General features: G+C 39.6%; 105 protein-coding genes, 1 other RNA gene and 1 riboswitch (1 of these 107 running past the window's edge). Of the genes, 27 read left to right on the top strand and 79 right to left on the bottom strand.

Going from position 1 to position 115,343, the window contains the following annotated elements; all coding sequences use genetic code 11:
* The 3 genes in view from MVE01_RS07610 to rsmH are tightly spaced (each overlapping or abutting the next) and all read right to left on the bottom strand, a layout consistent with a single transcriptional unit that may run on beyond the window.
* Nucleotides 1-285, bottom strand: partial view of an efflux RND transporter permease subunit gene (locus MVE01_RS07610; RefSeq protein WP_472561583.1) — the 5' portion only. The gene continues 2,826 nt to the left of window position 1, outside the view; the window shows 285 of its 3,111 coding nt (coding positions 1-285); its start codon is at nt 283-285; its stop codon lies beyond the left edge, outside the window.
* Nucleotides 285-563 (bottom strand): hypothetical protein, encoded by a 279-nt coding sequence (locus MVE01_RS07605; RefSeq protein ID WP_472561582.1) that lies wholly within the window; start codon nt 561-563, stop codon nt 285-287. The genes MVE01_RS07610 and MVE01_RS07605 overlap by 1 nt, the downstream gene beginning before the upstream one ends.
* Entirely contained in the window at nt 560-1,492 is a 933-nt protein-coding gene (gene rsmH, locus MVE01_RS07600; protein ID WP_472561581.1) for a 16S rRNA (cytosine(1402)-N(4))-methyltransferase RsmH, read from the bottom strand. The genes MVE01_RS07605 and rsmH overlap by 4 nt, the downstream gene beginning before the upstream one ends.
* Nucleotides 1,493-1,603: 111 nt before the next feature.
* On the opposite strand from rsmH, the gene MVE01_RS07595 reads away from it, so the two are divergent.
* On the top strand, nt 1,604-2,176 hold the full coding sequence (locus MVE01_RS07595; protein ID WP_472561580.1) for a class II aldolase and adducin N-terminal domain-containing protein: 573 nt from the start codon (nt 1,604-1,606) through the stop codon (nt 2,174-2,176).
* Between the two features lie 59 nt (nt 2,177-2,235).
* The gene (locus tag MVE01_RS07590) at nt 2,236-3,465 is read left to right on the top strand and encodes a tetratricopeptide repeat protein (protein ID WP_472561579.1); all 1,230 of its coding nucleotides are present in this window, start codon (nt 2,236-2,238) and stop codon (nt 3,463-3,465) included.
* Nucleotides 3,466-3,473: 8 nt separating this feature from the next.
* On the opposite strand, the gene MVE01_RS07585 is transcribed toward MVE01_RS07590, so the two are convergent.
* Entirely contained in the window at nt 3,474-4,781 is a 1,308-nt protein-coding gene (locus tag MVE01_RS07585; RefSeq protein ID WP_472561578.1) for an adenosylmethionine--8-amino-7-oxononanoate transaminase, read from the bottom strand.
* Between the two features lie 92 nt (nt 4,782-4,873).
* On the opposite strand from MVE01_RS07585, the gene MVE01_RS07580 reads away from it, so the two are divergent.
* From MVE01_RS07580 to MVE01_RS07560, 5 genes are all read left to right on the top strand, one after another.
* Nucleotides 4,874-6,349, top strand: coding sequence for a peptidylprolyl isomerase (locus tag MVE01_RS07580; protein ID WP_472561577.1), 1,476 nt, complete (start codon nt 4,874-4,876; stop codon nt 6,347-6,349).
* Nucleotides 6,346-7,737, top strand: coding sequence for a cell division protein FtsA (gene ftsA, locus MVE01_RS07575; RefSeq protein ID WP_472561576.1), 1,392 nt, complete (start codon nt 6,346-6,348; stop codon nt 7,735-7,737). The genes MVE01_RS07580 and ftsA overlap by 4 nt, the downstream gene beginning before the upstream one ends.
* A 31-nt stretch (nt 7,738-7,768) precedes the next feature.
* Nucleotides 7,769-8,920 carry a cell division protein FtsZ gene (ftsZ, locus tag MVE01_RS07570; protein ID WP_472561575.1) on the top strand — a complete coding sequence of 384 codons (1,152 nt, stop codon included), beginning with the start codon at nt 7,769-7,771 and terminating at the stop codon, nt 8,918-8,920.
* A 138-nt stretch (nt 8,921-9,058) separates the two neighbouring features.
* Nucleotides 9,059-9,655: a UPF0323 family lipoprotein gene (locus tag MVE01_RS07565; RefSeq protein WP_472561574.1), complete on the top strand. Its 597-nt coding sequence runs from the start codon at nt 9,059-9,061 to the stop codon at nt 9,653-9,655.
* Nucleotides 9,648-10,826, top strand: coding sequence for a glutathionylspermidine synthase family protein (locus tag MVE01_RS07560; RefSeq protein WP_472561573.1), 1,179 nt, complete (start codon nt 9,648-9,650; stop codon nt 10,824-10,826). The genes MVE01_RS07565 and MVE01_RS07560 overlap by 8 nt, the downstream gene beginning before the upstream one ends.
* A 60-nt stretch (nt 10,827-10,886) precedes the next feature.
* On the opposite strand, the gene MVE01_RS07555 is transcribed toward MVE01_RS07560, so the two are convergent.
* Genes MVE01_RS07555 through MVE01_RS07540 form a run of 4 tightly spaced genes read right to left on the bottom strand, consistent with a single transcriptional unit; the run spans nt 10,887 to nt 14,958 of the window.
* Nucleotides 10,887-12,092, bottom strand: a complete 1,206-nt coding sequence (locus MVE01_RS07555) for a TolC family protein (protein WP_472561572.1) — start codon at nt 12,090-12,092, stop codon at nt 10,887-10,889.
* Nucleotides 12,093-12,105: 13 nt separating this feature from the next.
* The gene (locus MVE01_RS07550) at nt 12,106-13,299 is read right to left on the bottom strand and encodes an ABC transporter permease (protein WP_472561571.1); all 1,194 of its coding nucleotides are present in this window, start codon (nt 13,297-13,299) and stop codon (nt 12,106-12,108) included.
* 2 nt (nt 13,300-13,301) lie between these two features.
* Nucleotides 13,302-14,198, bottom strand: a complete 897-nt coding sequence (locus MVE01_RS07545; RefSeq protein ID WP_472561570.1) for an efflux RND transporter periplasmic adaptor subunit — start codon at nt 14,196-14,198, stop codon at nt 13,302-13,304.
* The gene (locus tag MVE01_RS07540; RefSeq protein ID WP_472561569.1) at nt 14,182-14,958 is read right to left on the bottom strand and encodes an ABC transporter ATP-binding protein; all 777 of its coding nucleotides are present in this window, start codon (nt 14,956-14,958) and stop codon (nt 14,182-14,184) included. Before MVE01_RS07540 ends, MVE01_RS07545 begins: the two co-directional genes overlap by 17 nt.
* A 138-nt stretch (nt 14,959-15,096) precedes the next feature.
* Between MVE01_RS07540 and MVE01_RS07535 the strand changes: the two genes are divergently transcribed.
* The 5 genes from MVE01_RS07535 to MVE01_RS07515 all read left to right on the top strand — a co-directional run bounded on the left by MVE01_RS07535 (nt 15,097) and on the right by MVE01_RS07515 (nt 19,404).
* Nucleotides 15,097-16,941 carry an LTA synthase family protein gene (locus MVE01_RS07535; RefSeq protein WP_472561590.1) on the top strand — a complete coding sequence of 615 codons (1,845 nt, stop codon included), beginning with the start codon at nt 15,097-15,099 and terminating at the stop codon, nt 16,939-16,941.
* Nucleotides 16,942-17,026: 85 nt separating this feature from the next.
* Nucleotides 17,027-17,305: a hypothetical protein gene (locus tag MVE01_RS07530; protein ID WP_472561568.1), complete on the top strand. Its 279-nt coding sequence runs from the start codon at nt 17,027-17,029 to the stop codon at nt 17,303-17,305.
* Nucleotides 17,305-17,436: a phosphatase domain-containing protein gene (locus MVE01_RS07525; protein ID WP_472561567.1), complete on the top strand. Its 132-nt coding sequence runs from the start codon at nt 17,305-17,307 to the stop codon at nt 17,434-17,436. Before MVE01_RS07530 ends, MVE01_RS07525 begins: the two co-directional genes overlap by 1 nt.
* On the top strand, nt 17,433-18,089 hold the full coding sequence (locus MVE01_RS07520; RefSeq protein ID WP_472561566.1) for a response regulator transcription factor: 657 nt from the start codon (nt 17,433-17,435) through the stop codon (nt 18,087-18,089). The genes MVE01_RS07525 and MVE01_RS07520 overlap by 4 nt, the downstream gene beginning before the upstream one ends.
* On the top strand, nt 18,079-19,404 hold the full coding sequence (locus tag MVE01_RS07515; protein WP_472561565.1) for a sensor histidine kinase: 1,326 nt from the start codon (nt 18,079-18,081) through the stop codon (nt 19,402-19,404). The genes MVE01_RS07520 and MVE01_RS07515 overlap by 11 nt, the downstream gene beginning before the upstream one ends.
* Nucleotides 19,405-19,438: 34 nt before the next feature.
* Here MVE01_RS07515 and MVE01_RS07510 read toward each other — a convergent pair whose 3' ends face one another.
* The 5 genes from MVE01_RS07510 to MVE01_RS07490 form a co-directional block, all read right to left on the bottom strand.
* Entirely contained in the window at nt 19,439-20,266 is an 828-nt protein-coding gene (locus MVE01_RS07510) for a symmetrical bis(5'-nucleosyl)-tetraphosphatase (RefSeq protein WP_472561564.1), read from the bottom strand.
* Between the two features lie 49 nt (nt 20,267-20,315).
* Entirely contained in the window at nt 20,316-20,798 is a 483-nt protein-coding gene (locus tag MVE01_RS07505) for a DNA-deoxyinosine glycosylase (RefSeq protein ID WP_472561563.1), read from the bottom strand.
* A gap of 87 nt (nt 20,799-20,885) precedes the next feature.
* The gene (locus tag MVE01_RS07500) at nt 20,886-21,365 is read right to left on the bottom strand and encodes a DUF4149 domain-containing protein (protein WP_472561562.1); all 480 of its coding nucleotides are present in this window, start codon (nt 21,363-21,365) and stop codon (nt 20,886-20,888) included.
* 100 nt (nt 21,366-21,465) lie between these two features.
* On the bottom strand, nt 21,466-22,293 hold the full coding sequence (gene prmC, locus MVE01_RS07495; protein WP_472561561.1) for a peptide chain release factor N(5)-glutamine methyltransferase: 828 nt from the start codon (nt 22,291-22,293) through the stop codon (nt 21,466-21,468).
* Nucleotides 22,294-22,298: 5 nt separating this feature from the next.
* Nucleotides 22,299-23,585 (bottom strand): M48 family metallopeptidase, encoded by a 1,287-nt coding sequence (locus tag MVE01_RS07490; protein ID WP_472561560.1) that lies wholly within the window; start codon nt 23,583-23,585, stop codon nt 22,299-22,301.
* A 103-nt stretch (nt 23,586-23,688) separates the two neighbouring features.
* Here MVE01_RS07490 and MVE01_RS07485 point away from each other — a divergent pair, with 103 nt between their 5' ends.
* Nucleotides 23,689-25,632 carry an ABC-F family ATP-binding cassette domain-containing protein gene (locus tag MVE01_RS07485; RefSeq protein ID WP_472561559.1) on the top strand — a complete coding sequence of 648 codons (1,944 nt, stop codon included), beginning with the start codon at nt 23,689-23,691 and terminating at the stop codon, nt 25,630-25,632.
* 43 nt (nt 25,633-25,675) lie between these two features.
* On the opposite strand, the gene MVE01_RS07480 is transcribed toward MVE01_RS07485, so the two are convergent.
* The 6 genes from MVE01_RS07480 to MVE01_RS07455 form a co-directional block, all read right to left on the bottom strand.
* Nucleotides 25,676-26,971, bottom strand: a complete 1,296-nt coding sequence (locus MVE01_RS07480; protein WP_472561558.1) for a 3D domain-containing protein — start codon at nt 26,969-26,971, stop codon at nt 25,676-25,678.
* A 15-nt stretch (nt 26,972-26,986) separates the two neighbouring features.
* Complete coding sequence (thrC, locus tag MVE01_RS07475; RefSeq protein ID WP_472561557.1) at nt 26,987-28,453, bottom strand: threonine synthase; 1,467 nt, start codon at nt 28,451-28,453, stop codon at nt 26,987-26,989.
* A gap of 51 nt (nt 28,454-28,504) precedes the next feature.
* Nucleotides 28,505-29,692 carry a hypothetical protein gene (locus MVE01_RS07470; RefSeq protein WP_472561556.1) on the bottom strand — a complete coding sequence of 396 codons (1,188 nt, stop codon included), beginning with the start codon at nt 29,690-29,692 and terminating at the stop codon, nt 28,505-28,507.
* Nucleotides 29,693-29,988: 296 nt separating this feature from the next.
* Nucleotides 29,989-30,063, bottom strand: a riboswitch (cyclic di-GMP riboswitch).
* An 86-nt stretch (nt 30,064-30,149) separates the two neighbouring features.
* Complete coding sequence (gene argB, locus MVE01_RS07465) at nt 30,150-31,001, bottom strand: acetylglutamate kinase (protein ID WP_472561555.1); 852 nt, start codon at nt 30,999-31,001, stop codon at nt 30,150-30,152.
* Nucleotides 30,991-31,908, bottom strand: coding sequence for a tetraacyldisaccharide 4'-kinase (locus MVE01_RS07460; protein ID WP_472561554.1), 918 nt, complete (start codon nt 31,906-31,908; stop codon nt 30,991-30,993). The genes argB and MVE01_RS07460 overlap by 11 nt, the downstream gene beginning before the upstream one ends.
* Nucleotides 31,905-32,720 carry a ferritin-like domain-containing protein gene (locus tag MVE01_RS07455; protein ID WP_472561553.1) on the bottom strand — a complete coding sequence of 272 codons (816 nt, stop codon included), beginning with the start codon at nt 32,718-32,720 and terminating at the stop codon, nt 31,905-31,907. The genes MVE01_RS07460 and MVE01_RS07455 overlap by 4 nt, the downstream gene beginning before the upstream one ends.
* A gap of 14 nt (nt 32,721-32,734) precedes the next feature.
* On the opposite strand from MVE01_RS07455, the gene MVE01_RS07450 reads away from it, so the two are divergent.
* A complete protein-coding gene (locus MVE01_RS07450) occupies nt 32,735-33,340 on the top strand; it encodes an MBL fold metallo-hydrolase (protein WP_472561552.1) in 606 nt (201 codons plus the stop codon).
* A 7-nt stretch (nt 33,341-33,347) separates the two neighbouring features.
* Here MVE01_RS07450 and MVE01_RS07445 read toward each other — a convergent pair whose 3' ends face one another.
* The 6 genes from MVE01_RS07445 to MVE01_RS07420 all read right to left on the bottom strand — a co-directional run bounded on the left by MVE01_RS07445 (nt 33,348) and on the right by MVE01_RS07420 (nt 38,145).
* Entirely contained in the window at nt 33,348-34,007 is a 660-nt protein-coding gene (locus tag MVE01_RS07445; RefSeq protein WP_472561551.1) for a winged helix-turn-helix domain-containing protein, read from the bottom strand.
* 207 nt (nt 34,008-34,214) lie between these two features.
* A complete protein-coding gene (cmoB, locus tag MVE01_RS07440) occupies nt 34,215-35,117 on the bottom strand; it encodes a tRNA 5-methoxyuridine(34)/uridine 5-oxyacetic acid(34) synthase CmoB (RefSeq protein ID WP_472561550.1) in 903 nt (300 codons plus the stop codon).
* 3 nt (nt 35,118-35,120) lie between these two features.
* Nucleotides 35,121-35,681, bottom strand: coding sequence for a peptidylprolyl isomerase (locus MVE01_RS07435; RefSeq protein WP_472561549.1), 561 nt, complete (start codon nt 35,679-35,681; stop codon nt 35,121-35,123).
* The gene (locus tag MVE01_RS07430) at nt 35,682-35,975 is read right to left on the bottom strand and encodes a hypothetical protein (RefSeq protein ID WP_472561548.1); all 294 of its coding nucleotides are present in this window, start codon (nt 35,973-35,975) and stop codon (nt 35,682-35,684) included.
* Nucleotides 35,976-36,020: 45 nt separating this feature from the next.
* Complete coding sequence (rny, locus tag MVE01_RS07425; RefSeq protein ID WP_472561547.1) at nt 36,021-37,547, bottom strand: ribonuclease Y; 1,527 nt, start codon at nt 37,545-37,547, stop codon at nt 36,021-36,023.
* A 49-nt stretch (nt 37,548-37,596) separates the two neighbouring features.
* Entirely contained in the window at nt 37,597-38,145 is a 549-nt protein-coding gene (locus tag MVE01_RS07420; RefSeq protein ID WP_472561546.1) for a 5-formyltetrahydrofolate cyclo-ligase, read from the bottom strand.
* Between the two features lie 61 nt (nt 38,146-38,206).
* On the opposite strand from MVE01_RS07420, the gene MVE01_RS07415 reads away from it, so the two are divergent.
* From MVE01_RS07415 to MVE01_RS07405, 3 genes are read left to right on the top strand one after another with little or no spacing between them, the layout of a single operon-like run.
* On the top strand, nt 38,207-38,866 hold the full coding sequence (locus tag MVE01_RS07415; protein WP_472561545.1) for a TlpA family protein disulfide reductase: 660 nt from the start codon (nt 38,207-38,209) through the stop codon (nt 38,864-38,866).
* Nucleotides 38,867-38,876: 10 nt separating this feature from the next.
* Nucleotides 38,877-39,743: a signal recognition particle-docking protein FtsY gene (ftsY, locus tag MVE01_RS07410; protein ID WP_472561544.1), complete on the top strand. Its 867-nt coding sequence runs from the start codon at nt 38,877-38,879 to the stop codon at nt 39,741-39,743.
* Between the two features lie 13 nt (nt 39,744-39,756).
* On the top strand, nt 39,757-40,296 hold the full coding sequence (locus tag MVE01_RS07405) for a hypothetical protein (protein ID WP_472561543.1): 540 nt from the start codon (nt 39,757-39,759) through the stop codon (nt 40,294-40,296).
* Here MVE01_RS07405 and MVE01_RS07400 read toward each other — a convergent pair.
* Nucleotides 40,293-40,973 carry a lysophospholipid acyltransferase family protein gene (locus MVE01_RS07400; RefSeq protein WP_472561542.1) on the bottom strand — a complete coding sequence of 227 codons (681 nt, stop codon included), beginning with the start codon at nt 40,971-40,973 and terminating at the stop codon, nt 40,293-40,295. The two genes, MVE01_RS07405 and MVE01_RS07400, sit on opposite strands and share 4 nt — an antisense overlap.
* A 159-nt stretch (nt 40,974-41,132) precedes the next feature.
* On the opposite strand from MVE01_RS07400, the gene radA reads away from it, so the two are divergent.
* Genes radA through MVE01_RS07385 form a run of 3 tightly spaced genes read left to right on the top strand, consistent with a single transcriptional unit; the run spans nt 41,133 to nt 43,382 of the window.
* Nucleotides 41,133-42,482 carry a DNA repair protein RadA gene (gene radA / locus MVE01_RS07395; RefSeq protein ID WP_472561541.1) on the top strand — a complete coding sequence of 450 codons (1,350 nt, stop codon included), beginning with the start codon at nt 41,133-41,135 and terminating at the stop codon, nt 42,480-42,482.
* Between the two features lie 24 nt (nt 42,483-42,506).
* Nucleotides 42,507-42,857, top strand: coding sequence for a holo-ACP synthase (acpS, locus tag MVE01_RS07390; RefSeq protein ID WP_472561540.1), 351 nt, complete (start codon nt 42,507-42,509; stop codon nt 42,855-42,857).
* Nucleotides 42,858-42,917: 60 nt separating this feature from the next.
* The gene (locus tag MVE01_RS07385; RefSeq protein ID WP_472561539.1) at nt 42,918-43,382 is read left to right on the top strand and encodes a hypothetical protein; all 465 of its coding nucleotides are present in this window, start codon (nt 42,918-42,920) and stop codon (nt 43,380-43,382) included.
* A 2-nt stretch (nt 43,383-43,384) separates the two neighbouring features.
* Here the strand turns inward: MVE01_RS07385 and MVE01_RS07380 are convergent, their stop codons facing one another.
* From MVE01_RS07380 to MVE01_RS07300, 17 genes are all read right to left on the bottom strand, one after another.
* Nucleotides 43,385-44,371, bottom strand: coding sequence for an SAM-dependent methyltransferase (locus tag MVE01_RS07380; protein ID WP_472561538.1), 987 nt, complete (start codon nt 44,369-44,371; stop codon nt 43,385-43,387).
* On the bottom strand, nt 44,361-45,557 hold the full coding sequence (locus tag MVE01_RS07375; protein WP_472561537.1) for a TolC family protein: 1,197 nt from the start codon (nt 45,555-45,557) through the stop codon (nt 44,361-44,363). The genes MVE01_RS07380 and MVE01_RS07375 overlap by 11 nt, the downstream gene beginning before the upstream one ends.
* The gene (locus tag MVE01_RS07370) at nt 45,532-46,716 is read right to left on the bottom strand and encodes an acetylornithine transaminase (RefSeq protein WP_472561536.1); all 1,185 of its coding nucleotides are present in this window, start codon (nt 46,714-46,716) and stop codon (nt 45,532-45,534) included. The genes MVE01_RS07375 and MVE01_RS07370 overlap by 26 nt, the downstream gene beginning before the upstream one ends.
* A 46-nt stretch (nt 46,717-46,762) precedes the next feature.
* Entirely contained in the window at nt 46,763-48,556 is a 1,794-nt protein-coding gene (locus MVE01_RS07365; RefSeq protein ID WP_472561535.1) for a molybdopterin-dependent oxidoreductase, read from the bottom strand.
* Entirely contained in the window at nt 48,553-49,347 is a 795-nt protein-coding gene (locus MVE01_RS07360) for an HlyD family secretion protein (RefSeq protein WP_472561534.1), read from the bottom strand. The genes MVE01_RS07365 and MVE01_RS07360 overlap by 4 nt, the downstream gene beginning before the upstream one ends.
* A 38-nt stretch (nt 49,348-49,385) precedes the next feature.
* Nucleotides 49,386-49,735: RNase P RNA component class A (gene rnpB, locus MVE01_RS07355), an RNA gene on the bottom strand.
* Between the two features lie 20 nt (nt 49,736-49,755).
* Entirely contained in the window at nt 49,756-50,679 is a 924-nt protein-coding gene (locus MVE01_RS07350) for a glutaminase (RefSeq protein ID WP_472561533.1), read from the bottom strand.
* A 202-nt stretch (nt 50,680-50,881) separates the two neighbouring features.
* Nucleotides 50,882-51,436, bottom strand: coding sequence for a 2-oxoacid:acceptor oxidoreductase family protein (locus MVE01_RS07345; RefSeq protein ID WP_472561532.1), 555 nt, complete (start codon nt 51,434-51,436; stop codon nt 50,882-50,884).
* Nucleotides 51,437-51,447: 11 nt separating this feature from the next.
* Nucleotides 51,448-52,305: a 2-oxoglutarate ferredoxin oxidoreductase subunit beta gene (locus tag MVE01_RS07340; protein WP_472561531.1), complete on the bottom strand. Its 858-nt coding sequence runs from the start codon at nt 52,303-52,305 to the stop codon at nt 51,448-51,450.
* Nucleotides 52,306-52,307: 2 nt separating this feature from the next.
* Entirely contained in the window at nt 52,308-53,447 is a 1,140-nt protein-coding gene (locus MVE01_RS07335) for a 2-oxoglutarate synthase subunit alpha (protein WP_472561530.1), read from the bottom strand.
* Nucleotides 53,447-53,779, bottom strand: coding sequence for a 4Fe-4S dicluster domain-containing protein (locus tag MVE01_RS07330; protein ID WP_472561529.1), 333 nt, complete (start codon nt 53,777-53,779; stop codon nt 53,447-53,449). The genes MVE01_RS07335 and MVE01_RS07330 overlap by 1 nt, the downstream gene beginning before the upstream one ends.
* Before the next feature lie 287 nt (nt 53,780-54,066).
* Nucleotides 54,067-54,936 (bottom strand): succinate--CoA ligase subunit alpha, encoded by an 870-nt coding sequence (gene sucD / locus MVE01_RS07325; RefSeq protein WP_472561528.1) that lies wholly within the window; start codon nt 54,934-54,936, stop codon nt 54,067-54,069.
* On the bottom strand, nt 54,936-56,111 hold the full coding sequence (sucC, locus tag MVE01_RS07320; protein WP_472561527.1) for an ADP-forming succinate--CoA ligase subunit beta: 1,176 nt from the start codon (nt 56,109-56,111) through the stop codon (nt 54,936-54,938). The genes sucD and sucC overlap by 1 nt, the downstream gene beginning before the upstream one ends.
* A 162-nt stretch (nt 56,112-56,273) precedes the next feature.
* Complete coding sequence (locus MVE01_RS07315) at nt 56,274-57,218, bottom strand: malate dehydrogenase (protein ID WP_472561526.1); 945 nt, start codon at nt 57,216-57,218, stop codon at nt 56,274-56,276.
* Between the two features lie 120 nt (nt 57,219-57,338).
* A complete protein-coding gene (gene fumC, locus MVE01_RS07310) occupies nt 57,339-58,736 on the bottom strand; it encodes a class II fumarate hydratase (protein ID WP_472561525.1) in 1,398 nt (465 codons plus the stop codon).
* A gap of 9 nt (nt 58,737-58,745) precedes the next feature.
* On the bottom strand, nt 58,746-59,696 hold the full coding sequence (mdh, locus tag MVE01_RS07305; protein ID WP_472561524.1) for a malate dehydrogenase: 951 nt from the start codon (nt 59,694-59,696) through the stop codon (nt 58,746-58,748).
* 181 nt (nt 59,697-59,877) lie between these two features.
* A complete protein-coding gene (locus MVE01_RS07300) occupies nt 59,878-62,061 on the bottom strand; it encodes an NADP-dependent isocitrate dehydrogenase (protein WP_472561523.1) in 2,184 nt (727 codons plus the stop codon).
* A gap of 242 nt (nt 62,062-62,303) precedes the next feature.
* Here MVE01_RS07300 and MVE01_RS07295 point away from each other — a divergent pair, with 242 nt between their 5' ends.
* Nucleotides 62,304-62,516: a hypothetical protein gene (locus tag MVE01_RS07295; protein ID WP_472561522.1), complete on the top strand. Its 213-nt coding sequence runs from the start codon at nt 62,304-62,306 to the stop codon at nt 62,514-62,516.
* 219 nt (nt 62,517-62,735) lie between these two features.
* Here the strand turns inward: MVE01_RS07295 and MVE01_RS07290 are convergent, their stop codons facing one another.
* From MVE01_RS07290 to MVE01_RS07265, 6 genes are all read right to left on the bottom strand, one after another.
* Nucleotides 62,736-63,731, bottom strand: coding sequence for a hypothetical protein (locus MVE01_RS07290; protein WP_472561521.1), 996 nt, complete (start codon nt 63,729-63,731; stop codon nt 62,736-62,738).
* Between the two features lie 105 nt (nt 63,732-63,836).
* Nucleotides 63,837-64,421, bottom strand: a complete 585-nt coding sequence (locus MVE01_RS07285; RefSeq protein ID WP_472561520.1) for a DUF302 domain-containing protein — start codon at nt 64,419-64,421, stop codon at nt 63,837-63,839.
* Nucleotides 64,422-64,562: 141 nt separating this feature from the next.
* On the bottom strand, nt 64,563-65,006 hold the full coding sequence (locus MVE01_RS07280; RefSeq protein WP_472561519.1) for a hypothetical protein: 444 nt from the start codon (nt 65,004-65,006) through the stop codon (nt 64,563-64,565).
* Between the two features lie 337 nt (nt 65,007-65,343).
* The gene (gene dnaE / locus MVE01_RS07275) at nt 65,344-68,913 is read right to left on the bottom strand and encodes a DNA polymerase III subunit alpha (protein WP_472561518.1); all 3,570 of its coding nucleotides are present in this window, start codon (nt 68,911-68,913) and stop codon (nt 65,344-65,346) included.
* 64 nt (nt 68,914-68,977) lie between these two features.
* Nucleotides 68,978-71,095: an alpha/beta fold hydrolase gene (locus MVE01_RS07270; RefSeq protein ID WP_472561517.1), complete on the bottom strand. Its 2,118-nt coding sequence runs from the start codon at nt 71,093-71,095 to the stop codon at nt 68,978-68,980.
* Complete coding sequence (locus MVE01_RS07265; protein WP_472561516.1) at nt 71,095-73,434, bottom strand: acyl-CoA dehydrogenase; 2,340 nt, start codon at nt 73,432-73,434, stop codon at nt 71,095-71,097. Before MVE01_RS07265 ends, MVE01_RS07270 begins: the two co-directional genes overlap by 1 nt.
* Nucleotides 73,435-73,582: 148 nt before the next feature.
* On the opposite strand from MVE01_RS07265, the gene MVE01_RS07260 reads away from it, so the two are divergent.
* Both MVE01_RS07260 and MVE01_RS07255 read left to right on the top strand, forming a co-directional pair.
* On the top strand, nt 73,583-74,080 hold the full coding sequence (locus MVE01_RS07260) for a hypothetical protein (protein WP_472561515.1): 498 nt from the start codon (nt 73,583-73,585) through the stop codon (nt 74,078-74,080).
* Between the two features lie 11 nt (nt 74,081-74,091).
* Nucleotides 74,092-74,226 carry a hypothetical protein gene (locus MVE01_RS07255; RefSeq protein ID WP_472561514.1) on the top strand — a complete coding sequence of 45 codons (135 nt, stop codon included), beginning with the start codon at nt 74,092-74,094 and terminating at the stop codon, nt 74,224-74,226.
* A gap of 672 nt (nt 74,227-74,898) precedes the next feature.
* Here the strand turns inward: MVE01_RS07255 and MVE01_RS07250 are convergent.
* The 8 genes from MVE01_RS07250 to MVE01_RS07215 form a co-directional block, all read right to left on the bottom strand.
* Nucleotides 74,899-77,007: a 3-hydroxyacyl-CoA dehydrogenase NAD-binding domain-containing protein gene (locus tag MVE01_RS07250; RefSeq protein ID WP_472561513.1), complete on the bottom strand. Its 2,109-nt coding sequence runs from the start codon at nt 77,005-77,007 to the stop codon at nt 74,899-74,901.
* Between the two features lie 118 nt (nt 77,008-77,125).
* On the bottom strand, nt 77,126-78,439 hold the full coding sequence (locus tag MVE01_RS07245) for an acetyl-CoA C-acyltransferase (RefSeq protein WP_472561512.1): 1,314 nt from the start codon (nt 78,437-78,439) through the stop codon (nt 77,126-77,128).
* Nucleotides 78,436-80,184 (bottom strand): AMP-dependent synthetase/ligase, encoded by a 1,749-nt coding sequence (locus MVE01_RS07240; protein ID WP_472561511.1) that lies wholly within the window; start codon nt 80,182-80,184, stop codon nt 78,436-78,438. Before MVE01_RS07240 ends, MVE01_RS07245 begins: the two co-directional genes overlap by 4 nt.
* A 103-nt stretch (nt 80,185-80,287) precedes the next feature.
* A complete protein-coding gene (locus tag MVE01_RS07235; protein ID WP_472561510.1) occupies nt 80,288-80,611 on the bottom strand; it encodes a hypothetical protein in 324 nt (107 codons plus the stop codon).
* Nucleotide 80,612: 1 nt separating this feature from the next.
* Nucleotides 80,613-81,176 carry a DJ-1 family glyoxalase III gene (locus MVE01_RS07230; protein WP_472561509.1) on the bottom strand — a complete coding sequence of 188 codons (564 nt, stop codon included), beginning with the start codon at nt 81,174-81,176 and terminating at the stop codon, nt 80,613-80,615.
* Between the two features lie 267 nt (nt 81,177-81,443).
* Nucleotides 81,444-82,406, bottom strand: coding sequence for an NAD(P)-binding domain-containing protein (locus tag MVE01_RS07225; protein ID WP_472561508.1), 963 nt, complete (start codon nt 82,404-82,406; stop codon nt 81,444-81,446).
* A 74-nt stretch (nt 82,407-82,480) separates the two neighbouring features.
* Nucleotides 82,481-83,281, bottom strand: coding sequence for an efflux RND transporter periplasmic adaptor subunit (locus MVE01_RS07220; RefSeq protein ID WP_472561507.1), 801 nt, complete (start codon nt 83,279-83,281; stop codon nt 82,481-82,483).
* Between the two features lie 48 nt (nt 83,282-83,329).
* A complete protein-coding gene (locus MVE01_RS07215) occupies nt 83,330-83,740 on the bottom strand; it encodes a cytochrome C (RefSeq protein ID WP_472561506.1) in 411 nt (136 codons plus the stop codon).
* 173 nt (nt 83,741-83,913) lie between these two features.
* On the opposite strand from MVE01_RS07215, the gene MVE01_RS07210 reads away from it, so the two are divergent.
* Both MVE01_RS07210 and MVE01_RS07205 read left to right on the top strand, forming a co-directional pair.
* Entirely contained in the window at nt 83,914-84,822 is a 909-nt protein-coding gene (locus MVE01_RS07210; RefSeq protein WP_472561505.1) for a hypothetical protein, read from the top strand.
* Between the two features lie 146 nt (nt 84,823-84,968).
* Complete coding sequence (locus MVE01_RS07205; RefSeq protein ID WP_472561504.1) at nt 84,969-88,148, top strand: hypothetical protein; 3,180 nt, start codon at nt 84,969-84,971, stop codon at nt 88,146-88,148.
* Between the two features lie 121 nt (nt 88,149-88,269).
* On the opposite strand, the gene efp is transcribed toward MVE01_RS07205, so the two are convergent.
* The 11 genes from efp to pheS form a co-directional block, all read right to left on the bottom strand.
* Nucleotides 88,270-88,836, bottom strand: coding sequence for an elongation factor P (gene efp / locus MVE01_RS07200; RefSeq protein WP_472561503.1), 567 nt, complete (start codon nt 88,834-88,836; stop codon nt 88,270-88,272).
* 100 nt (nt 88,837-88,936) lie between these two features.
* Nucleotides 88,937-90,658 (bottom strand): efflux RND transporter permease subunit, encoded by a 1,722-nt coding sequence (locus MVE01_RS07195; RefSeq protein ID WP_472561502.1) that lies wholly within the window; start codon nt 90,656-90,658, stop codon nt 88,937-88,939.
* The gene (locus MVE01_RS07190) at nt 90,658-92,265 is read right to left on the bottom strand and encodes an efflux RND transporter permease subunit (RefSeq protein WP_472561501.1); all 1,608 of its coding nucleotides are present in this window, start codon (nt 92,263-92,265) and stop codon (nt 90,658-90,660) included. The genes MVE01_RS07195 and MVE01_RS07190 overlap by 1 nt, the downstream gene beginning before the upstream one ends.
* Nucleotides 92,266-92,267: 2 nt before the next feature.
* A complete protein-coding gene (locus MVE01_RS07185) occupies nt 92,268-93,065 on the bottom strand; it encodes an efflux RND transporter periplasmic adaptor subunit (protein WP_472561500.1) in 798 nt (265 codons plus the stop codon).
* On the bottom strand, nt 93,062-94,504 hold the full coding sequence (locus tag MVE01_RS07180) for a TolC family protein (protein WP_472561499.1): 1,443 nt from the start codon (nt 94,502-94,504) through the stop codon (nt 93,062-93,064). Before MVE01_RS07180 ends, MVE01_RS07185 begins: the two co-directional genes overlap by 4 nt.
* A 227-nt stretch (nt 94,505-94,731) precedes the next feature.
* The gene (serA, locus tag MVE01_RS07175) at nt 94,732-96,321 is read right to left on the bottom strand and encodes a phosphoglycerate dehydrogenase (protein WP_472561498.1); all 1,590 of its coding nucleotides are present in this window, start codon (nt 96,319-96,321) and stop codon (nt 94,732-94,734) included.
* 118 nt (nt 96,322-96,439) lie between these two features.
* Nucleotides 96,440-98,092, bottom strand: a complete 1,653-nt coding sequence (locus MVE01_RS07170) for a 30S ribosomal protein S1 (RefSeq protein ID WP_472561497.1) — start codon at nt 98,090-98,092, stop codon at nt 96,440-96,442.
* Between the two features lie 128 nt (nt 98,093-98,220).
* Nucleotides 98,221-99,504 (bottom strand): 3-phosphoshikimate 1-carboxyvinyltransferase, encoded by a 1,284-nt coding sequence (gene aroA, locus MVE01_RS07165; protein ID WP_472561496.1) that lies wholly within the window; start codon nt 99,502-99,504, stop codon nt 98,221-98,223.
* A gap of 7 nt (nt 99,505-99,511) precedes the next feature.
* Nucleotides 99,512-100,348 (bottom strand): 4-hydroxy-3-methylbut-2-enyl diphosphate reductase, encoded by an 837-nt coding sequence (locus MVE01_RS07160; RefSeq protein WP_472561495.1) that lies wholly within the window; start codon nt 100,346-100,348, stop codon nt 99,512-99,514.
* A gap of 1 nt (nt 100,349) precedes the next feature.
* On the bottom strand, nt 100,350-102,680 hold the full coding sequence (gene pheT / locus MVE01_RS07155) for a phenylalanine--tRNA ligase subunit beta (protein ID WP_472561494.1): 2,331 nt from the start codon (nt 102,678-102,680) through the stop codon (nt 100,350-100,352).
* Nucleotides 102,677-103,669, bottom strand: coding sequence for a phenylalanine--tRNA ligase subunit alpha (gene pheS, locus MVE01_RS07150; protein WP_472561493.1), 993 nt, complete (start codon nt 103,667-103,669; stop codon nt 102,677-102,679). Before pheS ends, pheT begins: the two co-directional genes overlap by 4 nt.
* 122 nt (nt 103,670-103,791) lie before the next feature.
* Between pheS and MVE01_RS07145 the strand changes: the two genes are divergently transcribed.
* Nucleotides 103,792-104,145 (top strand): histidine triad nucleotide-binding protein, encoded by a 354-nt coding sequence (locus tag MVE01_RS07145; protein WP_472561492.1) that lies wholly within the window; start codon nt 103,792-103,794, stop codon nt 104,143-104,145.
* Nucleotides 104,146-104,285: 140 nt separating this feature from the next.
* Here the strand turns inward: MVE01_RS07145 and MVE01_RS07140 are convergent, their stop codons facing one another.
* The 6 genes from MVE01_RS07140 to MVE01_RS07115 form a co-directional block, all read right to left on the bottom strand.
* Nucleotides 104,286-106,121, bottom strand: a complete 1,836-nt coding sequence (locus tag MVE01_RS07140; protein ID WP_472561491.1) for an ABC-F family ATP-binding cassette domain-containing protein — start codon at nt 106,119-106,121, stop codon at nt 104,286-104,288.
* A 46-nt stretch (nt 106,122-106,167) separates the two neighbouring features.
* The gene (crcB, locus tag MVE01_RS07135) at nt 106,168-106,548 is read right to left on the bottom strand and encodes a fluoride efflux transporter CrcB (protein ID WP_472561490.1); all 381 of its coding nucleotides are present in this window, start codon (nt 106,546-106,548) and stop codon (nt 106,168-106,170) included.
* Between the two features lie 6 nt (nt 106,549-106,554).
* On the bottom strand, nt 106,555-106,890 hold the full coding sequence (locus tag MVE01_RS07130) for a DUF190 domain-containing protein (protein ID WP_472561489.1): 336 nt from the start codon (nt 106,888-106,890) through the stop codon (nt 106,555-106,557).
* Between the two features lie 56 nt (nt 106,891-106,946).
* Entirely contained in the window at nt 106,947-108,317 is a 1,371-nt protein-coding gene (locus MVE01_RS07125; RefSeq protein ID WP_472561488.1) for a DUF1501 domain-containing protein, read from the bottom strand.
* Nucleotides 108,318-108,327: 10 nt separating this feature from the next.
* Nucleotides 108,328-110,103, bottom strand: coding sequence for a DUF1800 domain-containing protein (locus tag MVE01_RS07120; RefSeq protein WP_472561487.1), 1,776 nt, complete (start codon nt 110,101-110,103; stop codon nt 108,328-108,330).
* A 125-nt stretch (nt 110,104-110,228) separates the two neighbouring features.
* The gene (locus MVE01_RS07115) at nt 110,229-110,669 is read right to left on the bottom strand and encodes a universal stress protein (protein ID WP_472561486.1); all 441 of its coding nucleotides are present in this window, start codon (nt 110,667-110,669) and stop codon (nt 110,229-110,231) included.
* A gap of 143 nt (nt 110,670-110,812) precedes the next feature.
* Here MVE01_RS07115 and MVE01_RS07110 point away from each other — a divergent pair, with 143 nt between their 5' ends.
* Nucleotides 110,813-111,277 carry a CYTH domain-containing protein gene (locus MVE01_RS07110; RefSeq protein WP_472561485.1) on the top strand — a complete coding sequence of 155 codons (465 nt, stop codon included), beginning with the start codon at nt 110,813-110,815 and terminating at the stop codon, nt 111,275-111,277.
* 256 nt (nt 111,278-111,533) lie between these two features.
* Here MVE01_RS07110 and MVE01_RS07105 read toward each other — a convergent pair whose 3' ends face one another.
* From MVE01_RS07105 to argH, 5 genes are all read right to left on the bottom strand, one after another.
* On the bottom strand, nt 111,534-112,460 hold the full coding sequence (locus MVE01_RS07105) for an STM4504/CBY_0614 family protein (RefSeq protein ID WP_472561484.1): 927 nt from the start codon (nt 112,458-112,460) through the stop codon (nt 111,534-111,536).
* 122 nt (nt 112,461-112,582) lie between these two features.
* Nucleotides 112,583-112,999, bottom strand: coding sequence for a type VII toxin-antitoxin system HepT family RNase toxin (hepT, locus tag MVE01_RS07100; protein WP_472561483.1), 417 nt, complete (start codon nt 112,997-112,999; stop codon nt 112,583-112,585).
* Nucleotides 112,992-113,405 (bottom strand): type VII toxin-antitoxin system MntA family adenylyltransferase antitoxin, encoded by a 414-nt coding sequence (gene mntA, locus MVE01_RS07095; protein ID WP_472561482.1) that lies wholly within the window; start codon nt 113,403-113,405, stop codon nt 112,992-112,994. The genes hepT and mntA overlap by 8 nt, the downstream gene beginning before the upstream one ends.
* Nucleotides 113,406-113,411: 6 nt before the next feature.
* Nucleotides 113,412-113,639 (bottom strand): hypothetical protein, encoded by a 228-nt coding sequence (locus MVE01_RS07090; RefSeq protein ID WP_472561481.1) that lies wholly within the window; start codon nt 113,637-113,639, stop codon nt 113,412-113,414.
* Between the two features lie 12 nt (nt 113,640-113,651).
* Nucleotides 113,652-115,040, bottom strand: coding sequence for an argininosuccinate lyase (argH, locus tag MVE01_RS07085; RefSeq protein ID WP_472561480.1), 1,389 nt, complete (start codon nt 115,038-115,040; stop codon nt 113,652-113,654).
* Between the last annotated feature and the right edge of the window lie 303 nt (nt 115,041-115,343).

Raw genomic sequence — 115,343 nt, 5'->3', positions numbered from 1 at the left:
ATCGGCAGAGAGGTTAAAAAAACCATTTTGTATGGTCGTATAGATAGTGTCTATCTCCGAGAGACTTTTGAGTTCATCTTCTATTTGTGTTACAACCATTTTGTCCAGCACATCTGCACTCGCACCTGCATATCCGCCACGCACAGAGATCTGATCAAGTGAAGTGGGAGGAAATATCTCCTTGGGAATATTCTGGTAGGCAAAGATCGAAAGCAACAGCATAAAGACCAGTAAAATATGGTTTATTATAGGCTTATCGACTGCAAATTGAATAAAACTTCGCATCAATTTCCCTGCTCTTCATCGATTGCAAAAATAGTATCGGTCACCCTGTTCTTGAATTTCAATGCTTCTACATTTTGCTGTAATATCACTTTTTCTGCTTTCAGTGCTTCTGCTTCTCTTTGCATTTTGTTGACCTTTTTACTTTCATAATAGATCTGATTACTCAAATAGATCTTGATCATTGTCAATATGAGTACGATGGTCATAGACATTAGTATCACACTGATCATACCGAAAGTAATACCGTTTTGTGTAGACTTCTTTTTTTTAGTTGTCATTGCGTTACCTGATCAGATATAAACCTGAAACTTCTTAATTTTGCAGAGCGGCTTCGGGGGTTGATCCTCAACTCCTCCTTTGAGGCAGTCACCGGCTTGCGCGAAAGCTCTTTACCTAACGCATGGTTTTTTCCACAGGTACATCGCATTGCCTGCGGATCACAGATACATGCCTTTGCCCATTTTCTAAAACGGTTCTTCACTAACCTGTCTTCCAGAGAGTGAAATGTAATGAGGGAGACTACTTCCCCTTTATAATGTTTTGATTCTATGCTATCGAGCAATCCTTCTATTTCTCCCAGCTCATTGTTAACCTCTATACGGATCGCCTGGAATGGAAGCGTAGCAGGATGGATCTTTCCACCAGAAGGGATAACCTTTTGAATGATCTCACTCAACGCTTTAGCACTCTGTATCGGTGCGTTAGCTCTGGCTTCAACGATCATGCCAGCCAGCTTACGCCAACTTCGCACTTCTCCATACGTATCAAAAATATACTCCAACTTTTCTTTAGGATATGTATTGACCACTTCATAGGCACTTAGCGGTGCGTGTGCATCCATACGCATATCGAGGGTTTCAGAGTTAAAGGAGAATCCCCGCTCTTTTTTGTCAAGCTGTAAAGAAGAGACACCAAAGTCTGCAAGCAATGCCGTCACAGGTGCTTCTTTCAGTGTAGGAAGCAAGGTTGCAAATGTGCCTTTATAGAGTGTGCTTCTGCTTTCAAAAGGTTCCAATCTCTTCTTAGAAAATGCCAAAGCTTCATCATCTCTGTCTATGCCTATATGTTTCAGCTGAGAATATTTTTTAAGCATTTCAGAGCTATGCCCGGCATAGCCCAAGGTACAGTCAACAAAATACCCCAGGGGCACATCATTAAAACTTGCTAAAACTTCTTCTAAAAGTACCGGTATATGAGGAGTTTGCACCTGTTTCCTTTGTTAAAAAGTATTGTGAAGCAATGCATACATACACTATTCACTTTTCACTAAAAATTAGTGTTATAATACCAAAATAATCCTAATAAAGGTTTCAGAATCATGGACAAACATCTCATAGACGATATCAAGCATATTTCACTCTCCCTTTTCAATAAAAACTTTTTTGGTGTCTATCATGGTTCCATCTCGGCACGTATGAGTCGTGACAGTTTTATTATTAACTCCAAAGAGACCATTTTGAATGAAGTTACCGAAGATTCCCTTGTCAAACTTGATTGTCAAAAAAGAGATTACCGTTGGAGTATGGCAAATGCGGATGTACACATTCATGAACATATCTATGAGACCATTCCCAGTGCCAAATATGTCAGCTACACCATGCCCCCCTATGCGACAGCTTTTTCACTGAAGCACGGGAAAGTTTCTCCTCAAGATTATTACGGGAAAAAAGTCTTAGGTGAAGTGATCGTTTACGATCCGAAGAACATTGATGACTGGATAGAACGCGCTCCCTATGAGATACCTCAGTTTTTTCAAAAACATAATACACATCTGCTTCTAATAAAAGGTTTTGGTGTCATCTGTTACGACAGAGACATTACAGAAATGGCGAAGAAGGTCTCTATTCTCGAGAACTCCTGCCGACTGCTGGCTTTGAGTGCCAATTTGTAAACAGCTATGTAAAGCACATTTTTGTTATACTTTACGCAATATTATCATAGGACAGGTGCATGAATCAGACAAAAAAAAGATTAAGTATCATCAATCTTGCTATCTCCATTACAGATATTGAAACGATACAACTTCAAATGCTTAAACTGGGATTGTTGCGCTCTGACAGTAAGATCCAGGAGATCATTACGATGCTCCAGGCAGAGAACTATGCCCAGGCACAAGGACTTATCACCTCCTATATAGAAACACCCATGGAAGAGATACTTCAAAGAAGTGCCCAAAAAGAAATAGATATTGAAAAGAAAAAAGAAGAAGCGATCATTGAAGAATTCGATCTTTTTGTTGAAGAACCGGAAAAACAGGATGAACCTGTTAAGGAGATAGATGACCTGAATGCATTCATCGATCCTGTTGCAGAACCTAAAAAACTTTCCACCCAGGAGCAAGTCAATTATGATGCACTACTCAATGTTGGGGCAGATGAGATATTACCGGATAATATCGAATTGGATATATCGCATTCCTCTCAAGATACATTTTTTGATACTGCGACAAACCGATCTATTGATGAAGTGTTTACGCAGGACTTAGAGAGAGATACATTCTTTGACACCAGTGAAGAGACCACAAAAAAAGAAGAGATAGCGGAAGAAGCCCCTCTAGAGAGCTTTGAAGTGTCTGTTCCCAAAAAAGAAGAAACACCTATAGAAAAAGAGATAGCTTCTGCCCCTCTTGAGGAAAATCAACCTGAATCAACACACTATCATGCTATTTCCTATATAGATCAGAAATTCCAGAATATGACTATTCAGTATCCTCCTATACAAACCAGTGATGAGAATTTTCCTTCAGTAGATGCCTGGCTGCGCAAGATCTCTCATGAAGGGTACAGTGAAGACGAGATAGAGGAGATCATTGGGCATATTGAAAAACTGCGTACCGGCAACAAAGCTGAAGCTGCTGAGCTCTTACTCCTTACCTCTGCAACTGAATCAAAATATGCACGTTTCCAATTGGCAAGAGCACTCTACAGGGGTGATCTGCTTCAGAAAAACATCCCTGAAGCTTTTGCACTGATCAACGCTTTGGCTGTGAATGATGACTACCCTGAAGCGATCTGTGATCTTGGACAATTTTATGAATACGGTATAGGGGTTGACAAAGATAGTACCAAAGCAAAACTTCTCTATAAAAATGCTATGGAGTTAGGTATTAAAAGAGCCGTAGAGCATTACAAAAGGCTCAATAATGAAAATGAAGGCTTCTTCTCATTTCTTAAGAAATAAGGGTACTTCTATCCCATAAGTCTTTCTATCCCTTTATAAGCTACTTCTATCATTTTATCTATCTCTTTGTAAGTAATGACAAAAGGCGGCATAAAATAGATGACATTACCAAGAGGTCTCAGTAATACCCCCTGACTTAACGCATACTCATAGATACGTAATCCTATGCGTTCTTTCACATCATACCCCTGTAACTCTATAGCTGTGACCATACCCTGCTGTCTGATCTCTTTTACATTTGGAAGTGATCTGAACTTCTCAACCTGTTTATATATATAGGTACGCTTTTTTTCATTCTCCCCCAAGATATCGTTCTGTTCAAATATCTCCAGTGTTGCCAAAGCGGCACTGCATGCCAAAGGGTTCCCTGTATAACTGTGAGAATGCAAAAATGCTTTGTATTCATTATAATCACAGTAAAAAGCATTGTAAACCTCATCGGTTGTCATTACTACAGAAAGAGGTAAATACCCTCCGGTAAGTCCTTTAGAGAGTGTCATAAAATCCGGTGAGATATTCGCATGTTCACAGGCGAACATTTTTCCTGTACGTCCGAATCCTGTCATGATCTCATCTGCTATGAGATGTACATCATATTTTTTTGTCAATACCCTTGCCCCTGAGAGATAGGCAGGATGGTACATATGCATTCCTCCTGCTCCCTGTATCAGCGGTTCAAGTATCAGTGCCGCTATCTCTTCTGACTTATCTATCAACACATCTTCCAGTATTTGTAAGGCTTCTTTGGCTGCCGACTCACTCTGATCTTTGGGTACAGGTACCTGCATATTGGCTATAAGCAGCGGCTCATATGTCTCTTTATAGAGTGCAACATCCCCTACTGAAAGAGCTCCTATGGTCTCTCCGTGATAGGAGTTTGTCAATGATAGAAAAAGCGGTTTACATTTTCCAAGATTAAGATGATAATGGTAACTCATCTTTAGTGCTGCCTCAACAGCACTGGAACCATTGTCAACATAAAAGACTTTTACCAATGTTTCAGGTGTAATATTTACAAGTTTATGTGCCAGCTCCACAGCAGGTTCATGTGTAAATCCTGCCAAAAGTACATGTTCCAAACTATCCAACTGTGCTTTGATCTTATCATTTATTGTTTTATTGGCATGACCAAAAAGGTTTACCCACCAGGAGCTGACTGCATCAATATAGCTGTTCCCTTCAAAATCATAAAGATAGACCCCTTTACCTGATTTAATAGGGACAAGAGGCAGTGTCTCATGGTCTTTCATCTGTGTACAGGGGTGCCAGATCACTTCCAGGTCACGCTTCATTATTTCACTGTTTTTATCCGTCATCTTCTTTTTATCCTCTGATTGGCTATAACCACAACGATAAGGTTATTTAGATAAAATATTGTACAAATTTTTAGATTAAGGCAGAGTACAATATGATTAGTTGGATGCAAAAACACAATAAATACCTAGTTTGGACCATATGGGTAGCAACCGTCGCATTTATCGGTGCAGGTTTTGTAGGATGGGGAAGTTACAGTTTTGGTTCCAAAGCAGGCAATGTAGCAAAAGTCGGGAGTATAGAAATTCCACAAACCAAACTCAACATGGTTTACAGCAATATCTACAACCAGTACAACCAAATGATGCAAGGTAAACTGGATAAAAAGAAAGCAAAAGAGATGGGTCTCATAAAACAGGCTTTTGCAACACTTGCTACACAGGCAAAAATACTCAACTTTGCAAAAGATGCCGGTATTGTTATTTCAGACAAAGAGGTAGTGGATGCACTTGAAGCGATCAAAGGATTCCAAAAAAACGGAAGTTTCAATAAAGAGATCTATCAAGCTTACTTAAGAAATCAAAGACTGAAAGCAAAAGCATTTGAAGAAGGGCTCAGAGAAGAACTTATCATCAACAAAACACTGGCTCTGTTAAATGTTGATGCGCTTCCATTAGAGACAGAAGCTATCTCTGCGGCTATGAATGTTGCTGACAAACTTGCCTACAAAGTATTGACACCTTCTGATGTGGACTTTACGGTAGATGAAGCAAAATGCAAAGCATATTGGAAGGCACGAAAAGAGAACTATATGACAAAAAAATCCTATAAACTCTCTATCGTTTGGACACCAAGCAGTGAAACAGCTGTAACAGAAGATGCACTCAAAGCATTTTATGAAGAGAATAGTTTTAACTATACGGATGCAAACGGAAAACAACTCTCATATGATGAGGCAAAAAAACAGGTAACAAAGGATCTAAAACTTAAAAAAAGTAAGAAAACAGCACAAAAAAACTACATTGCCTTTAAAAAAGGTAAACTTTCAAGTACTGAGACAGTCACACTTCCTGTAGGTGATCTTAAGTTGCCCAAAACACTTTGGGATGAGATACAACAAAAGAACAAGGGTGACATACTCAAACCGAAGATTGTAGGTGACAAATATGCAACGATCAAGATTGACAACATCAATGAACCTGCGGTAATGACGTATAAAGAAGCAAAAGATGAAGTGACAAAAAGCTACATTTCTCAAGCAAAAAAAGAGGCACTTTTAACACTGGCTGAGTCAACACTTAAAAGTCTAAATGATGCCAATGCAACAATCTCGGACTTTGTTACCTTAGAGAAACATGACAACTTAAAACCACTTAATGCACAAGAAAGTTTACAATTTTTACAAAAACTCTTTACATCTAAGAAAGAAAAGGGTATTATTAGCGTATTGGACAAAGTTATAGTTTATAATATCAAGGAACAAAAACTTCTGCCGATGGATGAGAACAAGACAGATGCTGTAAAGCAAACTGTCAACCAAATGAAGAAAAGAACATTTGAGACTAACCTCATTAAGATGTTAGACAAAAAATATCCTACAGAAGTTTATATGGGAGGACTTACAAATTGAGTGACACAGTTTTAGCTATAGACATCGGTTCCACTAAAATATGTGCTATCATAGCTGAAATTGAAGATTCAAAAGTTCAGATACAAGGTCATGGTATCGCTAAATCCCAAGGCATCAAAAAAGGTGCCATTACCAATATAGAACTTGCTTCCAAAGCGATCAAGAAGGCTATCAACGATGCAAAACGCATTGCAGGAAGCAATATTACCTCTGCAACAGTCTCTATCTCCAACGCATATGCAAAAAGCTTGAACTCCACAGGTGTTGTCAACATACCTCATAAAGATATCTCTATTAAAGAGATCAACCGTGTAATGCAGACTGCTCTGTACAATGCAAATGTTCCCAATGAATATGAAGTCGTGCATGTACTTCCTTATAACTTTAGAGTAGATGATCAGGATTTCATTGAAGATCCGTTCGGAATGAATGCTTCACGAATGGAAGTAGATGTCAATATTATCATGACGCAAAAATCAAATCTTTCAAACCTTAAAAAAGCAGTCCGTTCTGCCGGTGTGGAGATAGATGGTATTGTACTTAGCGGTTATGCTTCTGCCATTGCTGTGATGGATGAAGATGAAAAAGAACTGGGTGTCGCAGTTATAGACCTTGGTGGACAAACATCCAATCTTGTGATCCATACAGGCAACTCTATCAGATACAATGACTTTCTTGGTGTGGGTTCAAACCATATTACCAATGACCTCTCTATGGCATTGCATACTCCTTTACAAATAGCAGAGAATGTAAAGGTACGTCACGGGAATCTTGTAGAGACAAGCAATGAGGTGATCGAACTTCCTATCATAGGAGATGAAGAGAACCGTAATGGTGTCTCTTTGGAGATCGTTCACTCTGTAATCTTCTCCCGTGTTGAAGAAGCTTTGATGATCTTGGCAAAATCACTTGAGAAAAGTGCGCTTAAAGAGCAGATCGGTGCAGGTATCATCCTAACAGGGGGGATGACCAAACTCAAAGGTATCAGGGAATTGGCACAGTCCATCTTCCCTGCTATGCCTGTACGTATTGCTTACCCGCATAATATAGAGGGACTGTTTGATGAATTAAAAGATCCAGCCTACTCAACAGTCATCGGACTGCTTCTTTATAAAGCCGGAGAGCATACACAGTATGAGATAAATTTCCAACAGGAGCTCTTACACTCTAAAGATGTCTATGAAGAAAATCTCAATGATATCAAGATCGCCAATACTGTCAGTGAAGTAGAAGAGAGCAAAGTAGCTCAAGTATCAAAAAAAGAGAAGAGACAAACAGTGAATACCGATAATACAGAGTCGATCATTTTTGATGATCTGCCGGATATCGGAAAAGAGAATAACAATCCGTTAAAAAAGTTGGCTAACTGGGCAAAACAACTTTTTTAGCAGAATGTTGACATCATAAAAAGGAGAAAGAATGGAAGAGTTTGAAATAGATATCGTTGAAACGAAGTGTCACACCAATGGTGCAAAGATCAAAGCGATCGGTGTTGGAGGTGGTGGTGGTAATATGATCAACCACATGATACAGGAGGGGATCCACAGTATTGACCTTATTGTTGCCAATACAGATGCACAGGCATTGGACAGTTCACTTGCACCCTATAAAATGCAATTGGGTATCAATGCAACAAGAGGTCTTGGTGCAGGTATGGTACCGGACAAAGGTAGAGAAGCTGCTCTAGAGAGTTTTGAAGACATCAAAGAGATGCTTGAAGGTTCTGACATTGTATTTATCTCTGCAGGTCTTGGCGGTGGTACAGGTACAGGAGCTGCACCGATCATTGCTCAGGCTGCCAAAGAGGTGGGTGCACTGACTGTTTCTATCGTAACCAGTCCTTTCAAATTTGAAGGTCGTAAAAGAACCAAACTTGCAAAAGAGGGTCTTGAAGAGCTCAAAAGAGAGAGTGATTCCATTATTGTTGTGCCGAATGAAAAACTTCTTTCTATCGTGGAGAAGAATCTTGGTATCAAAGAGAGCTTTAGAATGGTAGATGATATTCTTGCTCAGGCTGTAGGTGGTATCTCCAAAGTGATCCTTTCGCATGGTGACAATGACATCAACCTTGACTTTGCCGATGTAAAAACAGTCATGAGTCACAGAGGGCTTGCCCTGATGGGTGCAGGATATGCGACAGGAACCAATGCAGCGTATGACGCAGCAAAAGCAGCCATAGAGTCTCCATTGCTTGACAATATCTCTATTGACGGTGCAATGGGTGTACTTGTACACTTTGATATTCACCCTGACTATCCTATTATGGAGATCGGTGAAGCGATGAGCATCGTTGAAGAAAGTGCCGATGAGGATGCGGCAGTGATCTTCGGTACGACTACGAATGAAAATATGGACATTGATGAAGTACGTATCACGATCGTTGCAACCGGTTTTGAAGACAAAAATGCTATTGCTGAACCTGCACCTAAAAAGCAGGAGTCACTCTTGAACAGCAACAGTTCAAGTATTAACACACTTAGATCTGCAAACAAAATGGTTGTCGGTGGAGACTACACTGACAATGAAGATATTTTAGATGTTCCAACTTTCCTTAGAAAGCAAATGGACTAAAAAAGTCTAAAATAAAGACTCCTTTTATGTGCTAAAACAGGGAAACTCTTCCTTTCCTGTTTTTTCTTTACTGCCTCATTTACTATTAACTCTTTTTTGCTATCATTCCTTTAAATTTTTTATGTTCAGGAAATCATTATGAAATATATCAATCAACTCTCAACCATTGCCACAGCAACAGGACTGGGTGCCATACTTGCAACTGGTGTGACCGGATGTACACAGCAACAACAACAAGAAGAACAGGCTCAGGCAAAAGGGGCATTTGTAATCATTGAAGAGACAGCTCCGGGGAAATACAAGATCAAAGATGAGTTCCCTGCTGATGAAACCCGTATTGTTCTCAAGCAGCTTGACGGAAAAGAACGTGTGCTTACCAAAGAAGAGATGGATAAACTTGTCAAGGAAGAGGCTGCCAAGATTGATAACGGTACTTCCAATCTTACAAAAGAAAATGCCAAAATGTCAGGAGGTATGGGCTTGGGAGAAGTTCTACTTTCCAGTATCGCCGGAGCAATGATAGGTTCATGGATAGGCAATAGACTCTTTGGAAACCAAAACTTCCAAAACAATCGTAAAGCAGGATATAAATCACCATCAACATACCAAAGAAGTAAAAGTTCATTTAACAAACCTAGAAAATCAACTAGCAAAAAAAGTGGTTTTTTTAGCAATAAAAAATCAACACGCTCTGGTGGATTCTTTGGTCGTTCAGGTGGGTTCTTCGGTGGTTAAGCTACAAAAAACCACACCTCTTTCTACTGAGTATCTAGAGTCACTGGGTTTTGTCTGGCACACTGACTCTGATGAAAGTGCATATATTTCAGATGAACTTGTGGTACTTACCAAAGCTGAGGCAGAAGCTTACTATAAAGCTACAAATACACTTTATAATATGTATGTTGAAGCAGCTGAGTATGTTATAAAAAACAATCTATTTCATGAAATAGGTATCCCTTTTAACCTTGTAGAAGCAATCAAAGAATCATGGGAAAATGATGTACATTGGCATCTCTATGGACGTTTTGACTTAGCCGGAGGTATAGACAGCAAGCCCATAAAACTCTTGGAATTCAATGCTGACACCCCTACTGCACTCTTTGAGACAGCCATCATCCAGTGGGCGATGCTTAAAAAGAACAACTTGGAGGAATCCAGTCAATTCAATGCTACCTACGAGGCCCTGATTGACAACTTTAAAAGGCTTGTCACATTAGAAGAAGATATTTCTACTTTTGAAGAGCGTTATGACGACTGGAAATTCCTTTTTACTTCCATCAGGGGAAATGCTGAAGAAGAGAACACCGTCAAACTACTTCAGTACATCGCTGAAGAAGCAGGTTACATCACAGAATTCGCCTACATGGATGAAGTAGAATTCGATGACAAAGAGGGTATCTTTTTGGGCGATGAGAACTATGAACTCTGGTTTAAGCTCATCCCCTGGGAAGACATAGCTCTGGAAGAGTCAGATTTGGCTATGCTCCTCACCAACATCATCAAAAACCAAAAGGCTATCATCTTCAACCCTGCCTACACCCTGCTCTTTCAGAGCAAAGGATTACTGAAGATACTTTGGGATCTGTACCCAAACCACCCTCTTCTACTGGAGAGTTCATTTGAGCCGCTGGAAGGACAAAAACAGGTCAAAAAGCCCATTTTCGGACGTGAAGGAGGAAATGTAAGCATCTTAGATGAAAATGCTTCAGAACTCGAATCTGTAGAAGGTGACTATGCCAACCACAAAATGCTCTACCAGGCTTATACAGAGTTGGCTACCGACACACAGGGTAACAGTTACCAAGCCGGTGTCTTTTATGCCTATGAAGCCTGTGGACTTGGTTTTAGAAAAGGCGGGAGGATTTTAGATAATATGTCTAAGTTTGTTGGGCATGTTGTACGGTAGTCATGGTATATATATTTTATATCAAGACATACAAAATATAAGAATGATCGGAAGGGCTATTTATTGATAAATCGTTCCTTTTGAAAGCGTATTTAAAATGATCACACTTTTAATCATGTTGTATTTGGCTGTTATCTTTGCATCTTGTATCGTCAGGTTTTCCTGCATCATTTGAAGGTAGCTGTTTAGATCAATATAATGCTGAAGATATGCTGTTCTTACATTTTGTAAAGTTTTTTCTGTCTTCTTTAGTGTCTTGTTTAGTGAGTCAAGAGATCTTCTGTCTGTTTCATAGTCATTTTTCCATGCGATGTACTGTGCTTTTCTCTTTATCTCCAACGCTTTTTTCTGACTTCTTATTTTCAGTGCATCTACTTTTTGTCTCTCTATGTCATAAGACAGCCCGCCGTTAAAGTGCATATTCAAACCCATACTCAAAGTATAATTGTCACCATTTGCAGTAGGATCATCGTTAAATTGCCGGTTGGCACCAATGACGGCATCAGGCATCCAGCTTTTTCCGATCTGTTTTATTTTTTGTGATGCCTGCATCGCCTGATTGTCATTCAGCTTGAGTTGCGGACTGCGGGCAAGGAAACGATGAAGGTTGCTATGCAGTCGGGTAGAAGAGAGCTGAGGGACAACATGATGTGGACTGTAAAGTTTCAGTTGTGCTTTCATCATCGTAACGATTTGTTCTTCTTTGTCCAGCTGTACTTTGAAGAGTGCCATAGTATTTTCAAACCGTGTAAGTTCCAACTTCGATATGGCTCCTGCATGAACAGCTAATTTTAGCTGTATGAGGAATTGAACCTGTTTTTTGTAAAATTTTTTCTTCCTATGCCATTTTTCTTCACTCATGCGATAGGCAGTGATCATGTTGAGTAAAGAGAGAAAAAGTTTCTCTTTTTGCACTTGCAGCAAGAGTCTGTCCTCTTTCATTTGAAGCTGAATGAGGTGAATCTCTTCTACATTTTTCCCAAAAAGATCGATCGTGTCTATTATGCCTATATCTGTAGTGTTGAAATGATGCGCTAAAAGCTTGGCATTGGTCGCACCGTACATCATGCCTGCATCAAGATTGAGATAGCGTTGTTTCTTCTTTGCCTCAATGCTTAGTGCTCTGGACTTTTGCTGTAGGGTATAGGTATTTTGGTACGAGAGTGTTTTGAGGGCTTCTTTGTAGAAGAGGATCACTGTGCTTTGTGCACTTAGAACTGTATGCAGCCCTACGAGTATGAATGCTGTTTTTAGTACGCTTTTCATGACTATCCTTTCGTTATCTTTGGGAAAATACAATGCCTGGCTCCATGCTTAGCACAGGTCTTACACTGATCACAGCCGCAGTGATACTCACGATCAATACGCCTAAAAAGCCCAGCACGGGAGCAAACCACATCATGCGGAACGGAAAATCCGCACTGGCAACACTCTCTCCCAACAGGGCACATACCCCTATGCCTATACCGCTTCCGACGATCACACCTATAAACGCCTGAGTGAACACCATATTTACCAATTGACTCTTGGAAGCTCCCATCGCTTTGAGGACGGCATATTGTCTGAGGTTTTCATACGTGAACATATAGAGCATGACACCGGTGACACCAAATCCGACCAGCATGGCAAGAATGACCATGTTGATCATATCACCTACATCTTCCGAGTTGATGAGAAACCATTTGACGGTCTCTTTTTTAAATGCATCGCTTGTAATAGCCTTAAGTCCTGTCTGTCTGGTGATATTCTGAGCTAAGCGACTGGCTGAAATGTTTTTCCCACCCTTTACCATAATAAAAGTGATATACCTGTTTTCTCCGGGATTCAAGCGTTTAAAGTTCGACTGTGTGGTGTACATTAGCGGTCTTGGCGGGAATCTTGGAATGGTTGAAGAGACACCTCTTACAACGACTCTTTTATCATTGATGATCAGTGTATCTCCGTATTGGAGTTTTCGTGTAGGAACACCCAGATGCGCACCGTCATACGGCCACATGTCTTTTGTGTGTATCGGCGTTTGAAGTTTACCACTGCTTCCGCCACCGTCAACGATGACACTGTCAGGCATATGGAGGAGTGCTGCACTTAGAGCGTTACCGGTCTTTGGGGCTCCGCTCAATATGGCATCATCCACACCGATCATCTGAAAGGACTGGAAATGTCCATTGGGAAACCTGGCAGTGGCATCACCCAGATACAAGGGCACAGCATAACTGACTCCTTTGACACTACGCACCAGTCCCAAAGAGGCATCGCTCATATTGATCGTCGCTTCCGTTGAATGGACAGCAGGATCCATTACCCAAACAGTTGCAGAGGGATTTTCGCTTACAAGTGAAAAACCTCTTGTCATAAACCCCGCAAAATATGCCATCGCAAAGGTCACCAGAAATGCAGTAAACCCGATGCCCGTAAAAAGTCCAAGATATTTGGTTCTGTCATGCATCAGCATTTTGACTGCCACTTCAAACATGATTATTTTTCCTGTTCAGGAGTCTGGATAAAGACATCCAATTGTTCTCCCACATAAAGAGGGAATGTTTTTGTTCTTTTGGCAGCATAAATGACTTGCAGCACACGTGTATCGGTGCGTTCCGTACTGCGTCCTGTCAAGTTTGTTTTAGGTACGACATAAGGGATCGTGTAGAGGTAGGTCAAGTCTGTCTTTTCTTTGGTGTTACCGCGCATATATGCCACGGCCTTTGTACCCGGTCTGAATTTTGAAATATCATACTCATTGATGCTGACACGCACATTCAGACGGTCACTCCCTATGACAAGTGCATTTGAACGGCTGTCAAAAAAATATCCCTTGCTTATTTCCGATCTCAATACCACGCCGTCTATAGGACTGTAAACTTTGTAGCGCTTTAATTGATCTTGCAAGGCAGCCAGTTTTGTTTTTGACACAGCAAGCAGCTCTTTTGCTTCATGAAAACGATCCTGTGCTTGTATGTATTTTACTTTTGTAACCATTTGGGGAGAAACTTTTTTGAAATTTTCTATCAGATTGAAATGATGTTTTGCACTTGTAAGTTTTGCCTCGGCAGCTTTTATGCTTGTCTGTGCAACTAAGATCTTGGACTGAAGAAGCGTATCATCCATTTCAAAAAGCAGCATTCCTTTCTTTATCTTGTCCCCGCTTTGTACATACACTTTTTTGATGACTCCGGAAATAGAGGAACCTACAGCAATATTTTTACTCTCTGCTTCTATGATCCCTGTTCCGGCTATGAAAGATTTAAAAGGCGGTTTTACAGAAGGGATCGTGACAGTATTGGATGATTTTAGCGTATCTCCATAAAAAATAGCGGCAATGCCGACACCTAGACCAATGATCGATATTATGATAAAACTATAAAATCTTTTCATCTGTTTTTCCTACTCTAATGATTTTTCCATCTTCCATCTCTGCAATCCTGTCTGCGTATTGGTACACTCGGCTGTCATGCGTCACTACAATCATGGTCACAGCATGCTCTTTGGTCAGTTTTTTTAAAAGTTCCATGACCACCTGTCCAGACTTGTGATCAAGGCTGCTTGTCGGTTCATCACAGATCACCAGTTTGGGCTGATGCACCAGTGCTCTGGCAATGGCGACCCTTTGTTGCTGCCCACCACTCAATTTTCCCGGCAAAAAATGCTCTTTTTGTTCCAACCCTACAGCTTTCAACATCTCTTTTGAATGGGAAAATGCCATTGTTTTGTTTGTTCCGAAGATTGTAAGGGGCAGGGCTACATTTTCAGCAGCACTCAATGCAGGAATGAGATTGAATGCCTGAAATACAAAACCGATCTCTTTGCCTCTAAAGGCAGTTTTTGCTTCATCACTCATGGTAGCAAGGTTATGATCTAATGTAATGCAAGTTCCACTGTCAAACCCAAGTAAAGCAGTAACAACCGATACAAATGTCGTCTTGCCACATCCTGATGGTCCCACAAGCATAAGCAGTTCACCCTCATACACATCAAGATTTACGCCCTGCAACGCTTTTACCTCTGCTTCTCCGGAATTGAATATTTTTACAATATTCGTACAATGAAGTGCAATGTTTCGCCTGTGATTTGTTGCCATACTCAAATCATAGTCGATGAAAATGAAATGAAGATGAAGGAAGTTTTTCATCTTCATTTCATTTTCATTTAGTATAATCTTAAAAAATTATATAAAAAGATTATATTTATGAATACAGGACGATTTAAATTTGCTGCCAATTTTATTGGTATATTTGTTTTTGTGAGTTTTATCACAAGGATCGTTTTGCTCGCAATGACATACGATCAGGTTAATATGGGTATTGGAGCATTGCTAAAGGTTTTTTTCATAGGAGTATTTTATGATTTTGTAGCTGTTTCTTATTACTTAATACCGTTTATACTTTATCTTATTATTGTACCTAGAAAAATTTTCAATACATCTATTCACAAGATCATCAGTTTACTGGTTTATTTTGCTGTGATCTATACTATAGTATTCAATGGTTTCAGTGAGTATTTTTTCTGGGAAGAATTTGGAAAACGTTTTAATTTTATTGCAGTAGATTATTTGGTTTATACGCATGAAGTTATACACAATATTCTGGAATCCTACCCCATACCGCTTCTTGTTTTGATCATCCTGTTCCTTACAGGAGGGATCTTTTATGTCAACCATAAAAAGAGTGACTTGCATGAGAAAGCATTTAAATGTAATATGCCATTTTTAAAACGTTTGAAAATCGGAAGTATCTATCTTGCACTTCCCTTGCTCTTTTTTGTTTTTCTGGACAAACAGACTCTAACAGAAAACATTTCAAACAAATTTGATCAGGAGTTGGCAAAAAATGGTTTTTACTCACTTTTCAGTGCTTTTAGACACAATGAATTGGACTATAATGAATTTTACAAAACTTTGGATAAAAATAAAGTATTTAAAAGACTGCATATTCTTTTAAAAAGAGAGAACACAACCTTTAAAACAAATAATATATATGATATAAACAGAGTGGTTACAAATGATGGAACAGCACAGAAGTACAACATTGTACTTATTATGGTGGAGAGTCTCAGTGCAGAATATTTGGGAGCATTTGGAGATAAAAGAGGATTGACCCCTCATTTGGATAAACTGGCAAAAAAATCACTCTTTTTTAATAATCTGTATGCAACAGGAACACGAACCGTAAGAGGAATGGAAGCTGTTACACTCTCTTTACCTCCGACTCCGGGGAGAAGCATCGTCAAAAGACCCGACTGTCAAAATATGAATTCTGCAGGTTTTATTTTTCAAAAACTGGGTTATGATAATAAATTTATCTATGCAGGTCACGGATATTTTGACAATATGAATTACTTCTTTTCAAATAATGGATTTGATGTAGTAGACAGATTTGATTTCAAAGATAGTGAAGTAACATTTTCTAATGTATGGGGTGTCTGTGATGAGGATCTTTTAAACAAAGTAAGCAAAGAGGCAGACAAGTCTTATACGAAACAAAAACCTTTTTTCAGTTTTGTGATGACTACCTCCAACCACAGACCTTATACCTATCCAAATGGGAAGATTGATATTCCTTCCCATACAGGACGTAGAGGTGGTGTAAAATATACTGATTATGCTATTAACAAATTTCTTAAAAAAGCAGAACTAAAGCCATGGTTTAACAATACAATCTTTGTAATTGTTGCAGACCATAATGGTGGTAGTGCCGGGAAAACTGCCCTGCCGATATGGCGTTATAAAATACCATTATTTATTTATGCACCCAAGATCATTAAACCTGCAGTTGTTAGTAAGCTTGCATCTCAGGTAGATATAGTACCGACACTTTTGGGTATTCTTGGACAGAGTTATGAAGCAAAATTTTACGGAGATGATATTTTAAAAGCAGATCATCAGGAAAGAGCATTTGTAGGCAACTATCAAAAACTTGGACTTTTTAGAGACAATACCCTTACTGTGCTCTCCCCAGACAAAACAATACAAAATTATAAAGTGAAAAAGCAGACGCTATACAGCGTAATATATGATAAAAGAGAACCTTCAGAAACAGACATAAATGATACAATTACTTACTATCAGAGTGCAAGTTATCTATATAAGCATAACCTGTTAAGAGAGTTTAATAAAAAATAATAGAATGATGATGCATTTTTGATTATTCTAAAAAAAGGCAAAAACTATATTTAAAAAAAGTCTAGCTTTATTCTTAATAATATTTTTGACAAACATCGTACTGCAAGCCAAAGACAACATAGAAGTCTATCATGCCTATGGTAATGCACATCATATTATTGTGCAGAGTAGAATGTTGCATAAAAGAGAATTTAAAAAGGTTAGCGATACTGATGGTTGGTTCACAAATGTATGGAGAAGAACAAAACAAATCGAAAGTGATGAAATTTCAGATGCTAACATTTTTGCTACCATCCAAAACAAAGAGTTTCATGTTAAAGGTGATGACGAAGGTTATTTTGAATTTAATATTACTTGTGGGTGATGTTTGGTGATAATGGCGAGAAAGATGCTGAGGTGTATAGAGAGATAAAGGAGAAATACCCTAAAAAGGTCAGGATGTATTATATTCGTGATGTAAAAAGCGGAGAGATTAAAGAGTATAATAAGCTATGAAAATTTTAATTATAGAAGATGATGCACATATCCTTTCCTTTTTAACAAGAGGACTCTGTGAAGACGGACATCTTGTGGAGAGCAGCCGGGATGGCAAAGAAGGTGAGTATATGGCAGGTACAAATGCCTATGATATTATCGTACTTGACTGGATGCTGCCTGAAAAAAATGGGTTGGAGATCTTACAGCATTTACGTAACAAACAGATAAAAACACCCATTATTATGCTTACAGCAAAGGATGAAACAGAAGATAAAGTAGCTGCATTGACAGCAGGTGCAGATGATTATCTTTCTAAACCTTTTGCCTATGAAGAACTGCTGGCAAGAGTAATGGCATTGTACAGAAGAAGTGCTATGGAGGGAAGTAATACCGTGAGCATACAAGATATTACACTTGACCTTGATGCAAGAACGGTTCAAAAAGAGGGTAAAACAATCTCTTTAAGCCAAAAAGAGTTTGAACTTTTACTCTTTCTTGTCAAACATAAAAACAATATGGTCACCAATACCATGATAGAAGAGCATCTTTGGAGCAGCTATACAGCTGTCAACAGTAATGTCATACCGGTAACGATCTATCATTTGAGAAAGAAAATAGGTAAAACACTGATCAAAAGTTTTAGAGGACTGGGGTATAAAATTGAAAGCTAACAGCTTAAAGACAAGGGTACTGTTCTGGTTTGGTGGTGTCAGTGCTGCTGTGTTGATACTTTTCAGTTTTGTATTTTATTATCTACTCGATCAAAGTATTACCTTAAAAATACAAACCCAACTATACAAACAAGCCATCCAAATTGAAGATAAAATAACCGCGAGAGAACCTATAGAACAAGTTTTACAGAACCTGTTGGCACAAGATTATGAAGCATCCGTATTCAAGACAGGCAAACTTATCGGACAAAGTAAGAACTTTCATCTAAGTAATCCCGGATTCTATGCCCGTTACAGTGACCGGTTTGTAATGCTTAAATCTGAAAAATATCTCAAAGGGATCTATGTGCTGACACTTTCAAAACCTTTTAACGGAAAACTGATCGTAACCACCCATGAGATCAATAATACGATCGAAGATATGGCAGATACTCTGTTAACACTTATACCCATGCTTCTTTTAACCCTACTGTTTTTAGGAAGTAAATTGATCGACAAGATATTGGTACCTGTCAAACACATTACTAAAACAGCTACCGAGATCAGCATCAACAACTTTTCAGGTACCATTTCAGTTCCTGATAAAGAAGATGAGATCAAAGCACTCGTTGAGGCATTTAATGACATGATAGTTAGACTGAAAGAAGGAGTAGACAACCTGAACCGCTTTAACAGCGATGTTTCACATGAGCTTAAAACACCCTTGACCGTCATCAAGGGTGAAATAGAGATCACACTTCGTAAACTGCGTAAACCAAATGAGTACATTAAAAGCATACAAACCATCGCGTACGAAGCTGAACAGATAGAACATATGGTAAAGAACTTACTATTGCTTACCAAATACAGCAAAGAGAACATTACGCGGACTTTCGAACACTGCCATCTTGATGCTATACTGCTAAGTACGCTTGAAAAATATGATGCTACAGGCAAAGAAAAACAGTTGCATCTCAACATAGAAAAACTTGAACCCATTGTGACAGAAGCAAATCCCATGCTTTTGTCGATGATCTTCTCAAACCTTATAGACAATGCGATCAAATATACGCCAAAGCACAAAAATATTACTATTTCACTTTACAGGGATGAGAAGATACATTTTATCATTAAAGATGAAGGTATAGGGATTCCCAAAGAGAAATTGTCAAAAATAACCGATAGATTTTACAGAGTCGATGAATCAAGAAATAAAAAGATCAAAGGGTTTGGTTTGGGGCTATCCATTGTCAAGAACAGTGTGGAGCTGCATGGCGGAGAAATGACTATCATTTCTGCAGTCAATCAAGGGAGTACGATACATGTTGTTTTGTAAAATTAAACCTTTCGGGTAGAGGGTACCCCCCTATTTACGGTTCCATAGCCGTATCACACTCAACCTGCAAAATCCCTACATCATCTACATCTATCCGTGCAGCTGTCAATTTTCCACCCCATAAACACCCAGTATCTAAAGCAAGGACATTCTCATCTTGATAAAACCCAAGTGTTGACCAGTGTCCGAAGATGATCTTTAGATCTATGCTTTTTCTGTTCTCACATTCAAACCACGGCTTTAAGCCTTTTGTTCTAAGCTTGTCTGTGGGTGCACCTTTTTGTTCAAAATCAAGGCGATGGTCTTTGTAGCAATAACGCATGCGTGTAAATGAGCTTACAATATAGCGGTCAATATCTATGCAGCTTGAATCCCTGTCAAAACGTTCTATACCATGTTTAAACATCGCTTTAAGCCATGCTTCTGCATCATCACTCTGCAGTCTCTCTTCTATACGCTTTGCATACTGAAGTGCCATCCCCAAGTCAAACTCCGGGGAGATACCCGCATGCGCCATGCAGTAGCCCAATCTGTAATCCACATGAAGAAATTTTTGCCCTCTAAGCCATTTAATGAGTTTTGAAGCATTGGGTGAGGCAAGTACAGGATCAATGGTCGGGTTGGACTTTTTGATACCATAGTAGGCTGCTATAAGGGTAAGATCATGATTGCCAAGAACGACCCTGACATTCTTTTTGATACTGTAGAGATATTCAAGCACTTCCAGAGATTTATTCCCCCTGTTGACCAAGTCACCTGCGAGCCATAATGTATCGTACCGTTCGTCAAACTGGATTTTTTGAAGCAGCCGTTGTAAAGCATCATAACACCCTTGTATATCACCTATCGCCCAAACACTCATCAACGTACCTTTGATGCAGTAAATAGTAAATAATGAATAGTGAATACTCTCATAGCAGCTTCTCTTTATATATTTTTACTTTTTCTTCAAATGACATTTTAGCATAAGCTGATGAAGGTGAAGGCAGATAGACTATCTCTATCTCCAGGTGTGAAAAATGTGTTTGAAAAAGAGCTTCCGCCTTTTTGCCTGTAAATGCCAATTTCGTGATGCTTGGATGTGCTTCTAAAAAACCTATGATGTCATTAACCTTTTCATTTTCCAAAGAGCTGTCAAGAGAGTTGTCACGAGAGCATTCTCTAACCATATCCCAAAGCCCCAACTTCGCTTCTTTGAGTAACCAAAGTTTTTGGTCACGGTTGTTTACAGGATAAGTCGTCACTGCTTCAAGAAGTTTCCAGAACTGGTTACGCGGATGGGCATAATAGAAGTTATTGTCAAAAGACTTGATGCTGGGGAATGAACCCAGTATCAAGGTTTCTGTGTCTTTAAATACAATAGGATCAAATGGATGTACTAAAATTTTGCTCAATGTATTCTCCTGTAGGGTGTTACCCTTACAACACCAATAAATATAAATACCATCATAAAGGTGTTGTCAGGGGGCAACACCCTACGGTTATTTACATGCCTTACGCATATTTTGTACGATCAGCACCAAAAGCGCCAAAGAAAAGATCTTAAAATTGATCTCACTCCCTTTATGTGTACTAAGAAAAGCAGCAGACTTTGTCATCTCTTCACCTGCCATTTGCATGGTCAAAATATCGGGCAGATAGTAGTACCCGAACATCAAACCTGTGGCTATGACAAAAAAAGTTGCTATTTGGGTAATGGTATCTCTCTCAAACTTCTTGTATTTGTACCCTTCATAAAGTGCTACAGCAATGACAGTCGTTGTTACCAGATAAGAAAGCTTCAGAAAATTCTGTGTCATAATAAGTCCTTCCTGATAATGGGTGAGTACTTCACTGCCTAACCAGTTTTCTGTATGAAAGGTCACCGGTGCTACGACTGCACCGGCAAAAAGCCCAGCTCCCAGTGTTACACCCAAAAGTATGAGGTAGGCTATTGTTGTTATTCTAAAATATTTTTTCATTTGTTTCTCCTGTAGGGTGTTGTACCATTACAACACCATAAATATTGGTTCTCTAACATATTTTTAATTTAAATTATTGGTGTCGTAATGGTACAACACCCTACGTAAACTCAATCACAAATCCTCTATCAAAGCCTGCTAAGTCCTGATAGAATTCAATGGATTGTACCCCAACTTCATTAACAAATTCTGAAATGGGTACTTTTTGGTCATACCCCATCTCACAACAGAGCCACCGAATACCTCTGCTCTTTACATCCAAAATGATCTGTATTAAAAGTTCATCACCGACTCTACCGCCAAAAAGTGCCTCTTTGGGCTCATAATCAATCACATTGGATGCAAGCAGACAATCTTCTGCAATATAAGGAGGGTTGGAGACCACAAGTTCAACAGGCTCACTCACTTTATCTATAAGATTTGATTTGCGAAGTTCTATCTGCCCGGTCAGTCCAAAAGTTTCCATATTTTTTTGTGCTACTTTCAGCGGTGTATCACAAATATCCGTAGCAATAATATTCAGATGAGAAAACATGCGTGCCAACATAATAGAGATCGCACCAGAGCCTACCCCTATCTCTGCAATCTTTGTAATATTCTCTTTTTTGATGATGTTTGCTACCAGATCAATAAGTATCTCCGTCTCAGGACGGGGGATAAGTACCCCTGGCTCAACAGCCAGATGCATATCATAAAAACTGACCTTCCCTGTAATATACTCATAAGGTTCATAGTTGGCACGTCTTTCAACCAGTTTGACAAAAGACCCAAAATCACTGATTTCTTCATTTTCCTGCATAAAGAGGTAAATACGGTCTTTTTCAAGATGGTATGACAAAAGCAGTTCTGCCTCGAACATAGGGCGTTCACATGCTTCTGAAAGTCGTTCTTTTGCCCAACTTAAAGCTTCCTTGATACTCTTTTTCAAATGTTTTACTTCTCTTCTTTGTCCATATAGGCAAAGATCCCATCATTTGGCAAAGCCGGCTCTTCAATCTTTTCTTCTTCTCCGATTATGACACCTGTAGCATCATAATTCATCGCTTTCAGGCGTTCTAAAACAGGCGGATGTGTGTGGTAAAAGAATATCACAAGCGGATGGGATTTTGGAAAGGATTTGTTCTCTGTAACCAGTTTAAGCAGTGCAGAGACCAGATACTCCTGTCCTCCCACTTTTGAGCCATAGGCATCTGCCGCATACTCATTGTGCTGCGAGACAAAACTCATGAACGGATTAAAGACAAAACTGACAAGCGGAAGCAGCAGCAGTAGCATCGCTATCTTCACACCGGCATGCGGGATGACACCCATTTGGGTAAAGAGTGTATCAGGAAGATGCCCAAAGAGATAGAATGCAATAAAGAGTAACAATCCCATGAGTCCGATATTTTTCCAGATATCTCCATGTGTAAAATGCCCAAGTTCGTGTCCGAGTACCGCCAATAACTCTTTGGTATTTAGTTTTTCTCTGAGTGTATCAAAAAGCACTACTCTTTTGGTTTTCCCCAACCCACCAAAAAATGCATTCAGTCTGCTGTCACGCTTACTGGCATCCATAATGAAAATACCGTCACTTTTCAGCCCGGCCTGATCCATAAGTTTGGTAATTTCTGTTTTAAGTTCACCCTCTTCTATGGGGGTGAACTTATTGAAAAGTCCCATAAAAGTCGGCATAAGCAAATTGGCAAGAACTGCTACGGTGAACATCGCCACGAATCCCCAAAGCCACCACATCTCGTAACGGCTGATGATCCAAGCCAAAAGTGCAAAAACAGCACCACCAATAATGATAAATAACAGTGCTGATTTCAGAGTGTCCATAATGAACATTTTAGGTGTCATCTTGTTAAAACCGAAATCTTCATCTATTTTAAACTTTTGATACAGTTCGAAAGGAAGTCCAACAATATAGTTGATCAGTATAAATCCAAATAAAAAGAGTACCGCCTGCAGTATATTCCCCTCTACCTGCACCAAAGAGGAGAGCCATGCAAACCCGGCAAAGACCCACCAGACAAACATCAGATAATCCACAAAATGCTCAATGATCGCTACTTTCTCTTTAGCCACGGCATAATTTGCTGCCACCATGTATTTCCCCGCAGGCATCAGCACCGGGTCTTTACGCTTCTGCTGATTGATATACCCTACCTGCATCACCGAGATATAGATCCGCATAAACGTATAGAGCGAATATATTCCTATAATAATTTCCAACATTTACTTTCCTTAAAAAATGAACAATAATCAAGCAAATATATCACGATGAACTTTATCAAGCCTTAAAAGAGTATAATTTCACAAAAAACAAAGGCAAGCATCTGTGGCACTCATAGACCTCTTCAATATCAAAAAACAGTACGACATCAAACGCCTTCTTGATAACGTAGATTTTCATCTGAATGTTGGTGAACGCATCGCTATAGTAGGGCAGAACGGATGCGGTAAATCAACACTGATGAAGATAGCCCTTGGAAGCGAAGAACCTACTGAGGGCAAACGTGTGGTCAACAATGATCTACAGATTGAAATGCTTGCACAGCAGCCACACTTTGATGCCTCACTAACCGTAAGAGATGCTATTTTAAATGAACTGACAGAACTTAGAAAGGCACAGGAATCCCATGCAAAACTCAGTGCCAAAGTTGCAGAGGATTTTGAGAACAAAGCCCTGCTTGCACAACTTGAAAGCATCTCTGCCTACCTTGATCACCACAATGCCTGGAACCTGGACGACAAAATAGAGCGTATCTTACAGGAGTTTAAACTCAAGGAGTACGAGAAACGTCTCGTCATCTCCCTCTCGGGAGGAGAACAGCGTCGTGTTGCATTAGCTTCTTTGGTGCTTAAAAAACCTGATGTGCTTCTATTGGATGAACCTACCAACCACCTTGATGTCTATATGGTGGAGTTCCTCGAAGAGATACTGCTTAAAGAGAAGTTCACCCTGCTCTTCATCTCACACGACAGACACTTCATTGACACCATCGCAACACGGGTCATAGAGGTAGAGAACCAAGGACTTGTCTCTTACAAAGGTGGTTACCGTGACTACCTCGTACAAAAAGAGGAACGCATGAAATCTCTGGCAAAAAGCCATAACACCCTGCTAAAAATGCTCAAAAGAGAAGAGGAGTGGCTGGGTAAAAGTGTACGTGCCAGAGAAAAACGTAACCAGGGACGTAAAGCAAGGGTATTTGAACTTCGTGAACAAGCCAAGAAAAACCCTACCCTCATTCGAAAAATGCAGGTAGAGCTGGAGCGTGAGAAAAAAAGCTGGAAAGGGGAAAAAGGGCTGAGTAAGCGCAAAATGCTCTTTGATGTTGAGCACTTACACTACAGCATTGCAGGCAAAAAGCTCATAGAAGATCTCTCTACCCGTATCTTGCAACGTGACAAGATCGCCATTGTGGGCATCAACGGTGCAGGAAAATCTACCCTCCTTAAATTGTTTCTTGAGCGTTTAAAACCAGATAGCGGCTGCATTAAAAAGGGAGATTTTACCATAGGCTATTTTGACCAGCATAGAGAAATGCTGGATGATGAGCATACCCTCATAGAGACCTTTTGTCCCGATGGAGGAGACCATGTAGATGTGCAGGGAAGCCACATGCATGTCTATGCCTACCTGAAAACATTTCTCTTTCCTGAAGAGTATATGACCAAGAAAATAGGACAACTCAGTGGCGGAGAGAAAAACCGTGTGGCTTTGGCACTGCTTTTTACAAAAAATGTTGAATGCCTGATACTCGATGAGCCTACCAACGATCTGGATATTCAAACCATTACCATCCTGGAAGACAAACTCATTGCTTTCCCCGGAGCTCTGCTTTTTGTCTCACATGACCGTTATTTTATAGACAAGATCGCTTCTAAACTTTTTATCTTTAAAGGGGATGGTCTGATAGAAGAATCCTACCAAAGCTATACGGAGTATTTGGAAACAGAAAAAGAGATGAAAGAGCTTGGAAGATTGGCACTGGAGCTAAAAACTGCTGCAAAAAAGGAAGAGAAACCCAAAGAGAAAAAACAGACCAAACTCAGTTACAAAGAACAGAAGGATCTTGATACGCTTCCTGATGAAATTGAAGCACTCGAAGTAGAGATAGATGAACTTAATGCCTGTTTGTGTGATCCCCAGTGCTATCAGGAGAAAGGGTTGGGAAAACTCAGTGAAACACTGGCTGAGATTGAAAAGATCTATGAGGGAAAGAGTGAACGCTACCTTGAAGTACTGGAACTCTACGAGGCATTGCAAAAACAGTAATTTTTTCTACCTGTTACGCTACATACGTTTATTGGTATACCTGCTACCAATAGATGATGACACTTCTTCTTCCCCATCGTAACGCTCTTCTTCGGTTCGTACCCATATAAATATCAATACGTCTTCTAAAACGTTTATTCATTTTGTCACGTACTGTATAGTAGCCAGCTAGTCCACCGATCCTTACTTTTGAACCGTTTCTCAAACCGTACCGTGTAAGCATATCACGAGAAACTGCAATGATCTTCATACCAGGACGTAAACGATTATTCCATGCCGCCAAAAACGGTGTTTTGTCTGTTTGTCTGCTGTGAGAGCTATAGGCAGTTGCCGTGACTCGCAACTTCCGTTTACCAAAACTACGGATCATTTTAGATTCATATGTGTATTTTTTTCTTTTTTTCAATTTGGCTTTAGCCAATTTCTCTTTTTTTGCTTTCTCTTTTGCCTGCTTTGCAAGCAACCTTTTTTGTTCTGCCTTCTTTTTCGCCAACATGTAAGGCAGTGGCAGAAGAATCTTTTGTCCTATACGTATAGGTGAATTTTTCTTTAGTTTGTTCAGTTTGATGATCATACGGGAGCTAAGATTGAACTCTCTGGCAATAGAACCCAGACTGTCTCCTCTTTCTACGATATACTCTGCCTTTACAAGGGTATCAATTCTCTTCTGACTGTAAGGTATGACCAATTTTTTACCTATGTGTATCGCTACACTCTTTTTTAAATGATTTAAAGCACGTAGAGTACTTGTCTTTATCCCGAATTTTGCAGCAATGGTACTAAGACTGTCACCTTTTTCAATAACATAGTAACCCCCTTGTGTTACTTGTTTCTCTGCAGGTTTTAATGTCTTTTTCTTTTTTACTTCCTTCTCTTTTGCGATCTTCAAAGCTTCTTGATTTTTTCTTTCTCTCTCTTCTTTTATCTTCTGCATTTTTTTCAAAAGTGCTTTTCTCTGTATTTTAAGTCTTTCTATACGAGAATACATTCTCTCTTTTTTCATTTCTTGTGTACTTGAAGATGCAATGGACACCGGAACCGGTGTAGTTCCTCTAAATCGTACAGATTCATTGATCTTAAGATATTTTTCGATCATATCTTCTACTGAAATGACCTTTATCGAAGTTTTTGGAGGTACCGGAAGTGTTTTGGCTACAATCAGTTTTTGTCTGTCTTTTTTATATTTTATCTCTTTAGCTTTGATGAATTTATGACTATAGGGATTACATTCTGTTATACCTCCCGTTACAACTCTACAATCTACGATCATTTTGGCCATAGAATTTTCAAGCAATAATAACGGTAATACAATAATAAATACCAGATTTTTCCTTGTCATGAATACTATACTGAACTATAGAAAGTTCAGCATCTCTCCTTTTATATCCTCTTTATCCACTACGATTGTATGTATCACAGGTTTATCGAACAATCCCTTTATCATTGCAGGTACAGATACATTTGCATGTTCACTTACCCATTTCAATGCTTCCGTGTCATCTTCTACTTCATGCCCCAGTGCTTTGGAAACAGCAGGAGAAAATTTCGTCCATTCCGCTGTTGAATAGACCACAGTAGGAAGTTTTTTTTCTCTTAAAGTTTCATACGCTCTCATGCATGTTGCTGTATGCGGATCCATGATATACCCTTTTTTCGCATACATGCCTACTACCGCTTCACACTCCATATCATCAGAGAATGATGCATCAAAATCTTCTCTAAGTGATCTCAGTTCAGCCTCTGTCAGTGTAAATTTATTTTTATTTGCTAGATCTTCCATAAGCTCTTTGGTACGAGCTGCACCAAATTTATCATACATGATACGTTCGATATTTGAACTTTTCAAAATATCCATCGCCGGTGATTCTGTCTGAACAAGCTCTCTGCTTGTCAGATCATAAACCCCTTCATTGATCCAGTCTGTCAAAATATTATTAATATTGGATGAGATAAGGATCTTTTCTATAGGGAGTCCTGCTTTTTTAGCATAATACCCGCCCAATGCATTTCCAAAATTACCGCTGGGAACGACCAGATAGATCTTTTCACCCATGTTTATCACATCTTTGCGTACCAACTCCAAATAGGAGTGAATATGATAGATGATCTGAAAGATGATCCTTCCAAAGTTAACCGAGTTTGCTGCTGAAAGCTTAATATTTCTCTCTTTTAACTCCTCCTTGAAATCTTCAGAGGCAAGAAGTGCTTTTAGTGTGTTTTGCGTATCATCAAAATTCCCTTTAACACCAATCACTTTAAGATTTGGGGCATTTTCGGTCACCATTTGAAGTCTTTGTACATCTGATGTACCACCGTCCGGGTAAAGACATGCTACTTTTACACCCTCCTGATTTTTAAACGTTTCCAAAGTTGCCGGACCGGTATCTCCACTGGTTGCTGCCATAATAAGGTAATTCTCACCTCTTTTTTGGGCTAATTTGCTTAATATGTACCCAAAAGGCTGTAGTGCCATATCTTTAAAAGCACGTGTCGGACCATGGTAAAGTTCACTTACAAAACAGTCTCTTTCTATTTGTGTAAGAGGCACAGGATTTTCAGGATCATCAAAAGTATCATAGCGTTTCAATGCTTCTTTGAGTACCTCTGTTTCTATGTCAATACCAAATGTCTGTAAAAAATCCAGTGCTAAAGTTTTATAATGACTTTGAAGATGTTTTGTTAAAAATGTTTCATCTATATCCGGCAATGATTCAGGAACATAAAGTCCTCCAAAACTGGCACTTGGGCTAAGTATCGCTTCTGAAAAGGGCACAGTTGATGGTTTTACTCCGTCATTTCCCCGTGTCTCAATAAATTGCATCTAATATTCCTTATTTATATTAAATATAATTATAGCCAAAAAAGCTAAGGTCTACTGCTTTAGAAGCTTGATCAAATAGAAATTCTTTGCACGTTTGAAACTATTTGTCTCACCGACAACAATCATACTTCCGTCACTCATTCGTGCTACACCGTGTGCCACATCTTTTCTCTCATCCCCATAAACATGCGACCAAATAAGTTCTCCCGCTTTGTTCAGTGCCAATACATAGGCACTATGATTTCCTTTCCCCAAAGTATTGGTTCCTCCGACCAATATAAAACCACCGTCACGGGTAGTTGCTACGGCATTACCGTATTCATAGTATTTAAATCCATAGATCTTGTGCCAGATCGTCTTCCCCTTTGCATCGATTTTCATAACGGTCAGGTCACTTTGGGAACTTCCGTAAGAACGTGTACTCCCAACGGCGACAATCCCATTATCTACTGTAGGGGTCACACCCAGAAGTATATCTTCGTACTCACCGCCAAAGTGTTTTCTCCAACGCATTTTTCCATTCTGATCAAGCTGCATAATAAGAAAATCACTATCTCCTGCACGTTCCAGCTCTCTATAGCCGACAAGAACCATCTTACCGTCACGTGTACGGGTTAAAGCTGTTGCAGCATCATCTTTTGAGCCACCTATTGTATGGGCATTGATCAACGCACCACTCTTTGAAAGTCTGGCAATATAGATATCTTTGTCTCCCTCTTTACTGTAAGATTCTGTGGCACCCACAATGAGCATCCCTCCATCATCCGTTCCCGCTATGCCTCCTGCATATTCATCACGTACACCGCCAAGTGTTTTCTCCCAGATCTTTTTACCGTCGAGGGATATTTTTGCCACATAGAGATCAAAGTCATAGTTTTTACTGAAAGATTTGGAACGTCCCAATACCAAAATACTTCCGTCAGCAGCACGGGTAATGGCTTTCCCCTCATCTTTTTTCTTACCACCGAGCCATAAACGCCACTGCATCTCTCCATTTGCATTCATGCGTGTGACACAGATATCTGTACGCTGTGCACCGTAAGACTTACAGGTACCTACAATAGCACTCTCCCCATTTTCAAGTGCAACAATGCCATAGGCAATATCATCTTCTTTTCCCCCATAGATCTTTTGCCATTGTGCATGATATGCTTCTTTTTTCTTTACAGTAGGTTCTTTTGCATTAATCGTCAAACTTAAAAGCAATAGACTCACTGTTGCATAAAATATTTTCATCATTTTTTATCCTTAAAATAATTATTTTTTATTATACTGTAAAATAATTATTTATACAAAAATATGATTATATTGAGAAAAATCCCGAGATTTAGCGTAAATTTTTGGTATTAGCGTAGTAAGAAGAGTATCTTTAGTATTTAGTGTATGTTTCAGAGTAACTACTCATACAAATAAAGTTGAATAGATAGGAAAAAGAATGTCTACTTACATAAGTAGTACTATCAAAACAGACACTAAAATACTTAAGAAATAGAAGAAAGAAGCTATCTAAAAGTCAGATATGCTTGTATACCTCTATTGGTAGTCTGGCATTCTACGAGAGACCCATGACTTTCCGCACTTACCTCGCGATAAGATTGGCTTTTTCAATACGGTATAACCGTATGTGGGATTGTATCATCTTGATACTTAAAGCAAACAAAGCATTACCTTAATCTTACCTAAGTATTACCTGTGGTCAGAGTTCTATACAGGTACCTACACCTGAACTTGTCAATATCTCTAACAGTAATGAATGTTCTACGCGCCCATCTATAATATGTGCTTTCTTCACCCCACCACGTAATGCTTCTATACAGGCATCCACTTTGGGTACCATACCACCACTGATCGTACCGTCACTCTTAAGTGCTTCTGTTTTAGCAATATCCAGATTGGTGATAAGTTTCATCTCTTTATTAAGTACGCCTGCTGTATCTGTCAAAAAGAGTACTTTTCTGGCTTCCAAGGCTACAGCTATCTGACTGGCAGCAAGATCTGCATTAATATTAAAACCGGGGTGCCCTACACTGCTGCTTGAGGCAATGGGAGCGATCACCGGAACAAATCCATCCTCTATGATATTATCTACGATCTCAGGATTGACATTCTCTATCACACCTGTATATCCGAAATTATCAAAATCTTTCGGTCTGGCTTCAAGGAATTTTGCATCTTTTCCGGAGATACCGATCGCTTTACCTCCATGATTATTCAGCAAGGATACGATCTCTTTGTTGATCTCACCGCTTAGTACCATTTCAGCAATACGCATGACCTCCTTGGTTGTTACACGCTGACCATCTACAAATTTTGTCTCTACACCAAGATCTGCCAAAAGGTCTGTAATACTTTTCCCTCCCCCATGCACGATGATCGGCTTCATACCGACAAGATGCAAAAGAACAATATCTTGTGCAAACTGTTCTTTAAGGTCATCACTGGTCTGTGCTGAACCACCGTATTTGATGACAATCTTCTCATTGGCAAATTTTTTAATGAATGGCAGTGCATCAAGCAGTGTCTTGACTACATCTATCTTACTTTTCATGTCCATATCCTTTGATATACGCATCCACTTGCATGAATATCTCATTTTTGATCTCTAATTTTAACTTCATTATGGAGAGTGGCAACTTAAATCCCTGCATTTTCACAGCATCCTTTTGCGTAACAAGCAGACTCTGGGCATCACACTCTTTCATAAGTCTTTGCAGCGATTCTTCTTCAAAATAGGCATGATCTTCCAGATAGACTTTCTGCACTACCCCTTCAGGCAGATAATGATCCAATCTATCCGGGTTGGAGATCGCTGTAACAAGCAACATCTTTGATTTCAAATCCGCATAACTCACTTTTCTTACAAAATCCTCTCCCTCTTTGGCTACAATATCTGCATATTTCTGCGTAAAACCAAATTCCCTGAAAGGTCCCGCAGGGAACGGCAGATGATTCTTGATCACTTCAGGCTCCAAAACAATCTCAAATTTCTCTATTTCAACACGATTGAATCCATCATCTAGAATAATAAGTTTCGCCCCCTGTTCTTTCGCCAACGCAATAGCCTTGTGCCTATCTTCACTTACGATCACCGAGGCATCAGAAAGAGCAGTTGCTATAAGCATCGGTTCATCACCACTTTGCTCCACTGAAGTAAGTATTTCTCCTTTTTGACTTACCTGCTGCAGCCCTTTGCTCTTTCTGCCATATCCGCGTGATATTACCGCTACATCTTTGTATCTTGAAGCCAAAGCAATGACAAAAGGAGTCTTCCCACTTCCTCCTACAATAAGATTACCAATACTTACAATAGGAATATCAAAACTTTTTTTAGGGGTCAATACTCTTCTTAAAAACATAAAAATACCATAAAGAAAAGCAACTGGCAGCAGTACAAGGATCGTTAGATAATGGTACCATTTCGGCGCAAAAAGCATCTGTTCATAAGCATAAGTCATTTACACTCTTTCGCACCGAGTTTTTTAATTTCACTGCAGGTAAACCCTGCCTCTTTTCGCGCATCCACATTAATATGCGGTCTATGTTTGGAAAGCAGTTTATAGCGTTCGAGTATTTCAAAATAGACACTTTCATCAAGCGCCTCTTTTTTGCAAAGGTACTTAAACCATTTATCACCTTTATGGACATGGTCTATCTCTTCTTCGTAGATTACATTCAGAGCATCTATGAGTTGTTTCACTAGAGGATTTTTGCGCCTATTATCCAATTTTTTAATAATCTGAGGGTTGACATCAAGACCGCTTGCTTCATAGTAACGCGGTATAATCGCCATTCTTTCAAGAACTGAGTTCGCCGTATGCTCAGCAGCATCAAAGAGCCCGCAATGTACAGGAAAATCTCCATATTCATAGCCTAAAGAAGCAAGGAGTTCTTTTAGCATTTTAAAATGACGTATCTCATCCTCTGCTACAACTAGCCAGTCTATTTTATATTCCATTGGCATATCCGGGAAACGGTAGACTGCATCAAGTGCCAAATCTATGGCAGAGTATTCAATGTGTGTAATAGCATGTACCAAAGTGCCCAAACCTTCATTGGTATCAAAATCTTTTCGTGCAGGCAACTCCCTGGGGTCGACTATGTGACACTTCGAAGCATAGGAAGGTCTTTCAAAAATCCTTGGCTTGAAATTATCCTCATACCTAACCTGATTTTGGCTACAATACTCCAAACACCGAACAGTCAATTTCTCTTTAAGAGAAATATCATCACTGAGAATAGCTTGTTCTAACACATCATATAACTTCATAGGAGAATTATACCATGCAAATCAAAATACAACCTATGGGACCTTATCAGACCAACTGTTATATTGCCACGGTAGAGGGAAAAGACTTTATTATCGACCCGGGAGTAGATGCAACCAAATGGGTTTTAAACAATGTCACCAATCCTGTAGCCATCCTCAATACACATGGACATTTTGATCATGTATGGTCCAATGCAGAAGTAAAAGAGAGACTCAAACTTCCTATCTATTGTCCAAAAGAGGACAGCTTTATGCTCACTTCAGACCCGTTGGGACAAGGTACACCAAAAAGTACTCCGGACTATGAAATAGTAGGTGATGAGGAACTTAATATAGAAGGTATCAAAATAAAGTATCGACACTTCCCTGGACACACTCCGGGATGCAGTATCATCGAAATAGGTGATGTCTGGTTTTCCGGGGATTTTCTTTTCCAACAGAGTATAGGAAGATGGGACTTCCCCTCATCAAGTGCAGAAGAGATGGTAAAAAGTTTGGAGAAAGCCTTAAAAATAGAGGGAGACTACACCATCTACCCTGGACATGGACTCAGTACCACACTCAAAGCTGAACAAAGAGTAATACCTTTTTGGATAGATCAAGTTAAAAAAAGTATGTAATCAAAAATTAATATGAGAATTTATACCCTCTACGTCTAACTGTATGGATCACCTGGAAACCAAGTATACTCTTCAAACGTTTACGTATCTGGTTAATCGCAACCTCAACGGTATTGTCACTGACATACTCAGGCTCTTCCCAAAGTGCATTAATGATCTCATCTTTACTAAATACACGCTGTTTACGCAGTGCAAGATAGGCCAAAATATCAAATGTCTTACCGTTGAGGGAGACGATCTTCTGATCAAACTCTATCTTTTTATTGGCTATATCGATCACCAACTTATCAATATTGACCTGCGTACCGAAAAGATGTCTCATGTTTGCCAATACTCTAGCAGCGATAAGATCCGGATGTTCACAGTGATTATAGACCACATCATCCACACCTAAAGAGAAAAAACCTGCCTGTTGGCGGTAATTGGATGTTAAGATCATGATCTTTGTTTCACTCTTTTTCTTTTTGACTTCATTGACATAGCGTTCAAGTGAAAATTTTACACCTTCATCTACAATGATAACAAGTTCATAATGTCTAAAATCTGTGAAATTTGTTGCATCGTACATATCTTTTGCATTATCTACAATACAGATGAAGTATTTATCTAACTCTTTTTCTAGTTCTTTAACGTATTCGTCACTGAACCCTACGGTTAATATTCTCATATTTTTATATTCTTCCAATCTACTCAAAAAGTAAACAAAACTTAAACAGAAACTTAAGTTTTTCCGACTTTTCTCTTTTAATAGCGTATTTATAGCAAAATCAACCTTATTTAAAAATAAAAGTATCTTTTTCTTTTATCTATGTAATACACTGTATAACTTGTAGTATATTCAAAAAATGTCAAAAAATGTCAGATAACACTCTATTTATGATTTTATCGCTTTAATATAAACCCGTTTGGGTGCCGGATACCCTTCAACGGTTTTGCCCGGATCATTCGGATCAAGAAAATCTTCAAGACTTTGGGTCTCTATCCATTCTGTTTTTCTCTGTTCATTAGATTCCGTAACCATCGTCTCTAATACTTCAACCATCTCAAAACCGGCTCTGTAACACCAGTTCTTCAGTGCATTGATCGTCGGTACAAAATAGATATTCGGTATCTTTGAGTATCTCTCTTTAGGTGTAAGGCATATTTCCTCTTCACCATCTATCATAAACGTATCAAGTATAAGTTCTCCGCCTTTATTGAGCCCCTTGAAAAGAGACTTTAACATTCCGACAGGATCTGCACGGTGATAGAGCACACCCAAACAAAAAAGTACATCGAATTTATGTTCATAAAATTCTACATGCTCTACACCTAAAAGTTCATACACAATCTCTGATTGTATAAAATGATCTATGAATTGAAATTGTGAATAGTAAATGGCAGAAGGATCGAAGCCAATGAGTTTTTTAGGTTTATGGGTAAGCATACGAAAAAGATAATAGCCGTTATTGCATCCGATGTCGCCTACAATTTTATCTTTAAGATCAAAATGGGGCTTAAGCAAATTGTATTTTATCTGACTCTGCCACTCTGAATCAATAAAAAGATCATTGATCTGAAACGGTCCTTTACGCCAAGGAAGCATTAAACGTGCGGTTTGCTCAATTTGTACCATATCAGGCTCAGACAGATCAGCAATCTGTATTTCTACCCTGTCACCAAACTTTACTTCAAGGTTATCATAAGCAGGTAAAGCTTTGATCGCCTTCTGATAAGGTACGATATTTTTCCAGGTCAGCCATTTTCGGCGTTCCTCTCTGATACTGTTTAAATCCATTGATTATTTAATATATGCCTTAATGATCTTTTGATCGAACATTGGTCTGTCAGCCGCTCCAGTTGAAACATTCTCGATCTTTTTAACTATTTTTTTTCCATTTATTACTTCACCAAAGATCGTATATCCGCCATTGAGCCATGGCGTGGGAGCAACCGTAATAAAAAACTGACTTCCATTGGTATTTGGTCCGTGATTTGCCATAGCCAGTAAAAAAGGTTTGTCAAATATCAGGTTAGGTGCATATTCGTTTTTGAACTCTTTATGCCAAATAGATTCTCCACCTCTTCCTGTACCTGTCGGGTCGCCACCCTGTATCATAAATCCTTTTATGACACGATGAAAGATCAAACCATTATAGTATCCGTTTTTTACATGTGTTATAAAATTTTCAACTGCCAAAGGTGCTGCTTTGGGAAACAATTTAAGTTCTATTTTCCCTGCATTTGTTTCCAATACTACAATGGGAGCTTTATGGGTGCTTGTCGCAGTCGCTTTTACTTCTTCTGCATTCACCTGTAACCCTAAACCTACAAGAAGTAACCCTATCAATAATTTTTTCATTTATATATCCTTCTCACAGTGATCTATATTCAGTTTTTTGAGAACTTTGGTAAAAAAATCCCCTGCTTCTCTATGCACATCATCATGAAACTCTACATAGATACATTGAATATCCTGTCTGTCATTTGAGATTTTATCAAAAATAAAAGGTTTTTGTCCTGTCTCTTTTTTGGTATCATCAATAGCCTGAAGTATCTCGCCCTTGAGTAGTTTATTGTCTCCGAAAATAAGACTTAATCCTTCATACCGCTCTTCCATTCTGACATGTGCTTTAATTTGCTGACATTTGTCCATTTTTTGCCTTTGTATAGTGATATTTGATTATAACGCTTTTCACATTTATTTTGCATAACTTGTTGCCCGTATTTCACGGATGACATTTACTTTTATCTCACCGGGATATTGCACTTTATTCTGTATCTCTTTAGCGATTTCTTTACTCAGGAGTACTGCTTCATTATCACTCATCTTCTGAGCGTTGACAAAAACCCGTACTTCTCTTCCTGCATTAATGGCATAGGCTTTTAAAACATCATTTTTTGCAGTAGCTATCTCTTCTATCTCTTTCACACGTTTGGTAAAGCTTTCCAAAACTTCACGTCTTGCACCAGGTCTTGCAGCACTGAGTACATCTGCGGCACACACAGCTGCACTCTCAACACTGTCTGGTTCTTCATGACCATGATGAGCATAAATAGCATTAATCACAGTAGGATGTTCATTGTGTCTGCGGCATATCTCAGCACCTATTTCTACGTGTGAGCCGCCCATATCCTGCGTCAATGCCTTACCAATATCATGTAAAAGCCCTGCGCGTAGGGCAAGCTTCTCATCCCCTCCCATTTCAGCAGCCATTACTTTTGCCAGTTTTGCTACTTCGAGTGTATGTGCCAGGGCATTTTGTCCGTAACTTGCTCTATACTTCAAACGACCAAGCAGTTTTATCAACTCTTCATGCATGGGGAAAAGTCCCAGATCAATTAGGATATTCTCTCCCTCTTCATAGGTTTTCTGTTCAAACTCATCCAGCACTTTCTCATGCACCTCTTCAATGCGTCCTGGGTGTATACGTCCATCTTCCACCAATATCTCTATCACACGTGTAGCAATGGCTCTTCTGTAAAGGTTGAAAGAACTTACCAGTATCACACCCGGTGTTTCATCCACAACAATATCTACGCCCAAAAGCATCTCAAGGGTTTTGATATTTCTTCCCTCTTTACCGATAATGCGCCCTTTATGCTCATCACTGGGCAGATTAATAAGATTGATCAGCCGCTCTCCTGCAAAATCTCCTGCATACCGTGTCGTTGCCTGTGCCAGAATATAGTTGGCTTTTTTCTGCCCTTCCTCTTTCGCCAATTTCTCATATTTTCGTATGATCCCTGCAATTTCTGAACGACTCTGCTCTTCCACTTTTTCCAAAATATAGTTTTTTGCCTCCTCTTTGGTGAGAGAAGCTACATTCTGCATCACATGAATAGCTTGATCTATCTCCTTTTGTTTTTGCACTTCAAGTTTTTCCAAACTTTTCTCTTTTTCATCAACATGGTGTTGCAGCTGTGTCAAATTCTCTTCTTCTTTGACCAACTCTTTTGTCTGCAAAATGAGAGAACGGTTACGTTCTTCTACCTCGGCAACCCGATTTTGAAACTCACGTTCCAATTCCAGTTCCTTGGTCTTTATTTTGACATTGGCTTCCTGAAGGAGAAGCTCTGCTTCATTGGCTATGGCTTTTGCCTTTGCTTTTGCCTCAAGCTCAAAATATGAAAATTTCTTTTTCGTACTGTTCTTCAACCACAGGTAACATACTCCTGCCCCTATGGCTACACCGGTTAAACCCGATACTCCTATGATCCCTAACATACCTAATCCTTTTTATAAAAGAAAAAGTATAAAAAATATATCTATCTATTTATGGCATAATGATCATATCTGCTTTTACATCATAATGATCTGTTACAATTTCCCCGCTGTAACACAATTCCCGTGCCACAAATACTGTTTTATTTATATTTTCAATCTCTTTTTCAAAAAATCTATCGTACATCCCCTTCCCGAATCCCACACGTCTATGTGTGATATCCATCCCCACTATAGGTACGATAGCCATATCTAATTTTCTTATTCTATACTGTTTTGAATCTTTGGACTCTTTGATCCCAAAACGTTTTTTTTCCAGTGGTAATCTATATTTTACCACCCTAAAACTTTTACCTTCCATAAACGGCACATAGAGTGCTCTCTTTTCCTTTCTCAAGCGTTTAATAAGAGGGTAGAGATTGACTTCTGTTCTCAAGGGAAGATACAATAATATTTTTTGTGCATCATTTTTAATAATGTATTGATACAAACGTTCCAATACCAATTTGTCTTTTTTATACCGGTTCACAGCATTGCCTGCCTTTTGCAAACGTTTTAAACAATAGGCTCTAAAACTGTTTTTAACTCTATCTCTTTGCATGCTATCCATTCTTTTTAGTGCTCTTTTGGTATAATCTCTCTAATTATAACGAAGGAATCATGTGAAGAGAACCAATATTCTGCTTTTAATTATTATTTCCCTGTTTTTTACAGCATGTGAAAATAAAAAATCCTCATCACAGGATATTGCAGTAGAGAATACTACTGAAATACTCACCCAAAAAGATCGGGGACAAGACACCTTAAACACAAAAGAACTGACAAATAATTCAACTGTTACGACGCATAAGAGTATAACTACATCTTCTACAGGTACTTTTATTTTAACCGACAGCAAACAAAAACAATATACCGTCGACGTTGACAACAAACATATTACATCTGCTGACATCAATGCACCGGTCATACTCATTAATCTTTTTGCTACATGGTGCCCTCCCTGCAGAGGTGAGATTCCCTATCTCTCAGATCTTCAAAAAAAATACAAAAACAAACTTTTTGTTGCGGGTGTTCTTGTAAATGATGCTCAAGACAACGCTGCTCTAGAGACATTCATTAAAAGATATCATGCAAATTACTATATCTCCAACGGTAAACAAAATGATGCTTTTGCAGCAGCAGTGACAAAGACACTTCAACTTCCAAAAAATTTTCCGTTACCACTGACTATTTTATATAAAGCAGGAAATTATTATATACATTATGAAGGTGCAGTTCCTGTGGAAATGGTAGAACACGATATTCAAGAAGCAATGAAATAAGGAATACACTATGTTTAATCTGTTTAAAAAAGTTTTAGGCAAGACCAATGAAGCCATTAAAGAAGTGGTACCGACAAAAAGAAAATCCATCAGTAAAGATGAATTTGAAGATATTCTACTTGAAGCGGATGTCAATTATGAATTGGCAGAGAGACTTTTAGAAGCGCTTCCGGAAAATATCAATCGTATCCAAGCCTTCAACTCTCTTATTTCTGTATTTCAGTATAAAGCTGACTGGAAAGAGAGTGATGTCAAACCTTTTGTTGAAATGATCATCGGTGTCAACGGTGCAGGAAAGACCACAACGATCTCCAAACTGGCATACCGTTATCAAAATGAAGGCAAAAAAGTGATCCTCGGTGCCGGTGACACCTTCCGTGCAGCGGCGATAGAGCAGCTTACACGATGGGCGGCAAAACTGGATCTGCCTATTGTTGCTACACAGCAGGGGCATGACCCCTCTGCCGTTGTCTATGACACGATAGAATCAGCCAAAGCAAAAGGCTATGATAATGTTATTATCGATACAGCAGGACGCCTACATACCCAAACCAACCTCTCTGAGGAGCTAAAAAAAATGATACGTGTAGCCAACAAAGCCCAGGAGGGAGCACCACACCGCAAAATGCTTATTCTTGACGGTACACAGGGCTCTTCTTCCATTAATCAGGCAAAAGTATTCAATGAAATGATCGGAATTGATGGTATAATTATTACAAAACTTGACGGCACAGCCAAAGGCGGATCGGTACTCAGTATTGCAGATGAGCTCAAAATGCCTATATTCTATATAGGTACAGGGGAACAACCCAAAGATCTTATCCGCTTTAAGGCCAATGAGTATATAGACACTATTTTAGATGAAATATTTATCTAAGGAGCATGTATAAATGAGAGCATTCATTAATCTGTTTTTGACAATAGTCCTGCCCATCAGTACTCTCGCTATCATTATTGCCGTGATCTATTTTTCAACAGATTATGATCTTACAAAAGCCCTAAGACTGGGAACATTGACCGGTGTCTTTACTGGTATAGGGCTTTCACTGCTTATAACATTGGTATTACTTATCATGAGAAAAATACGTACTGTCACTTATCATCCTCAAAATAATGATATGCAAAAAGAAAACAGCATCTCTCCAAAAGGACCTGTAGACCAAAAAATTATCCTGCTTATGGATAAAGAGCTTGCTTTTGAGGTTTCTCTTTATGCTGTTACCGATCAGAATATCGGAGAGATCACACATGGAGATAAACGTAAAGGCTCTATTTCTATCAGTACACCTTACGAGAGTATCACGCTCTTGATCTCAACATTAACGAAACATACTTCTGAAATAGAAATAAAAGCAAATAGATATAATAGCCATATACAGCAGCTCATTCACTATCTTAAAACCAAAGAACTCTCATTTATGGATTATTAAAGATCGAATCTCTTTTTATAGATCATCTCAAGATCTGTTTTCTCCTTATAATCGATCATATCACCTATAGCTATAGTGATCTCTCTTTTTTGAGAATTGTCTGCAAGTGCATCTTTTAATATTTGTGCCGCATTATCTTTAATATATACAGGTAAGATCGGCAGTCTGTTCTTTAGAGCAATGATGCGTGCTCCCTCTTTAAACGGAGTTAATGGTATATCTGTTTTATTCCTTGTGCCTTCAGGAAAAATAAAAATAGAGTTCCCCTCCTTTACTCCCTTTTTGATATCTGCAAAAAAATTACTCATCTGCTCTTTTTCCCTATCTATCAAAACCGAACCTGCATTACGAACGAAAAGACCGAAAAACAGAGAATTGTAAAGTTCTTTTTTAGAAACCCACAGACCAAAAATATTGGTATCTTTCAATGCAACTTCTATGATAGGGGGATCAATGATCGTTCTATGATTGCTTACAAGCAGATATTGTCCGTTTTTAGGTATTTTCTCCGGGTTTTCAACATCGATAGTAATATTCAAAGCATTAAGTTGCGCCAAGGAGTAGGCAAGTCTGAGTTCTTTTTTCTCCATTGGATCTTCAGTCTGTCTTAATTTCAAGCCAAAACTATTTGTCAAATAGAGTGCATAAGCTAATTGTTTGAGCTGACTGAAATTCAATAGTTGTCCCCACAAGATTAAAGTAATTAAAATTATAACAAAAAGAACTAGAGGTTACCTAAAAGCTTGAAAAAGAAAAAACATGACAATATGACATATTTTTCACTTAAATCACAAAAAGTGTTTATACTACGGTCATAAAATAGTAAAGAAGAGAATATGGCAAAGAAAAAAACCCTGTTTGAGTGTCAGGCATGCGGATTTCAATCCCCAAGATGGATGGGAAAATGTACCTCTTGTAACGAGTGGGAGACGATGGTAGAACTTACCACAGATCAAATTAAATTTTTAAAAGAGACTTCCAACAGTAGTAGCGCTAATGCTTTACGTAAAGCCATGCCTATCACCCAGGTGAATGAAGACAATATTGTACGTTTCCCTTCCGGAAGCAAAGAATTGGATCTGGTTTTAGGAGGAGGGGTGGTTCCCGGTTCACTCACACTTATAGGCGGTAGCCCCGGTATCGGCAAATCCACCCTGCTTTTAAAAATTGCGGGCAATCTTGCAAAATCTGAAAAAAAAATACTCTATGTCTCAGGAGAAGAGTCAGCAGGACAGATCAAACTTCGTGCGAACAGACTGGATGCCAACCATGACAACCTCTTTCTCCTCTCTGAAATCAACCTGACTTCCGTACTTAATGAAATAGCCAACGAGAAGTACGAATTCATTGTGATCGATTCCATACAAACCCTCTACTCCGATGAAACACCTTCTGCCCCAGGCTCTGTCACTCAGGTGAGAACCATTACTTTTGAACTCATGCGCATTGCCAAAAGTATGCACATCCCTATTTTCATCATCGGACATATCACCAAAGACGGCTCCATCGCCGGTCCAAGGGTACTTGAGCATATGGTCGATACCGTACTTTACTTTGAAGGAGATTCAAACTCGGAACTCAGACTTCTCAGAGGATTTAAAAACCGTTTCGGTTCTACCAATGAAGTAGGTATTTTTGAAATGAACAAAGAGGGCTTGAATGATGCTAAAAGTATGGCAGGGAAATTCTTTAACAAAGAGAAACTCCAGTCAGGTTCTGCACTGACTGTTATCATGGAAGGAAGCCGCCCTATTATCATAGAAGTACAGGCACTTGTTTCTGAAGCCTATGGACACGCAAAGAGAAGCTCAACCGGTTTTGACAATAACAGACTGAATATGCTTTTGGCACTTTTGGAGAAAAAACTTGACCTGCCACTGGGAACCTATGATGTCTTTATCAATATCAGCGGGGGTATAAAGATCAATGAACCCTCCGCCGATCTTGCCATTATTGCAGCTATTTTAAGCAGTTATAGAAACAGAGAACTGAGCGCAGAAACACTCTTTCTGGGTGAAGTAAGTCTCACAGGCGAAATACGTGAAGTCTCAGGACTCACTCAACGACTCAAAGAAATAAGCACTCAGGGATTTACAAAAGCGGTCATACCGAACAAACCTATGGAACAGACAAATATCAAATGTTTCATTGCAGATGAAGTCTCTAAAGTCGTTGAGTGGATGTAATAAGATTTTAGATACACTACGCCTATGAAAATCGGTACAGACATTATACAAATAAGTAGAATTGAAAGATTATTGGAAAAATTTGGTAATACCTTTAAAGAAAAATTTCTAAATGATGAAGAGATAAAACTTCTTAAACGTCCTGAATCCATAGCAGGATTCTGGTCAGCAAAAGAAGCTATTTCCAAGGCACTTGGCTGTGGAATCGGAGAAGAGCTTTCTTTTCATGATATTGTCATTACCAAAAATCATAAGGGTGCTCCTTCTTTTACGCTAACAAAAAAAGCACAAAAACGACATAAGATCAAAGAGTCTTCACTCTCTATCAGTCATGACGGAGGATTTGCTATTGCCATAGTTGTTATACAGTTGTAATTCTTGCTAAATTATATTACAATACATCAATTAATTCTCAATTTATAAAAAAGGATATCTATGAAATTATGGTTAGGAATGGGTGTTGCCTTGGTTCTTTTCTCAGGATGTAATTCAACACAGAACATACAACTAGAAAGAAAAAATGCGCAGCAGGCACTTATTATACAGCAGCAGCAATTGAAAATTGAAGCACTGAGCAAAGCATTGACATCAAAAAAACAAGGAAGAAGTAGAACACGTACAGTCGTACCAAGAACAAAAAAGAATATTAAACTCAAAAAAGTTGAAGACAATAACTTTAATTCAGATTATATGTACCCTCAGACAAGATCAACGCCTAAAGCAAAAAAAGTGACTAAGTTGGCACAGGCAGAGACTGCTACAACAACTTCTTCCATGATGGGAAAAGCAGAATGTATTGCTATGATCGGTCAGGAAAAATTTGACAAATATACACAAATGTTCGGCAGTGAATCTGCATCTATCAAGAGATGTAAAATGCTAAAAGCGATGAGAAACTAACATTACTTTCTAAAATGGATCATTTTAAATCTATCACCCATCATCGTGGGTGATATGAGTGTTTTGATCTTATCTGCTTCTCGTACATACTTCTCCTGAGAAGTTTGTCTGGCAAACTGTTCTAAAATATCTATAAGACCAAAACGTACCAGTGCACGTGCCTGTGTCTCATAGGCTAGCTCTTCAAAACCTGCCTCTTTAAATACTTCGCTGACATGTCCAAAATTAACATCATAGGTAATATCATCTTTTTTATAGGAGTCTTTTAAAAGCAACGATTCATCAAAAAGAGGGAATGTCTCATGTGCTCTGTAAACACGTATAGAAAAATCATTACGCACATATTTTTCTCCATAATCAAACGTCACAAAATCACATCTTTTTATACCACTTGCCATAGCTTTTGCAAAATCTTCATACCCTACTGCAACCTCACCCTGTCTCAAGTGATGTTTTTGTGCCCATTCCAACAGTGAAGCAGAAGCTGCTTGCCAAGAGATAATATGATCTTCTACCATAGCTGTCTGCTCATCTTTCAGTAATTCACAAGGAAAAGCATCAAATATTTCATTAGCTACCACAAATGCATAATCAACTTTAACATCAGCGATATCATTAAAATGTGTGATCGTAATATCTTCACCAAAACGCTCTTTAATGTAGGCTAATTGGGCTTTGCGTACTTCGGGCTGTCGTTCTACAATACCAAAGTTAAGCGTTTTCACCAAAGTAGGATCACATGTATAAAGCCACTGTATCATATCACATAGAAGATAACCCTGATGTGCCCCTATTTCTATAAGCCATCCGTTTCTATCTGCTTTTTCTTCTTCTAAAAGTGCATAGAAATAATTGGCAATACTCGCACCAAAAAAAGAGCTGGTGCTTACTGCTGTATAAAAATCTCCTGACTTTCCTATAGCTTTGAAATTCTTATAGTAGCCCTCATCTGCATAAAGCCATTCCTCCATATATTTACTAAATTGCATTAGCTACCTTCGTATAAAGTTCTATAAGTTCTATCTGCTTCTCCAAATAATAGATCTTCTGATCAAGCTTTCTTACCTGTAGTGAATGACGCATCATCGCTGTATCTAAAGAAGTTTTTTCACCAGCACGTGCAAGATTTCTTGTTGTTCTGTAGAGTCTTGCATAAAGTTTTTCATCTTTACGGGCAAGTTTGATCTTTTTTTCTATGATCTTTAATTTATTGCATATGAGTTTATACTCTTCATCTATGGTATGTTTACGTTCTATTACTTCAGTCTCAGCCTTGAGACGTGCCACTTTTGCTGCTTCTATATCTGAGAACATATTGATATTAATAGGTAGCGAGATGGTAAATCCATAGGTCCAGTACTTCTCTTCAAGTCCAGGTTGTATAAACAGCGGGTTGAGATCTGCATCAGTATATCTTCCCTGGAGAGAGACTGAAGGTAGGTATTTTGCCCATGTCATCTTCGCATTATAGGCTTTCTCTTTAGCTCTAAGTCTATCCCTTACCAATTCAAGATTCGTACCCTTATAACGTTCTTCTGAAATCAGTTTCAATTTCGGTAATTTCAACTGACGTGGATCCTTATCACTTAAGAGCGAAAAACTTTGTTTGAGCTTCATTAAAGAGATCTCAGTCTCCAATTTTTTTGTTTCATCCTGATTTGCTTTGAGAATAGCCTGATCCAAAAAACTGCTGTCTATCAGACCTGCATTGTAGCTTTCACGTTTTTGGCGGATATCAAGTTTATCATTTTGAATGAGCAGTACCAGTTTTTTCTGTTCAAGCTTCAGTTTTCTCATCTCAAAAAGCAGTTTGACTGCAGAACCTATCATCTCTCTTTTTTTGAGTTTGATCTCAGCTTCATTCGCCCCTCTAATTGCCTGTGCATACTTGATCGCAAAATAGATCCCGCCCGAGCGGAAAATAGGCTGATCGATCCCTATAGAAAAACTTCCTGTTTTTACTGTTCTCCCGATAAATTGTCTTGAAAAACTCTTAGAGTATTGCAGCATCACAGGATTGATCCAAGAGTTCTCAAGCATATCACTCTGGGCAGTATTGTTACGAAATTCATAGTCAAAAAGAATATTCTTGTTGTCTGAGAGTATATCACTGAGTTCATCTGCATGCACAGCAGTATTGAACAGTAGACTACAGAGTATTAATAGCCGTTTCAAAACGTTTGAATCCTTCATCTATTTCAGATTTTGTAATAGTAAGACTTGGCAGAAAACGTACAGTATTTCGTCCTGCTTTAAGTACCACTAATCCCTCTTTTAGACTGTTTTTCAGTACATTTCCCTGAATCTCTGCACTCTTTGCACGAAGACCACGCATAAGTCCAAGTCCTACCTCTTTTTCAAAAAGATTATCATATTTTTGGGAAACACTTTCAAGCTTTTGCTCAAAATAAACCAATGTTTCTGCCAGTGCACCACTCTCATACAGTGCTTCTAGCACATTCAGTACTGCCAAGCCTGCAGAGGTACTCAAATAATTCCCTCCAAAGGTACTCCCATGGTCACCAACGCTCAAAACATCTTTATGCTTTGTCATCACTGCGCCTATAGGCACACCTCCGCCAAGTCCTTTGGCGAGGGTAATAATATCCGGCTCTATTTCATAGAGATTTGAAGCCAGAAACTCTCCTGTCCTGTAAACACCGGTTTGTACCTCATCGACAATAAGCAAAACTTCTTTCTGTTTTAAATGTGCAGCCAGCTTTTGTATCTCTTCTTTTCCGAATGGTTGTACACCACCCTCTCCCTGCACCAGTTCAATAAGCACAGCTACCGTTTCATCATCTATAGCGGTGTAGACATCCTCAATACTCTTCTCATAGGAAAACCCATCAGGATAAGGAGAGAAGTGTGGTGTGTGAAAACTCTCTTGTCCTGTGGCTTTTACTGTGGTGATGGTGCGACCATGAAATGAGTGTTCAAGTGTAATCACCTTGTAGCGTTTATTTTCAAACCTGGTTTCACCATATTTGCGGGCGATCTTGATCGCTCCCTCGTTTGCCTCTGCTCCGGAGTTTGCAAAGAAAACACCCATATCATAGCCACTCAAATTCACAATACGCTCTGCCAGCCTTGCCTGAGGCTCTATCACTTGAAGGTTTGAAATATGAATGATCTTCTTTGCCTGTTCACAGATCGCCTCTGTCAGTTTCTCATTGCCGTGTCCTACAGAGTTCACCCCTATCCCAGAAGCAAAATCAATATAGTCCCGTCCGTTCTCATCATACAGTGTAGAGCCTACACCTTTTACAAAATTGGTATAATCACGTGCATAGGTTTGTAGTACATATTGTTTATCTAGTTGTTCTAATGTCATTTTTGTTTCCATCTGTAAATTATTATTGCTATTATAGCAAAGTGTTTTAAATCATTTTCTCTAATCGTACTTTCACTTCCTGATAGCAGGCATTCTCACCCTCCTGGCTCAAAATACTAGGGGTAAGTCTGTTTACTCCGATTGTGTTGCTTGTGATCATTACACAACCTGCTCTAATATCTTCATTGAGCTTGACAATAAACACATATTCCCCATATGGGGATACTACTTTTACCTTTTCGCCTTCACTATAGCCTGACTGTGGATGAAGTTGCACCTTGTTACTTCTAATAAACTGTGTATTGAGTGATTTTCCTGATTTGGGAGAAAGGAGCCAATATGTTTCGTCTTTAGGTTTATTCTTACTCTCTTTTCTATGTTTTCTGAAACGTTTGGTATTGACAAAATCATCATCATACTCTTCAATAAATTCAAACTCATCCTCCTCATCTGCACCAAACCCCTTCGCATACGGAAATGCTTGATATACAGGAGAACAATACTGTTCACCCTCTTTTTCACACTGTTCAAGCCAAAATGCTATGTACTCTTTTTCAGATTTAAGTCCGTCAAAACCAAAAGTATCAAAAAGTATTTTTGTAAAATCATACTCACTGATACCTATATCAGAATCCAATACTTGATTCATCTTCTCTATGTATTGATGTCCGTAACTCAGGCGCACATCCTCTTTTTCAAAAAAGTTCTTGGCAGGGATGACGATCTTTGCCATCTTGGAAGTCTCGTTCTCGTAAAGTCCAAAATAGATAAGGTTCTTTACTCCTTCAAGCTCTTTTTCTACCCTGTTACTGTCAGGCATGGATGCAGCAGGGTTTCCACCCTGCACCAGTACAGTCTCAAACTCCGAGAATGGTGTCGCTGCTTTGGGTACAGTGTCGCATTTCACTGCAAACGGATTGTCAAATCCAAGTTTGGAATTGCTCAAATAGTGTACCCCACACCCCTCTTTACCGAACAGCCCCAGGGTTGCTGCCAAAGAATCTATTGCATGGAGAGTATAGGAACCTATTGAGTATTTTTGAACACCGTTACCAACCAAAAAGACTACTTTCTGATCGCGAAGATACTCTAACATCTCACCCATATCCCCCAATGTCACACCGATATAGGCTAAAATAGCTTTAATTCGATGTTCTCGTGTATAGTCATAGAAATCCTCATACTCAGAGGCAAACTCTTCCATCCACACTACATCTTCACTGTCTTCCATAAAAATAAAACGTGCCAGCATGATCGCCACATAATAGTCCGTACGTGGCTGTATCTGCAGATGCAGATCCGCCTTTTTTGCGATCGCTGTACATACCGGATCAATCACCACCAACTTTTTACCTTCAATAAAAGGCATCATATGGGCATTGGTCACAGTAAGGTTACGTCCCCATACCACAATGGTATCTGCTTTTGCTACCTGTTCTAAAGGTAACGTACGGTTTACCCCTCGTCCAAGTGATATACCGGCATCCCCCGCACCGTCACAGAGACTTCCTCTGGTAAGGCTGCCTCCCAGCTTTTCCATAAAAAGATTGGTTACTTCCTGCATCACCCCAAAGTTGCCTGAGCCACGCCAAAGAAGAGAGCTTTCAGCTTTGAATGCCTCACAAACAGCATCCATAGCTTCCTGAAATTCCACTTCTCTTCCATCAATTGTTGGTTTTTCTATACGAGGCATATCAAAGATATGTTTATTCAAATGACTACAAAGTGCTCCATTACCTGCAGGATGGCTACTGTCACCTTTTATTTTAAATTTTTCACCCTCTTCAACCACTATACTGCATGCATCATAGCAATCCAGCCCACACGCTGTTTTTATCATTTTATCTCAACCTTTACCAGTTTTGAAAAAGTGCCCTGGGGTGCAGGTATATATATCTCTGCTCTATAGGAGGAGATAAACTTTTCATCTGCCACTTGCCATACTCTGTCTACTTTATAGGCTGTTTTTTTCTCATCTATGTAAACTGTTTTATGCTCTATCCCCTCTAGCTCTTCAGGATCTAAAAAGAGTACCAATTTAGCCCTGCTTGTATCTTCTACCTGCGCAAGCGGTGAGCCCGGTGCTACAAAATCTCCTTTGCGTACTATCAGTTTATAAAGATATTTATTCTGAAGTGTTATGGACTTTTTGGCAACCGTATCTTCAAGCATTGCTGCTTTATATTTCATATCGAGTATCTGTTTTTGCAAATTGACTATCTTCTCTTTGGTACTCAAATATTGTGTTTTTGCAGAGCTGAAACTGCTGTAGGCATTGTCTTTTTGTGTTTTTGAAGCCGTAGAGAGTTTAGAGATGCGTCCATAGTAACTTTGTTGACGTTTAACCGTACCCTTAAGTGCATTGGCTATCTCATTGTTAATACTTAACATCTGTTTCAAAAGAGTTATGCTTCTCTTTGTATCTTCCAGATTAACTTTATCAAGTGCATCATCCAAATGTACAACTCTTTTGGAAGCCACCATCGTCCCCTCTGCATCCAGATCAACCTCTGTTACCAATCCGCTTACAGCAGATTTCAAAATCACAGATTCATACGGTTCAACTTTTGCATAGTGTACTTTTGCAAAGATAAATAACGGGGTAAATAAAAGTAAAAATATTTTTTGCATAATCTTGTTCTTTTTTGATTGATTATAGCGAAATGGAGTTAATAGGTGCAACGATAAGCCGGGTTCTGTCATTGGGTAGTTATTTATCTAGGCATACTGTTGCCAATATGCTCAAGCGAAGTATGTGTGCCGACCAAACGGCTTGTGAGACTTATACCATATACTTCTTGCTGCAGACAGGGTTTACCTGGCTACCCGTGTTACCACAGATACCGGTGGGCTCTTACCCCACCCTTTCACCCTTACCAAACGAAGTTTGGCGGTTTACTTTCTGTTGCACTTGCCCTCAGATCACTCTGGCCATCCGTTAGATGGAGTCCTGTCTCACTTGCAGCCCGGACTTTCCTCTCGTGACAAAGATGTCACCAGCAACTACCTGTTACACCTAAAGCGGATTATAGCATAATACTAAAAAATAGACAATCCTGTCTTAGTCGTAAATTTTTCCAAAGCAAGCGTCCCTGCATGAGAGTTGCCATATTTGTTCAGTGCAGGAGACCATACGGCAATGGACATTTTCCCGGGAACGATCGCTGCAATACCGCCGCCAACACCACTTTTTGCAGGCAAGCCTACATGAAAAGCAAACTCACCACTGGCATCATAATGTCCACAGGTCAGCATTACAGCATTTATACGCTTTGCCTGAGAAGGTGTAATAAACTGTTTCTTGGAAATAGGATCTCTCCCGCCAAACGCAAGAAAGAGCATAGAACGGGAGAGCTCTTCTGTATTCATGGTAATCGCACAATGTTTAAAGTAGGTCATCACTGTATTGATCACATCATTCTCAAAATTACCGAAACTCTTCATCAGTCTTGCCAAAGCCAAATTCCTGTCACCATGTTCCATCTCTGACTTTGCCACAGCAGAATCAAAAGAGAGTTTCGGATTACCTGATATCTGGCGTACAAAATGCATGATCACTTCAAGTGTTTTGTATTCATCTTTATAGTGACTTATCAATGTATCTGTAATCGTGATGGCACCCGCATTAATAAAAGGATTGCGCGGAATACCATTCTCATATTCAAGCTGTACCAACGAGTTAAAAGGATTACCCGAAGGTTCTACTCCTACACGTTTATAGAGTTCTCTAGAATAAATATCCAGTGCAAGTGTAAACGTAAAGACTTTGGAGATACTCTGAATAGAGAACTGCTTGCTGCTCTCTCCAACAGAAAAGACCTGACCATCATCGAGTGTCACTGTCATAGCAAACTGTCCTTTTTCCACTTCTGCCAAAGCAGGAATATAATCTGCCACTCTTCCACGCATCAATTCAGGCTGTAGTTCCTCATAAATTTCATTTAATATAGCTTGGTAGTTCATTATGCAATACTTTTTTACATGATTATACTGTAAAAACCAGGAGATAAAAAAAATTTTGATTTTATATGGACTTGAGAGTTGTAACTGAGGGAGTGTACACCAGTACACTCTACTTACGCCTTAACAGCGAGGTATCGGCATTTAGTGCCGACTATGACCGAACGGAACTCCCTCAAAGATGCAGTGAAGCAAGAAAAAAGAATTACATCATTGATTCTAATGCGTATTTTTTTCCTAATTCATATGCTTTTTTATTTACTTCATGTACCTTAGCAGGCACTTTAGAAAGCATTGTATCAATAAGAAGTTGCTCGTCAAGTGCTTTTGTATAGGTATTAGCAATAGCAAGTGCAACAACTGATTGAGTGATCACATTCCCAACTTCTTCTTTGGCAATTGTAATAATAGGTATCTCAACAATATTCCATTTTTTTCTATCTTCTTCTGTCGGATGCACTAGATTTGGCTCAACAACAATTGTAGCACCCTCTCTTACACCGTTTTTGAACTGCTGGTAACTGACATCAGCTACTGAGAGCATAAAATCAATCTCACCATCAATTGCATACGGATAGAAAATCTCTTTATTATCCAGTTGAATATCAACTACTGTCGGTCCGCCACGCACCTGTGATGTGTAGGTTGCAGTTTTTATACCATAACCGCCATCTTTGATCTTTGCCGCAGCAAATATCTCACCGGCAAGAAGTACACCCTGCCCACCAACACCGGTAAATCTCATTACAATTTTACTCATCTGGCAGCTCCTTATAATTTTTTCTCAAAGTCATCTTGGGTAATCACCCCTCTTTGACCTTGTTGCGCTTTTTTAACTTCATCATACATAGCACAGTATTCCAATGCTTCTGTATCTTGCTTAAGAATACCCAGTGGAAGATGATTTTCTTTATCTAATTCTGACATTTCATCCCATTTTCTTTTTGAAACAGTAATGCTGTCAATCCAGTCTAGGTTTGCCATAGCAGATTGCATCTTGTTCTTTCTACCCAGGTTGATATGACAGTTAGAAAGTGCTTCAACAAAAGAGAAACCTTTGTGTTTAAGTGCTTCAACAATGACTTTTTCAAGTTTTTTAGGAGCATTCACTGACTCTCTAGCCACAAAAGAGGCACCTGCCGCTTCTGCCAGTTTACATCCATCAAAAGTAGGATCAATGTTACCTGCTTTTTGAGAGACTGTCCAGAACCCTCTTGGTGTGGTAGGAGAAGTCTGAGAATTTGTCAACCCATAGATAAAGTTATTGATAAGAATCAACGTAATATCGATATTTCTTCTACATCCGTGGATCGTATGGTTACCACCGATCGCCAATGCATCTCCGTCACCTGCCACACAAACGACATATTTATCAGGGTTAGCCAATTTAATACCTGTTGCAAATGCAATGGTTCTTCCGTGCGTAGTGTGTACGGTATTCATATCAACATAAGAAGAGAATCTTCCTGAACATCCGATACCGGACACCAAACACATGTCATCTTTGTTGATACCCAATTTGTCAATCGCTCTGATGAATGACTTCAAAATAACACCATCACCACACCCCCAACACCACAGTGTTGGCATCTTGTCTACTCTTAAATATTGATCATAATTAAATGCCATGGTTAAAATACCTCCTTAACTTTTTCTATAATATCTGCAGGAGAGAAAGGACGACCGTTTGTTTTAGTCAATTTTTCAATATCCAGTCTACCCATTGATCTCTGAATCTCTTCTAGGTACTGCCCTTGATTCAGTTCTACAGAAAGTACTTTGTCAAACTTCTGTCCAAGCTCATGCATTCTTGCCTCCGGAGACGGCCAAAGTGTAATTGGTCTGAACATACCCACTTTTACACCCTCTGCTCTCAGTGTATTGACCGCTTCTCTAATAGCTAATGAAGCTGAACCATAACCAATAATGAGAATATCTGCATCATCAACCATATACTCTTCATTGGATTCGATCTCATCTTGATGTGCTTCCACTTTCTTAAAGAGTCTATCGATTAATTTTCTACATGTCTCGATCTCTTCAGTCGGGAAACCTGTTGGTCCATGGTGAAGTCCTGTCATATGGTATCTATACCCTTTGAACATTGGGTTAAGTACCGCAGGTTCATCTTCCCCTACACCGTAGGGTTGATACTCTTCAGGAGCACCGTCAAATGTTTTTCTTAATTTAATACCTGCCTGCACCTCTTCCAGTGCTGGAATCTCAGCTTTGGCATGCATATGTCCGATTGTTTCATCAAGTAACACAAAAACCGGTTGCATAAACCTGTCCGCCAGGTTAAACGCTCTGACTGTTTCAGTATAACACTCTTCAAGGTTACCCGCACAAACTGTAATAGATTTATAGTCGCCGTGACTTGGGTTTTTAGCCTGAGCTACATCCCCCTGAGATACACGTGTCGGAAGACCTGTAGATGGACCACCTCTCATAACATTGATAACAACCAGCGGGTTCTCTACCATTTGAGCAAGACCAAGGTTTTCCGCTTTCAATGAAATACCGGGACCTGATGTCGCTGTAAATGATCTTACTCCTGACATAGAAGCTCCAATTGCTGCTGCAACACCTGCAATTTCATCTTCCATCTGAATCGCTGCTCCGCCTATTTTAGGGAGCAAGTCAGAAACCACATGCATGATCTCACTTGATGGTGTCAACGGATATCCGGCAAAAAATTTACATCCGGCATCTACTGCTGCTCTTGCAGCGAGTTCGTTACCACTAGATATTACTTCTCTTTTGTTTGACATTAGTTAGCCTCCTTATAATCTGTAGGGATTCTATACCCGTTATTTCGAATTGCCTCTTGTCTTTCTTTCGAAGAGTCAGTGAGTTTTGCAAATTTAAACTCTTTCCTCTCCGCTACATAAATAGCAAAATCAGGACATGAGAGTTCACATTCCTGACATCCGATACATGCATCAGGTTCAATAACACTGATCATTGCACCTAAAGTTGAAGTTGGTTCCTGCTGCATAGAAAGCACACCTGCAGGACATGCATCCACACAGATATCACAGGCTTTACATCTTGACGTATTTACCCAAACTGGAGTATTCTCCGGAGCTGCCATTACTGCCATATTTTCCCCTTTTTATTTTTGAAATATTAAGTGAGATTTGTTATTCACTAAAATTAGGATAGCTTACTTTTTGTAATGTTGGTATGAATAACGTGGAATTATTGTTACTATAAGAGGGGTTGTTACCTTTTGAAGCAACAAAAAGCGTCATAATTTATATGCTATTTTTCTAAATTTGGATTTGAGTTATGTGTGCTTTGGACTTTATAAATTTGAGTAAAAAAGAACTCTATGAGGTAGCTAACTGCATTCACCCCATAAGATGAATGCAGTTAAGGAAAAGGGATTTAAGAAAGAACTTCTTTGACTGCTTTTCCTATTTCTGCCGGAGATATAACTACTTTTACACCTGCTGCTTCAAGTGCATCCATTTTCTCTTTTGCTGTTCCTGCCGAACCGGAGATAATCGCTCCTGCATGTCCCATTCTTTTACCAGGAGGTGCTGATTGACCGGCAATAAATGCCACGACAGGTTTAGTGATATTCTCTTTAATGAATTTTGCAGCCTGAATTTCAAGATCTCCACCGATCTCACCGATCATCACGATTGCTTCTGTCTCTGGATCTGCTTCAAACATAGGAAGAAGTTGTTTGTAGCTAAGACCAATGATCGGGTCACCACCGATACCTACTGCCGTAGTGATACCATATCCTTCATTACAAACCTGATTTGCACCTTCATAAGTAAGTGTTCCTGATTTTGAAATAAGTCCCACATTTCCTTTTTTGAAAATGTTACCCGGCATGATACCGATCTTACACTCTTCAGCAGTAATGACACCGGGGCAGTTTGGCCCAATTGTCATCATCCCGTTTTTCACAGCACATGCTTTGGCTGCCTGCATATCACGTACAGGAGCACCTTCAGTAATGATCACTGCCAGATCAATTCCGGCACTTGCTGCTTCCATTACTGCATCACCGACAAATGCAGGTGGTACAAATACCATAGAAACTGTAGCACCTGTTGCGGCAACTGCTTCTTTTACTGTATTGAATACCGGTTTGCCAAGATGTACCTGTCCACCCTTACCCGGAGTTACCCCACCTACAATATTTGTGCCATATGCCATACACTGCTCAGCATGGAATGTACCTTCACCACCTGTAAATCCCTGCACGATTACTTTTGTATCTTTGTTTACCAAAATACTCATTATAACTCTCCTTTTGCTGCTGCTACTGCTTTTGCTGCACCATCACCAAGATCGGTTGCGGCAATCACATTATCTATATTTGCATTTTTAAGAATCTCTGCTGCTTCAGGTGCATTGGTTCCATCCAATCTTACAATGACCGGTACATTTACATCTACCAGTTTTGTTGCTTCCAAAATACCATTTGCAATTCTGTCACATCTTACGATTCCACCAAAAATGTTTACAAAGATCGCTTTTACATTCGGGTTCTTAAGAATAATCTCAAACCCTTTTGCTACTGTCTCAGCATTGGCTGTACCACCCACATCAAGGAAGTTTGCAGGTGTTCCACCCATATAATTGATCGTATCCATCGTACCCATTGCAAGACCGGCACCGTTCACCATACAACCGATCTCACCATCAAGAGCAATATAGGAGAGTCCATACTGACTTGCTTCTCTCTCGTCTGGATCCTCTTCCGTAATATCTCTCATCGCTTCGATCTCAGGATGTCTGTAAAGTGCAGAGTCATCAAAGCCCATTTTTCCGTCAAGTGCAAGAAAATCCCCCGAGCCTGTTTTAATAAGAGGATTGATTTCGATCATCTCTGCATCGTTTTCCATATAAAGTTTATAGAGTTTTTGAGCAAATTGGATCATCTTTTTTTGTTCAGCTTTATCTGTAATATCTAGACCAAATACCAATTCTCTTCCATGATATCCTTGAAAACCGAATGCCGGATCAACTGCTACTTTAATGATCTTCTCAGGTGTTTTCTCTGCTACCGTCTCAATATCCATACCACCTTCAGTCGAAGCCATAATGATAGGCATCTCAGCTGCTCTGTCAAGTACAACAGAGAGATAAAGTTCATCTTTAATATCTGCCCCGTCTTCAATATAGACTTTTTGAACCAATTTCCCTTCTGGTCCTGTTTGATGCGTTACAAGCGTCATTCCCAAGATCTCATCTGCCAATGTTCTGACTTCATCCAATGATTTAGCAAGCTTCACTCCGCCGCCAAGACCTCGTCCTCCGGCATGGATCTGTGCCTTAACTACCCAAACAGGTCCTCCAAGTTCTTTTGCATTCTCTACTGCTTCATCTACAGAATGAGCAATGATACCTTTTGGTGTAGGTACGCCATACTTTTGGAATATTTGTTTCGCCTGATACTCATGAATATTCATGTGCACTCCTTTTACAATAAGTTCCAATATTATACGTCTATCATAGATAATATTTGGTTAATTGAATTATTATAAGGAGTGATTTTAAAAAAGTGGTAAATATCTACACAGTTGAAAGGTATTTCATCGGTGGGAAATCCCACCGATAAAGAAGATTAGTCCTTAGTCAAAAAAACCACCGTCTTTCAAAATTACAATATTCTCTTTAATAGATTCTACTGCTTTGGCAAACTTTATTTCAGTAACCTCATCCAGATCAAGTTCAATTATCTTTTTGATCCCTCCGGCACCGATCACACAGGGAACCCCCACTGCCACATCTGTATAACCATACTCACCGTTAAGCATAGCACAACTTGGAATAACTTTTTCCTCATCACTTAAGATAGACTCTACCATAACTGATATTGCTCGTCCGGGCGCATAAAATGCTGATGTTTTAAGATATCTTACGATCTGGGCACCACCGTCTTTTGTTTTTGCAGCAATCTCTTCCATATCTTCTTTTGATACAATTTGTGACAGTGGGACACCACCTACATTTGTGATCTCCGGATACGGGATCATATTTTCACCATGTTCACCTATCACCATTGCTCTGGTCTGTGCTGCACCAAATCCTATTTTTTCATGGATTTGATATGCCATACGTAAACTGTCAAGTGCACCACCCATACCAATAATTCTATTTCTGTCCCAACCTGTAATACGGTGCACAACATACGTCATCACATCCAATGGATTTGAAACACAGAGAATAACTGCATTTGGAGAGTAGTTCTTAATATGTTCGGCAACCTCTTTAACAATATCCGCATTAATATATAGCAGGTCCGCTCTTGTCATTTTTTTATTTCTGGGAACACCTGCGGTAATGACAACAAGATCACAATTTTCAAGATCTTCAGGTTTTATTGCTGCTCTGACAACGGTACCTCTTGGAGAATAGTTTGTTGACTGTGCAATATCTATCGCTTTACCTATTGCCATTTCAGGGACAATATCATAAAGTAGTATTTCATGGCATGTACCACTTAATGCCAGCGCATAGGCAGCACTTGCCCCTACTGCTCCTGCCCCTACAATTGCTACTTTTCTAGCTGGCATATCTTTCCTTGTTTTTGATTAAGTTTCACTACAAAAGATAGCTGATTCCTTTTGCATATTCCAAGTTTACGCTATTAACCTGTGTATGCAAAGAACACTATTCCAGACATACACAAATTTTTAGGCTTTAGGCGAGATCATCTCTTCAGGTTTGACATAGGCATCGAACTCTTCAGAAGTCAATAAACCTAAGGTGATTGCTTCTTCTTTAAGTGTTGTACCGTTTATATGGGCTGTTTTAGCGATCTTAGCAGCATTCTCATAGCCTATATGCGGATTCAATGCTGTTACCAGCATTAACGAATCATTAAGAAATTTATCTATATTGTCACTAATCGGCTCAATACCTACAGCACAATTTGTATCAAAACTTCTCATGGTATCTGCAAGCAGCTTTGTTGACTGTAAAATATTATAAGCGATCACTGGTTTAAATACATTCAATTCAAAGTTTCCTTGACTTGCAGCGATCCCTACTGTTGTATCATTTCCCATCACCTGTACTGCAACCATTGTCATTGCTTCTGCCTGTGTAGGATTTACTTTACCAGGCATAATGGATGAGCCCGGTTCGTTTGCAGGGATCTCTATCTCGCCCAAACCACATCTTGGTCCTGATGCCAACCATCTCACATCATTGGCGATCTTCATAAGGTTTGCGGCAAGTGCTTTTAGAGCACCGGAGAGTACCACTTCCGCATCATGACCTGTTAAGGCATGGAATTTGTTCGGCTGAGAGACAAAACCATAGTTTTTAGCCATAAAGTCATTCAGTGTTGCTGCTACTTTTTGTGAAAATTCAGGATGGGAATTTAACCCTGTACCTACTGCTGTACCACCAATAGCAAGCTCTTTACAATAGACAAGTGCATCCTTGATCTGCTTCAGATTTGTTTCAAGCATAGCAACATAGCCGCTTATCTCCTGCCCAAGTGTCAACGGTGTAGCATCCTGAAGGTGTGTTCTACCGATCTTTACAATATCAGAAAAAGCTTTTGCTTTACTCTCCAGTGTAGCTTTAAGCTGTTCCAATGCAGGAATAAGATTATCAGTCACTGCAACCACTTCAGCAATACGCATACCTGTCGGATAGGTATCGTTGGAACTTTGTCCTTTATTGACATCATCATTGGGATGCACAAGATTCTCTTTGGTAAAATCTCCGCCAAGGATCTCTGTTGCTTTGTTCGCGATCACTTCATTCATGTTCATATTTGACTGTGTACCTGAACCGGTCTGCCATACAACCAACGGAAAGTTATCATCGAGTTCCCCTGCAAGCACTGCATCACATGCTTTTGTAATAGCTGAAGTTTTGTCATCATCCAGACGACCTAACTCATGGTTGACCAACGCACATGCTTTTTTAAGATTGGCAAATCCGTAAACAACCTCAATCGGCATTTTTTCATTACCGATCTGAAAGTTCTGTACAGATCGTTGTGTTTGAGCTGCCCAATATTTATCGGCAGGGACTTTCATCTCTCCCATTGTGTCTTTTTCTATTCTGTATTCCATCATTTCTCCTTAATCAAAAAATTTTTTTTCTCTAAGTACGTCAATCATATCTCTTACCGACGCAACACTTTTTGCAAATCTTCTCTTCTGACCTTCGCTCAATGTCATTTCAAAAAGTTTCTCTACCCCTCCTGCACCAAGTGCCACAGGTACACCCGAAACCACATCTGAATGTCCGTAATGACCATCAAGATAGACTGCACACGGATGGATCTGTTTTGTATCTTTCAGGATCGCTTCTGCCATGATCGCTGTAGATTTTGCAGGAGCATAGTAGGCTGAACCTGTTTTAAGATACCCTACGATCTCTGCTCCGCCATGCTTGGTACGTTCCACGATCTCAATGATCTCCTCTTCATCCAACACATCTGTCAAAGGTACGCCGGCAACCGTTGAAAATTTAGGAAGCGGTACCATGTCATCACCATGACCACCCATAACTGATGCACGGATCTGTCCTGCACCATAACCAATCTTTTCATGAATAAAATGTGCCATTCTGGCTGAATCCAGTATCCCTGCCATGCCTATCACTCTCTCTTTGGGGAAACCTGATGCCTTGAGTGCTACGTAAGTCATAACATCAAGCGGATTAGATACCATGATGATCACTGCATCAGGAGCATGTTCTTTTACATCCTGTACTACCTCTTTGGTAATTTCAGCATTGATCATAAGCAGATCGTCTCTGCTCATTCCAGGCTTTCGTGGACTTCCTGCAGTAATAACCACTACATCTGAACCTGCCATACCTGAAGCATCTTCTGCTACAGAAACTATGGTATGCATACGTGCAGCATTTGCTGCTTGGGACATATCTAAAGCTTTACCTCTTGCTACATCTATATTTCTGTCTCTCAGTACAATTTCATGACAGACACCCTTCATTGCCAAAGAGTACGCTACCGTAGCTCCGACATTTCCTGCACCGATGATCGATACTTTTTTACCTTTTCCCATTTCAATCCTTTGTATATAAGTATCATAGAACACTTCAAAAGCAAAACATAAATCATAATGTCAGTTATCAATTATGCTTTGCAGCCAATAAGGCAACAACCGTTCTATGTGCATCTTTTTACACTAGATGCAAAGAAGTGATACACAAGGCAAAATGCCCCGTGTGAAGTGTTTAGACTGACTATATCGCGTCTATTATAGCATTAAGTGTAGCTGATGGTCTCATCGCAGCTTCTGCTTTTGCATCATCAGGATGATAATAGCCACCTATATCTTGTGCTTTACCCTCTACCGCAAGAAGCTCTTCAATAATCTTGTCTTCATTCTCCTGAAGTGCTTTTGCTACAGGGGCAAACCTTTCCGCTAACGCTGTATTCTTTCCATTTGCAAGTGCCTCTGCCCAGTATTGTGCTACATAAAAATGAGAGGCTTTGTTATCTGGTTCACAACATTTTCTAGATGGGGCCTTATTGTTATCAAGGTATCCGTCATTTGCCTCGTCAAGTGCCTCTGTAAGCGCTTGGAGTTTCTCATCTGAGTGTTTTTGACCGATAAATCTTAGGGATTCAGCCAATGCCAAGAATTCACCAAGTGAATCCCATCTCAAGTGACCTTCTTTTAGAAATTGGTCAACATGTTTTGGGGCAGACCCGCCAGCACCAGTTTCATAAAGACCACCACCTGCCAACAACGGAACGATTGAAAGCATTTTTGCTGATGTTCCAAGCTCCAGAATAGGATACATATCTGTGAGGTAGTCTCTTAATACGTTACCTGTCACAGAGATAGTGTTTTTCCCTTCTCTTACTCTTGCATTTGTAAATCTTGTTGCTGCTGCCACATCCATAATTTGAATATCTAAACCATCTGTATCATGATCTGCAAGATATTTGTTTACTTTTTTAATCATTTCAGAATCATGTGCTCTTTTAGAATCTAGCCAGAAGATTGTAGGTACTTTTTCAATACTCGCTCTCTCAACAGCAAGTCTTACCCAGTCTTTAATAGGAATGTCTTTGGCTCTACTCATTCTCCAAATGTCACCTTTTTCAACATTGAAGCTCATAAGCTCTGTTCCATCTTCTGCTGTAACGGTTACTTTTCCATCTTCTGCCATTTCAAATGTTGTTGGATGAGAACCATATTCCTCTGCTTTTTGAGCCATAAGCCCAACATTGGCAACAGAACCCATAGTTGCAACATCGTACTGACCATGCTTTACACAATCGTTAACCATCTCTTCATAAAAAAGACCATAAGAGGCATCAGGAATCACAGCTACACATTCAACAGCATTACCATTTCTATCCCACTGCTTACCACCTTCACGAATCACTACAGGCATAGAAGCATCAATGATCACATCATTGGAAGCATTGAAGTTCGTCTGACCTTTGTCTGAGTCAACCATTGCAATTTTTGGACTATCACTGTCAACAACAGCTTGGAATGCAGCTTTGATCTCTGCTTCTTTTTCATGACCTGCTATTTTTTTCTCTAAATCAGACATTCCCAATCTGGCATTTACCCCAAGCTCTGCAAACAGGTCTGCATATTTTGTAAATACCTCCTGAAAGAATACCTCAAAAGCATGACCAAACATAATTGGGTCAGAAACTTTCATCATGGTCGCTTTAAGGTGAATAGACCATAAAACATTATTTGCTTTTGCCTCATCAATTGTTTTTTGGATAAATGCTCTCAGTTTTTTAATAGACATAAATGTACCATCCAAAACTTCACCCTCAAGAGCATCAATAGTTTTTAACTCTTTACCATTAAGTGCAATCGTCACTTTTTGTGCTTTATCCATAGTTACTGATTTTTCATTCGCATAAAAATCACCATCACCATTCATGTGGGCAACATACGCTTTTGAGTTCTCTTCAAATGCTTTAAGTCTGTGTGGATGGTTTTGTGCAAATCTTTTAACTGCTTTGGCTGCACGTCTGTCTGAGTTTCCTTCTCTTAGCACCGGGTTTACCGCCGAACCTAAACAAGGGTTATATTTAGCTCTGACAGCCTTTTCTTCTTCTGTTTCAGGATTCTCAGGAAAATCAGGAATATCATATCCCTGTTCTTGAAGCTCAGAGATACACTCTTTAAGCTGACCGATAGAAGCTGAAATATTTGGAAGTTTAATAATGTTTCCATCCGGTTGCTGGACCACATTTCCGAGTTCTGCAAGATTGTCTTCTGCAAGACCCATTGCAGCAAGTACTCTTCCTGCCAATGAAATATCTGAAGTTTCTACAGTAACACCTGCTGCCCCTGTAAAGGCATTTACGATTGGTAACAATGAATAGGTTGCCAGTGCCGGCGCTTCATCAATTTTTGACCATATGATCTTTGGTAGTTTTGACATATATTTTCCTTAATTTGATTGATTAGTGATAAAAGTGTAACACTTTTTTAGCGTTAAGCTATTTAAAGTACATGTTACCAAAAAGTTATCTTTATTATTTGTTTCTTTATTACACAAATTTCTCCAAGGTAATAATGCGGTAATAGAAATGAATTACAATTTGACTGTTCAACTGTGACATTTTGTTCATATTTGAGACAAAAAGAGATTCTCCAAATATCTCACACGAAAAAGGATAAAAAATGACAAAAAATCTTATGTTATTTATTACTATAATGTTCATGAGTACCTTGGGCATACAGGCAAATCAGGAACCGGTAACTGCTGAGTTTACCGTTACTCAGGTAGCTCTGGATGCTGCAAATGACAAAGCAGCTGAAGCAGGGTCTGAAGAAGATAAAAATGCTTCAACTGAAGAAACCCGACCAGAAGGAGGTACTGCTGAAGAAAAATAAATTCATAACTAAGACGTTCCTATACTGACGTCCTTATTTATATAGTAACAATTTCGGGTTTTGGGAAATATGATCCCCTTCCTTCAAATAGTTAGAATAACTACATATCATTTTAAAAAATAAGATATATCTTGTCCCCAAGTTAATATATCTTTATTCCCAGAACCCACCATCTCTCTCCTCCTAACTCCAAAGGAGAGAGATACTTTTAGAATCTTCTTATTTATATGCTTTTTCTATATCTTTTACTATCTCAGCAGGTGCAGATGCGATTTTCATAAAATCTGTCATACTTAACAAAGGAAGAGAGAGTGCCAGATAATATTTGGGATGCAGCATCACTGCTTTATTTTCCCTAATAATCACCTCATAAGGAAAGAGTTGTACATTATGTTCTTCTTTTATTGTTTTTAGATATGCATATGTCTTATGCTGAAGTTTATGTCCTACAAGTGTTGTTCCGTTAGAAAGTTGCAGAGAATAGGCTATATATTGTGTTGCATTCTCTTCCCTAAGTCTACTAAGAAGACTATTGCCTTTGGCTACAGTGATCATATCATTCTTATCCGGCATACCAAACATAAAGTTGTAATCTGCAAGCTCATCGAATTCAAATTTATCTTCTGATTCATACATCTCTCCCAAGACTGTCTTTAAATTCAAAAGTGTTTCTTTAAATTGACCATATTTGTATTTATCCTGAAGAAAAGCTGCTCCAAAATAAGATGGGTTCTGTACACGTATTTCACTATTATCATTTACCAATAAGTGTAAAGCTGACAAAAAACTGTTGGTTTTTTGAAGTTCAGCATTCGTAAAAGTCAGTACTGTTTTATGGGGAAGTATTTCATTGACAGAAAGAAGTAAAAAACCATTTGTTTCTAGTTTCTTTTTTACTTTATCTACCGTTTGATAATCAGCTACATAATAGGCAGTTAATATTTTTGGAGCAGTAGTACTCAGAACAAATTTTGCTCCCCTTACTGTCTTTTTTTCTCTTGCTGACTGGAGAGGAAGTACGGCAGAACTTACTACAGGTTTTACCTGAGTAAATCTTTGCAGTTGTACTTCAAGTTTTTTTATTTTCTCTTTAAGATGTTTATTTTCATCCTGAAGAGATACTTTTTCAGAGATACTTTCTTCTATATTTAATTCTGAGGCAAATATAACCCCGATCATGAATACAATTGCTAATATAAACCTGTTTAATTTCATAACAAATCCTTTAAACATTAATAATAGTAATTATATTCTAACTGATTAATCTTAATAAAATATATAATTAATATTTATGTTTAAAGGATGTATGAATATCTTTATCTATTCTTCCAACTCTTCACCTGCGGCTCCAGATTCAAACATACCCATCATACCCGCATTGACTTCCATTGCAAGTTCACGTAGCTTTGGCGGTAGTTTTTTACCACCGTGTATCATAAGATCCAAATTCATAGTATACAGATATATATCACCGTTAGGCTCTTCAATAATTCCTATTCTACAAGGCATAAATCCGACATACTCTGCAGAATAGGTTAAAAATACATCTGCGATAGTAGGAGAACAATAGGAACGGATCTGTGTATAGATACCTGTTTTTCTAGGCATCACCTTATGATCTACCATAGCTAAACCATGTTGACTGGCAACTTCATCCATCACTTCGATCGCATTATCTATTGCCTCTTGTTTTGTCATCCCTTCAGGAATAACCATTTTTTTCTTGAGGATCATCCCTTTTGCCGGATCTCCGGTCTCGAGTACTAGTTTTGCCATATTCGAAAAAGCACCTATTGCCTCAGGGTCAAACTGCTTAAGCATACCGCCATACTTTACACCTATCAAGATCATAGCGGCAATGACCACTGCTCCAATTAATGCTAAAATCGTTTTTAAGAATTTCATTTTTTTCCTTCATATATTTATTTGTAACTACGTTACTGTTTATTACTCTAATTATATTATTCTAAGTTAAAATTAAGATTAATATTAAGATTAACTTATGATTATAAAATATATAATTTTAATTTATAGCTATTCTCTTACTCAATACAGGATCTTTAAGACATTCCGTGTAACACTTTTTACCTTATCTATTTTTTCTATCAGTCTATTTGTGATCTTATCATCTGTATGTATCTTATGCCAACTCTTTTTCCAAAGCATGGTAAGCTCCTTTGAAGCCTCTTCGCATTCAGGTGAAATGAACAAAGAGAGATCACCGATGAGCCCTACTTTTACCCAACCGTCACGGGGGCTGCCTTTAATGCTGTCATGGTCATAATGGTTGGCATAGATGATCTGCTCCAACGTGGAGAGTTCCTTAAGTATCTGAAAACTTGCAATACGTATATTGTTATTGTTTTCATTATGCTCGTATCGCCAGTTGTTATACATAAAACCGAGAACACCGAATACAAAACTGAGCATGACTATGACTTGATAGGTAATGATCTTGTTTTGCAGGGTTTCAAGCGAGAGTCTTTTCATACTTATCTCCATTCAGTCATAATGAAGTGTACACTTTTCACTGTGAAATATATGTGTATTTACTTAGTGCGGTAATATTTTGTGTCTTTAACATTTTGGTAATGTAAGTTGTTTATACTTTAAGTGTTCAAATGGTTTCTATTTGAACCGAAATATCTTGGGAGGAAGATATTGGGTCTACCCTCAATAAATAAAAGGCAGTTATACCATATTACTCCCTCTTTATGTTAAGTAGTTTTATATATAAGTTTTAAGTACGGTCCCTTTTTACTAAAAACCTTATCCTCACCTTCCCTCCAAAGGTGAGAAGTATTTGCTGTCTTATAGAATAGAAAACCTAATCTACGACAGCCAGACTCTCTTCCAGGTAAACCCCAAGCTCTTTCGCCTCTTCCAGGATCATTTCACTCACTTTAAGTTTTGATTCTATGATGACATCGGCATTTTTAGATTTAATACGTAACTCCAATGGTCGTTTTCCATGACACTCTTTGATTAAAACATTCAAATCTCTAATTATTTTTGTATCTTTACTAAGATTAAGTGAAAGAATGAGTGGTGGTTGATCAGATTCAGGGATGTGTTTGACCTCTTTTTCTACTTTGACTTTGGTTTTTTTGGCATCTTTTATGTTAGAGATTTTTAAAATATTCATACGTGTAAAGTCACCATCTTTACTGATTTTGACTTTAAAAGCTATAGGTTTTGTAAGGTCAAAGTCCTCCTCCAGCTCTTTGAGGCGGTTTTCAAAGAGCATGAGTTCAATATTCCCATGCAGATCCATGATATTGGCAATACCAAACTTGTTTCCTTTCTTACTTATCTTCTCCGTAATATTCTCTATCTTCCCTATGAACATTGCCTGTGAACCATCTGCCAGATCATCTATCTCTGAACTTAACGTATAGTTGATACCTGTCAAGGTTTCACGGTATTTGTCCAGAGGATGCCCTGAAACATAAAAGCCTAAGGACTCTTTTTCCATCTCCAATATCTCCATAGGTTCAAATTCCGGCATATCTGCAAGTTCCAGTGTTACAGAAGTCATTTCCTCATCATCACCCCAGAGAGAATTCACTGCCTGCTTTTTGGCATCTCCGGCTTTTTTTGCCATTTCTATGATATCTTCTATCTGAGAAAGCATCGCTTTACGACTATAGCCAAAACTGTCAAATGCCCCTGCTTTGATGAGTGATTCAATGACTTTTTTATTAACTTTAGAGGAGTCAATACGTGAAACAAAGTCTGAAAAGTCTTTAAACTCCTCATTGCCTCTAGCCTCCAGCATAGTATTGATGGCAATATCCCCTGCCCCTTTGACAGCACCCATACCGAACATAACAACTTCATCACCATCTATATTACGTGCTTCAAACATAAGTCCTGATTTATTAATATCCGGTGGAAGAAGTTTGATACCCATACGTTTTAGTTCATCGACATACCGGACAACCTTATCTGTATTATTTTTCTCCAATGTCAAGATCGCCGCCATAAATTCCGTAGGATAGTAATACTTAAGATAAGAGGTATAAAAAGTGATCATTGCATAGGCTGCAGAGTGGGATTTGTTAAAACCATACCCGGCAAACTTTACAATAAGGTCAAACAGATCAAAGGCTTTTTGTCTGTCAAAGCCCTTTTTAACTGCACCGTCAGCAAATTCTCCTTGAAGTTTATCCATCTCAGCTTTAATCTTTTTACCCATTGCCCTACGCACCAAGTCAGCACCACCAAGGCTGAACCCGCCGATGGTCTGCACGATCTGCATGACCTGTTCCTGATAGACAATGACCCCATACGTAGGCTTGAGTATAGGCTCCAGTTCAGGAAACGCATAAGTGATCTCTGCGCGTCCATGCTTACGTTCCACAAAATCATCAAGCATTCCTGATTCCATAGGTCCGGGACGGTAGAGTGCAAGCATTGCAATAACATCTTCAAAACCGTTTGGTTTGAGCTTTTTCGCCAAGTCCTGCATTCCTGCCGATTCTATCTGGAAAAGTCCAAGTGTCTCACCTGTGCCTATATACTCATACACAGCAGGATCTTCAATATTCTCTTCAACAAAGTTGATCCGTTTACCGTGACGACGCTCTACAAGCTGCAGTGCTTCTTCAATGACCGTCAATGTTTTAAGCCCAAGGAAGTCAAACTTGATCAGGTCAACATCTTCTACATATTTCCCGCTGTACTGCGTTGCCAGTGTATCCAGTCCAGAAGGTTTGAAAAGCGGTGTCTTCTGCCAAAGCGGTTCATTCGATATAACCACCCCTGCGGCATGCGTTCCTGCATTACGGTTCAGTCCTTCCAGTGCCAAAGCATATTCCCAGGTACGTTTTGCCTGAGGATCACTCTCAAGCAGCTCTTTGATCTTGGGCTCTTTTGCATATGAGTTTTTAAGATCTATCCCCAACTCATCAGGAATAAGCTTTGCCATGGCATCTGCTTTGGCATAAGGCATATCAAGCACACGTGCCACATCACGAATGACCCCTTTGGCAAGCAACTTACCGAAAGTAATGATCTGTGCCACATTCACTCGTCCGTATTTCTCTACCACATAGTCCAGTATCTCCTGACGGCGTGCCTGACAGAAGTCCATATCGATATCCGGCATAGAGATACGTTCAGGGTTCAAAAAACGCTCAAAAAGCAATCCGTAAGGCATCGGGTCAATATCGGTGATCTCAAGAGAGAAAGCCACAAGAGAACCTGCGGCAGAACCACGTCCCGGTCCCACAGGAATACCCATTTGCTTTGCTGCATCCACAAAATCCCAAACGATCAGCATATAACCTGGGAACTTCATAGAATTAATAATGTCCATTTCAACTTTTAGTCTATCTCTATACTCCTGATGCTTCTCTTCCGGGACAATTTTAAGACGTTTTTCCAAGCCTTTTTTGGACTCTTCTACAAAAAGAATCCTATCGTTTTCCAATGAATATTCCATATCCGGTTCAGGAAGTTCAATACCGGATTCTGCCGCTCTCTCTCTGGCAAACTTAAAGTTAGGCGGTGTCGGATTCCCCAGTTTTATCTCAAGGTTACATTTGTCTGCTATCTCCTGCGTATTCTCAAGTGCTTCGGGAATATCCGCAAAAAGTTCTGCCATCTGCTGGGGTGACTTGACATAGAACTCATGCACAGAGTGACGCAAACGGTTTGGGTCATCATAGAGTTTGTTCATCGCAATACACATGAATGCCTCATGAGCATCGGCATCTTTTTGTACTGTGTAGTGCGTATCATTGGTTGCAATGATCTTAATGCCTGTCTCTTGGGAGAGTTGAATGATCTGCTTGTCAATACGGTGCTGATCACCGATCCCGTGACGCATAAGTTCCAGATAAAAGTCATCACCAAAGACTTCTTTGTATTTGAGTGCTACCTGTTTTGCTTCTTCATAGCCCTTTGCACCGAACTTTTTATTTCGATCACTGAGGTTCATGTGCCAGTTGATTTCACCTTGCAGACAGGCAGAAGAACAGACAAGCCCCTCTGCATTCTCTTTGAGTAAGTCCCAGTTGATACGCGGATAGTAGTAGAATCCTTCAATATAGGCTTTAGAGCTGAGATACATTAGGTTCTTATACCCTGTTTCATTCTTTGCATACAGACAGAGGTGAAAACGCTGACGTACAGACTTGTCACCCAACTCTTCCTGGTTATGCACATAGGCTTCCATACCTATGATAGGTTTGATACCCTCTTTTCGCATCGTATTATAAAAGTCGATCGTCCCGAACATATTACCGTGGTCAGTCATGGCTACAGAGGTCATGCCCAACTCTTTTACCTTCTTTGCCAAAGCTTTGATCTTGTTTGCACCATCAAGCAGAGAGTACTCCGTATGAAGGTGTAAATGGGTAAATGACGGGGTTGACTTTGGTTCTTCTGACATAGGCTACCTTTACGAATAATAGGCTTTTAATATAGCAGAGTTTAGGTAAAAACAGATTGAAATTTTAGAGATGATTTTGTATAAATCTCTCTATGGACGCAAACACCTCATCATGTCCTTTATCTGCCAGAATACTATGTCTGTTTCGCGGAAGAAGAAGCAGTTTTTTATCTTTGGATCCTACATTGTTGTAAATGAGTTGTGCACTCTCTGCTTTTACAGTCGGGTCATTGTCCCCCTGTATAATGAGTATAGGAGCTGTAACATTTTTCACGATCAGTTCTACTTTGGACATGACTTTTTCAAGCTGTGCCACAGAAGAGAGAGGATGCCTGTGATAATTGACAGCCGGCTGTTCCGTATGGGAATTGTCTATCCATTCCATGATACCTTTGGCATGTAAATACCCTACCATTTCATTAAAGAGCTGCAGTGTCGGTACTACATAACTCACACGAAGATCATGTAGTTTCAAAGCAGAATTGATCACGATGACACCATCGACTTTGTACTGTGCAGCATGTAAAAGGGCAAGCAATCCGCCTGTGGAGAATCCTCCTATAAAAACTTTCGTACATACCTGTCTCATAGCCGTAAATGCCCGTTCAAAATCTGTCTCCCAATCTTTGGCACTGACATTTTTAAGCGCCTGTGGATCAGTTCCGTGCCCTCGCAGTCTTGGCACATAGACATTGATACCTTTGGCAAACAGGTACTCAGCCAATGTACGTATCTCTTTGGGTGCTGCCATATACCCGTGGGAAAAAACCAGACCTGTTTCATTTTTGTCATCATACAGTACAATGGGTGCACCTTTATCTTCTTTCGCGGGTGTGTCTTCATGATAGAGTCTGTACTCCGTTTCATAATACCCCCAGTCACTTTTTTTCAAATGTTCAAAGTTATCTTCTCTTAACTCCTTTTCACTGTAAAGACTGTTCTCTTTTGCCATTTTAACAATGGGTTTCTGCCATTTTATCTCATTGAGTATCACCTGAAGGGTATTCTTTACTCTGACTTTATGAAAAGGGTATGCTTTTTCAAGAAGTGATCTGTCAAACAAATATTCTCCGTCACTGTCCTGATAGAGAATGTGCTGCTTGGTCGCAAGTTCAATGGCTGAGACAAAAGGTTCATAGTTCTCATCGAGTATCAGTTTGAAAAGTTCTTTCTGAAGCTCTTCATGAAGATTGTAATCTTCAAAATTTCTCAAGGAACGTCCGTTTTTGTAAATAAGTGTTTTCAGATAAGAAGGACAGACTTTCACCGTAGGCATAGTAACCAGACTTAAAATGAAAATATGGTCAAAATGTATTTGCATTTGGGAATAGACCCTTTTCATCGTATCATTGGTTAAAGTTTTACGTTTCTTATCGATGGTTTCATTAATCTTTTGCTTATCATAAAGTGTTTTTTCATCTGCCATAAATTCTTTTAAATACCCATCTAAAGAGATTGCTTTACCAAAACGTATATTCATATGCGCATCCATGAGAAGATTGACTTCTATTTCCAGTTCTTCAAACAGTCTAGTATTACGTTGATGGACTTTACTGTCTATCCATGTTAAAAATCGATTTTTCCCCGGACGTATAGGATAATAGGTGATGGAGATAGGTACCATTTTGACTTCCAAAGTATTGTCTATCCCCGTAGAATCTACTCCCATAGAAGAACAAAAACGTTTGAGTTCATCTTTCCTATGGTACTTGGCTCTGTATTGTGCCATTCTTGCTTTCAGTGCCATCACAGCTGCACCTGTATGCACAGGACCTTCATACTCAGGGGAGTGGGTACAAAACTCCCCCTTATCAAAGGTAATTTTTTTATTTTTTACCATATACCCCTCAGGGTAAATCACCCAATCTGAACGCCCTTTTAAAAGGTCTTCAATGATAATACAGTCACGGGCTTTATTTTTATTGGAAATAGTTCCTACCCAGCGCATATACTTGCCCAACAGCCCGACAAATACACCGTCATCTGCCAAAGATCGTGATGTTCTTCCATAAGTTTCATAAAGCATATGAGGCACGACAAAAGTCTCAAAACGTGTAAAATGGTTGGCGACAAAAAGCACAGGAGAATCAGGGATATTTTCTCCCGAAACAGTAATGTTCGCACCTGAAAATTTACGTATGAGGTAGATTAGAAAAGAGCTGAATTTCAGTGTCAATCGCATCATTCAGCCTTTTTATCTTTTCTCTTTTTGGGTTTACGGAAATAGTCCTCATGTTTAAAACTATCTACTGTGATGATTTCATGCTGTAAAGCCCTCGCTTTTTCTAGTTCTTTTTTCTCACCTTCTGTGAGTCTTTCTTCATTTTTTTCTTTACTCAAACTCTCTTTGGCTGCCTGCATTTGATGGGTTGCTTCGAGGAGTTGTCTTGCACGTTCACCCATATAGATGTTTCCACAGATATGCTCCCGTACTTCATCATATTCACTGAGTAACGTAGCGATGTGATGTAAACTTTTATCTTTTGTCGTTTCCCCCATAGGGTTGATACGTGACATATAACTCCATACTCTCAAAGGAATCCCCATCGCTCCTGGCATTAAATTTTTCAAGATCCCTCTAAAAGCGATGTCTATTTTTCCAAAAGCATCTTCGACTGCTACTTCTAAAAACAGGACATCATTCTGCCTTCTACCCTCTTGCTCATACCGTTTAAGTGCTGCAGTTATGAGGTACATCTGTGCCAAGATATCTCCAAAACGACCTGAGACTGACTCTCTACGTTTTAAGCTTGCTCCCATGAGTCCTAAAGCAACATCAGAGAGAAAGGCGAACTTCGCAGATTCCCAGGCAAGTTTCTGTTCATAGCGTCCTGCCACACCAGAGGTTACAGGCATATGTGCATACCCTCTTGTAACGCCAAGCACCAATGCTCTTGCCTTGTTGCGTAGCACGTGTCCTACATGAGAAAAAAGTAAGCTATCAAAGGCTTTTACATCTCCAGCTTCGAGTGCTTCTATTTGGGCATAGGCATAGGGATGACAACGTATCATCCCCTGCCCAAACATAATGAGTGTTCTCGTCATAATATTCGCTCCCTCCACCGTGATGGCAACAGGTGCACCAAAGTACGCATGGGCAAGCAAGTTACGAGGCCCTCTACTGATGGCTGCCCCTCCTTGTATATCCATCGCATCCATTACATTGCGTCTAAACATTTCTGTACTTTGGTACTTCATGATGGCATTGGCAACAGCAGGCTTTTTGCCTGCGTTGATAGCACCAAGCGTAAAGGTCTTGGCTGCATCGAGCATATAGGTACTTGCACCCAAACGTCCAAGCACTTCTGCTATCCCCTCAAACTTGGCAATGCTCAGTCCAAACTGGTAGCGTACCACTGCATAGGTTGAAGCCACATAGGTTGCCAGTTTAGAGCCGCCTGTACTTGTACTGGGAAGTGAGATACCACGTCCCACAGCCAGAGACTCCATAAGCATACGCCAGCCGTTACCCAATCCAGACTCTCCACCTATGACATCGTCTATACCGATGATGACATCTTTACCTATGAGCGGTGCATTGACAAAAGGCACATTCAGAGGGTCATGCCGTCTGCTTTGGTCTACCCCTTTAAGCTTAGCATCCACCAAAGCACAGGTAATTCCCCACTCTTTGCCTTTACCCAAGATATTTTCAGGGTCTTTGAGCACAAAAGCCAGTCCTATCACTGTAGCGATGGCAGAGAGGGTAATGTAACGCTTCTCAAAGTTCAGACGTATCTTTATCTCTCCGTCCTCATCTCTAAACACCACACCCTCAGACTGAATCGAGCCTGCATCAGAACCTGCTTCAGGTTCAGTCAGAGCAAAACAAGGGATGTCACGTCCATCTGCCAGTCTAGGTAGGTAGTGCTCTTTTTGTGCCTCTGTCCCATAGTGCAGGAGTAGTTCCGCAGGACCAAGTGAGTTAGGTACCATGACGGTAATGGCAAGCACTTGTGAGTGTGAAGCGAGTTTTTCTATGACACAGGAATGTCCATAGGCAGAGAACCCAAGACCACCCTGCTCTTTAGGGATGATCATCCCAAAAAACTTCTTCTCTTTGATGTACTTCCACACCTCTTTTGGCAAGTCTCTACTCTCAAAGACTTCCCAGTCAGAAGTCATGGCACAGACTTCGTTTACCTCGTTGTCTATGAAGTTTTGTTCTTCTTGACTCAGTACTGGGTAAGGGTTGGCAAAGATTTTCTCAAAGTCAGGCTTCCCAGAAAAGAGTTCGCCTTCTACCCACACATCCCCTGCGCGAAGGGCTGTCTTTTCGGTATCGGAGATCTTGGGGAGGAGTCCTTTTTTTTCTATGAGATTAAAGAGGTTTTGTGTAATGAGCTTTACTCGTGTAGGTTTGTGCAAGAACACAACACCCACTGCTACCAAAGGCACAAACCACAGCCATGAAGCCCCACAGCCCAGTAAAAACAGAGCCAAAGCCGCAAACCAAGCCCACAAAGGCGCTGCAAAATACGCCAAAGCCACTGCCACCACAATAAAGAGTAAAAGTCCCATACCGTGCCTCCTAAAATTTGTTTATTTTATGTATAGTTTATGATAGCTTTTTGGGTGTGGGGTTGGTGTGGAGTTTTTAGGTTTAGATACTGCATTGTATCTTGTGATATAATATATCATCAACTAACACTCACATATAGAGGGAAATATGCAAGATTTGGAAATTAAAAATTATGAACACAATCTAAAAATGCACTATGAAGCGAAATGTAAAGAATTAGATATACTTTTGACAAGTTCTATGCCTCAACAATTATCTAATATGAAAACTCTATTATGGATGAACTTTTTAATGATTGGATTAATGCTTCAGTTGATTAAAAAGTTTCCTCTTCCAGATACAATGATAGGCTTTTTTATACTTTCACTTTGTGCGATATTATCAATAATGATGGCAATACTTACGAATAGAACTAAATACTATGGTGTTCCATCCGATATTTTACATATGAGTACATATGAAGATAATAAATCAACTATTTCACAAGCTATACTAGATATGCTTAATGCAGCAAATATTGCTGTAACCAACAATCAAAATATTATTATTAAACGTGCAGAACTTATGCATTTATCTACAATATTTACCGTTATTTCCATGTTTTTTATTATTATTAGCTTTTTTATAAAAGAAATCAACCTATGAAAGGAGTATAAATGGCAGAAGAATCAAGTAAAAAACCTATAAATCCTAGACCTGTAGAAACTGGGAAAATTGTTGAAAATAGTGCTGAACCAATAAAAAGACCAATAGATAGAAAACCACAGCCTAAAAATATTAAAGAAAAATAATCCTATAACTCGTTCCCATCCGTCCTCGGTGGGAATATTCTGTAGGGTAGGTTGCTACCGCACCTTTAATCTATGTGCCAACTTCTTTAAGCCTTTCATAGTAAACCTGTGACTATATGCATATTTCCCTATGTGGTAGACTAAAAGTAAATCCCTACAAAATATGTCAATATGCAATATTTTTTAACTCAAATACAAAACCTAGTTATAATCTCTCGTACCCTTTTAGGTTATAGGGTAGTGTTCTTCTTTTCATTGAGTGGGTGGGCTTGACAGATATGATGCTTCAGGCATAGGCAGGGTTATCTCAGATGAAAGGGTACGCTATGGAATATATTATTTCAGTACTCGCACTTATAGTCTCTATAGTGAAAATCATAGTAATGTGGTTGAAGTTTAAAGAATGTAAGAAAGCGAAAGAAACACAGACTAAGACAAAATAGTCTCACAAGATGATAGGAATTAGGACTTCCTATCATTTCTGTGTACCCTTTCCAACATTTTACATTTTTACATCTTAATATTTTATTAAGACATTATTGTATGTGATCCCCCTTGTCAAACATTTTTTATAATCTGAACATCAATACATTTAACCCTTTCGTAGAACTTGTATATTAAATAAAAGCTTTTCTCTTATGCAAATTAATGGCGGGGTGGGGACACCCCGACCTACGGATAAAACCTTTTATTATTTTCTGCCATCTCCACCAAAGAGCTAGCAGGAGCAAAGCGTTCACCATACTCTGTCTCCAGTGTGCTCAGTCTTGAGACGATGCTCTCTAAGCCCTCGGCATCGGCATACCGTAACAACCCACCTCTAAAGGCAGGGAAGCCTGTACCCATGACCATTGCCATGTCCAGGTAGCGAGCATTGTCTACGACACCCTCTTCTAGACAGCGGGCTGCTTCGTTGACCATAATGAGTATGGCTCGGTCAAGAATGGTATTTTCTTTCAGTTCAACTTTTTTGCTTCTGAGCATTTCCAGTTGGGAGTTGAGTGTCTTTTTTCTGCCTTTATGGGTGTAAAAACCGGTACCTGTTTTTTTACCCAGCCACTCTTTGGCGGTCATCTGCTCTAAGAGTGCTGAGGGTTTCATACGCTCTGCATATGCCTCATAGAGAATAGCTGAGACTTTTTCGCCGATGTCTATACCCACTTCATCGGCGAGCGTAAATGGTCCCATAGGCATACCGAATGCTTCCAGCAATGCATCTATACGTTCAACACTCTCTCCTTCTTCAAACATTTTTGCCGATTCGTTCAGGTACGGCAGAAGTATGCGGTTGACCAGGAATCCTGCACACTCTCCTACTTTAATGGGTGTTTTACCCAGCCTTTTTGCAAGCTGCACCACCGTTGCAACAGTTTTTCCACTCGTTTTCTCCCCAGCAATGATCTCAACTAACGGCATCTTTGCAACCGGATTAAAGAAGTGCATCCCCACAAAACGTTTAGGATACTTCATCTCTTTGACCAACTCAGTGATGCCAAGAGAAGAGGTATTTGTAGCAATAATGGCATCTTTGCCCAAAACTGCTTCAAGTTCTTCAAAAACTTTATGTTTAACAGTACGGTCTTCACTGACCGCTTCGATCATCATATCAATATTCGACAATCCATCAACACCTGTTGTGTAGGTCACTCTGTCCATTTTAAGCCCGATCTCTCTGTCACTGAGTCGTCCTCTTCTTTTGAGCGCTTCAAAGTTTTTCATCATTTTCGCCGTTGCTTTGGCAATACTGCTCATTTTTCTTGCTTTAAGCCTTACGGGGATATCTTTTGCAGACAGTGCCCATGCGATCCCTGATCCCATAGTCCCTACTCCTATGACCCCGGCAGTGTGGATGGTTTTTGATTTTGCTTTGGAGAAGGTCTCTTTTTTGAGTTTTTCAGAAGTGAAGAAAAGTTCTATGAGATTTTTCGATATTTTACCCGTAGAGAGCGTAAGGAACTCACGAAGCTCTATCTGCAGACCTTCATTCAGCGTTTTGTCAAAACTCTCTTCAAGTACATCTACCGCCTTTAACGGTGCAGGGTAGTGTCCACCCGTTTTCTTCTCTATCTGCCTGCATGCCATTTGGGCAATAAAGGTTCTGACAACCAAGAATTTCTCATACCACTTCACACCTTTTCTGCGTTGTTGTATCTTATGGTCCAGCATACCTGAGAAGATCTCTTTGACAAACTCCTCTTTCTTGAACTCCAGATATCCGCTTGGTACTGAAGCATCTACCACTCCGAGCTTCAATGCCTTATCCCCCTTGAGACGTTTGGAAGCAGTAATGAGTTCAATGGCTTTGGTAAAACCAACCAAAGGCATGAGACGCTGTGTTCCTCCAAGTCCGGGGATGATCCCAAGACTCACTTCAACCAGTCCGATGCGTGTATGTACATCATTCGTAGCGATACGGTAATCACATGCCAAAGCAAGCTCCAAACCGCCTCCAAGACAGGCACCGTCTATGACAGCGATCGTAATAAAAGGCAGAGATTCCAAAAGATTGAATATCTCCTGACCTTTGGAGAGCATCTCTTTAACGATACTCTCATCTTTAAACGCTTTGATCTCATTTATATCCGCACCTGCAATGAAAATATCTTCTTTGGCACTCTCTATGAACAGTACTTTTATCTCTTTTTGGATTTGTATTTCACTGAGCAGGTGTTTGAGCTCATACAGTGCGTCAAAACAGAGCACATTGACATTTGAATCAGGCGTATCAAACGTTAAAGTTGCAATACCTCTGTCATCTTTTTTCAAATTAAAATATTTCATCACTCTACCTACCTTTCATAGGACGTAAAATGAACAAAGTCCATTTTGCTACGCTGACGCTGTGTCAACTTCAGCAGTTGGCTCATGTGACTAGTCACATTAAAGCATGTACTATACATTATTCTACCTCCAGTAGCAGCGCAGCACCTTGCCCACCACCTATACATAAGGTTGCCAGACCTCTCTGTAACCCTCGTTCTCGTAGTTCATGTAAAACAGTAAGCACAAGTCTTGTTCCTGTCATCCCGACGGGGTGACCAAGTGCTACGGCACCACCATTGACATTGAGTATCTCAGGGTCTATGGCACCTACCGCTTTACGCTCTCCAAAGTGCATTTCAGCAAAGTCTTTGGAAGCAAATGCCTTCTCACAGGCAATGACCTGTGCGGCAAAAGCCTCATTGATCTCCATGATCTCTATGTCTTTCATGCCAAGTCCCGTCTGCTTCAAAAGTGTATGGGTAGCAAATACAGGACCTAAGCCCATACGCTTAGGATCCAACCCTTCATAGGCATAATCTCTCAAATACCCTAAAGGCTCTAACCCTCGGCTCTTTGCTTCGCTCTCACTCATTAAGAGCACACCAGCTGCGGCATCGGTTATCTGAGAAGAATTACCTGCAGTCACTGTCCCGTTTTTACGGTCAAAGAACGGTTTTAAACGTGCGAGTTTTTCTATGGTTTGATTATCTCGTATGCCATCATCATAATCCAGATACTCTCCGATATATTCATCATACACCACTGCCATACTCTCTTTGGCAAAACGTCCTGAGGCTTTGGCTGCAGATGCTTTTTGGTGTGAGGCAAGAGAAAATGCATCCTGTTCCTCTCTACTAATGCCAAAGTCTTGTGCCAATACTTCTGCCGTACTCCCCATGAGCAGTCCACTCACCGGATCGGTCAGTCCAGACATGAGTCCAACGATGGGTTTTAAAAAACCGGGTCTGAATCCAAAGAGTGCACGTACTTTATCAAGCGCTGTTTTAGAACCTGCAAGTTTAGAAAACAAATTTGTCATCTTTTCACTATAAACCAAGGGAATGTTTGACATAGATTCTACTCCGCCACAAGCATATATTTTCCCCTCACCCGCATGTATACGAGAAACAGCCGTAGTAATGGACTCCATCCCCGAAGCACAGTTACGATGTACCGTGAGTGCAGGTGTATGCTCCGGGAACCCTGCACGCAAAGCAATAACCCTTGCTATGTTCGCTGCATGTATGGGTTGGGCGACATTGCCTATGATCACTTCATCTACCTCATCCACATCTACAGGTGAACGCATCATCAGTTCACGAAAAAGTACCGCACCCAACTGGTCTGCCTGCATACGGGCAAACTTGCCACCTGCTTTTGCCATAGGTGTCCGCAACCCGTTCACAATGGCGATACGTTCTTTTAGAGTATTCGTTTTTTCTGTTTTCATAGGTGATCCTTATACATCTCATCTATCTCATAGCCGTAACGTTCTATAAGCTGTTTCTTTGCCAGTTTCATGGAAGGGGTAAGCTCACCCGCTTCAATGGTCGGATGTTCTGCCAGCACTCTGAAATCACGTACTTTTTCCCAATGGTTCAGTTTTTTATTGAATTTAGCAATAAACTTTTCCGTCATTTTTCGAAATTTCTCTGATTCAAGTGCTTTTCTCGGTGTACTTTTCATTTTGGTGGCCAAACGTCCCAGAAAGTCAGCATCCACGAACAAAAGTGCCACGACAAAAGGTCTGCCGTGTCCTACAATAAGTGCATGTTCAAACCATCCGTTACTGACCAGTTTTTGCTCTATATAGACAGAAGAGACATACTCTCCCGTAGACGTTTTTAAAAGTTCCTTCTTACGTCCGGTGATTGTAATAAATCCTTCCTCATCTATCGTTGCAAGGTCACCCGTATGCAGCCATCCGTCAGCATCTATGACTTGATCAGTCGCTTCCTTGTTGTTGTGGTACCCCCTCATGATATTGTCACCCCGTGCCAGCAGTTCGCCCTCTTGGCTAATTTGAACTTCCACACCGGGGAATGCTTTTCCACAAGTACCTATTTTGTTTGCTTTGGGGGTATTGGCACATATCACAGGACTGGATTCTGTCAATCCGTACCCTTGGTAAAGCGGAATACCTATATTGAGGTAGAAGCAGTAAAGCATATCGGACAAAGCTGCCCCGCCGCTTATCATCATACGCATTCTGCTTCCCAGTGCCTGTCGCAGTTTTTTATAGACAAGAGCATCCAATCCTCTATCCAGCATATTCTTCGTGCTTTCGGGGTTCTTGGTTGTTGCCCGGTAGAATGCCAGACGAACCAAAAGCTGTTTGACGATATTGCCCTCCAATGCTTTAAGTTTCATCTTGAAAAAAACTTTTTCCAACAGTCGGGGAACCACTGTCATTACAGTAGGATTCACCTCTTTAAGCAGCAAACCTACATTTTTCACATCATCTGCAAAATAGATACGCAACTCCTGAGAAAGATAAAAATGCATGATCGTACGTTCAAAAATATGTGCAAGAGGCAGAAAACTAAAGGCAATATCAGATTCTCTGTCAAAATGGTATTGCTTTTCTATGGCATGTATCTGTGAAATAAGATTCTTATGGGTAAGTTCCACACCTTTGGGTGTACCGGATGTTCCTGAAGTATAGACAATGGTAGCTAGATCATTCTCTTCTATACGGCAAAGCAGTTCTTCAAAAAGCTTTGGATTGCCCTTGTCGATCTCTTTGCCTTTTTTTACCAGTTCCCCAAATGCCCTGTAGCCACTCTTATGTTCTCCAAGATAGATAACCTCTATACTCTTATCGGACCTGTGAATAATATTCTCCTGCTCTTTTGATTCTATAAAAGCGGTATGGATATAGGCATCAAGGAATTCAAAAAGAAGATTTTTCGAAGAGATATTTGTAAAAAGAGGTACGGTTACAGCGCCTGAGAGTATAAGCGCATAATCAAGCATGAGCCAGTAGGGAGAAGGAGATACTGCGATGGCTACCTGTTTGTCTCTCCAGCCATTTTCATGACTTGCCAAAGTAAGATAACGTATAGTCAGAAGAAATTCTGCTTTGGAAAATGTTTCCCATCCCGCACCGATACGATGATGTAAAAAATCTTCTTTGGGAGGTTGTGTTTCAAGGTAAGTGTAAAGCTCACCGAAATGTCTGAAACGGGTGTTCATAGCATCTCCTTTTATAAGAAGCTATGAAAAGTATAGAAAAAATGTGTGTATTTGCTGTGCAACTACCCGGATGTATTTCTATTGTATCCTTAAGATGGATATACTAGGATCTGTTGGGTCTCCACACCCAGATAAGCAGGAGTACACCGATCGAGATATTGAGCCAGCTTACACCATTGCGGAACATTTCCTCAAGTTTAGTATACAACCAACGTTGCATCTCCAGGGGTTCTGTTAAACTATGCAAATGACACCATGAAACAAGCTCATCCTGCCAGATGTAAGTCACTAATTCTGGAACAAAGAAGAAAAGTATCACCCCTGCAATACCCCAAAAATTCCTTTTGGGCTTTATACGTGCAACTGCTTCTTTAAGTTTAGGGTCGTTTTCAATATGTGCTTGAATATCTTTTATTTTTTCTCTCATCTTAACAATAACTAAGAAGCATCCCTTCTTTAACTGTCTGCATACTCTCTTCACCCACAAGGCGTTTAACAATAGCCAGACCGAAGCAGACAGCAGTTCCTGGTCCTTGGGAGGTCATCACATTTCCATCTTCCACCACTTTTAAGTCATCTCTGTACCCCGGTTGGTCTATCTCCTCTTTGGCACCTGGGTAACAGGTATAGTTGTTACCAAGTACTCCTGCTTTTTTCAATGCATACGGTGCAGCACACATGGCACCTACCGCTTTGTTGGCTTTAAATTCTTTAAGAAGTTCCAGCACACGTGCATTTTCAGCCAATGCATATGTCCCGCCCCAACCTCCGGGAAGTACCATCATATCAAAATCATCAGAGATGATATTTTTTAACGAAGTGTCTGCCTGCATCCCAATGCCGTTGGCACCGGTGACCACCCCTGTGTGATGCAGTTCATCTTCTATATAGGCTACTCTCACCTCTATCCCACCACGACGCATCACATCAATGAGTGCCACCGCTTCAAGCTCTTCAAATCCTTCTGCTAAAGGGATCAATACACTTGCCATTATAATCTCCTATCTGTTATTTAGGTCACCTCTAATAATAGGTAATACCCACAATGGGCTTTGCAAATGTAAGATTGTGCAAGAGATTTATGAGTCCTAGCCTTAGCTAAGACGAAGTAAATATCTTGTGCAAGATTGCGTTTGCAAAGCCCACCCTTCGGGCATCACTAGCTTTCCTCTATGCGTTGTTACTCTTTTTTACCTTAGCTACGGCTAGGGTTGCAAAAGAGTGCCTAGCCTAGAGAAGAGCTAGTGATGTTGTGGGTATCACCTATTGTTAGAGGTGCCCTTTAGTATATGTGTCACAATACGATATCCGTGATTGAGTGCAATGGCTATACTCCCGCCACTCTTAAACGCGATATCTCCTGCAATATAAAGTCCTTTGACCTCACTCTCATAATTCTCATCAAAAATAGGTTCACCCGTATCATCGAGGGTGATACCGCAACTCTTCAAGAAATCTTTCGGTGTCGTACCACCGATTGCATAGATGATCCTGTCATAGAATTCTGCGCCATCGGTAAAATTCACCTTGATCTGTCCATGCTCACTCTCCAAACTCTCTATATCTACGCCAAGTTTTAATCGTACTGCATCATCTTCTGCATACCTGGCGATCATCTCCTGATTGGTCGGATTGGGTCGTGTAAGTTCATCTCTTCTGTAGTTCAGTGTCACTTCATTGGTCTGGCTGAGTTCACAGGCATACTCAACAGCAGAATCACCACCACCTACAACCAGAATCTTTTCTCCATTGCTGCATTTATCCAAATTGAAATTCACTTGGGTTCTGATGGAAGGTGGGATTTTATAGGAAGGTTTATTCGGTTTGCCCATACGTCCGATACTGACAATGATATTTTTAGCCTTATCCACTCCGCAGCCTGAGCTTACAAGAAAAATATCATTTTCTTTTTCAACCTTCTCAACGGCACAGTTGAAACGTGCTTCTATCACTTCATTATCCAAAAGCTTATCAAAGTAGTCCAACGTACTCTCTTTGGTACCGTCAACAAAAGCAACATTACCTTCCAGTTCTACTTCCTGACCCTGCCAATCCTTATCGACACGTTTTTGATCTTTGTAAAATTTTCGGATCGTATAGGAGTGGTTGTCCGTTTTTTCGATCATGAGTACTTTGTCAAGCCCAAGTACTTTTGCTTCTACCGCAGCCCCGATACCTCCGGGTCCTCCACCTATAATAATCAGGTCGTAAACATTTTCCATGACTTTTCCTTTGAGATGATATAAATTATTTTATCATCTTTAGGAATACAAATCTATAGAAAATGCAAAAAAACTCAATTCTTGTTCGGAATGACTACTTTTGCATACATTCCGGGGAAAATATTCTTATTACCCTTATCAAAACTGACACGCATTTTAATTTTGTGTGTCATAGGATTGGCATCAGGAATAATTGCTTTGATACGTCCAACGGTTCTGTATTTTATAGAGGGGATCTCAACCGCCAGCTTCATCCCTTCTCTTACTTTACCAATGATACCTTCGGAGAGAGAAACATCGATCTCAAGATGTTCCGTATCTACGATCATGATCGTAAGCATACCAGGCATTACCATATCACCGACTTTGATATTTTTCTGCACCACAACACCGTCTGCCGGGGCTTTCATCTTCAGATAGTTAAATACCACTGCCATCTGCTTTACCTGCTCTGCAGCATGTTTGACCATGATCTTGGTTGACTCGAACATCGCTTTGATATTTTCAACCTGACTCTCTAAATCGTCCCAGTCAAAACCCATCATACCAAATTTCTTTTTTACATTTTCTTTCTTTTTATTGATCGCGTGAAGACGATCTCTCCAATATTCCAAAGCGATTTGAGACTGTTCAAGCATTAGATTGGCTTGTGTTTTCATAATATCAAACTCTGCTGATTCCATTTCGTAAAGATCATCCTCACGTTTTACTTTATCCCCCAGTTTCACATACACTTTCTTCACATATCCCATATAGCGGCTTCCGATCATTTTCTGACCATCTGAAACTACCGTACCCGTCAGTGTAATATTGCTTGCACACAATGATGTCATGAGTAAAAATGTGACAGTCACTATTTTTTTAAATCTGAACATTCAAATGTTTCCTGTGTTGAATTCTGTTTTTTATCATATATAGTTATACTACCACTTTCTTAAACGTACATGACATTTCATACATTGACCGATGATCTTTGTATATGCCTGCAGTGCCTGTACTGCATCTCCTGTAGAAAAACGATCTTCTACTATTTCTGCTTTTTTTCTGATCTTTTTCTGTATTTTATTGGTCATTTTCAAATCATTTTGCAGCCACTTTTCATAAATATCTTTATTGTTCACTTCCGAATCTATCGGACGTATCTTTACGATCGTCTCTTTGAGCACCTTTGTTCCGGCTTTGATAATATCTTCATTATTATAAAGCAATCCGGACTGTATATCCTGCATTGCCTGTGCCATTTTTTGCATATCGAGTATTCTGTCACCTTGCGAATAACCCTCTGCTGAAGCGAATGTTGCTGCAACCGTTAAGCCTATAAGTAATCTTTTCATAATACATTCCTTTTATATAATTATCAACACATTGTAACAAATTAACTTTAATAAAACAGTTTCATTGATAATCATCATAAAGAATAATTACTTTTTTTTATATAATTTAAGTTTTATTTCAAATAGTTAGTGCTAAGATTGGATTATCTTAATTAAATACAAAGGATGAAAAGATGAAAAAAACCTTACTATCATGTGTAGCTGCTGCTGCACTGTTTACAAGTGCTCAGGCAGATTTTAGTTTCGGAGACATGTTCAAAGATATGAAAGAAGCTGCTATCAGTATGAGTAAAGATGCAAAAGACTCTGTGGAATCTATGAAAGATGGTGCGGTCGAAACAAGTAAAAGTGCGGAAAGAACCGTAACCAATGTAAGTAAAGATGCAAAAGATTCTGCGGTAAAAGTATCAGATGATCTTAAAACTGCTGAAGTATCAACAAGTAAAGATACCAGAGATGCTACTGTTGAACTTGCAGAAGACACAAAAGATTCCATTACAAATACAACAAAAGATCTTAAAGACTCTACCACGATTGCTTCAAAAGACATGAAAGATTCTGCCATTTCGGTTTCTCACGATGTAACCGATGCAACAAAAACCGTTTCTAACGACTCGAGAGATTCAGTAAAAACAGTTTCCAACGATTCAAGAGATTCAGTGAAAGATGTTTCCGACAATGTCAATGACTCTACTAAGACAATTTCGAATGACTCAAGAGATTCTGTAAAGACAGTTTCAAATGATATGGATGACTCTACTAAAACCATTTCCGATAATGTCAATGACTCAACTAAAACTATCTCGAATGACTCAAGAGATTCTGTAAAGGATGTGTCAGACAATGCAAATGATTCTACTAAAACAATATCGAATAATGTCAATGATTCCACCAAAACAATCTCTAACGATTCGAGAGATTCTGTAAAAGATGTTTCTGACAATGCAAATGATTCAACTAAGACTATTTCAAATGATACAAGAGATTCAGTCAAAGATGTCTCTGACAATGTTGGAGACAGAACACTTTCAAAAGATGAGTACGATGAATACCTTAAACTAAAAGAAGCTGCTAAAAAATAATTTAAAATCACTTCTTCTTTCGAAAAGCTGCCCGTCACTTTTGGTAGCTTTTCACTTCTATTGATTAAAAATCATAATTTTAATTTATTTAATATATAAACTTTATGCTATCCTAGTATATTAATATTCATTGAAAAAGGATACTCATGCACACCCTGAAAAAAATCATTCTTCATAGTTTGCTTCTCTTTATTCCCTCACTGCTTTTGGCGACAATACCACAGACGATAAATACAACAGCTGCATCTGAAAAAGATTCCCTGGCAGTATTTTATACAATTGAAGGCGATATACAGGATAAGTATAATGCTTTCGTAGAGGAAAAATTAAAAACAATCGGTTTTAACCTGACTGACCCCCATAAACGTGTAAATGACCAATACAAAGCCAAATACGGCTCTACTGTACTGGATGTACTCAGTTTTATGCCCGTTGTCAATGATGAAGCAATACTCCCTTTACTGAACATAGACCCACGTATTGCCGGATTTGGACCGTTCAATATGCTTATTACAAAAAAACTTGATGAAAATAAAACCCACGTAGGTCATCTTATGCCTAAAGTAATGCTTGATATTCTCGGTATTAAAGACCAGGAAGTTCGAGAGAAATTTACTGCAACATTTAAATCACTTGATGCACTGATAGAAAAAGACCTTGGTGGAGAGAAGAGTTACATAGCTGTTAAAAAACTGCCGGAAAAAACAATGATGAATTTCGAATATGAATTCGAAATACCTGATGATATGGAAGATTTCATCGATGAATTCCAAAATAAATTTGAACTGGCTTTTATTGATAAGAAATACCTCATTGCCGGATACCATAATTTCATAGATGCCACAGATGATGCTGAAGATATACTGGAAGGGTATGATGCTTTCTGGACCTATTCTCTATGTCATTTGGAATTCTCATACAATATGTTTGACAATAAAGATGCACATCCGGAAGCAGGACTTTTTGCTCCGTGTACCATGTATATGTATATTAAAAAAGGTTCAAATAAATTGGTTGTAGGTATGTACAGACTGCACAATTGGACAGATACTCTGGGTATTACGGATGCAAAAAGAGTAGCACTTGTAGAAAAGCTAGACAAAGAGATTCCTGAAATACTCACTTCTCTGGGTATGAAGGCTATTGCAAATGTCAATACTTTGGCACAAAAAGAGACACATGAGAGCCCAACACAAACAAAAGTTGCAGCAACAACAAACATGCCAAACATACATGCAAAAGTGACTAATACTGCACCAAAAGGTACATTGGCACTTATGTATACATTAAAAGGAGAGAATGTTGAAAAAAAATATAACAAGATCATAGAAGAAGAGCTAAAGAAGATTAATTTTAAAGTCACTGATCCTCATCTTCGTGTGAATGATCAGTATAAAAAGAAATACGGTTCCACCGTACTTGATCTACTTAGTTTCCTTTCCGTTGCCAATGACAAAATGATATTACCTCTGTTAAATATCGATCCGCGTATTGCTTCTACTGCACCATTCAATATGCTCATACAAAAAAAGCTTGATGAAAAAGTAACGCATGTTGGTCATCTGGTACCTGCTGCTTTCCTTGATATGATAGGGATAAAAGATCAAAAAGTAAGAGATACCTTTACTGCATCATTTGCTCCCCTCAATGCAAAACTGGAAGAGAAATTCAAAGAGAACGGTATAGAATATACTAAATCATATTTGCCATACAAAAATTTACCCCAAACACGTATGATGAACTTTGAATACAAATTTGAAATACCCGATGATCTGGAAGATTTCATCGATGAATTCCAAAACAAGTTTGAACTGGCTTTTATTGGGAAACAGTACCTCATTGCCGGATACCATAACTTTATGGATGCCACAGATAATGCAGAAGATATTTTAGAAGGATATGATGCTTTCTGGACCTACTCTCTATGTCATTTGGAATTCTCATATAATATGTTCGACAATAAAGGTGCGCAGCCAAATGCAGGGCTCTTTGCTCCGTGTACTATGTATATGTACATTAAAAAAGGTTCCAATAAATTGGTTGTAGGCATGTTAAGACTACATAACTGGTCAGATACACTGGATATTACCGATAAAAAACGCGTAGCTCTGGTCAACAAACTTGATAACGAGATACCTGAGATATTAACTTCATTAGGCATGAAAGCCATTACCAATGTTAATCCGCTCAAAGAGACACCAAAAGCTCTGCCTAAGAAGGAAAGCCAAAAGACACCAAATCCTGTAAAAGTTGCTCTTACACCGGTTAAAACTGCATCTAAACAAAAACAGAAAAGTGCTACACAACAGCATACTGCAACATCACCTAAAAGGCAAAAAGCATCCAAAGAAAAAAATGCAAGTATCAAAATAGAAACTGGCGGAGATACTGTAGAGATCACTATTCCAACACCACCAAAAGTACCTTCTGTGATTCAGGTGAGAACCATCACTAACGGTGAAGTCAATGGTGACACCAGATCGATCAAGTTCTCAAAACGTGTTCCACCAAATTATGTGCCGCCTGAAAAACGTACACAGGAAGCTAAACCTAAAAATACCGATACCAATATCGGAGGAGTTAACAAAGGAAAGATATCCGCCTATTTAAGAGGAAGATTTATGGATGTAAAAGCTGCCAAAGCAAAACTCAAAGAAGCAGGATTTGAGATCGTTGCAACTACACCGGTTGACAAAAAAGGCAAGCTTGTCTCCATTGTCTTTACTGACAAAGCACTCATAAAAATGGCAAGCAAACCGAACCGGGGATTCATGGCATCTTTACGTCTTCTTGTCAATAAAAAAGACAACCATATCAGTATTACCAATCCGCTCTATATGGCAAAAGCATTCATGCAGCAAGACTTTGATGAGAAAAAAGCAAAAGCCACTTTGGCAAAACTGACTGCTGTATTTACAGGGATGCTCAACTCAAAAGATATGCTCAAGTTCCAACTGCTTCCAAAATATCAGTTCATGAGCGGTATGCCTCATTATGAAGAGATGACTGTCGTGGCACGGGGAAATGATCTTCTCTCAAAAATAAAGAACAATAAAAAGGTGGTCTTTAGCCAAAAACTTGAAAATGGGGCAACATTAATAGGTGTAAAACTGGGTAAAAGAACCAGTAAATTCACAGGGCGTATCGGTACGAACAATGCTGCCTTACTTCCCTACCCTGTGCTTATAGAAAATGGAGAAGCAAAAATACTAGATCCGAAATATTATATCTCAGTCATGTACCCGCTGCTTCAAATGTCAGAGTTCATGACCATTGCAACTGTACCGGGAGCTGTTATTAAAGATTGTGAAAGAGTGTTTAAATAAGAAAATAAAAGGCTACAGAAATAGCCTTTTATTTCGTTGTGGATTTGAAGATACCTATAAGAGAGCTTACTTAACGTAAGTAGTCAAGTAATCTTCTTCAACGCTGTAATACGATAAAGAACTATTTTGCTTTCTCCAAATATTCACCCTCGACAGTATTTACTTTAATTTTATCACCCTCTAGTACATGAAATGGTACTTGCACCACAGCACCACTGTTAAGAGTTGCTGGCTTTTTGCCCCCCTGGGAATCACCTTTAAAGTTAGGTGGTGTCTCTACTACTTCATATACATATGTTACAGGAATCTCAACTGTGATAGCTTTGCCGTTATGAAAAAGAATCTCCGTCTCCATACCATCAACCATGTAGTCAAATGTCTCTTTACCTACCTGCTCATGAGTAAGTCCTATTTGATCAAAAGTTGTGGTATCCATAAATTGCAAAAATTCACCATCATCATAGAGGAACTGCATGGTTTTTTCTTCAAGTTCAGGTACTTCAAATTTATCTCCAGCGTGCACTGTTTTTTCTATAGTTTTTGCTGTTTCAAGGTTCTTAATCTTCATACGTACAAATGCTGCACCTTTTCCTGGTTTCACATGTTGAAACTCTGTAACCTTATAAGGATTGCCTGTAATCTCGAGTCTTACACCTTTTTTGATATCACCCATTCCTATTGTAGCCATGATTGTTCCTTAAAAATAAATTGAATGATTATAGCAAATGGTTGATTAAAAGGTTATAGAAACGTATCCAGGACACACAAATAATGTCCTGGCATATATTTTATTTTGTAATAGCGATATTATTCATTTCACAATGATCAGCCATATCAAAATCCATTGCTTTGGTATTATGCATAAGTACAGGTACAAAAATCAATGATACAAACACCGCTGCAACTGTACCGGAGATAAGTGCAACACCCAAACCACCAAAGACAGGGTCACTTGCAAGCAATGCTGAACCTAAAATGATCGCAACTGCTGTCAGTGCGATCGGTTTGGCTCTCGTCGCCACCGCTGTAGCAATCGCCTCTTTTTTCTCCATCCCGTGACATTCCATCAGTGACTTGGCAAAGTCTATTAGAAGCAGTGAGTTTCTCGAACTGATCCCCATCAGGGCAATAAAGCCGATAAGTGATGTTGCCGTCAGAAAGAAAGTTTCGCTCGTAAAGAGGTTGGCTACCCAGTGCCCGACTATCACTCCGATCAACGAGAGGAAAGAACCAAGCAGAATAATACCGCTGATCGCAAAACTCTTGTAGTAGATCACCAGTAGAAGAAATATCAATACCAAGGCGGCAATAAACGCACCACCCAGATCTCTAAAGGTATCAAGTGTTACTTTCATCTCTCCATCCCAGCGAAGCAGAAACTTCTCTCCTGTCTTTTTGTCTGTCAGGTAAAGATCAAACATATAGGTAGTAAATCCTGCTTTTTCTATCTTATACTCTTTGGAAAATTCTTTGATCATTACATCTCTTGCCGCAAGCAATGGATAGACTTGGGAGACCATATCTGTCTCTGCTATAACATTAACCATACGGGAAAGATCTTTATGCATGATCATAGGATTAGATTTGACTTTACGGATCGTTACCACTTCACTTAACGGTACCATCATCCCCCGTTGGTTCATCAGGTTCAAGGAAGAGAGTTTACTTCTTAATGCATCTTCCTTAGATGAGTTCAAACGCTTTGTCTCTTTGTCCAATACTAAAAACATCGGTATTTGATCCGGTGCATTCTTTGAATTTTTATGTGCGATCACCATACCTTCAAATGATAAATAAAGAATATTATTCACCTGTTTGACACTCAAACCGCTTCGTGCGATCTTCTCTTTATCAGGAATAAGTTCATACTTATCAAAGATATCATCTGCCATTACATCTACATCCACCAAACCCTTTGTTTTTTCAAAAATATTTGCTACCTTTGTAGATATTTCACGCACTTTTTTAAGATTGTCTCCATGCACTTCAAGCACAATCGATGCCAAAGTAGGAGGACCTGCAGGTTGTTCCACGAATTTAATATTGGTACCTTTAACCACAGGAAGACATTTTTCTTTGACAATCGGTCGTAATCTCTGTGTCATAAGGAATGAAGGCTCTTCTCTTTCATGCTTATCTGTCAGATTTACTGCGATCTCTGATACATTTTCGGTACGCTTCATACTCGCACCTTTGACAAGACCGGCGTAATCAAGCGGAATGCCCTGTCCCAAAAAGAGTTCGAGGTTCATGATCTCTTTTTCATCCTTAAGTATATTAATAACACATTGACTGACTTTCTTGGTCTGCTCAATAGAACTGCCTGTCGGAGTATCAATATAGACAGAAAAGGTATTATCACTTTTCCCTGGAAGCATTTTTGCAAGTACCAACTTGGTAGGAAACATCATCAGCGAAGCAAAAAATGCAACAGCCGTCAAGACAATGACCAAAGTTTTCTTTGTTTTACTGCTGAGGATCGTATAGATGAATTTTTGTAATCCTTTCATTACTTACCTCCTTTCTGATGATGTCTGTGTTTGGGTTTTTTCAAGAGTTTCAAACTCAAATATGGGGTAAAGATATAAGCAATAAAGAGTGATGCAACAAGGGCAACAGGAACATTGTAAGGGATCGGTTTCATAAATGATCCCATCATCCCCCCTACAAATGCCATAGGTACCATTGTTAAGATGATCGCAAGTGTAGCCACATTTGTCGGTGCACCGATCTCATCGGTTGCTTCAACCAATAGTTCACCCATCTCCTTATTTTCTGCATCATGACTATGCAAATGCCTATGAATATTCTCTATCACAATGATCGCAGCATCCACCAGCAATCCCAGTGAAAGAAGGAAAGCAAAAAGGGTGATCCTGTTGATCGTTTGACCGGAAAGATACGCAATGAAAAGAGTGATTGCCAAAATGGCCGGTACCGTAAAAGTAACAATGAGAGACTCTTTCCATCCTAAAGCAAAAACAAGCATCAGTGCAATAATTACAATAGTGATCATAAGGTGATGCATGAGTTCATTGACCGCTTCATCTGCTCTTACTCCATAGTTCCTTGTGATTAAATAGCCTACACCTTCTTTTGCAAATTCTTTTTCATGTGCTTTGAGGACTTTTACTACGTCGTCTGCAACAAATACTGCATTGGTCCCTGCAAGTTTGGCCACAGTAAGTGTAATCTGACTTTTCTCATCGCCTAACGTCGACCTGTTTTCATCTTTTTTAAAACGAATTTCAGCAGTTTGGAAATTTTGTATATCTACACCTTCTGTCACAGAGGCTACATCTCTCAAATAGATCGGTGAACCCATGTATTGGGCAACAATCACCGAACCGACATCTTCAACACTCTCTATGGCGTTTTTTACACCGAATATGACCAGTTTGTTCTCTTTTGTTCTGCCTTTTACATCCGGTACATCAACCGCTACCGACTGTACTGCCTTCATGATCTGTCCCATAGAGAGATGATAGGCTGAAAGTTTTCCCATATCCACTTCAATATTGTATTGTGCTTTTCTTGCACCTTTTAGTGTAGTTTTTGCCACATTGTCTACAGCATTCAATTTCTGCTGCATTTTACGTACAATATCAAAAAGTTTAATATCATCAACTTTACTTCCTTTTTTGGGATAGAAAGCTATAGTAATAATAGGGATATCAATATCAATATCAAACGGTTTGATCAGTGGCTGCATCACACCTTTTGGCATCTTATCCATATTCTGCATTACTTTATCGTAAAGTTTAAGGTTGGAATCTTCTCTATTTTCCCCAATATAATACATAACATTAACGATCCCTACATTATCCATAGCCATACCGTAAATATGTTCTATACCCTTTACCTCTCTCAATTTACGCTCCAACGGGTTAACAATGATATTTTCTATTTCACGTGGACTGGCTCCGGGCATAGCAACGATCACTGCTCCACCCGAAATAGCGATCTGAGGATCTTCTTCTCTTGGCATAATATTCAATGCAAGATATCCCATGATCAGAAGAAATACGCCTAGTACAGGGGTTAAAGGATTCCGTAAAAATCCTTTGGCTAATTTACCCGCATAATCCGTTACGTGGTATTCATTTTTAGTTTCCATCATTATGACCTAATAAAGATTTTGGCATACATTCCAGGATAAACAGATTTACCTTTATGATCGAATGTGATCTTTATCTTAAATTTATGCGTCATAGGATTGGAACTTGGGATAATAGAGCTTATTTTTCCGGTAGTAGCGAATCCAAGTGAAGGAATCTCAACTTTTACCTTTTTACCTAAATTAATATATTTAAGCTGTGTCTCTGAAATTTCAGCAACGATTTTTAATTTGCTAAGATCTGTAAGGATCACAGCAGGCATACCGGGAATCGCCATTTCCCCTTCATTGAGTTTTTTTGCAACGATCACACCGTCATTGGGTGCTTTTATCTTTAAATAGTTATACTGATTAAGTACTTCCTGCTTTTTTGCCAGTGCCTGTTTTACCTGCTCTTGTGCAATTGTTACCATGTCTTTCAGGTTTTTGGCTGCAAGCTGCAGTGTTTCCAATTCATATTTGGAAACCATCTTCTTTTTATAGAGTCTTTGGTGACGTGCAAGGTTTGTCAACACATTGTTGTACTGGTTCCTGTTCATCTGAAGTGCCAGTCTTGCCTGAGATATAGCAAGGTCTACCTGTCTCTCTGCAGATTCTATCTCTTTGGAGTCTATCTCATAAAGCAGCTGTCCTTTTTTAACGATATCCCCCTCACTCACAGCCATATTTTTCACAAATCCCATATAACGGCTGGTCATCATTTTCTGATTATCTGAAACTACCGATCCGCTCAAGTCTATCTCTATCGCACCTGCCACTGTCAGCAGTAGCATGGCAAATAATACAATGATCTTTTTCATATTTTCTCTCCTTTGGTTATCGTACTGTTCGTCTCTGTTGGTTTTACTATTTTTTCAACATTGTAAACACTTGCACTCTTTTGCTTGTTGATCAATGCTTCAAGTTCAAATATTTTTGTATTTCTAGTATTTTTTGCAGTCAACGATTTTAGAAGTACTTCAAGTTCTTTGGACTGTTTTATCAATACATCTGAAATGGAAACCATCCCTTCTTTATAGCGTGCTCTGTAGTTTTCATATACTTTTTTGGCAAATCTTAGCTGTTTTTTATAACTTTGAATATCTGCATTGGCACTTAATATCTCTGTTTTAAGTTTCTTTGCCTTTAAAGCAATACCTTTTTTCGCCAATTCTACCTGATCATTGACCATGAGGTAATGCACTTTTGCCTTTTCAAGATTTGCAGCATCAATACCGCCATTGAAAAGATTCCATTTGACCTGCACCCCTACTGTATAGGCATCTTTGTCCAAAAATTCATTCCACAGTACATTGTCTGCACTGCTGTATTCTGCAAATGCACCTACAGTCGGAAGAAAGTTGGCTTTTTCTACATTGACTGCCATTTTTGTGATCTGCAGCCCCAAAAGTGCCTTCTGAATATCAATATTGTTTGATTCAAGGCTGTTTTTTGTGACACGTGGCATTGGTGCTGTATCATTCATTCTTTTAATAGAACTTACTTCTGTATTAAGCAAAAATGAGAGAAATTGATAGGCAAGATCTTTATTGAGCTTTGCCTGATTATACATACTTTGTGCCTCAGCTTTACGTGCCTGTACTTCAAGAAGGTCTATGTTTTTTGCATAGCCCTCTTTTTGCATATTCCTTACAATGGATTCCAGCTTTCCGATATTACGAATGATCTTAGAGAGATTTGTAATATAATGTTCCACCAAAGAGATATCATAAAAAGCTTTTTTGGTTTGAAATATCTTCTCATTCAGTAACTTTTTTGTATCGAATTTGCTCATATGATACAAAGAATTTGTAATATGTCCGTATTCTGTCAACTTACCCCCCGTATAAAGCGGTAACATGTAAGAGAATTTGGTTTGAAAATGGTTTCTTGCTTTCGGGTAGTTCAGTCGACTTGGAGGTGGAGTGAACGGATCTCTTCCGGCATTGAAGTTCTCGAAAAACTCCTGCGCTCCAAAATCTCCGAAATTCGCTTCACGACTCTGGAGTTTAAAGCCAAAGACATTTCCTGCATCATTGGAACGCATACCCATGAGCGTTACATCCAGTTTGCCGTAGTTATGCCCTTTGGCAGCTTTTGCTTCATACGCTTTCATCTGTTCATTGAAGCGTGCTACCTTCAGCTCCAGATTGTCTTTTTTCAAAATATTGATCGCATGATTCAATGTTAAATGCTTTACCCCCGCAAAAAGAGGTAACGTAATGATCAATAATAAAAAGGCTCTTTTGACAAACATCATATAAACTCCTGATATAAAAGGTTTATTATAGCACAAGATATGGCACTGCCTTACGCTACTGTAATAATAACGCGATTATAGCCAATTGAATTTAATTTAATGATTAAAAATGGTGATTTGTATCAATTTTTTTGAATATTTAAGATGATATCTCTCCATAGGTGGAAACCTATGAAAAATTTTATCGCAGATCATACAATAGAGATTGTATAATGCAGATTTATTCCTTAGAGCGTAGCATGACTGACGCTGATACATGCTTCTAATGAAGCAAGGGCATCCAATACCTTTTTTGTTACCTGTCCGTCAACCCTGACAACAGCAAGTGCCTGTTGCTTACTGTCACGTCCCAGTCTGAAATCAGAAATATTCAAACTGTTCTCAGCCATGATCTGTCCGACATTACCGATCACACCCGGAGTGTCTGTATTTCTAAAGAATATCATAGTACCTTTTGGTTCAACATCCAAAATGTAATCATCGATCTCGATAATACGCTGTACCGTATCATCAAACACCGTACCGGCAATAGTGATCGTACCATCTTGTGTCGTCAGCTTGACTGAGACCTTATTGGTAAATCCACTGGTATTTGGTTTTACTTCTGTGCCAAGTTCAATGCCACGCTCTTTTGCTACAAACTCAGCATTGACATAATTCACCTGGTCAGCAAGTGACTCAGTCAGTACACCAACCGTAGCAAATGTCTGCATAGATGCAAGATAATCAGCGATCGGGCCTTTGGCTGCGACCTTAATAGATTTAACTGCACTTTTGGTGACCTGAGATGAGAGATGCCCCATTTTTTGCACCAATTCAAGATAAGGTCTGACAAAGTCAGGAAGTTCATTTTCTTTAATCGGTAAGTTCAATGCATTTGGATAGGCAATACCTTTAGCTGCAGAGATCGCATTCTCTGCTGCCTGAATCGCAATATTTCGTTGTGACTCTTTGGTATTGGCACCAAGATGTGGAGTAACGGTTACGTTATTCAGATCAAGCAACGGATGATCCGTAGCAGGTTCTTTATTAAATACATCAATCCCGGCCATAGCTATCTTGCCTGATTTTAATCCCTCAAGCAGTGCATCTTCATCATAAAGACCGCCTCTTGCACAGTTGATCAGGATCACACCATCTTTCATCTTGGCGATCTCTTCTTTTCCAATCATACCAATGGTCTCTTCTGTTTTTGGTGTATGAATAGTGATAATATCACACGCCAGAATATCTTCAAAATTCTTTGTATATCCCATATCAAGATCAGTCGCCTTACTTGAATCAATATACGGGTCATAGGCAATAACATCCATTTCAAATGCTTTTGCACGTTTACCTACACGTGAACCAATGTTACCAAAACCGATGATCCCGAGTTTTTTTTCTTTCAGCTCAGTTCCGTACCAGTCCTGTCTTCTCCATACACGGTCAAGTTTCAGGTTGTTATGTGCATACGGGAACTGTCTGACACAAGAGAGCATATGTGCCATAGTAAGCTCCACTGCGGCAATAGTATTGGCAGTAGGAACATTCATAACTACGATCCCCTGTTTACTGGCACCGGGAATATCAACATTATCTACACCGACACCTGCACGAACCACCGCTGTGATCTTTTGTGCTGAAGCCAAAAATGCTTCATCTACATCCGTAGAAGAACGGGTGATCGCTACATCTGCCAATGGAATGATCTCAGAGATAAGTTTGTCTTTTGGCTCATCTGCTGCATTTATAAGTTCTATTTCATTATCATTTGCAAGAATATCTAATCCTGTTTGATGAATATGGTCACAAACGACGATTGTCTTTTTTGACATGGTAAAACCTTTTTGTAAAATTTTAGGGAATCCCTAATAGTAACTATTTGAAGAGTATACGACCTGGTCGTATGAACCTACACACAAAGCAGGTTCATGTAGCATCATAATAAAATGATTATTTTTTGAATTTGTCACCAAATGCATCACCTAAAGTCATGCTGTCATCTTGATCCAGGTTAAGTTGCTCCATGGCTTCTCTCTCTTCTTGACGCTCAAGTCTTTTTACAGAAACTCTGATTCTGTCAGAATTAGCATCGATAAAACTGATCACACCTTTGATCTCTTGACCTTTTTCTATCTCATCAAATTTAAGAGGATGAAGGTCTTCTGTTCTGATGAGTGCATCAATATTGTCTTCAAGTGAAATAAATACACCGAAATCTTTCTTATCTTTTACTGTACCTGTTACGATAGAACCGTTTTTATGATCTTGTGCAAATGCTTTTACCGGTGAGTCTTCAAGTGCTTTTTTAGAGAGTGAAATTTTACCTGCATCTCTGTCGATCTTAATGATCTTCACTTCTACTTCATCACCCACTTTAAGCTCTGACTTGGCATTTTTGGATTTATCCCAAGAGATCTCCTGGTTATGAAGAAGCCCTTCAACGGCTCCTACTCTTACAAATGCACCAAAGTCAGTAATAGATGTCACAGTACCTGTCACAACATCACCGACTCTGTTTTCAGCTGTAAATGCATCCATCGGTTTTGGAAGAAGATTTTTAAGACTTACTCTGAGCCTTCTTCCCTCTTTATCGATCTCGATCACTTCAACATTGATCTCTTGATTATTCTCTAAGTAATCTTTAGGGTGCTTCACATTTTTATCCCATGAAATTTCAGATACATGAAGGAATGCTTCAAGATCTTCACCAAGATCAACAAATACACCGTATGGCTCAATATTGGAAACTGTAGCAGTAACTGTATCGCCTACACCAATAATAGAATCAATGTCAGCCCAAGGATCAGGATTTGCATCTTTTATGGAAAGAGAAAGATGTCTTTTCTTTTTATCATACTCAAGTGCGATAACATTGACTTCATCACCTTCTTGGAAATATTTAGAAGGATTTACCGGTCCTTTATGAGAGATCTGTGAATAGTGAACAAGACCGTCCATTCCACCTACATCTACAAACATACCGTAAGAAGTGATCTTTTTGATCGTACCGACTACCGGCTCTTTATTTTCAAGCAACGCACCTACGATCTCATCTGTTTTAGCTTTATCACGTTCAATAAGTTCTTTTCTGGAAACAACAACGCTTCCTTTCTCTTTATCTACTTTAACGATAACAGCTTTTACTTTTTTACCGATCGGGTCTATTTTGGAAGAGAGGTAGGAAAGTGTTCTTGGCATAAAGAATTCAAGACCGTCAACCTCAACAACATATCCGCCTTTATTCTTCTTGGTGACCACACCTTCGATGATATATTCCTGCTCTTCATCGTATTCTTCGATAAACTCATTCAATGCTGCTCTGGCCTGTGCAGCTTTGTATGAAATACGTCCTCTTCCCTGGTTAAGAACTACTATTTCATCACCTACTTTAAATGTAGCATTTCCCTCTTCATCCTTGATCTCATCAAGAGAAAGGTTTGCATCTCTGCCACCACCGATGTCAACAACTACCAGATTGTCTTTTTCATCTATTTTAACGATCGTACCTGTAACCAAATCACTTCTTGACTCTGATTTTTTGAACGACTCCTCGAGCATCGCCTCAAAATCTACTTCTTCTATTTCGATATCTTCGAACTTCATACCTATCCTTATGTGTACACAAATTTTGCGTTATTATACCTGTTTTTATTTAAAGTAGTTGAATTTTGGAAAGAAGAAATGAAAAACATCGCACAGGAAGAAAGTACGATGTTTTCAGATATAACCCATCAAAAAAGACTTATTGTCTCAAGCACATCAAAATAGGTTGGAAAAGTCTTAGCCGTACACTCAGGTTCATTAATAGTTACAGAGACCGGATCAAGAGCCAAAAGTGAGAAGCACATTGCCATTCTGTGGTCATCGTAGGTATCTATCGCAGCATGTTTGATCTGTTTTGGCGGAGTAATACTCAGATAATCCTCTCCCTCTTCCACTGTCGCTCCTGCTTTTCGAAGTTCTGTTGCCATCGCATAAAGTCTGTCTGTCTCTTTGACACGCCAGTTGTAGATGTTACGCAAAGTAGTCGTACCTTTGGCAAACAGTGCTGTAGTAGCTATGGTCATTGCCGCATCGGGTATATGATTGAAATCCATATCGATCCCGTGAAGCGTACCTTTTGTCACAGCAATAAAATCATCTCCCCATTCTACCTTGGCACCCATCTTTTCCAGTACCTCCGCAAAGACTGCATCACCCTGTATGCTTTTTTTACCGATACCTGTGACTTTAACCGTTCCACCTTTTATTGCTGCAGCAGCAAGGAAGTAAGAGGCTGAAGAGGCATCTCCCTCTACCAAGAATGAATCGACCGCTCTGTAATACTGTCCGCCTTTAATGTGAAACTGCCTATAGTTGTCATGGCTCACCTCAACTCCAAAGGTTTTCATCATATCAAGCGTAATATCAATATAGGGTTTGGAGACAAGATCCCCCAGTATGGTAATATGCATATCTTCCTTTGCCAAAGGTGCAGCCATAAGCAGTGCTGTGAGGAACTGACTGGAGATGGCACCGTCTATCTCTACATTTCCGCCTTTTAATCCATCAGCTTCTATCATAATGGGAGGGTACCCTTCTGTCTCTTTGTAAGTGATCTTTGCCCCTGCCTGTCTCAATGCATCTACCAAATGCCCAATAGGTCTCTCTTTCATACGGGGTTCACCCGTAAGCAGGTAGGAGCCTTTACCCAAACAGAGTGCTGCACAAAGCGGACGCATGGCAGTTCCTGCATTTCCCAAAAAGAGCTTCTGGGGTTCTTCACAAAAGATAGCTCCTCCGTTACCTCTAATGGTACATACTGTTTTATCATCTGATAGCGAATATTGTATACCCAGTTGCTTCAATGCGCTCAGCATATGCCGGGTATCATCACTTTCTAAAAGGTTTGTGATCTTCGTTGTGCCTTTTGCCAGACTGGCAAGAAGCAAAGCTCTGTTTGAAAGACTCTTTGACCCGGGAAGATTGATAGTGCCTTCTACTTTTTTAATGGGCTTCAACGTCAATTGATTCATCGGTATTCTACTTAACTATCTCTTGGATTTTATCAATAACATTCTGTACGATCCAGTCCGGTGTGGAAGCACCCGCCGAGATACCGCAAAGCGTTTTATCTTCAAACCATGAAGATTCAAGTTCATTCTCATTCTCTATCAAGTAACTATCATCACAGTAACTTTTACAGATAGAGTGCAACTGTTTCGTGTTGGAAGAGTGTTTTCCCCCTATGACGATCATAACATCTGCATCTTTCGCCAGTTCTGCTGCTGCATCCTGGTTTTCAAAGGTTGCATTACAGATGGTATTGAATACCCTGACTTCTTTATGTTTTAAAATAAGGGCATTTACTATTTTTAAAAAATCTTCAGGTTTTCTTGTAGTCTGTGCAACCAGTGCCACTTTAGAAAGTATCGGCAAACCTTCCAGCGCTTCTTCATCTTCTACAATGAAGGCGTTTCTCAGATCTTTTGCATAACTGACAACTCCTTTGATCTCAGGGTGATTCTTGTCACCGAAGATCACGATACTGTAGCCCTCTTCACTCATCTTGGAGACAATATTCTGGGGAGTGGTCACATAGGGGCAGGTCGCATCAATAATCTTGTTATCCTGTGCTTTAAGCTGAGAGAGTTCATTCTTTGGAATACCATGTGTACGTATTACAACTGCATCATCAGTATTGACATCATCAATACTTCTTGCAATACCTATCCCGAACCCCTCCTGTAGACGATTGATCTCATCTTTATTATGAATAAGAGGGCCGTAGGTTACTGACCCTTGATGTTCTTCTGCTATCTTAATGGCTCTTTTGACACCGAAACAAAATCCGTAACTTGATGCTAACTGTATCTTCATCTTATCTCAATTCTGCACGGCACTCTTTTTCAAGTGCTCCCATGATCTGGCTCATGACCGCTTCTATGTCACTGTCTTCCAATGTTTTTTCCATAGACTGTATGAAGAAACGTACCGTGAGAGACTTTCTATCTCCCAGTTTCTCATCTTCATAAATATCTACAGGATAACTGTCTTTTAACATAGACAGATCAAGAGAATTCAGTACTTCAGCCACTTCATAATAGCTTATGGATTTATCTATTACGACAGATAGATCTTTATATACCCCTTGAAATTTAGAGATAGGTTCTGCATTGATATGATTAGGAAGCAATGCATCAAAATCCAACTCTGCCACGAATGTCTCCGGAATACCGTATGCTTCCTGTACTGTAGGATGCAGTTTTGTCATAAATCCACATACTTTTCCATCTATAATGATATCAGCAGACTGGTAAGGATGGATCAAACCATTCTTTTGCGTACAAGGTACCAGTTCGAAGCTGCCTATGACTGCCCCTACTTTTTGGGTAAATGCAGCAAAATCTATTGTTTTCGGTTTCCCTGCATTGCTTACATTTTCTGTACTTACCTGTCCTGAGAAGACCAAAGAAAGTACTTCTGACTGTTCTCTTTTCCTGCCAAATACAGCACCGATCTCAAAAAGAGGAATGGACTTTTGGGTATAACTCACATTACGTTTTACTGCATTAAGCAGGTTTACCAAAATTGTACTTCTAAGTGTATTGAGCTCTTCGGCAATAGGATTGGCAAGATCAAGTGCTTCTTCTACTACAGGAAAACCATACTTTTCCAGATCGGCTCTTTGTGAGAATACATAAGAGACATTCTCATAGAATCCTGCACCTACAGCACGCCCCTTAAATGATTTTTTTGCTTTGTATCTGTCTGTTGTATCATTAAGACGATTTTTTTCTACAAATGTCAGAGGTTTAGCTTCAATATTGTTGATCCCGATAATACGGACAATCTCTTCAGCAATATCCTGAATATGTTTAATATCATGTCTAAACAAAGGTACTATGGCTGCAATGGCATCATCACCCATAGAACTGATCTCAAATCCAAGTTTCTGCAAGATCGTGGCGATCCTGCCAAGCTCTACATCCATACCGATAATAGAAGATATCTCACGTGCCGAGACGCCTACAGTCTCATGCTCTCTGTCCACATCAACATTCAGTGACCCTTCATAACAGTTAATGTCACTGTAGCTGTCAAGCAGTGAAGCCAAAAATGTAAGACCGAACGGCAGATCAGGGTTGCTTCCTCTTGATGTTTTATAGTAAAGTTCATCTGTTTTAAGCTTCGTTGATGCAACCGCTTCAACCAAAAGATCAGGATTGATATAGCTTGCTTCAATAAGAATAGTTCCAGTCTTGTCTGTAGCGATCGCTTCTTCTTTCTGATTCACCCCGACAACACTCAATGTTTCATGGTTGCGTATCTCAATGATACCTTCAGAGACAGCAGTAGGTTTTACAACAACCTTGCCTTCATCATTACGAAACATACTGCTGTCATAGGCACGCAGTATCACTCCTGTTGTATGGGTAGCATATGCCAACATGGAAGCCAGTTTGCCTTCAGTTTCCACACCAACCATTGCCAAACGCAACTGAATGAGAAAATTATTTTCATATGCACTGACTGTTGCCAGTTTATAGTACAGATCAGCAGCAATATCACCTTTGGTATGAAGTTCTGCCTCTCTGGCAATACCAAGCTTCATTTTTTCCGCCTGTTTATATTCAAACGGCTTCATTTCCAGGTCAAGTGCAGCGCTCAGATCTCTTGCCACACCATACACAGAAAGACAGTCTCCTCTGTTGGCTGTCAATTCAAGCTCTATGATCGTATCAGCCACTTTTTCATAAGAGCCGAATTCACGCCCAACCTCCAGTTCACCGATACTCTCATCCAGTATCATGATCCCCTTGCCTGTATCGGGTAGTCCAAGCTCAGAAGAGGCACAGACCATTCCCTCAGACTCTACACCGCGAAGTTTAGCATGTTTGATTTCAAAATTACCCGGAAGTACAGCACCAATAGTTGCCACTGCCACATACTCTGCATCTACCACATTGGCAGCGCCACAAACGATCTGCCGCGTACCCGTACCTACATCGATCTGACAGACATTCAGTTTGTCTGCATCCGGATGCTTCTCACAAGAGACTATTTTCCCCACAAGCACTTTTTCAGCAATTTTGATCTCATTGATACTGTCAACTTCCAACCCTATAGCATTGAATGTTTCATAGAGTTTCTCATTTGAGATACCACTTAGATCTATAAATTCATTTAACCAACTTCTTGTGACTATCATCTAAACTGCTCCAACAATCTTATATCTCCCTCAAACAGACTTCTTAAGTCCGGTATCTTATGCATCAGCATTGCAAAACGCTCCACACCCAGACCAAAGGCATAGCCACTTACATCTTCATAGCCAACTGACTTAAAGACATTAGGATCAACGATCCCGCATCCAAGTACTTCCAGCCAGCCTGTATGGGAGCAGACACGACATCCTTTTCCCTCACAGAAGATACAGCTGATATCTACCTCCGCCGAAGGCTCGGTGAATGGAAAAAAACTCGGTCTGAAACGTACTTCTACCTCACCGAACATATACTGTAGGAAATCCGTCAAAATGGACTTAAGATTCGCAAAACTTACTCTGCCTTTTTCATCAACCACAAGTCCCTCTACCTGATGAAACATCGGTGTATGGGTAAGATCATAGTCTCGTCTGAAAACCGTACCCGGAGCAATCATACGAATAGGAGGTTTTCTCTCAAGCATCGTACGTATTTGTACAGGAGAGGTATGTGTACGCAGCAATCCGCCGTCTTTAAAGTAAAAAGTGTCCTGCATATCACGTGCCGGGTGATATTTGGGAAGGTTCAATGCTTCAAAGTTATGAAAATCATCTTCGACCATCGGACCACTCTCTACTGCAAAATTCAGTGCCACAAAATAGTCAATGATCTTATCCATTGTCTCCATGACAGGATGCAGTGCACCCTTGTGTGCAATTGTCCCATAGAGTGACACATCGATCGCCTCTGCTTTAAGTAAACGCTCTATCTCTTCAGCTTTCAACACTTCATAATGTGCGTCAAAACTTGCCTGTAAAGCAGCTTTGTTTTTATTAAGTCCCTCTGCAAATGCCTTTTTCTCGGGGCCGGGGACATCTTTCATCTTCGCGAACTGAGCCGATAAAATACCCTTTTTACCGAAAAGTTCTACACGCACTTTTTCCAGTGTCTCAAGCGAATCTGCCTGAATGATCTTCTCTTCTAATTCTTTCATAAAACCTCTATATCTAGCATGATAATAATCGTGATTTTATCTAAAATTTTATAATAAGGGGATTTATTGTTCCTCTTCTGTGTTATAATTAAATATATCAAAGAAATTTAAAGGAAATTTTTATGTGTATATTTTGTAAGATCGTAAACGGAGAGATCCCTAACAATACGGTGCACGAGAGTGACCATTTTCTGGCATTTCATGACCTCTATCCCAAAGCACCTGTTCATGTGCTTATCATCCCAAAAAACCATGTAGACTGTTTTCAGGATGTCAGCCCTGAAACTATGGCAGGACTCACAGAGTTTACTCAGGAAGTAGCAACGAAATTAGGTATTGACAAAACTGGATACAGACTTGTTACCAATAATGGTAAGGACGGAGGGCAAGAAGTAGATCATCTTCATTTCCACATGCTTGGCGGAGGAAAACTGGTATGGGATCACCATCATGAGGATCCGCATAAGAGTTTGTAGGGCTTCATATTTCTGGTGTTGTAAGGGTACAACACCCTACAGAAATTGAAATATATTTATTTTTTAAACTTGTCATAAAAACGTAAGGGTGTTGTCCCCTGACAACAACAAAACTTTAAAATACAACTATAAATTTAGCTCTATTCGTCAATCTCCTGCAATTTCAACTCATACTTCGCCACTATCTCTTCATCTATCTCAGAAGCAATCTCCAACTTCTCAAACAAAGCATCAATCTCCTGCTGTACAAGCCCGACTTCTTTGGAAAGCTCCATAATGGCATCATTGTCACCTGAGTTTGAAGCCTTATCCAAAGCCTCATTTTTTACAGCCATTTCCTCTTCCAAAACTTCTATCTTCTCTTCACACGTTTTAATTTCTGACGTATAGGGTTTTCTCAGTTCATTTCTCTCTTTTGTCACAGCCTTACGAAGTTTTTTTCGTTCTTTATAGTCAATTTTCGGCTTTTTCTTTTTAGGTTTGCTTCCCTCTTCCTCTTCCCAGCCTATTTTTTCAAGGAACTCATCGTATGTCCCGTCAAAATACTCAGCCCCTCCCTTATGAAAAATGATCAGTGCATCCGCCAGACGTCTTAAAAGCATCTCCGAGTGCGTGACCATGATGAGTGAACCTTCAAATTCATCGATGGCATCAGCCAATGCATCAATGGATTGCATATCAAGGTGGTTGGTCGGCTCATCAAGGAAAAGCAGGTTCGCAGGGGTTGCAATAATCTTCCCAAGCATCACACGACTTCTCTCTCCACCGGAGAGTACCTCTATTTTCTTATCTCCAAGCTCTCCGCTGAACATCATACGCCCTGCAATATTGCGCGCCTGAGGGATGCCTATCTCTTTACTCATAGAAACAATCTCATCTACGATCGTATTTTTTACATTTAATCTCTCAATATTCGTCTGTCCAAAGTGTGCAAATACAGTTGAAGGATGATACTCAAGCTTACCCTGCTGATGTTCCAGCTCTTTGGCAATATAGTTAAGCAAAGTCGATTTACCCTTACCGTTCTTTCCAATGATAGCAAGCCTCTTGCCCTTCTCCATCGCAAAAGTGACACCTTGAAAAAGCGGTTCATCCGGGTTATAGCCAAAACCCAGTTCCTCTGCACGAAAAAGGATCTTTGCAGGGGTATCCTTATAGTTAAAATGAAAAGAGAGGTTCGTATCGGTTGCTAAATCCTCCATCTCACCCATCTTATCCAACTCTTTTTGTTTGGACTGTGCAAGTGCTGCAGTAGAAGCTCTTGCTTTATTTCGTGCTACAAATTCTTCTAACTCTTTACGTTTCTTATCCTGATTGGCTTTGGTCTTTTCGTAGGTTTCATCTTCCATCTCAAGGGTAGCGTAGTATTTATGTGAGTCACCCTGCACCAAACGAAGCCCTTTTCTCTGCACGCCCATCGTATGTGTGGTTACAGAATCCATAAAATCACGGTCATGCGTAATGAGTATCACTTCACCGTCAAACTCTTTAATGAAGCTTCTAAGCCATCGCAAAGAAAGAATGTCCAGGTAGTTGGTAGGCTCATCAAGCAAGAGCATATTAGGCTCTGTTGCCAAAAGTTTTACGAGGTTAATACGTATTTGATACCCACCAGAAAAACTCAAAGGATCTTTGTCTAAATCTGCCTCTGTAAACCCTAGTCCAAAAAGAAGTTTTTCTATTTTGTAAAAGTTCCACTGCTCATCTTCAGGTAGTACCAGTGCACACTCTTCTCTTACTGTTTTTTCTGTAAAAACAAGGTGCTGTTTAAGTGTCCCTATACGGTAGTTCTTAGGGATACTGATATCGCCACTGTCATGACTTTCTTCATCCAGTATCATTTTAAACAGGGTTGATTTCCCAGATCCGTTACGCCCGACAAAGCCTATCTTCTGCTGTGCCTGCATTTTAAAGTTTACATCGTTAAAGAGTGTTTGTCCACCGAAGCTTTTGGAGAGGTTGGTAAGTTGTATCATAGTTGCTATTCCGTCATATATATTTTGACGCGATTATAGCGAAAGGTTATGTGTATATCTTCTTAAATAGCATAATCGCCAAAAGAGTCGCAGAGATAGTCAGTACCACATTGAGAAATATATTGAGTGCCACTTTGGAGTAATCCCCATCTTGAAGCATATTCACATTTTCCAGAGAGAAAGTTGAAAAAGTTGTCAATGCCCCCAAAAAACCGGTCATTACAAAAGCTTTATATTCCGGTTCCACCATCTGTGCAAAGAACATGGCTGCAAATCCAATAATAAAACTGCCAAGAACATTGACGCTCAAAGTACCCACAGGGAAAAGTGTACCTGAAGCATTTTGTACAAAACTTGCTATCACAAAGCGTGAGATCGCACCAAAAAATCCACCCATTCCAATAATCAATAAAAGTGTTACATTCATGGTCTGTTACTTGTGTTTATAGGTAATGACTTCAGTGTCACTCATGGTCGTCAGACCCTCTTCTATCATAAAGTCTATCTCTTCAAGAAAACCGATGATCTTGTCTTCATCATCAATGATCTCTATGACTACCGGCAGAATCTGCGAAATGGTCAACACACTAAAGCTTCTTATCTGGCTATGCACACCCATGCCTGCAACACCTTTAAAAACAGTAGCACCGGAGAGACCATAAGCCTTGGCTTTAAACAATATCTCTTCCCAGAGCGCTTTACCTTCAAATTTATCCTGATTATCTATATAGATTCTAGCGATCTTTTTTTTACCGATATAACGTTTCAAAATCATCCCTTCACATACATTCATGTTATTATAGCATGTCTTGAAAAATAGCTTACTTATGCCATATATTCCATGCCATTTGTCTTGAAAGTATGTAAATTCGGGAAGATCATGTTCAATTCATCTGTAGTTGCACCGAACCATTTTACTATCGTCGAAAGATAACTCTCCATGGAGGTGGTCGGTACCAGTCTGTCGTACCAGGCATCGGGGGAATCCATTTCTATACTTGGCATACTGCCGTAGATCTCACCTCCCTTAACGGCGCCACCCATCACAAAGGCGTGCGAGCCCCAGCCGTGGTCGGTACCGGCACCATTGGGACTGAGCGAACGACCAAAGTCTGAGATGGTAAAAGTAGTCACGCTCTCAGCGATCCCCATCTCTTCAAGCGCAGCCTGGAAAGTCCCCAGACACTCACTCAGATACCCTACCTGATGCGCATTGTCACTGTCGTGGGTATCCCAGCCGTGCTGATTGACAAAAAAGATCTGCCGTTTTATAGAGCCCGGGAAGTTATTTTTGACAGAAAGTATCTTGGCAACCAGCTCAAGCTGTGAACCGAGCGGCTTGCCTACTTCATGGACACCGGTACTGAATGGTTCAAATTCCCTTACCCCGTCAAAAAGCCCTTCCAGTTTATCTGGACGATCCAGCTCTGCTACTCTTTTTTTAGAAAATTCTGCCATCATTTTATGGCTGTTTGCACGCTTTTCTTCATATATCTTCTGATAGACTTCACCCAGATCACTGCCACCGGATTCGGGTCCAAACCCATAGCGTTTCATCGTATCCGGAGAGATACTGGCATCACTGAAATGTATCGCCTCTTCTCTGCCTCCGGAAAGAAGCAGTGTATTGACATCTGCTGCATTGACATTGCAGTAGGCAGATGCTGTATCTCCTGCGGCATAGAACTGGTCTGCTGTACGCCCGGCCCATCCACTATTGCTGCTGCCAGCGGCATCTCCAAGCATCCACTGATCCCGTTGGGTATTGTGTGCAAAAAGTTCAAAAGGCACCGGCTTTGCTCCACTTCTGACCTCCTCCGCCGTAACGGGTTCTACAAGCGTGCCGACATTGGCAACAAGCGCAAGCTTTTTCTCGAGGTAAAGCTTCTGCATCGCCCCCATGTTCTCACGCATTCCGTAAGCATCGGTGATCTTCAGCAGACTCACCTGCGGTAACGCGATATTTTTTCGCACTGCTTTATATTTGGCATAGGCATCATCCTCTACTGGTGCGATCATATTGCACACATCAGCGCCACCCTCGAGCAGCACACAGACGATCGCCTTGTACTCATTCCCGATATTTGCAGCTTCCAGCTTTTCTATAGAACCAAGCATTGCCATCAGAGGAGAGATACCGGCAACTCCTGCCAAAGTCTGTTTAAGAAAATCTCTTCTGTTTCCGTTCGTTTTCATTCTCTTCTCCTTATTGCTGCAATGCATAGTCAGGTGAAGTCATCACCAGACCAATCGTATAGCGTACGAGCTTTTCATCATCAAGCGTTGCATGCTCCTGCATATACTTTTTGATGGCTTTCCTCGTATCGGCACTGAGATCTCCGGCAGTTAGTACTAAATCGAGCCGATCAAGTAGCGCATCGTATTTTTTCTCATGCACAAGCGCTTTCTCTGTGTCAAGCTGCAACTCTGCTGTGATGTTGTAGAGTCGATACACAAAGCCATTTTTGGTAATCAGCCCCATCAGCACATCATCAATACCCTCCTTACCGTAGAGCTCCAGTTCTGGTGCTGCAAGTCCCTGTTTTTTAAGAACAGAAGGTGCATCATCAGGGCTAAAATAGTTAAAGACCGTCAGCGCCTCCAGCGGCCCCTCCTGTTTCATCATCCCAGTACCGTTAAAGTTAAATGATTGGTATCGGTACAGTTTGGTGTCTCCCTGCTGAAGCGTGTGTTCACCATTTTTTGCATGAAAGGCTCTGAAAAGGTGAGAGACATACAGCAGCGGCTCTCTGAATTTACCGAAAGTGTCCGGATCATGTTTGCCGCGCAGTGCCTCATCATCCAAAAGGATCGCTTTGACCACTGCTTTAAGATCTCCTCTGACACCTTTGCCGTTATCGGCAAAGACCTTGGAAACTCTTTCCATATATTCAGGTGACGGATTACTTGTCACCAATCGTTGAATCAGTTGTTTTGAAATGAATGGTGCCACATTGGGATGCATAAAAAGTATATGCAGTGCTGCATTAATATCTGTTTTGGTATCACCACCCGCTGCGATCACTTTTTGTCCATGCAGTATCTTTTTCTCTGAGCTATCATGCTCTGATTCAAAGGCTGCCATCGGTGCCGTTCTGGCATGAAAACTGTTAAAATATGCTTCAGCTTCAAACTGTCCGTTGTCATCACTCAGTCCGGTAAAAACCTTCGCCATCTGGCGTATATCGGCTTGAGTATAGGTAGGGATCGGCTTGCCCTTTTTTGTTTTTTTGCTTCCATCCATATTTAGCTCATACAGACCGATTGTAAAGAGTTGCATTACCTCTCTGGCATAGTTCTCATCCGGATGAGAACCTACTTTCGGATCACCTTTTGCATTGCCGAGGTAACTCAGATACCTTCCCATCGCCGGATGGTAGGTCACATCCTGAAGCAATGTCTCGAAGTTGCCAAAAGCATCCTTGACCAGCACATCATAGTACGATATCCTTGCATCGGGGAAGGTCAGCAGCGGACCATTTCTGGAAATGACCAGTATCTCACTCAGAGCAAACGCCACCCGTTGCCTAAGCTGATCTTCCCCGTTGACTGCAATGTCCCACCAGGCATCCCGCTGCAGTACACCTAAGCCATCACTGTATTTTTTCCAATCCTCTCTACTGCTATTAAGATCGGCAATACCATTGACCCCCTTGGCATGGCTGTGTGCCCATGCCACATGATAGCTGGGTGTTTTGGCGAACTGTGCATCAAGCCATGTATCATAATCCCCTGCTTTGACCAGACTCGCTATCTCCTCTTCAGTGGCTCCAAACGTCGCCCGAGACAAAAAAGAAGAGGCTTCCTGCTGTGATGTTACTTTATGCGAAACCGATACGGTTGTATTGGTATCATTCCCGGGATCTCCCCCTGCTACAGGTTGGGTTTCTGTTTGCGTATTCCCGGTACTGGAACCTCCACATCCGAACATAAAAAGAGAAAGTCCTAAGAGTACTCCATGCAAGATGATCTTTTTTAACATGCCTATCCTTTCAATAAATACGATAGTAATATATCTTCATTACTCCAATATTAATATTACATTACTTTTCCCGCCAACCATGGTACATCAATATTCAGCTACAAATATGGCAGATACATTAAAAACTATACATCCTGATGCACAGGCACTATTAAAACAGGCAATGTCGATCGCCGTACTATCTCTTCACTCACACTTCCCAACAGTACTTCTCGTAAAAGACCTTTTCCGTGAGAGCCGATTATCAGCATATCTACTGCCCACTTTTCTGCCTTTTTGAAAACAGTATCAACGGTAACCCCCTGTATGATCCGTGACTGGCAGCGTATTCCCTGCGCTTTTATCTGTGCTTCATACGCTTCCAGATCACACATATCTTCATGATAATGCTTGGCGATTGCTTCTCTTATGGGCGGGGTATCGACATCATAACCTACAAAATCAGGTTCCGGTTCTGCCACATGCAGTAACCACACCCGATCTTTCTCTTTATTCACACATTTTATAAGCGTATCAATGATCTTTTGTGTTGGTTCTGTCAAATCTACTGCTACCAGATAATGCATATTTACTCCTCTATATAAATTGGTTTCACTTTCTTTGATGCTGTGCCTTTTAGACATTTACATTTTCAAGTATATCAAATTTTTCTATCACTACTCAATCTTCCAAACGCTATAATAAACCATTTAAGACAATAAGGCAACCCATGGGCATCGAAATCGAACGTAAATTTCTTATAGACACAGACAAGCTACCACCGCTGACCAATAGCTACACCATCAAACAAGGCTACATCCAAACGGTAGACCACACCACCGTCAGAGTACGCATACGCGATCAAGATGCCTTTCTTACCATCAAAGGTAAAAGTGTGGGTGCAAGCAGGCTAGAGTTTGAGTACCCCATCCCACTGCAAGATGCCAACGACATGCTAGAAGCACTTTGTCAAAGCTCTGTCATAGAGAAGATGCGTTATTTGGTAGAGTATGAGGGACATACATGGGAAGTTGATGTTTTTGAGGGGAGTAACAAAGGGTTGGTTGTGGCAGAAGTAGAGCTAGACAGTGAAGAAGAAGCCTTCACTTTGCCTAGCTGGGTAACCAAAGAGGTCACCGATGATGTTAGATATTTTAATTCAAATCTTGTGGAGCATCCGTATTCTAATTGGTAACCCTATCATATTCAAAGGTACATTTACCAACGCACCTTTGATACGCACAAAAAAACATTCAATAACTAAATAAAATGTTGCTTTCGTTCCCATGCTCTGTGTGAGAATGAATATGAGAAGTTATTTCCAGAGAAAAGTTTATTTAGTGATTTAAGGAAGTATCCATTACCACGTATAACGTAGTAACGAGAGGAAATTAAAATTCTATTTAAAGTTTAAATCGATATATACTTTTTGTCCTAAAAAGTGGCGTGTACTAATTATTAATTGTTTTATCTTGTTCTGCTAAAAATAAAATATTCGTTGCTGTTAAATGTAGCATATAACTTGCCATTTCAGATGTGATATTATTTTGCTTTACGCCTTGTCCATGCCCAGAATTTTTATTTCTAATTGTTGGTACACCACTACTAAATAAAGATTGTAATGATGTAAATTGTGCTTGCATATAATCTGGAATAAGTTTATTATCAAAACAAATCTTGATTAATTTATTAGCTGTATCATTGTTATGGTATACCCATTTATTTTTATCACATATAGTTTTTAAAGTACTTTCAAATGACTTTAGGCATTCATTTAAACATTCATGATACCTACTATTTCTATAATGTTCATGAGCTTTTAAAAATTCTTCGTTAGCACCAGAATATATTTTATTATGTAAAATTACTAAAACAGGCTTTACTATTTCAGAATGAATAACTTGAGAATCGATTCTAATTAATTTATTTGATTCAAATTGATATCCTGTACCATGTTCTTTAAATCTTTCATTTAATTCATTAATTGCATCATCTGGTTTTTGCACAATACTAGCAGTATTATATTGATAATTATCTTCTCTAACAATTGTATTGATTACTCTAAAGCTTAATTCAATAATATCAAGAGCTTTTTCATAATCATCTACTGAAAGAAAAAAATTATAAATTGCATCTACGTCAGAATTAGCATGCTGATCTAAAGAAAACATACCATATTCTTTACATAAGGTCTTATGTATGAACCTAAAAGCCTTAGAAGATTGATTTGAATAATACTGATCCTTTCCTAAAGTATCACGAATTATATGAACTATTTGAACACGAAATGTATCATTAATATCGTCATATTGATATACATCATGTATCTCTCCACTAAGTCTTTTTTTGCGTTTAGAAAATAGATCAAATATCCCCATTTGTTTTCCTTTAAATTATTTAATTCAATTCTCCCATCCACAACTTCAAACTCTCCACCTGCTCCAAAGTCCTAACCGTAGCTGTACCACCCTCAGACATCCTAGCATTCATAGAAGCAAAATCAAACATTCAAATACTCCTCAAAAACTTCTCTAACAAACCCTTCAAAATCCCCAAGATGCTTCTCAACTATAGCCACCACTATCTCAATATTAAGATTTTGGTAATCATGCACAGCAATATTACGAAACCCAACCATTCCTTGCATCTGTTTACAAATATTTTCACTAATAATACCTGCATCCAAAAGCATACTAAATAACTCACGGCTAGTATTTGGTAGTCCTAGATTTTTAGTTTTTACTATGTGTGTTGCAATGTCAATACTCGCTTGTGAAGCACGTTCTAAGTTGAGTATCACAGAATCCTGTTTAGTATAATTCTCTTCAAAACTCTCTTCAAAACCTACATACTCTTCACGTATGCGCTTCAAGCACTTTTCAATACTCTGAATTTTATTAAGAACGACATCAGGCATGGGCATTTCCAAAAACAGATTTATTTTTCAAAATTTCATCCACTATAGGCTGACGCTCCTCCTGAAAACGAAGATAAAAACTATACGCCAAAGTCTCAAAACTCTCTACCTCATATCCTGTTCCATAAATACGTTCAGCAGTAGAGAGAATCTGGTATCTAAAAATAGTATTGGTAGTAGAGAGTTCTATCAAATCAACATCAAGAGAAAGTAACGAAGCCAATTTTTGAGAAATATCCCAACGTTCCAAAGAGCTAAGAGGCTTTTGACTCAAATAAGCAATGTCCACATCACTCTTTTTCGTAGCAGAACCATTATTCTGACTACCAAACAGATAGAGTGCTTGGAGTTTAGGTATCTCTTGTTTTAGAGTATCAATAATCAGTTGCTTATCTAATTTTTTCAATATCACCTAAACTCCTTTCCATATTTGTTTTTTCAAACACTGATTATCTAGTTCTTTCCAAAAAATTTCATGCTCAATATAATCTGCATTCTCTTCAGCTTTATCTATACGATTTGAAATTTCATCCATAGTAGATACCTCAAAACTATAAAGATTAGTCGGTAAATCCAACGCATCCATAGATCTATAAAATTTACTCTGTTCAGTATTTGTTAAATCGTATTCAAACTTCATAAATTATTATACCTACTTTTGCTCTTTAAGCCAACCCTTCAAACTCTCCACCTGCTCCAGAGTCCTAACCGTAGCAGTACCACCCTCAGACTGACGGGCATTCATAGAAGCTCGGTTGTCGAGCAGTGCCACCACACCCTCACCGATGCGTGCATCGATGCTCTGCAGGTCTACCAAGCTAAGCTCTGAGATGTCTAAGCCTTTCTCTTCTGCCAGGTTGACGACATTGCCTGTGATGTGGTAGGCATCACGGAAAGGTAAGCCCTGTTCTTTTACGAGGTAGTCTGCCAAGTCTGTCGCACTCAGGTGTCCTACCATACAGGCACGTTCCATCGCCTCTTTGTTTACAGTCATGTCTGCTATCATCTCTTCCAGTACTTGCAGGCTGAGTGTTGCTGTGCGTACAGAGTCAAAGACACCCTCTTTGTCCTCTTGCATGTCTTTGTTGTAGGCAAGTGGTAAGCCTTTCATCACAGTAAGCAGTGCCACTAGGTTACCGTTCACTCGTCCAGTTTTTCCACGTAGAAGCTCTGGAATGTCAGGGTTTTTCTTTTGTGGCATGATGGAACTGCCTGTAGCATGTCTGTCACTAAGCGTCACCCATTTAAACTCAGCAGCAGACCACAAGATGAGCTCTTCACTCAAACGGCTCATATGCATCATCATCGTACTGATGTTAAAGAGTATCTCCAAAGCAAAGTCACGGTCACTCACCGTGTCCAGACAGTTGAGTGTCGGTGCATTAAACCCTAGCTTGTCAGAGGTTATCTGACGGTTGATAGGGTGTGGCGTACCAGCCAATGCTGCACAACCTATAGGAGAGTAGTTATTACGCTCATAAGAGCTCATAAAACGCTCATAGTCACGTTTAAACATACTTGCATATGCGAGCATATGGTAACCGAAGTTAATAGGCTGTGCATGCTGTAAGTGTGTCATACCAGGAAGCATTGTATCAGCATTCTCTTCTGCTACTTTTACCAAAGTCTCTATGTTTTCTAAAAGTAGCTCTGCTATGGCTTTGGTGTTGTTCTGTACGTAGAGTCTAAAGTCAAGTGCTACTTGGTCATTACGACTTCTGGCTGTGTGCAGACGTTTCCCTGCATCACCTACTTTTTCAGTCAGTCTACCCTCTATCGCCATATGGATGTCTTCATCATCACCATCAAGCATAAAGGCACCAGACTCCACTTCACCCAGTATCTCATAAAGACCAGACTCTATCTGCTCATAATCCTCTTTACTTATGATACCCTGCTCACAAAGCATATACGCATGTGCACGTGACCCTTCAATATCCTCGCGGTAAAGCACCTTATCAAAAGGCAATGAGTTGTTGAGATCCTGAAGCAGTTGAGAACTCTTCTGTGAAATTCTAGCAGACGCTATTTTTTTAGCCATAGTTATATTCCTAGATAGTAATTGATTGTTGGTATTTTATCGTAAAGTAAATATGAGAAGGTTTTTGATGATTTTTTGGAATGCTCATGAATACAATGATTATGACTGATTAAGTGATGATAAAGAGTAAAAAAACGAAGAGCCTTAAAAGGAAGTTATATCTAGGGGAGATAAGAAAGAAAGGCTCTTCTGTAAAAGATAACCGGATCAAGAGAGAAAAAACAAGGAAGTTTACAAATTTGGACAAGGAGTAAAACAAATTCTCTTGAAAGGGAGATGGTCACCTTTTCTAATAACATTATA

Origin of the sequence: Sulfurovum sp., from assembly GCA_026990595.1 — a bacterium.
In the GTDB taxonomy this organism is placed as follows: Bacteria; Campylobacterota; Campylobacteria; order Campylobacterales; family Sulfurovaceae; genus Sulfurovum.
Note: the sequence above shows the minus strand (reverse complement) of the source record. Positions and strands in the feature narration are given on the sequence as shown.

Coding starts and splice junctions, on each gene's coding strand:
- cmoB (WP_472561550.1), bottom strand. CDS start 35,117: ATGGATTTAAACAGTATCAGAGAGGAACGCCGAAAATGGCTGACCTGG.
- MVE01_RS07125 (WP_472561488.1), bottom strand. CDS start 108,317: ATGAAAACGAACGGAAACAGAAGAGATTTTCTTAAACAGACTTTGGCA.
- MVE01_RS07550 (WP_472561571.1), bottom strand. CDS start 13,299: ATGTTTGAAGTGGCAGTCAAAATGCTGATGCATGACAGAACCAAATAT.
- MVE01_RS07605 (WP_472561582.1), bottom strand. CDS start 563: ATGACAACTAAAAAAAAGAAGTCTACACAAAACGGTATTACTTTCGGT.
- MVE01_RS07545 (WP_472561570.1), bottom strand. CDS start 14,198: ATGAAAAGATTTTATAGTTTTATCATAATATCGATCATTGGTCTAGGT.
- serA (WP_472561498.1), bottom strand. CDS start 96,321: ATGTCAAAAAAGACAATCGTCGTTTGTGACCATATTCATCAAACAGGA.
- MVE01_RS07190 (WP_472561501.1), bottom strand. CDS start 92,265: ATGGAAACTAAAAATGAATACCACGTAACGGATTATGCGGGTAAATTA.
- sucC (WP_472561527.1), bottom strand. CDS start 56,111: ATGAATATTCATGAGTATCAGGCGAAACAAATATTCCAAAAGTATGGC.
- MVE01_RS07430 (WP_472561548.1), bottom strand. CDS start 35,975: ATGGACAAATGTCAGCAAATTAAAGCACATGTCAGAATGGAAGAGCGG.
- aroA (WP_472561496.1), bottom strand. CDS start 99,504: ATGAATCAATTGACGTTGAAGCCCATTAAAAAAGTAGAAGGCACTATC.
- MVE01_RS07380 (WP_472561538.1), bottom strand. CDS start 44,371: ATGCAATTTAGTAAATATATGGAGGAATGGCTTTATGCAGATGAGGGC.
- efp (WP_472561503.1), bottom strand. CDS start 88,836: ATGGCTACAATAGGAATGGGTGATATCAAAAAAGGTGTAAGACTCGAG.
- rny (WP_472561547.1), bottom strand. CDS start 37,547: ATGTTAGGGATCATAGGAGTATCGGGTTTAACCGGTGTAGCCATAGGG.
- MVE01_RS07565 (WP_472561574.1), top strand. CDS start 9,059: ATGAAATATATCAATCAACTCTCAACCATTGCCACAGCAACAGGACTG.
- MVE01_RS07210 (WP_472561505.1), top strand. CDS start 83,914: ATGAAAAAAACCTTACTATCATGTGTAGCTGCTGCTGCACTGTTTACA.
- MVE01_RS07220 (WP_472561507.1), bottom strand. CDS start 83,281: ATGTTCAGATTTAAAAAAATAGTGACTGTCACATTTTTACTCATGACA.
- acpS (WP_472561540.1), top strand. CDS start 42,507: ATGAAAATCGGTACAGACATTATACAAATAAGTAGAATTGAAAGATTA.
- MVE01_RS07490 (WP_472561560.1), bottom strand. CDS start 23,585: ATGTTGGAAATTATTATAGGAATATATTCGCTCTATACGTTTATGCGG.
- MVE01_RS07510 (WP_472561564.1), bottom strand. CDS start 20,266: ATGAGTGTTTGGGCGATAGGTGATATACAAGGGTGTTATGATGCTTTA.
- argH (WP_472561480.1), bottom strand. CDS start 115,040: ATGGCTAAAAAAATAGCGTCTGCTAGAATTTCACAGAAGAGTTCTCAA.
- MVE01_RS07335 (WP_472561530.1), bottom strand. CDS start 53,447: ATGTCAAACAAAAGAGAAGTAATATCTAGTGGTAACGAACTCGCTGCA.
- MVE01_RS07235 (WP_472561510.1), bottom strand. CDS start 80,611: ATGAGAGAAAAAATAAAAGATATTCAAGCACATATTGAAAACGACCCT.
- MVE01_RS07090 (WP_472561481.1), bottom strand. CDS start 113,639: ATGAAGTTTGAATACGATTTAACAAATACTGAACAGAGTAAATTTTAT.
- mdh (WP_472561524.1), bottom strand. CDS start 59,696: ATGGGAAAAGGTAAAAAAGTATCGATCATCGGTGCAGGAAATGTCGGA.
- MVE01_RS07250 (WP_472561513.1), bottom strand. CDS start 77,007: ATGAAATATTTTAATTTGAAAAAAGATGACAGAGGTATTGCAACTTTA.
- MVE01_RS07350 (WP_472561533.1), bottom strand. CDS start 50,679: ATGAACTACCAAGCTATATTAAATGAAATTTATGAGGAACTACAGCCT.
- MVE01_RS07500 (WP_472561562.1), bottom strand. CDS start 21,365: ATGAAAAAATATTTTAGAATAACAACAATAGCCTACCTCATACTTTTG.
- MVE01_RS07365 (WP_472561535.1), bottom strand. CDS start 48,556: ATGATAAAAACAGCGTGTGGGCTGGATTGCTATGATGCATGCAGTATA.
- MVE01_RS07345 (WP_472561532.1), bottom strand. CDS start 51,436: ATGAGTAAAATTGTAATGAGATTTACCGGTGTTGGTGGGCAGGGTGTA.
- MVE01_RS07455 (WP_472561553.1), bottom strand. CDS start 32,720: ATGAAGTTATATGATGTGTTAGAACAAGCTATTCTCAGTGATGATATT.
- MVE01_RS07185 (WP_472561500.1), bottom strand. CDS start 93,065: ATGAAAAAGATCATTGTATTATTTGCCATGCTACTGCTGACAGTGGCA.
- pheS (WP_472561493.1), bottom strand. CDS start 103,669: ATGAAAGAATTAGAAGAGAAGATCATTCAGGCAGATTCGCTTGAGACA.
- MVE01_RS07330 (WP_472561529.1), bottom strand. CDS start 53,779: ATGGCAGTAATGGCAGCTCCGGAGAATACTCCAGTTTGGGTAAATACG.
- MVE01_RS07265 (WP_472561516.1), bottom strand. CDS start 73,434: ATGGGACTTTTACTCTTTATTGTGGTGGCAGTGGCTTTGGCGTATTTT.
- sucD (WP_472561528.1), bottom strand. CDS start 54,936: ATGAGTATTTTGGTAAACAAAGATACAAAAGTAATCGTGCAGGGATTT.
- MVE01_RS07585 (WP_472561578.1), bottom strand. CDS start 4,781: ATGACGGATAAAAACAGTGAAATAATGAAGCGTGACCTGGAAGTGATC.
- MVE01_RS07580 (WP_472561577.1), top strand. CDS start 4,874: ATGATTAGTTGGATGCAAAAACACAATAAATACCTAGTTTGGACCATA.
- MVE01_RS07460 (WP_472561554.1), bottom strand. CDS start 31,908: ATGACTTATGCTTATGAACAGATGCTTTTTGCGCCGAAATGGTACCAT.
- MVE01_RS07230 (WP_472561509.1), bottom strand. CDS start 81,176: ATGGCAAGTGTATTGATCCCTTTAGCAGAAGGATTTGAAGAGCTTGAA.
- ftsY (WP_472561544.1), top strand. CDS start 38,877: ATGTTTAATCTGTTTAAAAAAGTTTTAGGCAAGACCAATGAAGCCATT.
- radA (WP_472561541.1), top strand. CDS start 41,133: ATGGCAAAGAAAAAAACCCTGTTTGAGTGTCAGGCATGCGGATTTCAA.
- MVE01_RS07535 (WP_472561590.1), top strand. CDS start 15,097: ATGACATACGATCAGGTTAATATGGGTATTGGAGCATTGCTAAAGGTT.
- fumC (WP_472561525.1), bottom strand. CDS start 58,736: ATGGAATACAGAATAGAAAAAGACACAATGGGAGAGATGAAAGTCCCT.
- MVE01_RS07140 (WP_472561491.1), bottom strand. CDS start 106,121: ATGATACAACTTACCAACCTCTCCAAAAGCTTCGGTGGACAAACACTC.
- MVE01_RS07300 (WP_472561523.1), bottom strand. CDS start 62,061: ATGTCAAAACTACCAAAGATCATATGGTCAAAAATTGATGAAGCGCCG.
- MVE01_RS07370 (WP_472561536.1), bottom strand. CDS start 46,716: ATGACATTAGAACAACTAGATAAACAATATGTACTACAAACCTATGCA.
- MVE01_RS07245 (WP_472561512.1), bottom strand. CDS start 78,439: ATGAAAACAGAAAAAACGAATACTCTAAAAGAACGTATCGCCATTGTG.
- ftsZ (WP_472561575.1), top strand. CDS start 7,769: ATGGAAGAGTTTGAAATAGATATCGTTGAAACGAAGTGTCACACCAAT.
- MVE01_RS07590 (WP_472561579.1), top strand. CDS start 2,236: ATGAATCAGACAAAAAAAAGATTAAGTATCATCAATCTTGCTATCTCC.
- MVE01_RS07555 (WP_472561572.1), bottom strand. CDS start 12,092: ATGAAAAGCGTACTAAAAACAGCATTCATACTCGTAGGGCTGCATACA.
- MVE01_RS07295 (WP_472561522.1), top strand. CDS start 62,304: ATGACAAAAAATCTTATGTTATTTATTACTATAATGTTCATGAGTACC.
- MVE01_RS07280 (WP_472561519.1), bottom strand. CDS start 65,006: ATGAAAAGACTCTCGCTTGAAACCCTGCAAAACAAGATCATTACCTAT.
- MVE01_RS07180 (WP_472561499.1), bottom strand. CDS start 94,504: ATGATGTTTGTCAAAAGAGCCTTTTTATTATTGATCATTACGTTACCT.
- MVE01_RS07270 (WP_472561517.1), bottom strand. CDS start 71,095: ATGCGATTGACACTGAAATTCAGCTCTTTTCTAATCTACCTCATACGT.
- MVE01_RS07285 (WP_472561520.1), bottom strand. CDS start 64,421: ATGAAATTCTTAAAAACGATTTTAGCATTAATTGGAGCAGTGGTCATT.
- MVE01_RS07255 (WP_472561514.1), top strand. CDS start 74,092: ATGGCAGAAGAATCAAGTAAAAAACCTATAAATCCTAGACCTGTAGAA.
- MVE01_RS07435 (WP_472561549.1), bottom strand. CDS start 35,681: ATGAAAAAATTATTGATAGGGTTACTTCTTGTAGGTTTAGGGTTACAG.
- MVE01_RS07115 (WP_472561486.1), bottom strand. CDS start 110,669: ATGCATTATCTGGTAGCAGTAGATTTGACAGAACCAACACAAAAGATC.
- MVE01_RS07315 (WP_472561526.1), bottom strand. CDS start 57,218: ATGCCAGCTAGAAAAGTAGCAATTGTAGGGGCAGGAGCAGTAGGGGCA.
- MVE01_RS07520 (WP_472561566.1), top strand. CDS start 17,433: ATGAAAATTTTAATTATAGAAGATGATGCACATATCCTTTCCTTTTTA.
- MVE01_RS07110 (WP_472561485.1), top strand. CDS start 110,813: ATGGGCATCGAAATCGAACGTAAATTTCTTATAGACACAGACAAGCTA.
- pheT (WP_472561494.1), bottom strand. CDS start 102,680: ATGATAGTCACAAGAAGTTGGTTAAATGAATTTATAGATCTAAGTGGT.
- MVE01_RS07595 (WP_472561580.1), top strand. CDS start 1,604: ATGGACAAACATCTCATAGACGATATCAAGCATATTTCACTCTCCCTT.
- MVE01_RS07225 (WP_472561508.1), bottom strand. CDS start 82,406: ATGGAAAATGTTTACGACCTGATTATTATAGGTGGAGGACCCGGAGGT.
- MVE01_RS07340 (WP_472561531.1), bottom strand. CDS start 52,305: ATGGCATTTAATTATGATCAATATTTAAGAGTAGACAAGATGCCAACA.
- MVE01_RS07450 (WP_472561552.1), top strand. CDS start 32,735: ATGCAAATCAAAATACAACCTATGGGACCTTATCAGACCAACTGTTAT.
- MVE01_RS07405 (WP_472561543.1), top strand. CDS start 39,757: ATGAGAGCATTCATTAATCTGTTTTTGACAATAGTCCTGCCCATCAGT.
- crcB (WP_472561490.1), bottom strand. CDS start 106,548: ATGAATGTAACACTTTTATTGATTATTGGAATGGGTGGATTTTTTGGT.
- MVE01_RS07120 (WP_472561487.1), bottom strand. CDS start 110,103: ATGTTAAAAAAGATCATCTTGCATGGAGTACTCTTAGGACTTTCTCTT.
- argB (WP_472561555.1), bottom strand. CDS start 31,001: ATGAAAAGTAAGATAGATGTAGTCAAGACACTGCTTGATGCACTGCCA.
- MVE01_RS07205 (WP_472561504.1), top strand. CDS start 84,969: ATGCACACCCTGAAAAAAATCATTCTTCATAGTTTGCTTCTCTTTATT.
- MVE01_RS07105 (WP_472561484.1), bottom strand. CDS start 112,460: ATGGGGATATTTGATCTATTTTCTAAACGCAAAAAAAGACTTAGTGGA.
- MVE01_RS07160 (WP_472561495.1), bottom strand. CDS start 100,348: ATGAAGATACAGTTAGCATCAAGTTACGGATTTTGTTTCGGTGTCAAA.
- MVE01_RS07170 (WP_472561497.1), bottom strand. CDS start 98,092: ATGAAGTTCGAAGATATCGAAATAGAAGAAGTAGATTTTGAGGCGATG.
- MVE01_RS07195 (WP_472561502.1), bottom strand. CDS start 90,658: ATGAAAGGATTACAAAAATTCATCTATACGATCCTCAGCAGTAAAACA.
- dnaE (WP_472561518.1), bottom strand. CDS start 68,913: ATGTCAGAAGAACCAAAGTCAACCCCGTCATTTACCCATTTACACCTT.
- MVE01_RS07360 (WP_472561534.1), bottom strand. CDS start 49,347: ATGCAAAAAATATTTTTACTTTTATTTACCCCGTTATTTATCTTTGCA.
- MVE01_RS07445 (WP_472561551.1), bottom strand. CDS start 34,007: ATGAGAATATTAACCGTAGGGTTCAGTGACGAATACGTTAAAGAACTA.
- MVE01_RS07420 (WP_472561546.1), bottom strand. CDS start 38,145: ATGCAAAGAGATAGAGTTAAAAACAGTTTTAGAGCCTATTGTTTAAAA.
- MVE01_RS07525 (WP_472561567.1), top strand. CDS start 17,305: ATGTTTGGTGATAATGGCGAGAAAGATGCTGAGGTGTATAGAGAGATA.
- MVE01_RS07385 (WP_472561539.1), top strand. CDS start 42,918: ATGAAATTATGGTTAGGAATGGGTGTTGCCTTGGTTCTTTTCTCAGGA.
- MVE01_RS07470 (WP_472561556.1), bottom strand. CDS start 29,692: ATGATGAAAATATTTTATGCAACAGTGAGTCTATTGCTTTTAAGTTTG.
- MVE01_RS07215 (WP_472561506.1), bottom strand. CDS start 83,740: ATGAAAAGATTACTTATAGGCTTAACGGTTGCAGCAACATTCGCTTCA.
- MVE01_RS07240 (WP_472561511.1), bottom strand. CDS start 80,184: ATGAACACCCGTTTCAGACATTTCGGTGAGCTTTACACTTACCTTGAA.
- MVE01_RS07540 (WP_472561569.1), bottom strand. CDS start 14,958: ATGAAGATGAAAAACTTCCTTCATCTTCATTTCATTTTCATCGACTAT.
- MVE01_RS07260 (WP_472561515.1), top strand. CDS start 73,583: ATGCAAGATTTGGAAATTAAAAATTATGAACACAATCTAAAAATGCAC.
- hepT (WP_472561483.1), bottom strand. CDS start 112,999: ATGCCTGATGTCGTTCTTAATAAAATTCAGAGTATTGAAAAGTGCTTG.
- MVE01_RS07480 (WP_472561558.1), bottom strand. CDS start 26,971: ATGACAAGGAAAAATCTGGTATTTATTATTGTATTACCGTTATTATTG.
- MVE01_RS07145 (WP_472561492.1), top strand. CDS start 103,792: ATGTGTATATTTTGTAAGATCGTAAACGGAGAGATCCCTAACAATACG.
- thrC (WP_472561557.1), bottom strand. CDS start 28,453: ATGCAATTTATTGAGACACGGGGAAATGACGGAGTAAAACCATCAACT.
- MVE01_RS07290 (WP_472561521.1), bottom strand. CDS start 63,731: ATGAAATTAAACAGGTTTATATTAGCAATTGTATTCATGATCGGGGTT.